Source organism: Arenibacter echinorum, assembly GCF_003259375.1.
Lineage (GTDB): Bacteria > Bacteroidota > Bacteroidia > Flavobacteriales > Flavobacteriaceae > Arenibacter > Arenibacter echinorum.
In genome coordinates this window covers 562,733-678,075 of the sequence record NZ_QLLN01000001.1, presented here as the reverse complement: position 1 = coordinate 678,075, position 115,343 = coordinate 562,733, and the positions used below count along the sequence as shown (strand labels likewise).

Sequence of the window (115,343 nt, the reverse complement as noted above, 5' to 3'; positions counted from 1 at the left end):
TTTTAAAATTGATATTGCACAAAGTCAATTAAACCAATATTTACCTGAAAAACACAATCCCAAAACCATTCAGTACAAAGATATCCTAAGTATTTACGAGGACTATACAGGTACTATTTGGTTTGGAACCGATGGTGCAGGGCTAAATTATTATGACCCCCTCTTGGAAAAATTCAACTCCGTAATCAACTTTCAAACACCGGAGAATATAAATATTGATGTAGTACGATCCATAACCTTGGATGCGCAAAATAATGTTTGGATAGGAACAAGTGGCAAAGGTCTGTCCAGGTTCTCCCCCAAAAAAAATATATGGCACAACTATCAGACCGATAATAAAAAAGGGATTAGATCCAATAGAATTATGAGCTTGCTCAGCGATAATGATGGAGATCTATGGATTGGCACCCAAGAGGGCGGACTACATATTATGGATGTAAAGGAGAATATAATTGAATATCCAAAGCTCAAAAATCTTGAAAATGTTACCGTTTGGTGCATACAGAATGACACCGATGACGATAAATGGATAGGTACCAGGGAGAGTGGACTTTTTAAGGTAAATAAAAACAAGGGTATCCTAAGAACGTTTAACAAAAACGATTCCGCCAACGGACTTCCTTCCAACAATATCAGGGCAATTGCCCAGGAAGCCGGTCAATTTATATGGGTAGGTACCCAGGACGATGGTATTTGCAAGATAAACCTTAAAACCAATGAAATTAAAGTGTATAGACATGAGCCCGGAAATGCAAATTCCTTGGCCAGTAACCAGATAAAATCCCTGTACTACGACAATAAGGGAATCTTATGGATCGGCACCAACGGCAATGGCCTGTGTGCCTTTGATATAGTAAATGAGCAATTCTATAACTACACCGTAAAAGAAGGGTTGGCCAATGACGTGATTTATGCCGTTTTGCCTGATGAACAAAATAATTTATGGTTAAGTTCCAATAGGGGCATCACCAAATTTTACGTCCCCGAAAAACTGGATTCGACCTCTAAAATTGTCAATTACACCAATTATGACGGACTTGCCACAGAATTTAATACCGGGGCCTATTTTAAGGCGAGAAATGGCAACTTGTATTTTGGAGGGTTGGAAGGTTATTATTGGTTTAACCCTTCGGACATTGAAATAAGTACCGTACTTCCAAAAACGGTAATCACCAAGTTTGAAGTTTTTAACACTCCAAAACCGCTAATTCCCAATGCAAAGCTCAAATCTAAGGAAAACACCGTTGCTTTTTCATTTGCCAGTTTACAATACTCTCTTCCCATTAAAAATCAATATCAATTTAAACTTGAGGGTTACGATGCCGATTGGACCTTGTCCGGTAACGAGAATAGTGCTAGATATACCAATTTACCCCCGGGCAACTACACTTTTAAGGTTATATCCAGTAATTACGATGGGGTCTGGAACAATAAGGAGGATTCCTATAGCTTTATAATTAATAAACCCTGGTACTTGACCAATAGTGCAATTCTAATTTACCTATCGCTATTTTTTACTACTATCTATTTAATATACCGATATTTCAAATGGAGGTGGAATATGCAAATGCAATTAAAATTTGAACGCCAAGAAACCATTAGATTTAAGGAATTAAACGATTTTAAAGCAAAATTATACTCCAATATTTCCCATGAGTTTAGGACACCTTTGACCTTAATTAACGGGCCCATTAAAAAACAGCTGGAAAACGATCTAAAGCCCGATTTAAAAAAGGACCTGATGCTGGTAGATAAAAATACCAAAAGGCTTCTGGATTTAGTGAATCAAATGATGGAATTGAACAAATTGGATACCGGTTCCCTTAAACTTAATCCAGAAGAAATACATTTGGGAGGCTTTATCCTGTCGTTATTGGAACCCTTTGAATATCTAGCTAAAAACCACAATCTAGTTTTTTCGCACAAGGTGGGTCCTATGTCCATGACCCTATTTGACCCTGATATTATGGAAAAGATTGTTGGTAATCTTTTGAGCAATGCCATTAAGTATACCTCTGAGGGTGGTACTATAGACTTTAGGGCCGAGGTAGCTCAAACCGATCATTTAATAATAAACATATCCAACGATATAGATAATATTATTGAAAAAGATACCAATAAACTATTTGAAAGATTCTTCCAGGCCAGTCAAACCAATGAAGGCACAGGAATTGGACTATCCTTGGTCAAGGAATTGGTGGAACACCTTAAAGGAACCGTCAACGCTTCATACTCCAATGATCATAAAAAAATATTCTTCAATTTAGAAATTCCCGTCCATCTAATCAATGATGATGATGAAATTCCCGAAGAAGTAGTTACTCCAACAAATGGCCCAGGAACCATCACCAAAAAATCCAGTGAAGTCCAGCCTCTAATATTATTGGTGGAAGACAATGTATCCCTTTTAAATTTTATGTCTTCCCTTTTGGAGGATGAATACAAGATCATTACTGCCAAAAATGGAGAGGAAGGGGTGCAAACTGCCCTCAAAAAAATTCCGGATCTCATAATCACGGATCTTATGATGCCCAAACTTAATGGGATAGAACTTTGTAGCCAATTAAAGAATGATGAAAAAACTTCCCATATCCCGATCATAATGCTAACCGGAAAAACCGATCCGGAAAACGAAATTGCAGGCTTGCAAAGTGGTGTAGAAGAATATATGATAAAGCCATTTAACCCAAAGACCTTTCAAATAAGAATAGAAAACATTTTAACAACTAGAAAAAAACTTAGGGCACATTACAATAAAGAGAATGTTTTTAAGCCCAAGGACATTGCCTTTACCTCAACCGATGAGAAATTCCTACTAAAGGTTGAAGATATCCTGAATAACTATATACAGGATACTGAATTTTCCGCTGAAAAGTTCAGCCAACTTCTCGGAATGAGCCGAATGCAGTTACATAGAAAATTAATCGCCCTAACCGGTCACAGCACTACCGCATTTATACGTTTGGAAAGATTAAAGCAAGCACAGAAACTTTTAGAAAAGCCAGGAATAACCGTAGCGGAAGTGGCTTATACCACCGGATTTAATAGTCCATCATATTTTATAAAATGCTATAAAAAAACCTTCGGAAAAACTCCTACCTCCTAAATCCAAAGGGTTATAGCCTAAAAAAGAGTTACATCTGTACTATCTTATGTTACAATTAACTCACTGTTCTTCATACATATAACTGAAATTTGATTTAACAAAAAAGAATCAAGTTTTAATCTTCTAAATATAGTATGAAATGAAAACAACAATGTTATGTGCCAGGCTGACCATCTTTATATTTCTTTTTTGTTTAGGCACTGGAATATGCCATGCCCAATTCTTGAAAAGATTAGGGAACAGAGTGGAGAATGCAGCGGAAGAAGCAGTCTTAAGAAAATCCGAACAAAAAGTGAACCGCGAAACGGAAAAAGTTATGGACACCATTTTAGATGGTAATAAAGGTACAAAGCAGCAAAAGAAGTCCAAGTCCCAGAAGACACAAAATGATGACGATGCCTCTGTTGAAGGCGATGATGGACAAACACAAAAAAAAGCAGGATCCAGTACCAATGTAACAAAACAAAATGAATTTGGGGTGTATAGTAATTTCACCTTTATACCCGGAAACAAGCTTTTGTTTTATGATGATTTTGCAGCTGATGCCATAGGCGATTTCCCTGCAAATTGGGAAACTGGAGGCTCTGGAGAAATTGTTAATACAAATGTTTCCCAAAGCAAGTGGCTCTCCATTATTAGACGGTCGGGATACATGCCCAGCATGAAGGATAAACTACCCGAAAACTATACCATAGAATTTGATTTATCCAATAACGGGTACGGTACTGGAAAGCCAAGCAGCAAAATATTCTTTGCATTTTTAACGAATAAGGCATATGGCATGGGAGCTGGCGGTTCAACAGCCAATGTTGAAATTTTGCTCTCAAACAATGGTTTTAATGTTAGAAACGTATCGAATTTTGGTGGTGAAGTTGAAGTAAAGGTAGGAAGTTTTATTAATAGAGAAATGCCCGACTTTTTAAATGGTACGGTTCATATTTCCATTGCCGTAAATAAAAAAAGACTACGAATGTGGGTGAACGAGGAAAAAATGGTGGATTCCCCTAATTTATTACAGGCAAACATAGGCAAATATTTTATTATAGAAACGAGTGACATATTGCCTGAAAAAGGCCATTTTGTAGGCATCTCCAATTTCAAAATTGCTGAGTCTACCGAAGACTTACGTTCACTATTGCTGAAAAATGGGAAATTCAGTACTACAGGCATCTACTTCGATACCGCTGCATCCACAGTAAAGAAGGAGTCTTACGGCATATTATTGGACATCGCCAATATGCTTCGCGATAACAACGATATCAACCTACAAATAATAGGACATACCGATAATCAAGGTGAAGATAATTACAACCAGACACTTTCCGAGAGCAGAGCTGCAGCTGTAAAGCAAATTCTAATTGAAGAGTTTGAAATAGGTGAAGCCCGATTGCAATTTATAGGCAAGGGTGAAACAGAAGCTGTAGATGACAATACCACAGAAAAAGGCAGGGCCAATAATAGAAGAGTAGAGTTTATAAAAATCAATTAAAATAATCCAATCCAAATAATCATGAAAAAATCAAAGAAAAGTCAAGTTAGAATAATGTTCATCGCCAGCAGCTTAGTAGTACTATCCGGGTTTGTAAGTTGCAGTAAAGATGATGGCTTAAGCCCAGTTGGCTGTAACAATTGGTCGGAAAAATACCTTTCCCAAGCCCAAGCGTATTCCGATGCTTCAGCGGCTTACAGCAATGACCCATCCGTTACCAATTGTAATAAACTGAAAACGGAAGGTCTGAACTATGTAAAATCCCTAGAGGGAATTTTAAGCTGTGTCCCGACCGTAAATAAATCAGAATTTAATAATGACATAAAAAACTTGAAAGCAGAGATCAACAACACTGCTTGTGACGAATAATTCTAAAAACTACTAAAATGGAAACAACAGATAACAAAACAGCTGTGGCAGGCGAAGGCAAGAACATTGCCATTATAGCCTATATCACCATCATTGGCCTTATTATAGCCTTTGTAATGAACAATGACAAAAAGGATGCCTTTGCTTCTTACCATATTAAACAATCCCTGGGCTTGGCCTGTACGGGTCTTGCATTAGGAGCCATAGGAATGATTCCCATATTGGGATGGATCATAAATATCCTTGGCATTTTTGTTCTCCTCTATATGTGGATCATGGGATTAATCAACGCCTTTAATGGCAAAGAAAGTCCTGTACCCTTCTTAGGGGTGAAATTTATAGAATGGTTCAAGAATATATAAATGCATATCATGAAAAAATCAATAATGTCCTTTACAGTAGTGGGAATTCTATTCCTATTATCATTTTCTACACTAGCACAAAGCAATGATTGGACCGGAAAATGGAACACAACACTTTTAGGAAACTCTTTAGGAGAGTTGATTATTACAAAGTCGGGAGATATTTATACGGGGACTTTTCCGAATGGAAAACTGGACGGCAAATATGAGAATGGCAATTTAACCGGCACCTATACAAGGACTGTAAATAGTTTTGACAGAACGGGGATGGGAAAAATGGGGCTATTTACATTCATTATGCATGCCGGGAAAAAATCATTTGAAGGCGAATATAAGCCTGAAGGTAAAGATGACTGGCAACCTGATAATTGGAACGGGACAAGACCTAGTTCTTTGTATGGAAATATAATTGAAGAACAAGCGGCAAAAGATGAATTAGACAAAAGAGAACAGGTCTTAAAAGATTTTGCAAACAAAGATAAACCTGCCCCAATTAAACCTTGGACCGGAACATGGGAAACAGATGTATTGGGCAAACTAAAGATTAATCAAAAAAATATTGCCAATGTACTAGGAAAATACCGCTTTCAGGTAAACAACAAATTTACGAATGGAGACATCACAGGTAAAGTAACAGATAGTAATCGTAAAGAATTTGAAGGTCATTTTAAAGATAGTGAGGGTAAATCAGGGCAAATTAAAATTTCGTATTCCTATATAGTCAACGCAACACCTGGTTATGATTTCTCAGGCGTTTTAATCTACGATTTTACACCTGAACAGAAAAAAATGAATATTCCCTTAACCAAAAAAGTAGTGTCCATAAAAGGTCATAGAGTATCCTCATTATTACCAAATATGGTTAATTATAACTGAAAATCCAGAAACTATGCGCCTCCTTTACTTATTTTCTTTATTGCTGGTTTTGTTTTCATGCAATGAAAGCAAAAAAGATAAGGCCAGCGCAATTAATGAAGTTTTGGAAGATTTCTCCAAAATGCCGGATTCTGTTTTCCTAAAAGGCTTTGCTATTTTAGATACCATACAACTAAAGCCGGTAACGGAAATGGTAAAGGAACTTAGGCAAATTCCAGAACTGCAAGAAATTGGTGTAGGGGACGAATTGTTGAGTTTTAGGCTTAAAAATGGGCCAACTATGTTGATTAGACTTAAAGAATTTTCATCATTAACCAAAGGTGGCACAGCCAGTGCTGCCATTCCTTCAATGACGATACTCAACAATAAGCAGATAGAGGAAAACGCAAGCAATGTTGTGGGCGCACAACATGGGGAAAATAGGCAAAACAAAAAGGCATTTGTGTTAGCTCCTTATCTATGGTATTTTAAAAGTGATGATGATGCAAAAGTTCCATATTCAAAACTTAAAAATCATAGAAATTACAAAGGCAATGTTAATTACAAATCGAATGAAACTGAAGCTTCCCAAACCATAACCATAGATGATTACTTATCTTTTAATGATTTTGACATGGTGTTTTTAAGTTCTCATGGTTCTAAAACATGTCAGGTAGTAGAGAATTCAGAAAAAAGTAATACATGTTATACATTTATTTCAACAGGAATAAAATTTAAAAGCTCAGAATTAAAAAATCTTAAAAATCAGCTTAGCTCAAAAAACGTTACAGGGATTGGATTAGGTAAAGAAGACATATATTTAAGACCAGAATTTTTCTCGATTACTTACCCTGATATAAATAACAAACTTTTTATTTTTAGTGCCTGTGAATTAGGCCAACACGGAGATGTTGAGAATACATTTAACAACATAATACAAAACGGTCAGCTATTTTATTGGCAAAATATTATTTATTCAGATGACGCTTCAAGAGCTTTTGGTGCTTTCTATGATAGAATGTTATTGTATGGAGAAAATGCACCTACTGCTTTTAAAAACACTCCAGACTCACTTAAAAACAATTTACCTTCCTTTTATTTAGAAGGTCCTATAGGTAAACAAGACACCATAAAGACAACAACCTATCTCCGTATGACTACCCAAGGCAATGCCATGCACATTATAGAACCTATCAGTTTTATGGATGAGAAAACAAAGAAAGAATTGCAGGAAGGTGTTGTCTACCCTTTTGAGGGTATCCTTGAAGACGATGAACCCGAAGAGGCCAGTTTTACTTTAGAATTTTTGGGATACACCGTACAAGAAATGGAAGACAAAGGCATGACGTTCTCGTTAAAAGTAGATGGCAATGCAGTATTGGACCATATTCCCTTTGTTCCCGATACCGACCCTAACGATGATATAGAAGTAAAGGGGGGCAAAAATGAAAAAACAACCTTGGTCACCTTTAAAGGCGTAAATCTAAAGAAAGACCTTAAAAAAAATAGTTCGGTAAAACTGGAAGCCCTTTTTCATTTTAGCGAGGAAAATTACGGCTATCAAATGATCAATGTATCAACGGGTAGTTCGGATATGCGAATTGTCATGAAGGGGCCGGACGGGACCATCAATATGTTTTTTGATGCAGATAACTACGCACTTAAAATGACCCACCCTGCAGAAAACGCTACCATTTATTCGGACGAGGAAGGATTTATTTACATGAATGTCCCAGGACAGGGCTGGATAAAAACCAAGATGGGCCAAATGGCCGCTATGATTGCCAATGTTGTACCAATGAATATGGATTTTCTGGCCTTGGAACCTACCAAAGGATCCGTAATGCATAAAATAGCGGCATTCGCTGGTGACATTACCATTGCCAAATTGGAAAATGAACCAAGGGCTAAAAAAATAAGTGGCGGTATTGGTTCTGAAAAAACTGTGTTCATTGCCGACGGGCGGGTTACCATAACATTTGACGACAAAAAAAGATTGGAATCGTTGGTGGAGCTACCTTCCAGCATACGCTATTATTATGAAGAACAAGAGATAACAATCCCCAATGCACAAATATTCTCAATGCCTTCATTTCAATAATTGACACCTTAAAAAATAATATATAATAGGCAGTGCTGACACCCGTATTCACCCCAGAGCCGAAAGGTCTGCTGACTAAATGAAAAAGCAAAAAGTATTATTAAGAACCAATAAATACAAAATCATGCAAATGCAATTTATACTACTATTGGCGGTCTTACTTTTTTCAAGGAACATGAACGGGCAAATGAATTTTTCCAACCTTGACGCTAACGGGAGTTTTCCTAAAATCGAGATCAATACTGACAACACAACCCTATTCGCCAAAATAGGAGAAAACACCAAGCCTTGGTTACATTGGAACGAAGTACCTAAAAGCATTGAGAGTGGTAATGGCCGTTCTACATTTAAAATGACCGTTTACAACAACGACGGTATAGCCAATAGAACTTTCGAAATATCATATACCATTCCCTATGGCCAAAACAATGCCGACCCCTCGGCATATATTAAGGCAACATACATATACAGGGACAAAAGACCCAATAAAGTATTGGAAGAACATTTCAAATTAATACAATAATCAACTATGCCCATGAAAACCAATGTAATTTATTTATTGATCGCTCTATTTTTAGGCGCTTGTCAAGATGGCCCAAAAGCAGAAAACAAGGACGATTTAGGTCAACCCGCTACTTCTGTAGTAGAAATGGCCAAGGCTAAAGAGAATATAAAAGAACAAGAACCTAGCAACAAAGATGTTTGGAAAGCCTTAAAGAGCACCACACCATTAAGTAGCGAGCAACTTCTACCCTATTTGCCAAAAATGATAAATGGCCACAAAATGGCAAATCAATATGCCTACCCAGGGGGCGGGCAAATGGCTACCGGGGGCTATGGCCCCGCAGACAATCAGTACAACTTTTCCATTGAAGATGGTGCCGGGTCCAAGTCCATAGTAAAAAACTTTTTCAATAGCTATAAACTTAGACTACAAGGACCTGTAGAAACCGAATACATTTATTTGGAACGTGACGGTTACGAGACCATTGCCTTTTTACAGCCTAAAATCAGTAGGAACCAAATTTCTTTTATCTACAACAACAGGTTCAGGGTAAGCTTGGAGGGTCCAGATAAAGCTATTGACCTTTGGTCCTATATCGACTTTGAAAACCTTAAAAAATTAGATTAATTCAATTAATTAAATCGAACCAAAATAAAAATCATGAAAAACTTCAAGAATACATTAATTTATGCCTTTCCAATACTAGTAATCATATTATTAATTTCATGTAGTGGAGAAGATGGGGCTGTAGGACCATCAGGAGCTGATGGGCAAAATGGCGAAAATGGTATTGACGGTAATGCCAATGTTACTACGGTGTTACTAGAAAATACTTCCCTTATTATTGGTGATAATATATTTAATGTTAATGCTATTACCCAAGAAATTTTAGACTACGGAGCCGTACTAGTGTATTTTCGTATATCCAATAAGCCAGATCTATTCACTGATCCAAATTTTTGGTACTCATTGCCCTTCTTTGGGGATGATAATCGAATAAGTGTTTATAGCATAACGCAGAATGAGATTATAATAAACGCTAATTACATTGAGCAACATGATTTAGATATTAAATTGGTAATCATTGCTGGAAATAATACAGCTACTTCTAAAAATAGTAATAACGAAATCCTTGCTTCCCTAGAAAAAAACGGTATAGATGTAAACAACTACAACCAATTAGCAGAATTCTATAATCTAGAACAGTAGTTGTTATGTATAGTTGTTAAAAATATTGAATTGGATGTAATTTGATGCTATTCCTGAATTGCAAAAAACCATTGCCTTGGCACGACTAATTATTGCAGAACGAATAAAATAAATCTTGTAATCATATAAAAATGAAAAATATACTAAAACTAATACCAATTATCTTGCTTTTGGTTTCATGTAAAGAAACCCCAAAAACGTCAGACCCATCAGCATCCAAGATTTTGGATGGGGCAATAAATGAAGTTATTGGAAAGAATGACGATATCAATAAAAAATATGATAATCTACGCGAAGATTTAGGCACCAAAACACCTCTTACCAATGCCCAACTAATAGAGGCATTCCCAAAAAAATTGAGCAACCTAAGTTTAGATCCATCAGAGCAGAACAAAATAGAACCTGAAATTACCGATACCCAACTTGTTTCTGGCAGCTTTGGAGATGATACTATTAGAATGGAAATTTTGGATGCCGCCGGGCAGAAGGCCGTTGGTGCCATAATACCCTTGAAAATGTTGCACCTCAACAAGATAACTTCAGAAAGCAACAATACCATAAGATATTCCAAAGTAGAGCGCAACGGAATTTTAACCTTTGGTACCGATCGGGATGCAGATACAAAAGCAGATTTTCAATCCGACCTTAGGTTTCTTTACGCCAATAGATTTTATGTAACCCTGGAAGGCAAGGGGATGGACACAGATGCACTTTGGAAAGCCATGGGCATTGATAATTTGAGTGGTTTTAAAAATTAAAATGAATAATACCTAAAGTTATGGAATACTTTGAATCCCTTAATCAGTTTCAAATAGCAGGCCTTGTTCTGCAATTGGTACTTCTGCCATTTTTATTTTTGGCCCTTCGCCGTTGGTGGTGGGCAAAACAATCACTCCAATGGCCGAAAGTTAATGGAGTGGTTACGAAGGGACTCGATTTCCCCCTATCCAAAATAATCGATTTTCTATATACCTATGAACTCAATGGCGCCACCTATTCAGGAAAAGAGCCATTTTTTGCCAATTCCTTCAAGAAATTTTCACAAAAGAAAGCTTCAGGATTAATTGCCAAATATACTCTTGGGAAGCAGGTTACCGTTTTTTACAATCCGTCAAACCCTAGGATATCCACCCTGGAGCCAGGAAGAAAAGATGGCGTAATGGGTGCCTTACTACTACTGTTCCTACTTTTTTTATTGGGAGCCGTGTCCTTCTACAACCCTTCTATAATAATAGAGATCATAGATTATTTTTCTAACCGGTAAAACACATTTATTATGAAAAAATCAGTTTTGTTTTTAGTAGCCTGTGCCTTTCAAGCTGGCATGGCCCAAACCAATCATATAGTGGATAATTATCCATTGAAAGCTATGGACCTGGTGTTGTTTTCCTTCGGCATGGACAACCCGCTTACCATAGGAACTATCTCAGATTCTGGAGAAATAGCTTTAAATTTCCCAACAGATCTAAATTTTATTACTGATGATGTAAAAGCGAATTTTATGTCGGACACGGCCTTTACCTTGTTTTCCAAATGTGATAATAGTTATGATATACTCGCAGAGGATAAAAATATTAAAGCAGCTGGTGGAGGTTATATTTCCTTAAGCACAAAAGAAAATCCGTATTCCGGATTGTTGTTTATGGTTACCGATGAAAATTTGGTTCCATGGTTGGAATCCTATGGTGATATAGATGCTGTGCTGGGGTCCTATTTTGAATTGCTATATGTGGAATCCGATTTTGATTATCAAGGAGCATGTACTTCCACGGTTACTTACACAGAAAACAATCCGGTTGAAACGCAATATGCCTATGATCTGAAGTTAAAGGCCGGATTTAATTTTATTGAATACAAAATTGAAAGTGTTGCCGAACAGAAGATACCCAGCATGTACGAAGAAAATGTATTCGACAAAATTAAAAAACCAAGTAAAATAACGGTAACATCATCACAATCGGCCATGCCCAATACCAAGTTGATCGGAAAATATTTTTAAGAAAGGGAACCTATGAAAACACTATATCATATTTTGCCAATATTCCTTTTATTTATAGGGTTCCAGTCATTCGCCCAAACACCTGAGCAACAAGACCTGATAGATAAGGCATTGAAAATGCGGGATAGCATTATGGAGAGCCTTAACCTTGAGGAAGTACTGCAAAAGGCAGATCAACAACAAAAAAAACTGGAATCGGATGAAAAAAGCAAACAAAAAACAAGCACTATACCCAAGGCCGCAAAAAGTGAAGATAAATATTGGAAAAACACCTGGGCCAGTGATAAGGACAAGAAATTGAAAAATTGGAACAAGGGGGAAGCCGAACTTGTCTTCAACTATGCCTATGACTCCAGAAATGATAAAATAAATTATGTGCAAGTTGGGGCTATTAAGGTAGATGGGAGTATTGAATTGAATCCTACAGACAAAATTCCTGTGTTACAACCCTTGAACAACTTTAAAAACAGCAATAATTTTTTTGATATCCATAATCCGGATTCCTATCAATACAGTAATGAAAAAGCTGGCTTTAAGCTAAACTCTTATTTATTGGTGTACCAAGACGGGCAACAGATCGGGATCTTAACGATTGGTAATTCTGCAAAAGTAACCCTAAACCTATTAACCCCGGGCGATCTATATTTTGGGGATGAGGGATATATCCTGTCTTGGGTATATGTAGATGAAGCCTGTGCCATAAAGGCCAATGAAAATTGGAGCGGGGATTTAAGCAATACCGGAACTCCAATAATGGTGGAAACCAATGTTGTTTATGACCTTAATTTTAGTCCTGGCTGGAATATAGTAAAAACCGAAGTAATAGGTACCTACGAATTTCCAAATGCCCCAGAAGAGGACAGGTCCAGATATAAAAAACATGAGCACACCTCTACTGCTTCCATACCAAATGATGCTACCTATTTCTTTAGATCATCGGTACAGTATTGACCGAATATCATGCGTCCACAAAAATCCATTACAATCTCTAAAAGATCTAGTGGATTTATTGGCTTTGTTTTTTTACTTTTCCAAGGTAAAAATAAACTTCGCACCCCTTTCAAGTTCCGATTCCACCTTGATGTCCCCCCTTAATTTTTCCACTATTTTCTTCACCGTAGCCAATCCTATTCCATTTCCCGGTCTTCCAAATTTATCGGTGGCCAATAATCTTTCGAATATCTTAAATATCTTTTCTTGATTCTCAGCAGCAATTCCGGGTCCATTGTCACTAAGGTAAAAATGGTAATGGGTATCACTCTCCGATACCCCAAATTCAATTTCAACTACCTCCTTGTCATTGTATTTAATGGCATTGGTCAGCAAATTGATCAGAATCTGATGGATTGCGGTTTTATTGACCATTATATGGGTCAAGTCCGATTTTAGAACCAGGTTCAAATTGTGGTCATAACTAAAAAGTCCCACCAAATCCTTGATCAAACTGTTCAAGGCAATATTCGATTTTTCTTCCCGCAATATACTCTCGGCCTTGCTATAATGGAGTAAACCATCAATGAGCTGGATAAGATTGTCGGAAGAACTAATAATCATTTCCAACATTTCCAAACCATCGGCATCCAAAATGCCCTTATATTGTTCCCGGAAAAGTTGTGCCAAACTGGAGATATTGATCAAGGGCGTTTTAAGGTCGTGGGCGGCAACTGAAGCAAATTTATCCAGGGCCTCATTTCTTTCTTCCAGTTCTGTTACCACTTGCTCCAACAAGAAATTACTCTTTCTAAGCTCCAGTAAATTCATTACCTGCTTGGAAAGTGCAGCTAAGGACCGTATCTGACTTTGACTTAACAAATTGGGTTTATGGTCTATGACGCACAATGTTCCCAACGCTAGGCCTGCTTTACTGACCAAAGGAACACCGGCATAAAAAATAACATGGGGGTCACCGGTAACCAAGGGGTTATCATGAAAACGTTCGTCCTTTCTAGCATCCTGGACAATAAATACATCGTTGGGTTCATTAATAGCATGGCCGCAAAAGGCGTACTCTTTAGGTGTTTCGCTTGCATCCAAACCGTGATGGGACTTAAACCATTGCCGCTTATCGTCTATGAGACTAATTAAGGAAATTGGGGTTCCGCATATTTCCGCAGCAATTGTAGTTAGGTTATCATAATCGGATTCGGGCAATGTATCCAAGATAGAATAGGAATCCAATTCTTTTATTCTTTCCTTTTCATTTTGGGGGATTTTGGGTGCTTTCAAGGATATAAAATTTTAAGTATTGCCACTTTTAATACGCCATGCATTTGGCAATGCCATTTTGAGTATAGTTTATGGTAAAGGTAAGGGTTTTAAGGTCGGCTTTTAATTGGGCACTTTCTTCCTGGTTCTTCCAAACAATATCCAATTTGCCATCAGGGGCATCCTTAATCTCCACCTTGCCCAAGAAGGCCTGTGAGCTGTTACGTAAACGGATAATGGCTAGTTGATCAATAACTATATCCCGTTTAAGACCTTGTTCCACATCCTGTAGGGATAAAGTAGTTCTATTAATTTCCTTATGGCCCCCACTACCCCCTTTATCAGCGGCCTCATAATCATTTTTTCCTGCAAAAATATCCAAATACCATACCTGGGGGATTCCCGGCATAAACATTTGAATGGCCCTTGCCAATAACAGTTTTTTTTCATCTTCGCCCAAGGCACTGAAAAAGGTGGCGTTTACCTGGTAATAAGAGATTTTTTTTCCTGAAGGGTCATAGAGATTTTTAACCCTTCCTCCCCTACCCATAATTTTGTTCATGATGGCCTCTATCTCTTCATCCAACAGCAAGCCTTTATTATAAACTCCGTTGACCTTCTTTCCCTTTAGATCCAATACTGGTATTCCGTCATGGCAGCCCAACATGTTTACGGTTTTGTAGCCTTTCCCTATTATTTCTTTGGCCCAAACCAACAGTGCCTTGTTGGTACCATTCTCCAGGGTATGAATGGTGAGTCCCGGCAGGAAAAAATCGTAGATATAATAGCCTTCTGCGGCCACCTCATCATGTAGATGAAGTCCGTATTCTGCATGAATCTCCGGCAGCAACATTAAATCGTTCTTTTGCGCTATTTGCTTTATGCGTTCCAGATACTCCCAAGTACCCGGCTTATTGAAAAAGTTGGATTGACCCACCTCCTTATGCAGATAGGCGAAGGCATCCAACCTTAAAATTTTACAGCCAAAACCCTTTACTTTTTCCAAGGTTTCCTCATAAAAATCCCAAACCAAGGGAGATTTGGCGTTGACATCCATTTGCCCCAAATAGGACCGATTTCGATTTACGATTTGCAGGATTTCACTTTTGAATTGGTTGCAGTCGCCAAAATCCAGGTTGCTAAAATCTTCACCTTTTTCGATAGCCCTATTTACCTTGTCACAGATTGATGAACCCTGACCTCTTGATAACCCTTTTAAACTTACCAAATGGTCTGGAGTAATTACCCCATAATCAACATGCTGATAAAAGGTATTCCAATAAGGCTTTTCGGTTCCGTCCGGGAAAGGCACCTTTAGAATGGGCAATCCGGATTTCCTCATAAAAAGCTTGGATAGGAACTCCTCCTTGGGAATTATCACTCCATCCTCACCCATTTCCCCCTTGCCTTCCCAGAACTCGTTCCAGTTGATAAAAAAGTCCTTAAATTTTGAGTCTTCTCCCTGCTTCAACAAGTCTTGGAATTGTGGCGACGCCACCGATAAATGGTTCAAAACAATATCAAACTTTAAACCTATATTTAATTTATCCAAGGCCTTAAGATCTTCCCTAGAGACCAAATCTTTATTGAGATCGTAATCTAAGATGGAAAATCCCCTATCCAGATCACTATTAAAAAAGGTGGGCAAGATGTAGAACAGGGAAAAAACATCTTTAAACTCCGGCATTTCCAACATACTGACGATGTCGTTCAAATTGTGGCCAATACTATCGGGATAGGCATTTAGCATTACCCCGTTTACAATGTTGGAATTATTTGAATTATGACCTCCGTATTTGTGCTCTAACATTTCTTTGGACTCTTAAATAATTGGTTTTATTTTGGTTATCAGCTATCCGCTTTACAATAGATCGGAAAGAATATTGATATTGTCCGGGAGCCTCCCTACATTTTGCAGTTTTAAGGCCGCCAATTGCAAGGCTACTTCCAAACATTTTTCTATGGGCTTTTCTTTAATATAGGCAAACAAAAATCCGGACCAGAAAGCGTCCCCGGCACCCGTGGCGTCCATTACATTATCTACCTTTATGGCCGGCAATTGTATTATGCCTTTTCCTTTTTGTGATAATTTGACCCCCTTACTTCCCAGGGTCAAACAAACAATGTCGACCCCATGGGAATGAAAAAAGTTAAAAATTTCATCGTGTGACAATTCCTGTTCAAACAGCCTTTCCATATCATCCTCACTAATCTTGACCAAAGGATTAAACGCACAGTACGCCTTGATAACCTCTAGCGCCACGGCCTGGCTATCCCATAGTTTTTTGGCATAATTAACATCTATGCTCAATTTACAGCCATGGTCAAAGGCTTCTTTTGCCTTTTTTAATATGGTGGTCCTCGCCGGATCTTTACTCAGTGCAAAACAGGTGGTATGGAATATAGTGGTAGCGGCAAGGATATCATCGCTGATCTGATTTTCCGTAATGCGATAATCGGCTTTACGAAAAGGAATAAAATCCGGGGTTGTTTCGCTCCTGGATACAAAAATGACACTGGTTGGTTCGTCCATAATGGTACTTATATAATTGGTGTCCACACCAACCTCCCCCAATCTCTTAAAAATGTATTCCCCAAAGGCATCATTACCCACGGTGGACACTAGGACCGACTTAAGCCCCAATCTGGCCAAATTCATAGCCACATTGGTGGGCGACCCCCCGAGATATCTGTGGTAATCCCTGGTATTGTTGATATCGACCCCTGCCTGATGACCTATAAAATCAACAAGTACTTCCCCAACACATAGAACATCTATGTTTCTCATATTATTTTTTAAGTAATTTATTTTCAGATTTAGGCTATCTGCTCTAAATTTTCAGCACTACAGTGACCAGAAATCAAATGCATATACCCTCTTGTTTTTATGACTAATTGCTTTGTACAGAGGCATAATCCTTGGATATAAAAAAGCACGAAATTGCTCCCAGTATAAAACATATCCCCACAAAAGCCAATGCATTTCTTGGATCGCCCAAAAACAATGAATCATAAAAAAACGGTACGGTAGCCATACTTATAAATTGGGGAACTACGATAAACATGTTAAAAATGCCCATATAGACCCCCATGCGTTCCTTGGGTACCGAATACGATAGAATAACATAAGGCACTGCCATAATGGATGCCCAGGCAACCCCAACCAAAAACATGCATATATAAAACATGGTGGTAGTGGTGGCAATTTGCATGGCAATAAAACCAATTGCCCCTATTACCAAGAAAACAGCGTGAGTCAGCCTATGTCCCAATTTTTTCCCTACCCATGGAATGGCGAAAGAAATGGTGAAACAAGCTACGCTGAATATGGCAAGGCTTACACCTCCATAAAAGGCTCCCTTTTCAAAATCGGGATGTTCCGGAGAGGCGGCACCGAACACATGCCGTGAAATGGCCAAGGACAGATATTGCCACATTAGGGGCAGGCCATACCATACAAAGAACATAACCCACCACAGCTGCTTCATTATTTTGGGCATGGTAACAATGGCCTCCTTCACTTCAATAAAAACCTTGGCAACACTGCCCTTATCCTTTTTAAATTCCTCCATATTCTCCGGAGGATATTCGTCCGTAGTAAAAATGGTCCACAACACCGTACCCAGCATAACCATGGCCCCCAAGACAAAGGAATATTTTATAAAATTGGGTATTCCATTGGCGTTCTCCAACTCTGCGATTTCGCCATAGGCCCCAAGGGTAATGATCCCCAAAAAACCAAGTAACCAGGGCATAATGTTAGCAGAAAACTGGCCCAAACCAACAAAGAAACTTTGAACCGAAAACCCTAAAGTTCTTTGTTCTGCCGGTAATTTATCTGCTATAAAAGCCCTAAAAGGCTCCATGGCAATGTTCATGGAGGCATCCAGAATCCATAACAGTCCTGCCGCCATCCAAAGCGTGGAGGAATAGGGCATAAAAATCAGGGCAATACTCGCTATAACAGCACCCACTAAGAAATACGGGCGTCGACGTCCCAATTTTGTCCATGTTTTATCGCTCATGGCGCCAATAATAGGTTGTACCAACAACCCGGTTAACGGCCCTGCAAGCCACAACCATGGTATTTGGGCCTCATCTGCCCCCAAATATCTGTAAATAGGACTCATGTTGGCCTGTTGCAGACCGAATCCGAATTGAATACCCAGAAATCCGAAATTCATATTCCAGATTTGCCAGAAACTTAACTTAGGTTTGTTTAACATAGGTATATTGATGGAGGTTAGAATGTTTTTTGTTAATATGTCAAAAGCCTATTGGAACTTTTATGCTGCTTATCCTTCCAATTCAATGAGCAGACATGGGACCTTAAATAAAATGCCTTATCTACATAATGTTGTATAAAAAGAACTTCTTAAAGCTATGCAATTCATTTGATAATATTCCCAGTTTTTTTAAAGTCGCCCCGTTAAAATGGGAAGCAGTTCTTTAATGACATGGATCGTTTTAAACAAAATAAGAAATGAAAAGTAAAAGAGCTGACCCTAGTCACCTAAACATCAACTCTATTTACACTTCAATCGAAAAAACAATCAACCAACCTAAAAAATCTATATTTCGTCCCAGGCCTTCCTGTCCATCAAGATGATGGTATTCCAACCTAGTTATTTACATCTTTCCACCATCTGTCCCACCAACCAAAAATCGTTTCTCTATTGACTATTTAACAAAGGGATTTTGTACGATTTTGGAGCATCAATATTTAGTAAGTTTTGGAACAATCTTAGTGTAAGTTATATCTAAAATTGGCTTTAAATATTAAATTGATTAACGAAAACGATTTCGAAATGAACGAAAACGATTTAGATTTTCTATTTTTTAGTATATTTAATATAAATCCACACCCAAGATGAAACCTGTAACCTTAAAAGAAATAGCAGATCAACTTAATATTTCTGTGACTACTGTTTCAAAAGCCCTAAAGGACTATCCGGACATTAGTAAAAAAACCAAGGCCCTGGTGAAGGAGTTGGCCCAGACCCTGAACTATAAGCCCAATGCTTTTGCCGTAAACCTAAGGACCAAGGAATCCAAGACCATTGGCCTGATAATTCCAGAAATTGTACACCATTTTTTTTCCAGCGTTATCAAGGGCATTGTTGCCCAGGCAGAAAAAAAAGGATATCTGGTCATAATTCTTCAGTCCAATGAATCCTATGAATTGGAAAAAAAACAGATTCAACTCTTATTGAGGCAACGCGTTGATGGTATTTTAATATCCTTGGCCAATGGTACTGCAGATTACAATCACCTTACCGATGTTCTGGCCCAGGATAAACCCTTGGTAATGTTCGATAAGATTGCCAAATTGGTAAAATGCTCCAAGGTTATCATCGATGACAGAAAAGCAGCCTATGTGGCAACACAACATTTAATTGATACTGGCTGTAAGCGAATTGCCCATTTCAGAGGCGCCCTTTTACCTCAAAATTCCATTGACCGGTTTCTTGGTTACAAAAAGGCCCTATTGGATAATAATATGCCGTACGATCCTTCTCTGGTCTATATATGCGAATGTGGAGATAATAGTTTTGAAGAGGGAAAAATGAATGCGCGCCAATTGCTAAAAGATCACAAGGATGTGGATGGTATTTTTATAAATACGGATTTAGTTGCTATTGGCGCCATTACGGAGTTCAACGAACAAGGTGTAAAAATTCCAGAAGATATTTCCGTAGTAGGATTTAGCAATTGGTTTATGTCCTCGGTCATCTCCCCTAGCCTGACCACCATTGACCAGCCAGGTTATCTAATGGGAAAAACCGCTTTTGAACGCCTTTACAAGGAAATGCAACAAGTAAAAAATAAAAAACCCATTGTGTACAAAGACGTCGTCTTGGAAACTGGCCTCATTAAACGGCAGTCTACCAAGGAGATCTTACAAAAGACCCAACACTGACCACAGGCCTTAACACCTTTCCAAACCCGTATCCCTGCGCTAACGATTTTCCACTATAAAATGGCAAACCCTATTGATAAGTTCCTTGGGGTCGTCTATTATAAAAGAAGGAGCTAGTATATTTGCGGCATGCACCTCACGTCTGGTAAGGTTGTTGGTTACGGCAAAGACGTTCATCCCTGCCGCAATTCCGGCCTTAATCCCATTTAACGAATCTTCAATAACCAAACATTCTGCAGGTTCCATTTTGAGCATATTTTTAACTTTAAGGTATATCTCCGGATGTGGCTTTCCCTGTACAATATCATCGCTTGTTAGGATAAAATCCAATTTTCCCCGAATTCCCATGGCCTCGATTACCTTGTCCGCCTCAAAGCTATGGGACATAGTGGCAACGACCGTTCGAAAACTATCCTTGTGAACCCTACGCAGCAACTCTAGGTTATACTTACAAAAATGACCGGATAAAGTAGTTTTGTCGTTCAGCATTTGATGGTATATGGCAAGTCTGCTCTTAATAATCCGTTCTTTTACAGTGTCAGGATCAAGGCCGTCCAAATGTTCCGATAAGGGCTTTTTGTATTCCTCAAAAAGTCCATCCACAACTCCGGCCCTGGATAGCCCAACGTACTTCCCGAAACTGTCCATCACCATTTTTTGTAGCACCGACCCCTTGGTCAAAATCTGAATGGCCTGGGCATAGGATTCCGCCTTTAATATTTCGGTATGTACCAGGGTTCCATCAAGATCGAAAATTATTGCTTTTATCATCTTGTTCTTAAATTGGCCGTTGTTATTGGAAGGTGTAACTTTTTTTCACCATCTCCGTCAGTCTAAAGTATCCGTATGCATAATTTTCCGGATTGCTGACATTGATACAATTTCCCCTAAGCGGGACGGGAGTAGAACTAAAAAGACCTGTACCCCCCGATTGTTCTATAAGTATTCCTATGAAATTGGAATACTGTTCGGAGATACCGTAGAACTCTATATCGACAATATCACCAGGAACAAATGCCTCTATTTTATCCGTGCCTTCATCTTCCTCCTTCTCAAAATACCAGTTAATTTCGTTCCCGTTAATAAATTCGTCATCCGCATCCTCCAGATGAGGCAAAAGATCGCCACGTTCCTTAAACTTAAATAGGTAGAAATTTTCTTCCTCCTCGGGATCAGTAAATATAACGTTAACTTCAAGATGTTCATCATTAAAACCTTTTATCCGGGATTGGGTAAGGTCCGAAATATCAACAACCGGCATTAATCTCTCCGTAGCTGTATAGGTCTCATTATTATAAACTACTTCTAAGGTATAAGTCCCGTTTAAAACTGGGACAAATGATGTAGTGGTATATTCCCCATTGTTTTGGTCCTCAAATACATATGTTGCCCCATCGGCATTATTGGTGACTATTACAGAGGCCCCGGTTACACTGGAATTGGTGTGGCTCCCAAAATAAGGCCTAGAAGTACTAAGCTTAATAGTTTGTTCATTCCCCGAGGTTCCTTTTTCCCAATCCAAGGAGGCTTCGATAGTTAATCTGGCCTCTGCCGTCTGCACGTCAACATCTATCACATCGGTACAGGCAGTAAAGGTGATAAAGATGGAAATAATTGCAAGCTTTATATATGTCTTCATTTTCTATTAAAATTTAAAGTTGTAAGTTATAGATGGCACAATGCCGAAAATTGCCGTTCTGGTGGCTTCATTGGCTCCCGTATCCACATTCTGTCCAAAGGAAATGGAAGCTGCATTTTTGTGATTATACACATTATATAAACCTAGGACCCACTCCCCTTTCCATCTATTATTGGGTTTTGTATTGGGTCTATAAGTAGCGGAAATATCCAATCTGTGATAGGCCGGCAAGCGATCGGAATTTCGATCCGAGTAAATGGCAATGGACTGATCTTCATAGGTATACTGACCGTTGGGATAAGTAACCGGTCTTCCTGTTTGAAAAACCAGATTGGTTCCAAACGACCATTTCTCATTTAATTCATAGGCCCCCGTCAAAGAAAAATCATGGGTCCTGTCATAAGCTGTGTTGTACCACTTGCCATCGCTAATTCCCAAACCTCCTGCATTGCCCCCTGGAGTTCGCTGTTCCGATTTTGCCAAGGTATAGGCAAACCACCCGGTAAATTTACCTTCATTTTTCCTGGCCAAAAATTCAAGCCCATAAGCCCTTGATTCCCCATTCAATATTTCTGTCTCTATATTATTGGTCCCTATTAAGTCGGATCCGTCTATATAATCTATTCTGTTATCCGTGGTCTTGTAATAAGCTTCCACCTCCATGGAATACATCTTATCGTTGAAATTTCTAAAATAGCCCAAGGCATATTGATCCGACAATTGTGGTTTTACAAATTTGCCACTTGGGGTCCAAACATCCAGAGGGGTAACCGAGGTGGTATTGGACAATAAATGTATATACTGTGCTGCACGTGAATAGCCTGCCTTGACAGATGAGAAATCGTTTAACTGAAATGCAAGGGAAAGCCTTGGTTCAAAATTGCCAAAAGTTTTAATAGTTTCACTTTTCCCATAATAGGTCTCCCCTACTGCAGTACCTCTTTCATAAATACCCAATAGTTGGTTATACACCACTGGTTTATCATCCGCATATTCTGTCATTGCCTGCCCTCCCATACGACTAAAGGCACTATAACGAAGGCCGTACTGAACCGTTAACTTATCGGTTAGCTTATGTTCCGCATTAATGTACAGTGCACTTTCAAACGCTTTTTTACGGTCCAGGGACAAAGGATTGATTTCCGATGATTCTGAAGTAGGCCGAATTTGCCCCGGATCAAAATCGTAATAAATGCCACTTGCCCCAAAATCCAGTTTAAATTTTTCACTGGTATAATACTTTAAATCATATTTTAAATTGTAGTTGTTTATGGAGGAAATCCAATCGAACTCTTCAATTACAATACCCAGATCATAGTCGTACTTGCTATATATCAATGATAGGTTGGAAAACAATCTATCATTAAAAATATGGTTCCATCGCAAATTTCCCGACAAGTTTCCGTAACTGCTATTAAAACTTTCCCCTAATTCAAAGGCATCCCTACCAAAATATCCGGAAAGAAAGAGCTGGTTACTCACGTTAAGGTTGTAATTGGTCTTAAGATTCAAATCATAAAAATTTGCACTGTTGTCCTTCCCTGCAGCCTTCAACAGCAAATGGGCATATGATCCTCTTCCTGCAATTAAGAAAGAACCTTTTTCATTGAACATAGGACCTTCCAAGGCCAATCGGCTAGAAATAATACCGATTCCCCCGGTCATGGCAAAATTTTTACTATTCCCATCCTTTTGGCGTACATCCAAAACTGAAGAGGTTCTTCCTCCAAATCGCGCAGGAATACCTCCCTTGTACAATTTAATATCCTTGATGGCATCTGCATTAAAGACCGAAAAGAATCCTAGTAAATGGGATGTATTGTAAATAATGGCCTCGTCCAAGAGTACCAAATTTTGATCTGCCGCACCACCTCTAACATGAAACCCACTGGAGCCCTCGCCATTATTGGTAACTCCTGGAAGCATTTGTAGGGATTTTATAATATCCAACTCCCCTAATACCACTGGCATCTGTTTTACTGTTTTAATGTTTAGTTTGGAAACGCTCATCTCCGGCTTTCTAAGGATAGCACGTTCCGGTTCCTCGGCAGTCACCACAATTTCGTCCAGTTGGGTAGAAAACTCCATGATTTCAAAATCTATTTTTTGATCCCGATCTAGGGCTATCTCCTTTTTTAATTCAGTAAATCCGATATAGGAAATAATAATTTTGTAATTCCCTTTTGGAGCGGTAAGGGAGTAAAAACCATATTCGTTGGTGGTAACACCTATCGTTGTCCCCTCCAAAAAGACAGAAGCCCCAAAAAGGGTCTCCCCATTACTCCCATCCGCAATGGTACCACTTACGGTATACCTTTCCTGAGCAGATATTACTGTAGTGAATAATAAAAATGTTAGAAAAATATTTTTCATTCTTTGATTATTGAATATTTCTTTAATGATTGTTCGTTTGTTCTTTTTTAATAAGTACCTATGACAGCCCTATGCCGTTACCATGTAGTTTTGATTGATGAATAAACCTCCTAAGTTTATTGGGTACCTCTCCTGATTACTTGATAATTTTTGCTACATCTAATTTGCTTTATACTTACAGTGGTTAAAATTTATTTTTTTTCTTACTTAATCCATATTACCTTACAGGCATATGCCTACATCATCTTTTCCCTGGTAAGGCCAACCCAATAAACCGATGGTTCCATTGGGTACTGTCAAGATTCCTTCCATAATTCCTCGGCAAAATTGTACATTCATTTCCTTTCAAACGTTCCGTAATGAAAATCCGAACCTTATTTTGAGAATAGTGTTTCATTTGGGATTTGCAATTCGGCTACAGGCTATGTTGGAATTTAGTAATGTGGACCAACAGCCTCTATGGGAATATCTGTTTCCAGAATATAGATGCGCTATATCTTTTCCTAGGCCTACTTGTAATTATGGCAATAACACTTTCTACTGCCAACCACCTAAAAAACAACAAACTGCACCCCTCAACAAAGGATCCTAATTTTCTATTTTGATTTCTTGATTTCAATTTTGATATTCATGTTTATGATATGGTCTATTGACATCCAAAAAAAATAAAGGTTGCATATCTTCCCTAAAAAAAATTATTTCAATTTTCAGCTGCCAAGTTTATTCCGCTAAAACTTGCCCTATTTAGTGGCTTTTGGGGTAAAGGAGTATGGGTGAAATAAAAGAGTACAAAAATATTTTTCCCTTTAGATGCAACTTTTTCAACTAATGTTTGTCTATTACTTTGATATTCCCCCTATTTGGACCGTTAAAACCATTTTTTTAGTTGAAAACCAATATCCGTTTTACACACCAGGAACTTGTTGAAAAGAGCAAGTTGGGCGACCGAAACTCACAGTTTCAATTGTATGAACATTATGTAGATGCTATGTACAATGTTAGTATGAGGATGTTGTGCAGTAAAGAAGATGCTGAAGATACCGTACAGGACAGTTTTGTTGAAGCTTTTAAGAATTTGGGGAATTTTAGATACGAAAGCACATTTGGTTCCTGGCTAAAAAGAATTGTCATCAATAGAAGTATTAACCATTTAAAATTGAAGCGGATTCCTTTAGTGCCAATGATGGACCATGAATACCATCTCACTGAAGAACATATTGAAATTGAAGAGGAGATAGATATTGAAAAGGTGAAAAGAGGCATTAAAAAGCTTCCACCGGGTTACCAACAGATCATACATCTATACTTGATAGAAGGATACGATCATGAAGAAATTGGGGAAGTATTGGACATAACAAAATCCACCTCTAAATCCCAGTACCACAGGGCAAAGAAAAAGTTACTTGAAATTGTAAAAGAAATGTAATGGATTATTTTGAAAAACATATAAGGGACAACAAGGCATCGTTCGATGAACACACGGCGGACAGATCCAAAATGTGGGCCAAAATAGAATCGGAACTGTCCAATACGAAACCAAAGGTAGTTCCGATGTGGAAGTCTCCCTTATTTCGTGTGGCAGCCAGTGTTGTGTTGGTCTTGCTATTGACTTGGCTAATAGGCATAACGGTCTATGGCGGATACCAGTCCGGCGGGCAGAATAGCGTGGTCTCCCAAGAACTTATGGACATTGATATGCATTATAGCAACTTGGTACAATATCAGGTACAATTAGTGAAAGATCATCCCGACCTATCACAGGAAGACAAAGATGAATTTCTATCGTTCATGGACGAATTGGATGAAGAATACGGAGTTTTAAAATTGGAAATGAAAAAAAATCTGGGCAACGAACGGATACTGGAAGCTATTATTGGCAACTATAAAAAAAGGATTGAACTCATAGAGAACTTATTGAAGCAAATAAACGATTCAAAAATGATAAATGACGATTATGGATACACCTTGTAAAAACTCGCTATTATGTATAGCCTTGGTTCTTATGGCCAATTTAATGATGGGCCAGGAAAAAGTATCGAAGACTATATCGGAGACTTTTGAAATGACCAATGCGGGAGAACTCCAAGTGGACAACAAATATGGCAACATAGCTATCCACGGGTGGTCCAAGAACAATATTGCGATTACTGTAGATATCGTTACCTCCCATAAAAAAAGGGAAAATGCACAAAATCTATTGGATCGCATAGAGCCCAGAATTAAGACAATGTCCGATTTTGTAGCTATTACTTCGGAAATTTCGGAAAAGAACAAAGGCTTTTTAGCGGAGTATTTCAACAAGGCAAATCCGTTCGACTTCGACCGAAGCAATGTACAGATCAACTATTCCATTTATTTGCCAGCCAATGCGGTTGTGGATATCACTAATAAGTTTGGCGACGTCATTCTAGAGGATTGGACCGGTAAATTAAAAATGGACGTCCAGCATGGCGATATTTGGATCAACAAAAACCTTAAAAACGCCGACATCGCTTTAAAATACGGCAAGTTAAAGGCCAAAAACATAAACTTTGGCAGTATAAATTTAAAAAATGGCAGTTTATCCCTTGGTAAATCCAAGGACTTAAGATTGACCAGCAGTGGTTCTACAATAGATTTGGAAGAAATATCCTCCTTGGAAATATATTCCAGTAAAGATGAAATTACTATAGATGAAGTTGAATCCGTACATGGGGAATTGGAATTCTCCAATGTAACATTGGCGAATGTGGACGATGAAATTAATCTGGTAATGAAAATTGCAGAATTTAAAGTATTGACCATTCATAGTACCGATGCCAAAATTAATATTCATCAACAATCCTCGGAAATTGTCCTCAATGTTCAGGACTTCTCCTTTAGGTTTAATGCAACCTTGGAGGAAGGATTATTGCGCCTTCCTAAAACCTTCGAAAATGTGGAAACGCAAATGATCGATAAAGGAAAAAGAATACGTGATATAAAGGCTACCTACGGCAATTCCAAACAGGGCTCCATTTCCATTACGGGTGAAAAAGGGGTCATTCTTTTAAAGGATCTTTAATAAACTTAAAAAAAAGTATAAAAAAAATGCAACATTTTACAGAGTTTGTTGTCTACTATAACATCATCAATCAAAAATCGAAGAGCATGAAATTAAACACAGCAATTTTACTTCCCCTGTTAATGGGATTCACTATTACAACTTTTGCCCAGGACACTTCTGGCGATTATGTAGAGTTTAACGATCGAAAGAATGTAGTACATGGGGTCTACTTAGGTCTTACTACACACTATGGAGAAATTGAGGACAAGGACACCTTCTTTACAGGTTTGAAAGTGGCCTATGTAGCCAACCAACAATTTGAAATAGGTTTTGTGGGTACCTTCTTCTATTCGGACCAAAATATTTATAGGGGTCTGTCCATGTACGATGAAGATCTTATTGGCGCTTATGGAGGGCTGCATTTAGAACCTATTTTATTTAGTAAACACCGAGTAAACCTCTCTTTTCCGGTGTTGATAGGAGCTGGCGGCATGGGTTACATAGATGACAATTATAGCGACCATGATTTTGACGAGGACGAATTTGAAGATAATGCCCAGGCCTTTTTTATAGTTGAACCGGGGATCAACGCATTGTTCAATATTTCCAGGTATTTACAGCTGGAAGCTGGAGTAAAGTATCGATTTTCAAGTAAATTCAACGATGCCAAGAGCTTTGCCCCGATTAAAGACATAAACGGCTTTTCTGCGGGAATAGGAGTCAAAGTGGGCATTTTTAATATGGGAAGGAATAGGTATAAAAAGAATATATAATATGAAAAATACAACTAAAAGCATTTGCTGCATCTGCCATGATGTTATTGAGACCCAACATGTATTTTCAGAGGACAATCAAGTTTTCCTAAAAAGAAATATGATCGAATCCTCAAATGGAAAAACCCTCAAAGACCAATGGTATCCGATAAATTTCCAATGGGTATCGGACATGGAGCTAAGAAATAATTTAGCGCTGCAATCCAATTTGGATTAAATATTAGTAATTGGCAAAAGGCTTCTTCCTAGTTCTAAAACGTGTACGAACAAGTATTCATTTGTGGTTGGTTTAGCGGTTTGGCCGTAACACGGTTAAAACCTTCTTAAATACCATTACCACCAATAAACAAAGGAAACCGATAACAAGTCCGGCTAAAAATTCCCCCACTATTGCCGGCAATGCCTCTAGCCAATGATGAAGAAATTCTAGATTGTGCACAAAAATCCCTCCGGCCACCAGAACCAAGGCGATGGTTCCTATTACCGATAAACTTTTTATAACTACAGGCAGTGCTCCTACTAAAAACCTGCCAATAGAATCGGATATACTGTTCTTCTTGCCATTAAGCTCAATAAGCTTTAATCCAAAGTCGTCCATCCTAACGATAAGCGCCACTATACCGTAAACACCGGCCGTTGCCACCAGGGCTATAATGGAAACTACCATTACCTGGGTCCAAATAGGCTCCTGAACTACCGTTCCTAAGGCTATGATTACTATTTCTACGGAGAGAATAAAATCGGTTATAATGGCCGACTTAATTTTTTCCTTTTCCAAAAGCAGGATTTCTTTTTTGGTTAAATAGGTTTTTACTTTCTCTTCTTTTGGATGTTCGTGAGGTACAAAAAATTCATAAATCTTCTCTGCCCCTTCATACGCCAGATAAAGTCCGCCCAATACCAAAATCACAGTGACTGCCAATGGAAAAAAAGCACTAAGCAGAAAAGCGATGGGAAGAATAATCAATTTGTTCAGCAATGATCCCTTTGTAATGGCCCATAAAACAGGGATTTCCCTGGAAGAAACAAAACCTGAAGCCTTTTCGGCGTTTACGGCCAAGTCATCCCCCAAAATACCAGCCGTTTTCTTCCCGGCTATTTTACTCATAGCCCCTACGTCATCCATTAAACTGGCAATATCGTCCAGTAAAGCAAAAAATCCTGATGCCATATAATTACACTTCCTTTATTTATATTGTTCTTTCTTCTATTATTTTTGGCTCCCATCGCTACCACTTCGTGCCAGCAAATATATTTTATAATTCCTATAGATACATTTTAATTAGAAGAATAGATCCTTTTACTAAAAAACATAAGCTCTAAAAATTACATTCTTGCCCCAATACCCTTTACCACACTTAGCAAACCTGCCAATTTTTAGCCAATATATTTTTACAAATACCTTTTGCCCGTATATTTTATTTAATAAGTTAGTATAAGTATCGTAAAAGCGCATTTTCTATTCCGTTAATGATGATCTTTGGTCTACGATTTATGAAAACAACCAAGTCAAAATATCGATTTTTTAAGGGGGCCGCCAAGGTTGTTTTGGTACTTGCCTTGCTTTTTATTGTCTTGGTGTTGATTATTAGGAGTCCATGGGGCCAGAATTTTATAGTAAACAAAGCAACAAATTACATATCCGATAAGACCAATACCAAAGTTGAAATAGACCAACTTTTTATAACCTTTTCGGGGAACGCTTTTTTGAAGGGATTATATCTGGAGGATAAAAAAGGGGATACCCTATTGTATTCCAAAACACTGGAGGCAAGTGTTCCGCTTAGGCCCTTATTATTCCAAAATAAGTTGAATTTAAAGTCCATAAAGTGGGAAGGTGTACGCGCACATATCACTAGAAATTCTGATACCGATAAATATAATTACCAATTTCTTATAGATGCCTTGGTGCCAACCGATACTATTCCCCAACAGGCCGATGCAGCACCTATAAAGTTAAAAATAGGTACTCTTGATTTTTCCGACTTTAAGATATTCTATAACGATGGTGCGTCAGGCTTGGAGGCCAAGCTAACACTGGGCACGCTTTATTTGGATGCCAACAAGACCGAGCTTGAAACCATGCAATATGAGTTGGACGAGGTAACTCTATCGGATACAAAAATCCAATACAATCAAAGCAAACCTCTTGTCTCCTCGGACGATCAGGAAACTACACTTCCCTTCTTAGTAATCAACGAACTTAGTTTTAACAATGTCCAATTAGATTACAATTCCATTCCAGATAATGTAATGGCAGCGGTAAGATTGGGGGAATTTAAACTGGATCTCCCCAAAGCCGATCTGGCAAAAAACGAGGTGGACATAAAATTACTATCCCTAAAAAACTCGGACTTCTCCTTACAACTTCAAAAGGATGATCTGGAGGTTACAGATTCTACAGTGACCACTACAAAAAAGTCAGACTTTTCATGGCCAGATTTTGTAATAACAGCAGATAAAATTTCCCTCGAAAACAATTCGGTCCAATACCGTTTAAACAACGCTCCAATGGAGGCAGGGCAATTCAACCCCAATAATATAGCCATATCCAAGCTTACCATAAACGCAAAAGAGCTCAATTATCAACCTGAAAATATCAACCTAAAGTTAGACCGGTTTTCATTCGTGGAAAAAAGTGGCTTTGCTCTAAACCAATTGGCCACGCATGCCAGTTTAAATGATACCTCGGCATCCATTTCCGGATTAAAAATGCAGACTGCTTCAAGTTCCTTAATGGGCGAATTTAAACTGGACTATCCTTCAATACAAAAACTGATAGATTTCCCGGAGAACACAAAGGTAGACCTGAAATTGAACGAGATAAAACTAGCACTTCAGGACGCCCTCTATTTTCAACCTGAGCTGGCCGAAAATGAATACTTTACCCTTGGCCAACAACATCCCATTATTGGAAACTTAAGTATACAGGGGACACTTGCTGATCTGAACTTATCCAAATTAAATTTAAATTGGAACAACTCAGCCTTGACCAGTGAAGGCCACCTATTACGGGTTACAGAGCCCGATTCACTTTCTTTCGACATTTCGACTTTCAAAGCTACCTCCACAATTACCGATCTACAGTTATTTTTAACAGAAAAGGACCTGAACATTTCACTGCCCCAGACTATTTTGGTCGAAGCACGGGCAAAGGGCAGTTTAAAAAACGTCTCAGGAGAGGCCCTTGTGAAAATTCCCGAAGGCAGTGCCCAAATAACCGGTAACTATTCCAATTTGGACACCCTAAACTTCAACGGCAACCTTCAAGTAAACGACCTTCAATTAGACAAGTTGCTAAAAAATGATCAACTGGGCACTATGGCATTTACTATAAATGCATCCGGAAGTGGCAGCAGCCTGAATACCTTGAATGCTGAAATGGATTCCAAATTTGATCAACTTCCCTTCAAAAATTACGATTTTTCAAATTTGGATCTCAATGGAAAAATCCGCAACGGAAAAGGCAATATAAACCTCAATTTTAAGGATAACAACCTAAATTTCACTTCCCAGACAGTCGTAGATCTGGATTCCACTAATTCAAAATATGGCATACACCTAAATGTAATTGGTGCCGACCTTCAAGGACTTGGGGTTACCTCCGAAAATATTAAAACCGGGCTGGAAATGGAAGCCGATTTTACGGGCAACCCAAAAGACTTTAAATTGAATGCTAGGGTAAATAATGGAATAGCCGTTTATGATGGGCAACAATACCAAATGGGTGATGTGGAAATTAAATCCAAAATAGATACCCTAAATACAGAGATCACCATAATTAGTGATTTCCTGACAGGGAATTTATATTCCAACGGTTCTCCCCAAGGCATAAACACTTCCTTAAAACAATATTTTAAAAATTATTTTCAAGATTCAATAGTACATTCCTCCCCCGCCGATACCCTAAAATTAAAAATGGATTTAAAATTGATTCCGAATTCCATTATCACTAAGGTATTTTTAAAGGATCTGGAACAGTTGGACTCCATTAGTGCACACGCTAATTTTGATGCAGCCAAAAGAACCTTGGAGTCAGCCTTACAAATACCCTATGCCAGATATAAGGGCATGGCACTGGATAGTCTAAGCTTTTCTATAAACGGAGATGCCAGCAATCTCAATTTTAAGGCAGGTCTGGCCAAGCTCCTGGCCGATCCCATAGATCTTGGAAGAACCTCTTTGGAAGGTAAGCTGGACAATAGGCAATTATTAATGGATTTCAGTTCTTATGACGGAAATGAAAAAATAACGCACCTTGCATCAGAAATGACACTCGCTAGGGATACCACCCTGCTCCATATCAATCCCTTGGGGTTAATATTTAATAAGAAGGAATGGACCATTCCAGAGGACAATCGTATATCCTTTTCAGAAAATTTTTTGGAATTCAATAATGTAACATTGGAGAGAAATGCACAAAAATTGAGCCTTGTAAGTGTAGCTTCCGAAACAGAGGATAAACCTCTCAGACTATCCTTCGAGCAATTTAAATTGCAGACCTTTCTAGGCATGCTAAACCCAGATAGGCCTTTGGCATCAGGTTTGACAAACGGTAATTTTACCATTGTAAATCTTTTTGGCGCCACTGGGATTGTGGCCGATTTTAATGTAAGCGATTTAGAAATTTTGGAACATGCGCTTGGCAATCTAAGTCTAAATGCCAATTCCAAAACAAATGGTACCTACGATTTTAATCTAGCTCTAAAAGGTGGGGGCGCAGATATTGACCTCAACGGAGATTACGCCGCCTCAGAAACTGGTGCCCAATTAAATTTGGATCTGGATCTAAATAGAATAGACCTCCAGTTTATAGAGAAATTCTCCCAGGGCGGATTGAAAGATTCCCATGGAACGCTATCCGGAAATATTGATGTTTCAGGGACAACGTCTTCCCCCATATATTCTGGTTCCGTTAATTTTCACGACGTCGATTTTAATGTGGCCACTTTGAATTCTGTTTTTAAAATTTCAGATGAAACCCTTAAAATTGATAACGAAGGGATTTATTTGGACAATTTTCAGATCACCGACGCCAATGGTAGCAACTTTAAAATGAACGGTTCCATCGGCACTGAAGAATTAACTAACCCAAAATTCGATCTCAGCCTAAGTGCAGAACAATTTCAAGCTCTAAACTCAACAAAAGAAGACAACGAACTGTTTTATGGCAAGTCTAGTTTTGATTTGGATTTAAGTATCAAAGGCTATTTAAAGCTCCCAGTGATAGAAGGCAAAATCCGAGTCCGTAAAATAACCGATATTACCTATGTAGTCCCCAAAGCACAGTTGGATATACAGGAGCGAGATGGGGTGGTTATTTTTGTAAACCGTGAAAATCCCGATGCCATTCTGACCCGAAATGACCAAGAACAAACTCCCGCTTTTTTTTCAGGAATGGATGTCAAAGTTATTGTAGAGATTGCGGACGATTCGGATTTTAATATCATTATTGATGAACGTACCGGTGATAACCTTAAAGTTTCCGGAAATGCAACGCTAAATCTGAATATAGAACCCAACGGCTCAACAAATCTTACAGGCCGGTACGAACTAAATGCTGGGCATTATGAGACTTCTCTGTACAACCTGGTAAAGCGAAGGTTTGAAATTAATCCCGGAAGCAACATTGTTTGGCAGGGCGACCCAACGGACGCCAAACTGGACGTAACCGCTGTATACGAGGTGGAAACTTCGGCATCACCTCTGATGTCATCCGTTATTTCCGGTGAGGATATAAGTGTTACCAACAAATACCGCCAAGTGCTACCCTTTTTGGTATACCTTAATGTTGACGGCGAATTGTTGCAGCCAAAGCTATCCTTTAGACTGGATATGCCCGAAGACGAACAAGGTTCCCTGGGAGGAGCCGTTTACAGTAGGGTCCAACAATTGAACCAACAAGAAGCCGAGCTGAACAAACAGGTTTTTTCCTTGTTGGCACTTAATAGGTTTTACCCCGATTCCGGGAGTGATGGAAGTATGGGAGGTACGGCAGCCATTGCAAGGGACAATGTAAACAAGGTGCTTTCTGGACAGATAAACGCCTTTTCCGATAAGGTTTTCGGTAAATCGGGATTTGAGGTCGATTTTGACCTGGACAGTTTTACGGATTATCAAGGAGATAGCCCACAGGACCGCACCCAATTGAACATAAATGCCAAAAAAAAATTGTTCGATGATAGGTTGGTGGTAACCGCAGGAAGTGCTGTGGATGTGGAAGGAAGTGCGCAGGCCGGCCAAGATGAAACCCCTATTATTGGTAACGTAAGTCTAGAGTATTTGCTAACCCAAGATGGCCGCTATAGGTTAAGGGGTTTCAGAAAGAACGAGTACGAAAACATCATAGACGGCCAATTGATCGTCACAGGAATAGCCCTGATTTTCAACAGGGAATTCAATAAGTTTAGTCAGTTATTCAATCCCCTGAAGGAGACAAGCACATCAGATGACAAGGAGAACGGAGATCAAAAAAAAGAATAGAATTTTGAAGGCATCCTTCACATATCACTATGCGCTCTTGCTGCTATTAACGGCAAGTCTATACTCCTGCGGTGTAAGTAAATTTATCCCAAATGGGGAAGCTTTGTATACGGGTTCCAAGATCAACATTGAATCCAATAAAGATATAGGGAACACTAAAAAAATCTCCCAAGAACTGCATACTCTTCTTGATCCAGAACCAAATTCCAAAATCCTGGGGATAAGACCTGGCTTGTACCTCCATTACAAAACCCAGAAGAAAAATCCAGGTTTTCTAAACCGATGGCTCAATAAAAAATGGGGGGAAGAACCGGTATATTTATCCGATGTAAATCCACAACGTATAGAGCAATTAATGCTGAACCGCTTGGACAATCGTGGCTTTTTTTACAGCAAAGTATCTTCCAAATTGGACAGTACCCGGAAACATGCGGCCCTTAGATACCAAGTGGAACTCCAACAGCCTTATACCCTTGAACAATTTAAGTTGGATAAAGATTCTTTGCCAATTTATAACGATATATCCAAGGCGCTGACCCAAACAGAAATAAAGCTAGGAAAACGTTTTGACCTGGAACTGATGAAATATGAAAGGGAACGTATAGACCAAGAACTAAAGCAAAAGGGATATTACAATTTTAATCCTGATTTTTTAATTTTTGAAGTCGATACCAATCGCTATGACAACAAGAAGTTCGATCTTTTTTTGAGACTTAAAAAAAACGTCCCCAAAAAGTCCCTTGTTCCCTATACCATTGATTCTATTTCCGTATTTCCCAACTTTTCTATCGATACGGATACCCTTACCCCCTCCAGCACCTCAACGATCAACGGTATGAGTTTTTTTCAGAAAGAAGAATTTTTTAAACCAAAAAAACTGGAACCATATATTTTATTTGGGCTAGGTCAAAAGTATAATTCAAATACGGCCCGCCTTACCAGTAATCGCCTATCCTCTTTAGGCACCTATAAATTCGTGAACATTAGGTTCAATGAAAAAGATACTTCGGCTACCGATAGTGTGGGATCCTTATCCGCCGATATATTTCTTTCTCCCCTCACCAAAAGGTCGGTACGTGCAGAATTCCAGGCCGTAACCAAATCGAATGGTTTTGCCGGTCCCGGAGTAGCCGTCACCTACAATAACCGAAATCTATTCAGAGGGGGCGAGACCTTTGGCATAACCGGAAACTTCGCCTATGAGACCCAGCTTTCAGGAGGAAATAATACTGGCCTCAGCAGTATTGCAGGCGGCTTAAAAGCTGATCTTATAATTCCCTCCCTCCTTCCGTTTTCGCCAAGAAGTTTTAAATATGCCGTACCCAAAACCAAAATAAGTTTGGGAACCGATTTTCTGAAAAGAAGCAAATTATATACCCTAAGCTCGTTCAACACATCCTTTGGGTATACGTGGAATGCCAATAAATTTGTTTATCACGAACTCAATCCAATTAATGTAAATTATGTAAATCTTTCCAATACCACGGAAGAATTTTTGGCCATTTTGGATAATAATCCGTTTCTAAGTCAAAGTTTTGAACAGCAGTTTATTGCTGGCCTCAATTATACTTTCACCTATAACGAATTGGTGGACCCCAATAAATCAAGGCCATTTTTCGTCTCTACCAGTTTGGATATCGCCGGAAATACCTTAAATCTCCTAAGTGGTTCAAAGACAACTATTTTTGGACTTGAATATGCCCAATATGCCAAGGCCGATATTGATTTTCGGTATTACATTAAATGGGCCAAAGAACAGGCTCTAGTGGCAAGACTTTATGGTGGATGGGGAATACCTTATGGAAACTCCTCCACGCTTCCCTTTGTAAAGCAATTTTTCTCTGGCGGCCCCTACAGTGTAAGGGCATTTAATATTAGATCGCTAGGACCTGGCACCTTCAATTCTGTGGAAGATGGCACCTCTTCGTTTTTCGACCAGTCTGGGAATCTAAAATTGGAAGCTAATCTGGAATACAGATTTCCAATATGGTCCTATTTTAAGGGAGCCATTTTTGCAGATGCCGGCAACGTCTGGTTGACCAATGAAACAGAGATTTCAGAAGATGCATCGGCAGAGAGTATCGAGTTCAATGAAGAATTACTTGCCAAAGGAAAATTTAGCTCCAATTGGGCCAAGGAATTGGGTATTGGCCTTGGCGTGGGCCTTAGAGTTGATATTCAAAGTTTTGTATTGCGTTTCGATTTTTCTTCTCCATTACAGGTTCCCTACCTGCCCGAAGGAGAACGCATCAGAATTCCCTTCTTTGATGGGGGCAGTAATAATCTCATCTTCAATTTTGCCATCGGATACCCATTTTAATGTTTTTTAAAAATTTAGTAACCTAATCTATTAAAGAAATCATAAAATTTTCATTATCAAGCAAATGGATCAAAAATGGAATCTTTTGAACTATATTCTATTTGTATTTAGGTCTAATTTTATTGTAGATAAATTATTAACCCGTCTGCTTTTTTTGCAGACCATAAATACAAAAATATTATGAACAGTGATCAATTGGAAGGAAAATGGAAACAAGTCAAAGGTAAGTTCAAACAAAAATACGGTGATCTTACCGACAATGACCTAACTTATTCAGAGGGTAAGTTTGATGAATTCTTAGGCCGGTTACAAGAAAAGACCGGAAAGAGAAAAGAGCAATTAAAAGAGGAGATCGACAATCTATAGAGTAGAGCTTATAAGTTGAAATCTTATTGCAACAACCCTTACAATCTTGTAGGGGTTGTTTTTTTATGAAGAGTAGGAATGAATCATACCTAAACCTTGGCAAGAGCCAATATTAAAAATTAGGAAAATCTGTATTTCGGTTAGGTTTTGTTTAATTATTTGGGCGGTCCCTGCCAACCGCAGACAGGCCTATCGCAAAAAAAAGGCTAATAGAAAAGAAAGTTGTTAACTGTTAAAAAAAGACCTAATTAAAACAGCACTTATAGCTTATCCGTATTGTCCTTAGCGTATTCCTTTTTGTACATTCGCACAATAATCAGGAAAAGACTAATAAGCAGGGGACCAAATATCAGTCCTATAAATCCAAAAATGGGCACACCAACAATTACCCCGATCAATGTAATTAAGGGGTGTACGTTATCCAACTTTTTAAGTACATAGAGCCTGAACAAATTATCGGTAGACCCCACAACGATGAGACCATAAAGCAGAACTCCCCAAGCCTGAAAATTGTTGCCTTCAGCAAAAGAAAGAATAAATACAGGTAATATCCCTAACAACGCCCCAATGAAGGGCACCATAGAACCAATGGTAACTATAACAGCCCAGAAGAACGGAGCTTGAACCCCAAATATTAAAAACCCAATTAGCGCAATTATCCCTTGTGCCAGGGCCACCAAAGGGATTCCCAGAGCGTTGGAACGTACCATAGTCCCAATTTCATCGCTGATGATTTTTAGATTTTCCTGGCTAATTGGAATATACCTAAATAAGGACTCTTGTAATTCCCGACGATTGGTCAGCATATAAAAAAGCATAAAATACATGATACCAACAGCAATAAAAACATTAAAGGTTCCACCTGCCAGGCCTTGAAGGTTGTTGGAAAGCCATGTAGACACCCCACTGGGATCAATTTGGGAAGTAAAATCATATCCGAATTTACTCTCCAAAGTTGCGAGTTGGGATTCCACAGCAGAAATTACTTTTTCCGAATTTTGAATAGCACTCTCCACTTTATTGCTCAGCATAAGGACAATTCCCGAAACAGGCAATAAAATACAAACAAATGACCCTATGAGTAAAACAACAGCCGCCAGATTTGGATGCCAGCCTTTATTTACAAGTTTGGTCATGGGTGTACGCAAAAGCACATAAATGGTTATGGCTCCCAAAACACCAGAAAAATAAGGCAGTATCGCCTGAAATATTAGGCCACCCAACATAATGATGAGCAATAAACTAAATATTTGTCGAATTATTTTAGGATGGATATGTGTCATAATAAGATTGCCATATTATATAGCAGGTCAATATATGTTGGAAAGTGATTTTAAGTGATTATTATTTACAAGTAGGCAATTTTAGAATATATCTTAAGGAACCATAGGAATAGAACAATTCCACAGCATTGTAAATTTACAAATAAATCCCAATGTCGCTATTTCGATAATACAAAATGGCATAATTCCCCGCAATGGTACCCACTTTAGCCTTTCAACTTTATTGGATAAAAAATTGGGACCTTAAGTCATAAGCGTTTGGCTTTCAGAGCAATTTTAATTGAAAAATATTAAAGAGGCTTACGTCCCGATATAATATTATAAAGAACGGCAATGATGGCGATTACCAAAAGAATATGAATCAAGTTACTGGTTCCCATTCCGGCAACTATCCCAAAAAAGCCCAAGAGCCAAATAACAATGCAAATAACTGCGACCAACCAAAGTATACTTCTCATAATTTCATGTTTTAGTAATTAAAATTTATGCTTAGTATTTTCATAAGCAAGCACTACTTATATCACGCTAAAAAACTAAAGTTAATCCTTTAATTCAACTGACTCTAATTCAATAACGAAATTTATTAATGCAATCAACACGTATTCAAAATCCAGACTGCACATTCACTTCCTGGAAAACATTGTTCTTTAAGATCCTTAAACGTTAGGCCTACTAAAGATTTCTACTTTTAAAATTAAGGACCCCGACAAATTGGATTAAAATTGAATGGATTAACGTCAAGAAATTCAAAGATTTTGGATTAAGTTACCCTTCCGGGTTTCTACAATAAAAGGTATTAAACCTCAGGGCAAGCCCTGCACCCAATCATAGGAATCGACCCAAGGGTCGAGGTATTGAACCTAGATCCCGCCGAAAAAGGCGGGATTAGTTCAACTTGCAATTTTCAGTGCGTCTTACTGACTTCTCAAAATTGAGTTTCACTAATAAATAACAAAACAGTATGGACAACGAAAATTCCGAACAATTCTCTTTCAAAGCCTTGCCCAGTTTGATCGCTGACACGTATAAGTCATGGTTGTCCCACGACCCTTTTAGGTCCAGTGCAGTGGTAGCCTATTACGCCATACTCTCCCTCCCAGCCCTTTTGGTCATTATAGTAAATGTTATTGGGGCAGTTTGGGGAACGGAAATAGTACAGGGAAAACTTACAGAAGAATTTTCCATGGCCTTGGGCAGTGATGCAGCAACATCCATTCAAGCCATGATCCTGGAAACACAGAGCGAACAAAAAAGTACCTTATCCTCCATTATCGGTATCGGTATTCTTCTTTTTGCAGCTACTGGAGTAGTGTATCACTTAAAAATTTCATTGAACGCCATTTGGAGAATTAAATCGGACCCGCAGGCGAAAATAAAAAAAGTGATCTTAGACCGTGTATTAAGTTTTGCCTTTATTCTGGCTATAGGTTTTCTATTGCTCATCAGTTTTATAGTTACGGCAGCCATATCGATCCTTAACGATTTTATACGGGAGGTTTTGCCCGATGTGTTACTCTATGCTGCCTATACCATTGATTTTCTGATTTCCATTGCCATTATATCGGTTCTATTTGGACTAATGTTCAAATATCTTCCCGATGCCAAGGTAAAATGGCCTACCGTAAAGGTAGGTGCAGTTTTAACCGCTCTCCTTTTTGTATTGGGAAAATCGGCCTTGGGTTATTATTTCGGACTGGCAGAACCTGGGTCTACCTACGGTGCGGCGGGTACTATTGTATTAATACTATTATGGGTATCCTACTCCTGTCTTATCCTATTCTTTGGGGCGGAGTTCACCTATAATTATGCGGAAAGGTTCGGGCGTGGTATAAAGCCCAATAGCAGGGCTGTTAGGGACAAGGACCCTTGTTGATCCTTCTAACGGGACCAATAAACTTGAAGACAGGTGTGCCAGCAAACTTTTCTGCTAGGTCGGGTTCCCATCTATGGACTCTTAAAATTTATATCCAGTTTGATGACATTTTTAGATTTTTTCGATTCTATAGATAAACACCTAATTATGAAAACTTTTAAACTTGTAGTACTATTTTCAGCTTTTATTCTTGCAAGTTCTTGCAGCAAAGATGAAGTGGAGGAATCAGCTTCTTCACTTAAAACGACCAACTCCCAAATTTGTACAAATGTGCAAGGTGCATCGGCCATTTATTGGGATTTCTCGCATGGCCTGCCAACACCCCTAAGACAGGTTCCATTACTAAAAAATCCCGGACAACAATTTGTCCATAGTCAATTGCCCTTACTCGGATTTACCATTCCACAGGGGTTCAACGCCTTTGAGGTTACCAATCCGCTCACCGCTACTCTGGGAGTAAACGTTGTACGGAACGATAATAATGTAGTCTATAGATGGGTGCCGAACACCAGAGTTTTTGGCACTGTATCCACAACGGCCATCATTGCTAACGAGATCAACAATATGTTCGCCCATTATGGATTTAATGGTACGCCCGAAGTTCTTTGTACTACTACATCAAATACTACCTTTGAAGGCATTCCAATGACGTTTACTGCCCGTTTGTTGCGCTTTGGGAATATTACCGGACAAGTATGGGTCCGATCAACTTATATTGCAGAAAGCACCTTCTCTACAATCTCCGTTACCGCAGCACCTACTGGCGAATTCGATACTCAAGTATTCGATACCTTTTTGCCAATTAATTTTCAGCTGTACGTTGGTAGTGGAGGAAGCGCCGAGGATAAGGACGGTGATGGGTTCTCCGTCCTAGAGGATCCGGACGACAATGACCCCAATGTCCCTATAAAACAGGGGTAATTTAGTTGTGCATGGTTAGTATTAGTTCAAAGGCCTTCCTTTCTTGGAAGGCTTTTTTTATTTTTCAGTATCAACCATAATACCAAAATACCTACTGCAATGCCAATAGTCCACCATATCCAATTTGTAGAGCCGGAAAGTTGAAGCGGTGCCGTTTCGCCCATCAGAACCAGACCGGCCCAATATTGTGGGTGAGCTGTACGCCCTTCCGCGGTTGACAGATACTCAAGTTTTGCCGTCCGCAAGGCCTTGTCCTTATGAATTCCGTTGGCCAAATTTTCATAAAATAAGGCAATTATTTGGTTGCTGGACTGTTCATCAATACTCCAAAGACTAGTCAATATACTCTCGCTTCCGGCATAATTAAAAGCGTGGGCCAAGGAAATCATTCCTTCCCCAGCCTGCAACGTAGGTTTGCCCGTTTCACAGGCCGTTAAGATAGCTAGGTTAGAACTTAGGTCTTGGTCGTAGATTTCATAGGTGTATAGATAATTATCATTTATATCGATGGAATCCCCAACATTCTTCGCAAAAATCAATCTCGACAATTCAGGACTAACATTATTTGATTCCGCATGGGTGCCCAGGTGGATAATCTTGTGTTCCTTGGCCGTGCGACCAAACACCTTTTTAGAGGCATCTTTGTTCAAAAATGAACTGCCATGGAATTTTTTAGTGAATTTCGTGACAAGATCAGTACTGAAAGGTTGCGGCAAAAGGGTCAGGTAGGTATGGTCCAACTCTAGGGAATCGGTAATGGCTATCTGGTATTCGGCCTTCATTTTAGAATTAAAACCGGGTGCGTAGGCTACCATAACGTTTTCGAATTCGAGTAATTTTCTATCCTTTTTCAGGATTAATAGGCTGTAGTTATAGGAAATATCATATTTGGCCAAAAGCCCCTGGGCGGCCAATTCTTTATACGATTCAATTTTGTTGGGTGTTAATAGATCGAAGCTCAAATTGAACAATTCCCGGTCAGGGAAAATAATCACCTTTTCGGTCTTGATCTTAGACGCAAACGGTTTCCAAAGAGCATTGTATAGGGAAATCGCCATATCCGATACCTGACCAATTGTGGCATTGTCGTCATTCAATGCCCCAATCTGATCCAAATTTCCATTATAATCCAATTTAATCAGTTCCTGGTTATGGGCATCAATAATGAATGCATACAAATGATCTTCAATAAACAAATAGCGTATCAGCGTTGAGCCTTGTGGAATTTTCTGTTGCAGATCGGTTATGTCCTCTGTAATGGACGCATATCGCATTTTGTAATATTCTGGATAGAAAGTACGAAGCGAATCCAAAAACAGGTTCCAGGCTTCCGTTTGTTCCGTATAGGAATTTATTTCAATTCCATTGTGGGATTCAGGACTGAATAATATTTCATTGATTGTTTCCTTCAATCCAATCTCTCGTAGTCTAACATTTTCTGGAATATTTGAGATTTCAGGATTCTTAAGGTTTAGGCGAGTTCTGATTCTATTATAGATGGCAGATTCGTGAAGTTGTAAAATCTTTTCCAGATATTTTGAATCTTTGGTTTTACTATAAATCTCCAAGTTCAATTTCTTTGCAAAGTCGAAAACCTCTGTATTACTGGCTATCAAATCACTGATTTCGTCATTGTGGACAACAAATGATTTTCGTTCTTCCAATACTTGGATGGCTTCATCCAATTCAAGAACCAAAGGTTTTAAAGAGGCTTCGGACTTATCACTTAACAATTCATATTGCGATTTAACATGAAGTAAAATAACCCAAGACCTGTTTCCTTCAAAATAAAGTTTATTCAGCTTATCCGCCGCTTCTTTATTTTTATAAAGATCAAGGCTTTTTTGAGTATAGGCCAAGGACATTTGGTAATCCTTGTTGATAAACGCCACTTGAGCCAAAGAAAGTAGGGCTTCATTCGTCAAAAACCCAAATTCCCCATATTCCCGTTTATTGTGTTCATAGACCTTCAATACCGTCTCTATGGCCAATTCGGACTCACCGTTATTTGCATAGGCCTTCGCCAAATTCATTAAATTGTATAATTGATTTTGGTCATACCCATCGGGGTGACTTAAGTCGTAATTATCAAAGGCTTTTTGATAGTACGATATGGCCTTTTGGTACTCTTTGAGCTTTACGTAGTAATCTCCGTAAACCGATTCAAACTGGGCATGCCAAAGGTAATTGTTCCCTGCTATTGTTTTTAAAGAGGCCTCCGCCTCTTCCAAATATATTTTAGCTGATTCTGGCTCAGAGGTGTAAACATGGGCCTCCGCCATCATCAACATAGCAGTGAAATAACTTACCGTATTGGGTAAAAAATTGGCCTTTGCATGTTTATACCCTATGCCGGCAAATTGCTTGGCCTTTTGTTTGTCGCCCATGTCATTATATAAACTTCCTATATTTCTGTAGGTAATGGATAGATTACCATGAACCCTAGAAGTAAGTGGATGGTTATTGGTATTGGCCAAAAATGAATGGAACTTTCGGACGCTTTCAAGTGAAAGCTCCATTGCCTTGGCATAATCTCCCGAAGATTGTTTTACCATGACCCAGTTCCCATAAATAGTTGCTGGCAGGTAATATTCTGTCTCCGGATTCTTTTCCAATTCCTTCAAGGCATCAATGGCCTTCTTAAAATAATAGTTGGCACTATCTTCTTTTGAAGTAAAATGCATGATGGAGGCCTTGTAATTATAAACTCTAGGAGCTAAGGCAAAAGCAATTTTCGGGTTTGCCTTTAGAATCTGCAATGAATTGTTATTGTGATCTGCCAAAAGGTTGAAATCTCCCCGTTTCATTCCAAATTCACTGAGATAGAATTCAGATTCCAGTAGCATTTGAACATCCTTGAGCCTTTTTGCCAATTTATTTGCACTTTTGGCAAAATGATAGGCCATTTGGGCCCGTCCCTGATCGTTGTACAATAACGCCATTCCAATACTGGCCTTATATTCTGCCTCTCGAGAATTTGATTTTTGTACGCGATGGTACAGGGCTATGGCTTTGGTAAACTCCGTGGCACTGTTGCCCAACAATTCAATTTTACCTTGAGGATATACAAAGGACGCTGCGGTTTCGAAATCTGCGTCCGCAAGGGATGTATTAATCGATTCCGTCAACAATGCTGAGGCCTGTGCAATACTGTCCGAATAAATATAACCGTTAATTCGAGCAATTGCCTCCCCTTTTGCCTGGGCCGTAACAGTTTGATTTGTGACGAAAACAAACAGGGCCAAGACCAAGGAAAAGGATAGCCGTTGTATCATTTTTTGCGCAATTGGTTTAAAAGCTCCTTACTGGCTTCTTTTTTGGACAGCTCCAAAAGACTTTTGGCTTCCGGGATGGCTCCCCGGTTAAGTGCCTCCAATCCCAAATAGAAATAGGCATCATCTTCGAAAACAGATCCCTTATTGGCAATGACCTTTAAGAAACCTGCATTGGCCGCCTTCTCATCACCTATGGCCATTTGTGCGGAGGCCAGAAAATAATTGAGGGTATCGTTCTGTTGTTTTGTTACCAATAATTTTTTCCATTTTTCAATGGCCTGGTCATAATCCCCATGTTTATATGCTACCATGGCCTCATAAAAGTCATAATTGTTTGTATCGCCCATCACGGTGGGCAGTCCTGGATCAGGCGAATAGAATTCGTCAAAGAGTTTTTCAGTTTTGTTCCCGGCATTAAAATACCAGATACCCCCTAGTGAAAGTAACAAAATGACCGAGGCTGCGATACCATAATTGATTCGGAAAGGAAACCGTTTTTTTGATGTTGCCTCTTTAGAAGAATAAGTTTCAAAAGTTTTATGGTACTCGTTCATCTTTTCGTGTAAACTTGCCTCTTCCACGGCGGAAAATAGTTTCTTGAATTCATTAAATTCAGCCTTAAGGGAAGCATCGGCATCCAACTTTGCCAAGAAAGCGGGTTGTTCGGCTTTGTCCATTTCGTTCAGCAGGTATCTTTCAAAAAGCTCCTGTTTTTCCTGTGATATGTATTTGGGGTACTTATCCATTGCTTTTGATTTCTAGGCTCAACAGCCTTAATTTTTCCATGCATCGGTACTTCTGATTTCGAACCGAGGCCGAAGTTATCTGTAATTCACTTGAAATTTCGTCCATCGATTTTCTCTCAAAATAGAACAGTTTCAACACCATTTTACATTTTTCACCCAATTGCTTAAAGGCCCTTTGCATAGCCATCATTTCATCCTGACCTTGATCAGGTTCACTTTCCTCCTCCTCCACATCTGGCCGCAAATGAATTACTTTGTCAACCCTTGTCGTTTTTTTATACCTTGAAGAACGCAAATAATCCAACCATTTGTTTTTTGCGACAGTAAAGAGGTATGCTTCTACGTTTAGTCCATTATCTTTCTTAAGTTTTCCATCCTTAACATTCTTCCAAGTGGTTACAAAAGCTTCTTGGAACGTGTCCTTGGCCTGATCATCCGAACCATTATTCTGTAAAATGTAATGCCTTACTTTCGGATATACCCCTTCATACAGCGATCTCAGAACAAGGTCGTTGTTTTGAATTACGCCAGTGAAGGTTTCTTCTTGTGTTCGGGCGAGGAATGGATTGGTTTTGGTCTGGTTCATTGCTGGCTAAAAAAGCACTGTTAATTTACAGATTTTAACCATTCATCCGCATAAATTGGGCTAAAACGATCTAATTCATAGCTCTAAAGAGTTTTATTTTGGTATTTGATTACTATAATTCAGTTTTTTCATTAAAACCACAGGGATGGTAATTCACCTTCCTTGTGGTTTTCTTCTTGATTAATTATCTGCTATATAACTAAATTGAAAACAATAGAACCGTTAATGTCCTTAAGGATTCATTCTTTTTTAGTCGTATGCCAAGTGCCAGAGGTCCCTTCCTGATCACTTTTCCATGTTCCTGAACCCGAATCAGAAGAGAATTGACCGGTAAAACTTCTGCCATCACCTGTTGTTTCAATAACGGCAGTAATTTTTCCCGAGGTCGCAGTGTTTCCATTTATAGAAAATGTGCCCTGCAAATTGAATGAAGTAGCAGAACCAGTAACCTTACCATCCGGATAAATATATACACCGAATGTTCCTGAATCGTCGCCATCATAGACTCCGAACCAATTTCCGTAAAGGTCAATTTCAGTTTCGTCCTCATCACTGCCACTGGAACAACCAACGACCAGTAAAGTCATAAACATTGCAATAATTTTAAATGTAGTTTTCATAAGAATTTAGTTTAATTATTTTAAGAATATCGATAGAAATTAAAAATGTCATCACTCCAGCAAAATGTTCAATAATCATCCATGACTTTCGTCCATTCTGTATTGTTGTCAAGGCCGGCATTGGGGTCGTAAAACAAATCGTTGCTTTTTATATAGTTGCCGCTGTCATCCATCCAATATTCTTTGGCACCTGCTTCTACTTGATAAGTATTTCCGTTGGGATGGGCAACAGTTTCCTCTTCGCTGATCATATTTAAAAAACTTTGCTGACCTCCGCCAGAATAGGAACTTGAAGATGAATTACTTCCAAAATTGTTGTTCATAAAATTCGCATGACTAGCGTCCCGTGCTGCTGACATATCTGCCATTCGTTTTTGATGGGCATCAAAACTTGCCTGTCTATCCCTCATTTTATATTGATGTGTCTGAGCCATTGCCCTAGTAGCATTGTCCATATTTTCGATTTGCAATTGGCGCTGCCTTCTGTTTTCCATCTGCCTTTTATTGTTAATGCTTGCCACATGGTTCTTCCATTCAGAATTTTCCTTGGCTTGAATGTTAGCGTTTACAAAGGTTTCAATTACCTCCCCAAAACGTTCATTATCTGCTATTAGGAAGTCAGTCGTATACAGCCAAATATTGGCCACATCTCCAGTGAAAAGTGGTTGTTGCATTTGAACGTAGGATATAATAACAAGACCCTTTTGATTATTGGCTCCCTTCCATTCCGTAGTAAGAACTTTTGTTGCTGCCTGTGGGGCAGACTCATGGACTTTTTGGGCAAAAAAACGATCTAATTCAGGTAAAGGCTTCTGCCTCTCAAAGGAAAACCCTTTAGTTGTCATCATGGGCCTTATTTCTTTATCAAGTATTTCTTCAAGGGATACCAATGATCGCACGTTTTGCATACCAGAGTTGCGCATATTTTGTTCTATTTGTGGATTGGGAGAAGCGTAGAACATTTTTAACGGTGTATTAAAAATCTCGGTGTTGGATGGCCCCTGAATCTGGTAAAGGAAAAAGGGAATTAAGGGGTCTACATCATATTCAGGCTTGTAAACAACTTTCCAGTCGCTAGGATAATCTATCTTAGAAACCACAAAACCCGATTTTGGATCCTTATATTCATAGGACTTTGAATCGTTCCCAAAAAAGGAAGCAATCCCAGTTCCTGAATCAGATCCGGAACTGAAGTCGGAATCGGTACTAAAATTATTGTTTTCAGTTTTTGGTCCCAAACAAGAAAAGAATATGAGAGTAAAAAATAATGCTGCGGGCAAATGAAACTTTTTCATGATATGGTGTTTTTTAGGTGTTACACCTTACTATCGTGTTATTATGAAATTGTCATCAATTTTGTATTCTTAATTTAACTTTCCATTATAGACCTCACTCTACACCATTTTTTTTGCTTTCATTTCACATAGTAACACTTCATACGAAAGAAAAACAAAACCAACACATGGGACTACATTACAAACCGTAATGATAACAGGGAAAATAACGATTATAACCGTGACGACTCCAGCTCCATAGCCATAGCCAAGAACGATTCTTAAAACGACAATGCCTTTAACACTACCCTATTGTTTCTTTGAAATTGGGCCGGTCGCAAAAAGATAACCGGCCCAAATTGCTTAACAAGTTTGCATAGGAATATTCTACAGATGAGTCCATTCAGTATGAATTATATCCAATTCCACAAAATATCGTAGAAACGACTTATTACTACTATTGATTCCTACTGTATAATTATCGGAGAACCTCGCCACATGCCAGGCAGTTTATCAAAAGACGTATAACTTTCCTTAGACTAATCTTTTTGTCATTGGGTAATGTTTCAGGAACATGGAGGTGTTGTTATTGGGTTTCCATGATGAAATGAATGAAACGCTAGGTGACCAATATTAAAATCGGAATGTTTTTAGATGGAATTATCGATTCCGTTTGTCGATCAAAACACTTCCTTCTTACCATAAAATAGGTTATACATCATAACAAAAATTTCTGAAACGTGGAATGCAATATTTTTAGCATGAAATCCTAAAAATATACTGTCATGAAAAAAAATGTTAAGCTTTTTGGGCACATTGTAATGTTGTTTCTCGCAATCGTTGCTTGCGAAACGAACAATTTTGAAGAAGATCCAATTCTTGTTTCCGACAGGAAATTAATGTATAATGGAATGATTAAATCATATAACAATGAAATGGTATTGAAATGGGACAATGCCATTGGTTTGGCCATTGATAATTTAAGTCCACCTCCTCCAGAATCAAGAGCATATGCCATGGTAACATTGGCCATACACGACGCATTGAATAATATTGTTCCTAAGTATGAACCCTACGCCCTAGATAATAGTCTGGTGAATCCTAAAGATATCCCAAAGAAAAAAATAGTACAAATCGCGGACGCGGCAGTGGCCCAGGCTGCACATGACGTACTAGTCATTGTGGCTCCAGGTTGGAAGTTAAATGCCGATGATCTCTTAGTTGAATGCCTCTCGAAAATCGAAGACTCGGAATTTAAAGAAAAAGGAATTAAGATTGGTGAAGAGGCAGCAGCCGCTATTTTGGAAAAAAGGCAAAAAGATTTAAGGCCCATGTTTACGGCTTCCACTCAAGGGACACTGCCGGGTGAATATAGATCCTATATGCCATGGACAATAGCCAATCTTCCCATTTGGCCAGCAAATGCCGTTTATGCTCCAGATTGGGGAAATGTTGAGCCATTTGGCATAACTTCGGGGAAACAGTTTAGACCTGGTCCACCATATCCAATCAATTCACCGGAATACGCATCCGACTATGAAGAAGTTAAGCTATTGGGGTGCAACGATTGCCCTGATCGAACCCAGGAGCAATTGGACCTAGGAGCCTTCTTTATTGAAAATTCTCCAAGTGCCATGAACCGTATAGCCAGATTATTCGCAGTCGAGGATAAACTTAACGGATTCGAGACTGCCAGACTTCTAGCTCTTACCCATATGGTTCAAGCCGATGCACATATAAGCATTTTTGAGGCCAAATATTACTACAATAGCTGGAGACCCATAACTGCGATTAGAGAAGGAGAGAACGATGGAAATAATAATACGGCCGGGGACAGCAACTGGAATATACCTCAACGGCCCGAGGTAAGAGTAACACCACCAACACCTTCCTATCCTTCCTCCCACGCTGCCAACGGAGGAGCTGCTGCAGAGCTGTTCAAATTGTTCTTCGGGAAAGACAAAAAATCATTTACCATTGAAAGTATTAGTCTGCCCGGAACAAAAAGAAGCTATAAAAGTTTTTCTCAACTTGCAGATGAAATTTCACTTTCCAGGATATATATAGGCTATCATTTTCGACAAGATATAATCGAAGGTAAAAAAATGGGAAGGCAATTGTCAAAATTTGTATTTGAAAACAATTTGAGGGAACTACCTTAAAATCCACATCGGAATATTGAACTTAATAAGATCCAGTTTTAGCAGTAAAACTGGATCTTGGTTTTTTAGCCCATTATCTATGGACTATCCAGGTTAGCAATAATTGATGTATTATCCGTCAACTTTTGGATTACGGAGGAAAAGCTTCTACCAATGGGTAGTTCAATTTTCCCAATTTCAACATCGTATTTCGTATAAGCCGTTACTCGATGGATAGCCACCAGAAAGGAACGATGGATCCGCAAAAATAAATTCTGTGGCAACATTTTTTCAACAGCACTGATCGACAGCTTTACCTTGACCACATCCGTTTCTTTATGGATAATTATATAATCCTTATAACTTTCTATGTAAAAAATATCCTCTAAAAATACTTTCACCATTTTCCGTTCTGCCCTAAAATACAAGAAGCCCGGCCCCTGATTGGCAGGAGCCACCTCAACAGTTGTTGTATGGCAAAACTTATTCACAGCCTTTAAGAACCGTTCAAAGGAAATTGGTTTTAACAGATAATCAATGGCATCCAGTTCAAATGCCTCAATGGCATAATCTTTATGGGCCGTAGTAAAAATAACCTTAGGAGGATATTGAAGTGTCTTCAATAATTGCGTGCCCAACAATTTTGGCATATTAATATCAAGAAATATTAGGTCTACCTTTTCATTGTTCAAAATATTGATTGCTCTAAATGCATTGCTGCAAGTTCCTACAATCTTTAGTTGATCCAAAGACCTTATGTAACTTTCAAGGATCTTGATCGCATGGGGCTCATCATCCACAATTATACAATTATATTTCATCTGTCAATGGTTAATGGTTTCTTACGACAAGAGATATTCCCAAATTCCAGCTGCGCTAGTACTTTAAATTTTTGTTGGATTGCTTTCTAAAATTGGATCGGAACATATCAAAATCCAGATTAATTTGATATGCTTAAAACCAACTCGTCCTCATATTGTTTCTCCAATTCCTCCAAATTGATTTCAAGGCTTACCACAAAAACTTCGTCCAACATCACCGTTTCCAAAGTGTGGTTCTGTTTATATAAAAGTTCCAGCCTTTGCCTTACATTTTGAAGGCCCATTCCCCCAATTCTGGTTTTTGCCTCATCGGCATCTACACTGTTCACCAATTTGAAGTACATGGTGGAACCCTGCATAGAAAGATGAAAACTTATCCAACTAGTTTCTAACTGTCTACTGGTTCCATGCTTAAAGGTGTTTTCCAAAAAAGGAAGTAATAGTAATGGTGCAATCTGAAATCGCCCAATGTCACCGGTAATGGATATGGATAAATCCAACCTATCACCGTAACGCAACTTTTCTAGAGATATATAGTTTTGCAACAATTCGATCTCCTTCACCAAGGAGATTTTTGGAACGTTGCTATCATAGATCATAAACCGCAGGAGCCCGGAAAGTTTCAACACTATTTCAGGGGATCTCGGCGACGCCTCCAACGTATGTGAATACAAATTATTAAGCGTATTGAATAAAAAATGGGGATGCAACTGCGCCTTCAACAGTTTTAATTCAGCTACCGTTTTCTGTTGTTCGGCCTCAATAGTCCTCTTTCTTTGCAAATACCAGTATTTTAATAACTTAATAGATAGAGCTATCCCCCCAACATGTAGAAAAGGCAATACATTCCTGCCCACGGTAAAGGTAATGCCCTTAAAATCGTCAATATTGGATGACAATTGTAATTGCGCCAAAATAGTATAGAGTATGCAGAACGACATTACAATTGATAGCCCAATAAAAAAATGTAAAAACTTGCTTTTCAGCAAATATCTGGGGACCAAAAAGTAGAGCAGGGAATACACCATAATAATATGCCCCGGCAAAAAATACAGGGAGTTTATAAAAGATTTTTTTGGATTTACATTGAGGCCAAAACCCCACGCAAAATAGGTTACGATCAAAGCCCAAAAAGCAAGGTGCAGCCCGATTGTTTTCAGACTGATGGAAGCTTGGAATCGACGCAGGGTGCCCATTAGTTCCGTTTACATAAAGTCTCTATTAAAGTTAAACAATCTACTCCATATGGAGAAATTTGATGATGAACAACGAACTTTCGTAGATAGAAGATAATATTGAGCGGTCTATCCATTATTCAATGGAAACTGTTCCTCTGTCCTACAAATGGCACCTTCTACCTACCTAGTAAATTGACCCTAATCTTTGAATTATTTTTAAATGTTTCAAGAAAACAAAGTCTATTTTATTAGTTAGAGTCCTTGGTTTTATGGCTTTTGGCATTGTTTCCTTCTCCAAGGAGGACATTGCCAATGGAAGTGCCGTTGGACCAATTGGAACAAACTTGGCAAAAAATGGTTTTGACTAGTACAACTCCCAAATCATATTAAGTAGCGGAGGATTTCTTATTAGGGAAAGTAAATTAAGAGATTTTATTCAGGGACAAAACTCAACATTTAAAGAGACTCTTGTTTCTGGGGATGATGTTCAATAACTTTAAAGGCTCCCGTTTACAAGCTCTAACAATGTATTAAATAGGCAAGTCTTGGGATATTTACCCCTCTAGAGTAATATGGTCTATAAAACCTTCGTATTATATGTCCGTCTGGATTATTTTTCGGTACTCCCTTGGTGTCATACCCACGAATTTCAGAAAACTGGCATTAAATCTACTAATGGAATTAAAACCAGCTTCATAGGCAATGTAAGTAATTGGGTCCATAGTGATGGTTAGTTTTCTTTGTACGTATAATACCCGTTGCTGAATAAGGTAATGGGAGAGCGATACATCAAAGGCCTTTTTAAAAATAGCATTGGCATAATCGGAATGAATTCCCACAGCGCGTGAAACATCAGTGACTTTAATTGGTTTTGTAAAATTTTGGGCAATAAATATGGCCATTTGCTCTACGAGGTTCATTGGCGGCAGTTCCATCTTAAGCTCTATTTCGTCATTATTCGATTTTTGAAACATCAATCGCTTTAGGTAGGCCTGAATTTCAAGGGCACAAACCTCATTTAGATAGGGTAATTTGCTTTCCAAGTCAAGTACCCATTGTTTAAACAAGGCCGTTGTTATATGGAGGTTCTGCACCGTTTCAAACATTTGTATCCGTCCCTTAAATAGTAGGTCCAAAAATGATTTGGACATATTCCATTGAGATATCAATCCAAAGGGTATAGTAATTACGAAGTATGGCGCATCACCTTCATAATCAACAATTTGATGTGGCAACAATGCCCAGAAAACAACAAAACTGCCCTTTTCCACATGTATTTTTTTGTCATGGATCAAATAAGTGATAGATCCTTCCGGTAAATAATTAATTTCTATTTCATTATGCCTATCTGCCCTTCTCATTACATTGGGCCGCCAAACTTCACAGGTAAGACCATAGGGGGCTAAATCTTCTCTTTTTTCATCGAAATGCTTTAACATATAGGAAAGTGATAGGTATTTATTCAAATATAGGAAGTATGTGTATAATTACGAGCATATCTTAGCATTTTGAAATAGGGGTATCCGATTATTTTAATTTTCACCTTGTAAGTGAATGTTACCTTAACCCACTCCAAACAGGAGTACAACTGGGTTATTTGCACTTACAAATATGAAAAATGGACTGGAGGTTGCCAGGTAGGTAGTTGGCATTAACGCCTTCGATTCATTTCGAAACTAAGAATTAGGTTATAACCGACTCAATCGAGTGGTAGAATTAGATGACATATTGCCGAATTCATAAAAAAATAAATCAGAGTTATCTGTCCAATGGATATAGACAGAAATTCAAATCATTTTCAAAAAATAAAAACATGGAACTAATTAAATTTATTACAATAGCAGTAATGACCTTAATCACAATTGTGGGTTTCACTCAAAACAAAACCACTGACCATCTCAGTATGGGATGGGGGAATGTTGCCACAGACATGCCTCTAGAGTGGTATGGGTCTAACGAAGCGCAATTGGTTGCAGAAAATGTAATACTCAGTCAAAAAGAGATCGGAGGATGGGAGAAAAACAAAGACTACCATCATCCATTTTCTGAGGCAGAGAAATCCCATTATAAAAATAACAAGGCTGAAATTGGAGCAACTTTCGATAATGGAGCCACCATAACAGAACTTAGGTTCTTGGCTAAAATGCATTCACAAATTCAGGATAATCACTACAAAAAAGCTTTTGAAAAGGGACTCAATTACATCTTTGAGGCACAATACGAAAATGGCGGATGGCCACAATTTTTTCCAGTTCGCCAAGGGAGTGTAGCTTATTCTGGCCATATCACTTATAACGACGATGCCATGGTCAATATTATGAAATTCCTAAAAGGGATTAGTTCGGATAATAAAGAATACGCATCACTGCAATTAAGTGCCAACACAAGGGAAAAAGCCAAAAAGGCTTACGATAAGGGCATTCAATGTTTTCTTGATACACAAATAAAATACAAAGGCAAACCAGCGGTCTGGTGTGCCCAGCATGATTCAGTGACACTGGCCCCTGCAAAGGCCCGTAGTTACGAACTTCCTTCGTTTAGCGGTTCAGAATCCGTGGGGATTGTACTATTATTGATGGACATAGATAATCCTTCCAAAGAAATTGTTACTTCTGTAAACGGGGCTGTACAATGGTTTGAAAACAACCGAATTGAGGGTATAAAAATAGAGACGGAAATCAACAAGGACGGAGGAAAGAATAGAATTGTTGTGGAAGATAAAAATGCACCCACCTTATGGGGACGCTTTTATGATTTAGAAACCAGCACTATATATTTCTGTAGTCGGGATGGTGTCAAAAGAAACTCGCTCGCAGACATAAGCGACAATAGAAGGAACGGTTATAGTTGGTACACAAATGCACCGGAAAAGGTACTAAAAAAATACCCGGAATGGTTGGCAAACATAAATCTATCAAGAAATAAATAAACATGCCTAACCTTTGAAGAATTTTAGGATAACAATTAATCCATAATTGAAAAACCCTTAATTTCATTGATATGAAAACATTTTATCTGTTTATTTCCTTTTGTTTGGTATCCTCTATCACAACTTTTGCCCAAATAGATCAAAAAAATAGGGTAATTATTTTAACCGATATTGAAGCCGACCCTGATGACACACAGTCTTTGGTACGTTTGCTTTTGTATTCCAACCAAATTGACATAAAGGGAATTGTCGCTACAACGTCTTGTTGGTTACAGCACCGAATAGCCCCAGAATCCATAGAACGGGTCATTCAGGCCTATGGTAAAGTACATCCCAACCTTTTAAAACATGAAGCTGGTTTTCCCAAACCAGAAGCATTGGCTGCATTAATTAAAAACGGCCTTCCGGAATATGGTATGAAGGGGGTTGGTGACGGAAAAAATTCAGAGGGTTCCGAGTGGATAATCAAAGTATTGGAAGAAAAAGATGATCGCCCGTTGTGGATTTCAGTTTGGGGCGGTGTTAATACTTTGGCTCAATCCCTTGACCAAATTAGAAAAACAAAAAGCAAAAAAGAAGCACAACGATTAATTTCAAAACTCCGAGTATATACCATCTCGGACCAAGATGATAGCGGTATTTGGATACGGAACAATTTTCCTGAGCTTTTTTATATCGTTAGTCCGGGAGATTATTACGGCACTGCCACTTGGACGGGTATCAATAGCTACATAAAAGGAATAGACAACAGCTCGATCAGCAATATCTGGATAGCCCAAAACATTCAACAGAATCATGGGCCTTTAGGAGCTGAATATCCGGATGTTGCTTGGGGCGTAGAAGGGGATACACCAGCATTCTTATCGTTAATACCAAACGGACTTAACGAACCTGAACATCCGGAATGGGGTGCATGGGGCGGCCGCTATGAATTGTACAAACCCGATTTCTCAAAAACAAAAAAAGGGAGCTCCATTGTAAAAATTGCTCCTGAGACCAGGGCAATTTGGACCAATACCGATGATAATTACACCCCTTACGTTCCTAAGGAATATGGCCGTTCCGTTAAAAAGGATACCATTACATTCAAAGATAACAAAGTAACGTTATGGCGCTGGAGGGAAGATTTTCAAAATGATTTCGCCGCCCGTATGGATTGGTGCACCCAAACCTATGAGGAAGCCAACCACCCACCCGTACCGGAACTGACCCATTCCAATCGACTAACGGTAAAGTCGGGCGAAGCCTTTAACCTGGATGCTTTTAAATCTACGGATCCTGATGGCGATAATCTTAGCTATTTGTGGTTCCATTATCCAGAGGAAAGTTCATATAAAGAAAAAATAGATTTGGGTGCTGAGAACGTGCATATGGTAAACCTTAGGGCTCCGATAGTAAAAAAGAAGGAGACCATTCATTTCATTTTGAAACTATCGGACAAGGGCACCCCTGCGTTGTCAAGATACAAGCGTGTAATAATGACGGTTCTTCCAAATTAGTCGGTAATTAACAATTGGAAGACACTGATCCACCTATTTGGAATAAAACAAAACGACCATGAATAAACTAATTTTTATATTTTCCTTCTTAATTCTACAAAGTTGTGCAACTATAAACAGTAAGCCAATTGTAGAAAAACCTCGAATATTGATCAGTTCGGATATTGGAGGAACCGATCCCGACGACTTTCAATCCATGATACATTTATTGATGTATTCCGACCTTTTCCAAATAGAGGGCCTGGTTTCTTCCCCCTTTGGCAATGGTCGCAAAAAGGATATTCTAGATATGATAGACCTATATGAAAAGGATTTACCTGAATTAAAACCACAGTTCCCGAACTTGACCCATCCAGATTCCTTGAGAGCAGTTTGCAAACAAGGAACAAAACTAGAGGCACCATATAAAGGATATAATAAAGCCACGGAAGGTTCGGAATGGATCATTAAATGCGCCAATAGAACAACGGGCCAACCCCTATGGATTTTGGTCTGGGGCGGTTTGGAAGATTTGGCACAGGCGCTACATGATGCACCTGGAATTGAGGAAAAAATAAGGGTATATTGGATTGGTGGTCCAAATAAAAAATGGAGCATCAATGCCTATGCCTACATTGCAAAAAATCACCCTAACCTATGGATGATCGAAGCTAATGCCACCTACAGAGGCTGGTTCATGGATTCCGAATCACCCAAAGAACTCAAAGGCAAATCCTATTACAACAACTATATCCAGGGAAGAGGGGCCTTAGGGAAAAATTTTAAAAATTACTATAACGGCGAAATTAAAATGGGCGACACACCATCCTTAGCATATTTGATGAATGGAGACCCAAATAATCCAATGGGCGAAAGTTGGGGCGGAAGTTTTACCCCGATCAAAAATAGCTCACGAACTATTTTTGAAGGAAACAGCAGCAAGAATGATACGGTAGCCGCCTATGCCGAATTGGAATGGCGATTTAAAGGTCCAGACTTGCCCATTCCACAAGATTCCATTTGTTTTACATTGGAGATTTCAAATCAAACTTGGCCCGGATATTACCTTGGCAATGGTATTTATGGGGTACGCTACTCCTCTAAAAAACCGGAAACCGGCAGCTATTTTACCAAAAGTACCATCCCCGAATTGGATGCCCAAAAAGGTCAGTTTGTTAGTACAACCCCATGGCCAGGAAAAACAACTCCCAATGATTACCCCCTTGGTTCCAATTGGTATAGCGACAAGCCTGCTCCCGACCTTTATATCGGCGATCAACAAGGCGCAAAAACAATTTCAAAACATCGGGAAGCCTATTTAATGGATTGGGCTAAAAGATGGCAATCACTAAACAAATAAAAAGGATGAAAATTAACAACCTCATTGCAATAGTTGGCATTGCCTTACTAACCACTACCGCCATTGCACAAGAAAAGCCTAGAGTATTTGTTCTTACCGACATAGAAAATGAACCGGATGACGCCATGTCCATGGTCCGTTTTTTGGTATACGCCAATCACTATGATATTGAAGGATTGGCAGCTACTACATCTGTTCACCAACAAAACAAGGTAGCCACTTATCGTATTCAAGAAATTGTAAAGGCCTACGATAAGGTAAGGGATAACCTTGAAAAACACGAATCAGGTTTTCCTTCCGGAGAATATTTAAAGTCCAAGATTACAGAAGGCCTACCGGAGTACGGAGTAAAAGCTATTGGGGTTGGAAAAGATTCCCCAGCCTCCGAATTATTAATTAAGGTCGTCGACAAAAATGACACAAGGCCATTGTGGGTAACGGTTTGGGGCGGACCAAATGTGTTGGCACAGGCACTCTGGAAAGTTAGGGAAACACGTTCAAAAAAAGATTTGGAACAATTTGTCAAGAAGCTACGGGTTTACACTATTTCCGATCAGGACGATAGCGGCCCATGGATCCGCAAGGAATTTCCAGAACTATTCTATATTGTAAGTCCTGGTTTTAATGCAGGTGGCGGCTATCATCATGCCACATGGAGTGGAATAAGCGGTGATTTTTTTCATGCCCGTTGCGACGGAGCCGATTTTAGCACCGTCACAAACGAATGGCTGGATCAAAATATACGGAAGAAAGGTCCTTTGGGTGCCGAGTACCCGATGTGGGATTATTTAATGGAAGGAGACACACCCTCATTCCTAGCATTGATCAATAATGGTCTAAGTTATCCTGAACACCCAGAATGGGGTGGCTGGGGCGGTAGGTACGAATATTATACCCCAAGGATGCAAAAGTGGTTTTTGTATCCAGAAACCAGACCTATCTTTTCCGATGCTGTAGACGAAGTCTTAGGTACTGATGGCCGATGGCACTCGGGCAACCATGAAACTATTTGGCGTTGGAGAGAAGATTTTCAAAACGATTTTGCCGCCAGAATGGATTGGACTATCCTACCATTTGAAAAGGCAAACCACCCTCCTGTAGCTAAACTTGGACATGCACAAACTCTTGTCGCTAAAAAAGGAGACAAAATACTTTTAAGTGCCCTAGGTTCCAAGGATCCCGATGGAGATGCCCTCTCATACCATTGGTTTTTTTATGAAGAAGCTGGCACATTTTCAGTCTCTAGCGCACGTAGTGGACAACCTTTGACCATTCAAAACTTTGACCAACCTGAAGCCTGGTTTACCGTACCAAAGAGTAGAATTGGTGGTTCAGGAAAGGGAACCATGCATATTATTCTTGCGGTAACAGACCATGGCTCGCCACGTTTAACCCGATATGAACGGGTAATAGTCAATATTGAAGAGTAACAATTGCAAAATGAAAAATATTCTTTATTCAAGTTTCATAATTCTGTTTTTTGCTTTTCATACCTCAGTAAATGGTCAGAGCCAAAAACAACGTATAATTGTAACCTCAGATGGTGAAATAGACGATGAGTGTTCCATGGTTAGATTTTTACTTTACGCCAATGAGTGGGATGTTGAGGGCATTGTAACCTCAAGTTCCCAATACCATTGGCATGGCCACAAATGGGCGGGAGATGACTGGATAGACCCCTATCTTGAGGCCTATGCGGAGGTATACCCAAACCTGATCAAGCACAGCAAGGATTACCCTACACCCCATTATTTAAAATCGATTAATTTCCTTGGAAATGTTGAAAGTGAAGGGGAAATGGACTCCATTACCCCCGGATCTACACATATTGCGAATGTTCTTTTGGATGAATCCGATGACAGACCCATCTGGATTCAGGCTTGGGGAGGCACCAACACCATTGCCAGGGCCTTAAAAACCATTGAAGAAAAACATTTTGACAAGATGGCATATGTTGCCAAAAAATTGCGTTTTTTCTTTATCTGGGAACAGGATGACACCTATCAATCTTACATTCGTCCACACTGGGAAAAATATAATATCCCTACAATTATATGTGATCAGTTTTGGGCCGTTGCCTATCAATGGGACAAAATAATGCCCCAGGATAAACAAATTTTTTTTAAAAGCGATTGGATGAAATCGAATATTTTGGAGAATCACGGTCCACTTTGCTCCTTGTATGAAGCGTATAAAGGTGGTAATGATAAGGAAGGGTTTATTGCAGGTGATGCCAAATCTAAAGGTGATTTTAGATCAGAAGGCGATTCACCAGCGTTTATTTACATTATTCCAACAGGACTCCGCTCTTTAGAATCTCCGGACTATGGGGGTTGGGGCGGACGCTATATCAAGGTTAGGGAAAATACTTGGCTTGATCCGGTTCCCCAAGCTGATTATAAATATCCAGAAGGACGATGGTACACCCAAACCGCATGGGGAAGAAACTACATGCGAAACGATTATCCTAAGAATTTAGATTTAATGAATGCTTATTTTAAACCTATTACCCGATGGGCAGATGCATTACAGAACGACTTTGCCGCTAGGGCCGATTGGTGTACAAAACCTTATAATGAAGCTAACCACCCTCCCATTGTAAAACTAAATAGCGCTCTGGATATTACGGCAAAACCTGGCAGTAAAATTAAATTAAACGCCAAAGGAACACTGGATCCCGATGGCGATCAACTAAGCTACTCCTGGTGGCAATACCAAGAAGCCGGTACCTTTAAAGGGAACATTGAAATACCAAATGCCCAAAAGCAAAATACTTTCTTTAAAATCCCAAAAAATGCCGAGAAAGGTGAAAATATACACATCATATGCGAAGTAACGGACAATGGTACACCAACGCTAACCAGATACCAGCGCATAGTTGTTACAATTAAATAGTATTAAAAATGGTTAACCAAGGAATTTATATAGGGCGATTAAAAAACTATATTCTATATAATCCGCGAATTAAATCCTTGGATCGGCGATGGCCAGTTTATTTACCATTCCTATTGATGGGCCTAAAAGTTGACACACAAAATCAATCACCTGCCACCTATGTCAATATCGAATAAGAATAAGTTTCCGATCATAAACAGCTCCTGTATATTCATGAGTCCAACGAAAAAGTGGTCTGATCATAGCTTGACCCAAATAAACTTTTAAAACCCCACCCAACTAAAACAAAAGAAAAATGAACTCAATAAAAACCACTACTAAAGTATTCAGCTCCTTCATAAAAAGGTTATTGTTTGTCGCATTAACTAGTTTGTCCCTTGTTGCAACCTCCCAAACACCTTGGCAAAATGGTGCGTTAGAAGTTTCTTCCAATGGACACTATATACAACATACAAATGGCAGCCCATTTCTATGGATAGCGGATACCGGATGGGGCATGGTCCAGCAATTGACGCGGGAAGAAATTGACCTTTACCTGGAAAATCGACAAAAACTTGGTTTTACGGTCATTCAAACCGTGGCATTCTGGTATCCACATGGAGGAGGAATGGAAATGGGACCGCATAATGCAGCCAACACCTATGGTTTTCGTCCTTTTAGTGGTAGCGAAGATATGCCAAATACCTCTGAACCTCTTGTGGTTTCTGGTGGAGGCCCCTCCACTCCTAATGATTATTGGGACCATATGGACTATGTGGTCCAGGCGATTAAAAAAAGAGGGCTGTACCTAGCTCTACTGCCCTGCTGGGGCCGTGCCTATATTACACCACAGATGGGTGGGGCACAACAGGAATTTTCTGAGGACGAAGCCAGAACTTATGGGGCATTTTTAGGCAAACGCTACCAAGATGAACCTAATATTATCTGGATTCTTGGGGGCGATGCAAAAGCCCAAATTGATGGTTATGATAAAAACGCCAACCTTCAGCAATGGGACAGGCGTAATATTTTTCGCGCCATGGCGGAAGGCATAGCGCTGGGTGTTACTGGCCAACGTCCGAAATGGAACGAAAAACACTCCGTATGGAACAAGGTCTTCATTACTTTTCACCCTGATGGGGACGCCCCAGATAATTCTTCAAAATGGTTTCATTCAGATGAATGGCTTACGGCAAATGGCGTTGAAGTGTGGCGCGAACTTGACCAAGTCTACCCAACAATGTTAGGGGATTACCAATTGAACAAACCAATTAAACCAAGTCTTTTTTTAGAAGGATCCTACGAATATGGTTCCTATCGCCATGTATGTGGTTGGGTTACACCGGTAAAAATTAGACGACAATTTTATCAAACCTTCTTTGCCGGTGGCGCGGGTCATACTTACGGCGCAGGCCCCATCTGGTCCATGCGGGGAATTGAGGGGGATTACAATTGCGGTTATACCTGGCAGCAAGCGTTGGATTTTCCTGGTGCTATACAAATAACCAATGTGGCCAAAGGATTTTTAATGGACCACAAGTGGCACCAATGGATACCCAATGGGAATAGTATCTTAGGAATTGGCGAAGGGGAAAACCTAAAAACTGCCGTGACCACGGAATCGAACGATATGGTAATCGTCTATTTTTCCAACAACTCAAATTGTGAGGTAACCAATATACTAAAAAAGGATGCCGAAGCTTATTGGTTCTATCCTAGAGATGGCCAAAAGGAAAACATAGCCGGCTTTAAAGTAAATGAGTCCCGTGATATGATTCCGCCCAACGGGTGGGAAGATGCCATATTGGTACTTCGGATTGATTAGTAAAATATAAAATGAGGAACATGAAACAAACAGTTTTAGCAATAGGGTTTGTATTAATTGGACTTAGTGCATGCGCACAACAACTGGCCTTCCCCACCGCTGAAGGGCACGGAAAGTATACCGTTGGCGGCCGCGGAGGAGATGTATATGAGGTTACTAATATCAAAGATAGTGGTGAAGGAAGCTTACGTTCCGCGATTGAGACCAAAGGACCAAGAACCGTAGTATTTAAGGTTTCAGGAACCATAAAACTGGAAAGTGATCTTCGAATTGAAAATCCCAACATTACCATAGCAGGACAAACAGCACCCGGAGATGGAATTACCTTAAGGGGACGCCCACTTCTGATAGATGCAGACGAGGTTATCATCCGCTATATTAGAGTACGTCTTGGGGATGAATCAGGTGACGAAACAGATGCCATCTCAAGTAGATATACCAATAATCTCATTTTAGATCATGTTTCCGCAAGTTGGAGTATAGATGAAACCATGTCTATTTACCATGGCAAGAACGTTACGGTGCAATGGTGCATAATTTCTGAAAGTCTATATAAATCCAATCACCAAAAAGGAAATCATGGCTTTGGAGGCATCTGGGGATCCGATTATAGCACCTACCACCACAATTTAATTGCCAACCATTCCAATCGTAACCCGCGTTTTGCTTCGGGATGTGGAAATGTTGACTACCGGAACAACGTAATATACAACTGGGGTTATGAGTCAGCCTACGGGGGTGAAGTGGCCCAGGTGGGCAATACCAAATTCAACTTTTCCAATATTAATATGGTGGCAAATTATTATAAAGCCGGGCCAGCCACAGTACCGGGTGAAATTAGACACCGTATAGTAGCACCATGGTCACGCAATAAGGCGGACGATTACGGGAAATGGTATGTTTCGGGCAATGTGGTTGAGGGCAATCAGTGGGTGTCGGAGAACAATTGGCTTGGAGGAGTACAGCCTCAGGACGGCAGCGAATACATTAAGGGGCTTAAACTAGAACAACCATGGCAGGCATTAGCAATCCAGCAGCAGCTGCCTGAGGAAGCCTATGCTTTGGTTCTTAAAAATGCCGGAACAACCTTGCCAAAACGTGATGCAGTAGATCTCCGTATTATTAACGAGGTAAAAAATGGTGCTGCGACTTTTGAAGGATCGACTTATAAAAAAGATCATAAAATTGCAGATCTATCAAAAACAAGTGGCATTATTGATTCCCAAAATGATGTTGGGGGTTGGCCAGAATTAAAAAGTCTGCCTGCCCCAATAGATACCGATCATGATGGTATGCCCGATGTTTGGGAAAAAGAAAACAATCTTGATTACAATAATGCCACTGACAGAAACACAATGACCTCCGATGGTTATACTATGCTGGAAAAATATTTAAATTCCATTGAGTAGAAATTTCACTGGCTCCAATTTTAAAAATTACAATCAAACAATAATCTGTATTAAAAAAATTAAGTTCTACCAACAGGAGATTTACAGAGCCATCCAATAAAATTGCCAAAAACAGAAAACAAAAAAAACACTGATAATCAGAATATTAACAGTGTTTTTTGATACTACCTATTTCTAGGTTCGTCGGGATGACAGAATACAACTACTTGTTACAAATGATTGATTATCAGTATTTTGCATGTACTTATCAAAATCAAATCCCTTTAAGGACACTCGATTTATAAATAGCTCAAGAACGTATTGATTATGTGTTATTTACGAGTTAAAATTACAAAGAAAATCAGATATCATCAAATATAGAAAACTCCAAGATTAGCTAGGTGTCTTCATTTTTAGCAAAGATACCCACCAATAGTAATGCTCAAATTAAAAAATGATCCCAATTAAAGTTCTTTTTACAGAACCAGGAAAAGGAATTAAGAACTACCCTAACTATTAAGCTATTAAAAATCATGACACTAGTGTCTTATCTTTAACCATGGTTATCTATCGGCCTTCTCTTTCCTATTATCCTTCATAGCTACAACCGTCACTTTGCCTTTATTGAAAATGTAATAAACAGTTGTGTTTTTGTGAATGACCGCTCGCCTTAAAAGTTTTTGACTTTTTGATTCAGGATATAATGTAGGGAAATTAGATACCGTTAATTCAAATTGCCGAAGCAATCTTTCAAATTTAACGACCTCCTTGACAGTGAACTTTTGAATAAGGTAATTTTTAATGGCAATGGCGTTTATCAGAGACCTTTTTGTCCATTCTACCCTGTAAGGTTTATCCATTGGTCAAACCGTTCCAGAATTCATTGGATTTCATGGTTTCACCTTGTTGATAATCTCTGATACCACTTAGAATATTAACCCTATCACTTTCTGTAAGTTCTTCCCACCAGTCGATGGATTTGCCCTCACTGGATAATTTAACGGAACTAAGCAGACTTAAAATAGAATCATCGGTTAAAGATTGGATCCATCCAACAAGCTCCTTTTTAGTATTGTTCAATTCTGCTGTGCCCATATTATCATTTTAAAGTAAAGTTACAAAAACCGTACAATTATGAATTAATTCAAAGACGAACTTTTTTTTCACCGGGTATGTCCTTGTATTTGAACTTTCAAATTTGCTTTATGAAGATAGAGATAAAATATTTGTGCTATAAATCGTTCATTTATTAAAACTAGGTAAAATTTAGTAGTTTGGTTAATTGAGCTTTTATGGGACACTTTTGGCCATGTATGTAATACGGCGAGATGTCCATACCAACGACATATATGCTGCATATGTCAAAATATTTGAGTTTTATCGACATACTTAACTTGTACAACAACTAGCCATCCATAAATGCCGCTGCCATTAATTGTTGTTCTGATTTTATCCAACCTTTATCATATTCGAAGCTAACGTCTTTTTTTCGCTTGGCATAATGGGCCACAAGAACACCTATCATCTTAGCTTCTGGCATTCCCCGCCAATGTGCATAAACGGATATATCAAATTTACCTTGTGCCATTCTTCCCTGTTATAATAAATCTAAGTCCTGAAGTTTTCTTCCGAATACATCATCTGTTGCCAACTTTAAAAAATCATCTTGCAAACCAAGTGCAATCAGAACATTAAAGTATGAACCAATCGCTACCTTTGAATTCCCCTTTTCTATCTGATACAAAGTCTTTCTATCTATACCTGCCCGTTCGGATACCTGAATAGTGGTAAGCTTTCTTCGTTTACGCGCAAGCTTTATATTCTCTCCTAATTGCCCCATTGTCCTCTGGTATTTTGGAAAAAGGACAGCTCTCTTATTTTTCATAATGGGTAATATTTTCCCCAAATATGGCAATTATGGGGATATTAATACTCTTTTTTAAATAGAATTATTTTCAAGAATCAATGAGTAATCATATCATAAATTGAGCTTACAGGAAAAATTCCACTATTATTTATAACAGTGAAAGCGTAACCCTTTCAATTTATTGTAACAAAGTCAGGGTAATTTTTTTAATTTTTTGTAACAAAGTAAGGGTAAATCGTATTCTAAAGCTCAGATTGAAATGACGTTTTAAAATTATGTTAGCAAGTAGCTCCATTATTATGACTGAATATAAATCATAGAAAAGGAAGGCCAATACACAAAAATTGAATAGTTTTCTTCCTTCCCCTTACTTTCAAAAAATATCCGTTATGACACAAATTGATATTGATAAAACCAGCTTGTTCATCTCTATTTCGATAGTACGTTTTTTATGGTAAGTTAGTCACTATTATAAATTCTTGTAGGCAATATTTAATGTATATGCATGAGTTAATTAATTAAAGGTTTCATAGAGAGGACTTTTGATGATTTTTACTATACCACTAGCCTTCGTAAAAGGCCCTTTAATTTATTTGGATATTCCCGAGGCCTATTAATTCAAAAGTAGCTCTTAAGCCGATTTTATAATGTGGCTAAAAAAAATCAATTTTTAATAATATCTGGTTTAAAAAAAACATATTACATAAACCAATGGTTTACATACAGTTTAAAAAATAAACTATATATTTACTTTGGTTTAAAAAAAATCAATTTTATCAACCATGAGTTTAAAAAAAGAACAAAAAATAAACTCTCTTCTAAAATCAAAGCCATCTTCAATAGTTTATCTGACCGCATGGCTAACTCAAAGAGGGTTTTCTAATCAGCTACTTGACAAGTATAAAAAAAGCAACTGGTTTACCTCAATCGGAACCGGTGCCATGATACGTTCGGGCGATAAGGTCGGTTATGAAGGTGCAATCTATGCACTTCAAGTACAAGCTGGGATGTATATTCATCCTGCGGGCAAGACAGCCCTATCCATACTTGGTAAATCCCATTATTTGGAACTATCACCAAATAAGGTAACACTTTTTGGTGGGCAACAAGAAAAGCTGCCCACCTGGTGTATACAACATGACTGGGGTGTAAAATTGGATTATCACAGTTCTTCATTTCTACCATCTAATATAGGCCTTGTTGAAGTAGAACTAAAAACCTACTCAATAAAAGTGTCCAGTGCCGCAAGGGCCATGTTAGAGTGCCTATTTTTAGCGCCAGAACATCAAGAATTAGTAGAGTGTTACCAACTAATGGAGGGATTAAACAATCTAAGACCCAATCTTGTTCAAGATTTACTGGAAAACTGTACCTCCATCAAGGTAAACCGCCTATTTATGTATCTAGCTGAAAAAGCCAACCATAGTTGGGTAAAACACTTGAATATGGATAAAATAAATTTGGGAAGTGGAAAACGAAGTATTGTAAAGAATGGTGTTTATGACCCAAAATATAAAATAACTGTTCCAGTTGAACTAGCCAATGGAGAATTATAAATCCCAAGTTTCATTGCTGTTAAGTGTACTACCCGAAGTAGCAAAAGAAAATAACTTTGCTCTTCACGGTGGTACTGCTATCAATCTCTTTCTTCGAGAAATGCCTCGACTTTCAGTGGATATTGATTTAACATATATTCCAGTTGAGGATAGGAATACTTCCTTAGTCCATATTTCAGAAGCACTCGCGCGAATCAAATCCAATATTGAAACTATTATACCAAATGCTCGAATATCACATAAAGAAAAAGAACTCAAGCTTTTAATTACCAATAATCAGGCCCAAATAAAACTGGAAGTAAGCCAAGCGATGCGAGGCATAATAGCACCGGTAACAGAAATAGGATTGTGTCATAAAGCACAAACGGCTTTTGATGCGTTTTGCTCCATTCATGTGGTACCTATAGGACAACTCTACGGAGGAAAAATATGCGCCGCACTGGACCGTCAGCACCCGAGGGATTTGTTCGATGTTAAATATCTTTTAGAAAATGAGGGGTTTGCTGATGAAATAAAAAAAGGATTTCTTTTTTGCCTTTTAGCAAGTAAGAGACCTATATATGAAATGTTGTTCCCAAACCTATTGGATCAGCGTTCCGCAATGACCAATCAATTCGACGGAATGAGCAATGAACCATTTACCTATGATGATTTTGAAACCACCCGGAATTTACTAATTCAAAACATCCATAAAAGTTTAACTACTGCCGATAAAGATTTTCTGTTGAATTTTGAAAATGTTACTCCAGATTGGAGTTTATACAATTTTAAAGGATTTCCTGCTGTGCAATGGAAATTGCAAAACTTACAAAAGCTAAAGGAAACAAACCCTGAAAAACACAGCAAGCTAATCAATATATTAAAGGATAGATTATAATTGCCTCCTATACAATTCAAATTATTCAATTGTTACAAGCCACTTAAAATTATATTTTAGCAGAATGCATATGCTGTACGTTGAATATATGAAGTATCTAGTATATCTCTAAAACTCTGATTCCGCATACTTATATTGGTTTAAAACAATTAAAATATATGCCAACAGTCTTTACTCTTTAGGTAGTTTAAGTCCTTTAAATACTTCCTTTAATAATTCACAAGGATCAATGTCTATTGCCAAGGCAATCAAATAGAGCTCATCCGCCCGAAGTTTAGTAGATTCATTAGAACTTAATTGGGAAAGCCTAGCCTGACTAATACCTGTTCGTCTTGAGACCATGGCGCGATTTACCGATTTTTTGGTTAAAAATAATCCTAACGGAGTCATAAATCTATTGAATTTGATTACATAAATATACTTTTCTTAATGAAAAATATAGAATATCTAAAATTTTGTTTGGAATTTCAATAGATTATCTATAGATTTGATTAGATAATCTAAAGATATATTAATGATTCTAACACACTATGTATTATGGGCCACGAAATCAGTAAATCAGAACAAAACATAATTAATACAGAATGCCGAAAGTATTTGGAAAATCGAGATCCAATCAAAGAAAACACGTTTGTTAAGGAGAGTACTTCTCAAGTGGAAAGTCGGGAATCGGAGGAAAAAAGCATCTTGGATAAAATAAGCGAATTGGCCAAAGAACATTTCCATACTTTAAAACGCTACCCCTCCAAAAAGGAACTCTATACCATAAACCTTATCACCGATGGCTATCTGGAAACCTCCTTTATGATTTCCAGTTTATTAAAGGTATGCATCACGGCATTGGATGCGGAACGCACCCCAAATAGTGTCGTTCCAGAACCCGAACAGAACATTCGTGAAGTACTCGGGTATATACTCAATATGATACCCTATGAGGAAATGGAATTCCTTGATAAGATCCGGCATATTTTACCGAATATGGAAACTAAATGACAACCCTAAAAATACAGCCTATGAAAAAGAAAAAATTAAAGACCCTGAACGACATTCACAAACTGCACCAAAATCTAGTTGGTTTATTAAAACAGGATTCTGGTTATTCATCTGAAAATTTTAAGGTATCCATAGAGGTAAGGGACAACAATGATCTGCTGTTGAACATAGCGAGCCTTCTTGAAGTATGTGTATTTGCTCTGGACGGGAACGGAATGCTATTGTCTCCAAACAATCAAAATGTAACCAAACATGACAGCGTTAGCAGGGTGCTGGAATTGGTCCTAAATATACTTCCGCATAGTCAAATGGATTTTATGGACTACGTAACCGAAAAGCTGAACCGTTTGAACAATGCCAAAACAAAATCATCTGAATAAATATGAACTATGAACCCAAACGAAGAAAAACTGATCAATAGCTTAAAACATCAGGCACTGGACCACCACCCTACCTTAAGGCCCCACCCGTTCTTTAATAATAAATATGAAGTAAGTCTCTTTTATGTAGATAATCATGTAGATTTGATGTTGACCGTCCGAGCCATGCTCTACCTGGCCATGAAGACAATCGACCCGGAATTGTACGATAACATCAATGACAGATATGAAAAGGAATATATTCGTCAGGCACTTACAATTGCCAATAGGTTATTACCGCAAGGGGAAGAGGCACTTTTGGACGACCTCAATCTTTATTATAGAGAGGAAAAATTGAGGGAGGGATTAAAATAATACCTTGAGCATGGTCCCTAAATCTTACCATAACTTAACTGCGCGGGGATCCTAATTCGATTTTATAGCGTTCGGGATGATAAGCGTAAAGTAAAATCGAATTAGGGCGCAACCTTACTCCGGATTTAGAACACTATCCTGCTTTTGGACCCACTTTTCAAAATCCTTATAGATGATCGGATGGTCTTCAAAATAGCCTCTTGCCCTACCCAAACTTTCCTTTTTTACTTTTAAAACCTCAGCCTTTTTTTTCCGTTCATAGTTGATAAAATAATAGCCCATGTAGCCAAATGCCGAAGTGTTCATTATTATGAAAAGGTATAGTATCAACATCTCCCATTTTGGTGTCCATCTAGATTTTTCTATATTTTTCAAGACTTCATCCATCCGCTTATTATAAAATTCCAAGTTGATCTTTTGCAGCCTTAAAAAATCTTTTAGTTGAAACTCCAAATGAGAAGTGTCCGCTGTTATTTTTAAGTCGTCAAATTTTGTGGATAGTTCTTCCAGTTTACCAATGGAGTTGTTGAACCCGGATATTTCTTGGGTAAGCACTTCCATAATTTCGTCCAGTTTTGCCATGATATTATATTTCCATTCCCAGTCCAATTGATTTCTTAATCGCAATAGTTACCACCTTTTTGGCAATAGTTGCCGCCAGGTTAGGTGATAGCCCAACGGGCTTGCCCAGTAGTTTTATCCTATTTTCTTTAGCCATCTTTTGGGCTACATTTTTATCCCATCCCATATTTCCAGCTATGTTTCCCATGGACATGGAGCGATGTACTTCGCTCCCCTTTAAATTATGCCCCTTGTATTCAAATCGGAAACCTTGGAGTTGGTTTTGCTTATTGATACTGGGAATCACCTCCACACCGTTCTTGGCCATATCGTTGATGTACTTATCAAAGTTTTTTGGTTTGTCCTTTTCCATAACCTTATCGTGTATCCGTTTGATTTCCGCTCTGACCTGTTGAATCTGGTTCAGTTTTTCCTGCTGCACTTCTTTTACCGTGGTCAGGCCCATTTGCTTGGCCACTTTTTCCGCCGCCTGTTGGCTCCGTTTTCCTATAAAACTATCCTTGTAGGCATTCCCATTGAAATCGATACGGTTTACATATACGTGTACATGGGTATGTTCCTTATCCCTATGCACAAAGCCGATGGCCTGGTGTTCCTGTAGTTTCATTTCCTTAAGGAACCTTTCAACAATTTCATTCAGATTTTCGTTGATCATTCCCTGCCCATCTTCAATTGTTGGGCTGAGTACAAAACTCAAGGTATTCTTTTGGCAAAGATGGTTTTGCTGCTGGATGACCTTGAACTCCTGAGTGATGTCCCTAGGATTGTCTCCCGACAAATGTTCGCGGTAGACGACTTCCGCCTCCTTCTCCCCGTTCCAACCATAACCCATGGAAGCTCCGGTATGCGATATGGATTTTCCCATGCCTATCATTTCCTAAAGGATAAAAGATGTCGTCGTATCTCACTGGCCAATTGAACTACTTCATCTGCCAATTTCGGATTGCGTTTCCGGAACATATTCCCGATTAGCTTAAAATTTGTTTCATACCTAGACAGCATCTTGAACATCTCTATTTGTTCTTGGGTCAAACGTTCTATTATCCGGTCATCAAAAGCCGCACGACGACAATATTCACTTATGGAAAGTCCACTCCTATCGGCCTTGACCCTTAGCAATTTCTTCTCATAAATAGAACATCTAAACTGTACAAACTCGTTCTTCATTTTTGCATTTCTGAATCCTTACCCTCTAACCCTTTATAAAATACCCATTGAAACTCCATCCATCATCTTATATCGAAAATCAAGTTATTGGTTCCTATTCTTTTGCGACCCATCGGGAGCAAAAGCAAGATTTGTCATGACAATGACACATCTTGAATTCTCACTCAATCGGATTTTTTACGGCTACATTCCGTTTCATCATTTTCTACCTATCCACATACTTCTTACTTATTAGCGCTACTACTAATTAGCGTGTATTTACAGAACTACTACTTCTTTTTTCGTGGTAAGTGCTTATTAAATTCCCGATCCAAATAGTCATCTGATAAATTAGGTTCGCCCATTAACCAAGCATCAATAATATCCTTATCAAAGAATTTTTGGCGGATGTGTTTGTTACCTCCCATGGGGATTAATCGTAACTGGGTCAGTTTGTAAATCTTGCTTTTGGAGAGTCCCGTGTAGGCAACAAGATCATCTACGTTCATCACTTTTTTTTGATGCGAAAGAAGTCCCTTGATATCCCTTAAGAGATCTACCATGTCATTTTCTATTTCCATAATTCTCGCTTTAAAATAGCCGCAGTGCGGTCTACCTGTGTTACAAATGTTCGAAGCAAAGAAAGGAGATGCAAGCGGGTGAAAAGAAAAAAAAGGGGAAATCTACCCCATAAAATATTCAAATATCCCCCAAGAAATGGAAGAATGAATCTATCTGTTGTTCAAATTCATGATTGGGAGGAAACTCATTGTACTTTTTTGAAAGTATCTCCGCTGATATCAAGTTACCCTTATGGTAAATTTTTTGGGATCTCTCAAAGGATTTTAAGCTAATCCCCTTTTTAAGTTGTTTGAACTTATCCAGAATATATTTTAATTGCGGTTGGGTACAGTTAAAATGCAGCACCGAATCGTGGTCCTCAAAATCCAGAACCATAACTTCATAAAAATTGGAGAAGCTTGTTAAGTTCTCGTCCAGATATTCATATTGGGTCAAGGAACCATAGATCCTTCTAAGGACACGCTCATTGAAATCCATATTGAAACCGACTAGTTTCATTCGTGAACTTCGGCTTTGGTACTTCACTTTCTCTTTATAAGCATCAGATACCAAAATACCAAATATTAAAATCACGAAAAACCATATCGGAAGCAATGCCAACCAAAGGTTTTCGTAGGTTTCATAAAGATCGAACGAAAAGTAGACCATAAGTATTCCAAAAAGAATAAGCCCAAAAATCAGTCCATTATAACCTCTTCTCATAAAGGCATTAAAGTTCTGGTGAATTTTGTCTTTTCTCACCTTCAAGGCGACCAACCAATTGGCGATATTTTCGATTATCTTTTCCATTTTACAAAAAGCTGATTTCAAGATAATTAAAAGAATTTAGACCTTTTTACATTTTCGATGTTATGGTTCAAAAAATGGATAGCGATTTACCAGATTTTGTGGGTAGGGAGAAGAAAGGTCAAGCGGCCCTTCGCCGTTTGTTCTTTCGTGCGCCAGAGGAGGTCGAAAAAACCTACCTATGGCGGCAGGCCAGAACGGAAAAACTTCCCATGCGGACTGTCGTAGTATGTCCGCGTAGGGAGGATTGGATCGGAAGGGATTTTCGACTTCCGCAGGCTTGGAAAATAAAAAGTTACAGAAACACTGATTTCTCAATTCATGATAAGAAAAATTATGGACCAAATGTATTGTGCGCAATTTCCGTATATCTGAGAAAATTAAACTACTAGCTTTCCATTTTGTTAATCCTATCTCTTAAACCTCTCAATTTATTCATTAGTTCGTCGAATGGTTCTGTTTTTCCATAAAACATACTTTCTTGCATTGCCACATAATCCCTTTCCCAATCCTTCATTGCCCGATCAGGCGGTATAAAATCCAATGTTCTTTTAGCGTGTTTGGAATAATCTACCCAAGATACTTTAGTAAAAATTTTGCGATGTTGAATGATATTGGAGTATAAATGACTGTCAATTAAAGCACTTTCTCCAAATGGAGTATCCATCAACCTAGAAATATCATATAGATGCCTTGTCATTCGTTCACTAAATATTTCTCTATTTTCAGGCTTTTGAAACTCTTCATGTAAAAGAAAAAGTTTTTCTAAAAATGTTCTTGTGGGGAGGACTGTTGGTATATAAATTATTTCATCAGCAAAAGGTTGTCCATTGTACTTTGCACCAATGAAAGAGATGATACCCTTCTTTTCAAATGGGTCTCTTAACGACCTTGAACTAATTTCCACTAGAATTCTCGGTGCCAAATAGTCTATATGCTCAACAAGCGATTTGTAATGTATTTCTATTGCTAAGGGATCAGTATCAGATAGTACAAATTCACGAACTTCTATTGAAAATTCTCCCACATTTTGTGCATGAAGAGTTTTGGCTAATTCCTTGGGAAACACTTCGCTTGCAAATTTACAAGAAGCCTTTCTCAGGTGAGAAACTTTAGTGCGATTAAGTGTACCACTAAAGCCAAAAAATGATCTGTCCATCGCCAAATCAATATCTTCAGAGAACCTTTCAATTACACCCCAGGCCTTACTTAAAGATGTCCCGCCTTTAAAGACAAGGTGTTCAGTATAGACAGTACTGAAAATGGCACGTAAAACCGTTACAACCCACCAATCCTTTTCAATGGCTGCGGCCGGTAGACCTTTATCTATACTCGTTTGTATTATAGCTTCTCTCCGGTCGCTTACTGACAGGCTAAACCACTCCTTCATTTATTCTTTATTTTTTAGTATCTCTTCCATTATTTTTGAAATCCATACAGGTGCCAATTTCATGTCATGTTTGATAAGATCTTTATCGACCGTTTTTAGTATGTTCTTAATTTTTTCAAGCTGATTTCCATCCAAGTTTTTTTGCCCTATTTCTCGCAATGCCTGTATCACCAAAATATTTGTCTCACTTTTGGCCGAAAGAATTTTAGGAGATGCGATTTTATACTTTATAGTGTTATTTTTAATTTTAACAGTTCTAGGAGATCCATCGGTTAAGTATACAAGATTCATAGGAACTTGTGTAGATAATCCCAGTTTATTAAGGGCTTGGATTCCCGTTGGAATTATTCTTGCTTTATCCCTTTTTGAAATCGCCAAAGCAATTTCCTCTAATGATGGGTAAAGCAGCCCCAATTGCTTATGCTCCTTGGGATATAAGTAAATACCTTGTGCCAGTCGAACCAAAAGCCCTTTTTCCTCTAAACGTATTAAAGCTTGCCTGATTGCTGTAGAAGACCCAAATTTAACAAAATTATTCGGGAAAAATATTTTTCCACGCTTGTGATTTAAAATTGCATTTTTTATAAATTTTTCAGTAGGTACAAGCATTTTAAAATATATATTTCGTCACAAATTTAATGAATATTTGTGACGAAATTACATTGAGATAATAAATAAGATTTTATGAGTACAAAAAGGCATTATACTGATGAGTCGACAGGGGCAGTAATTACTGCCCCTGTCGACTCATCAAAAGTTTTTACCTTACTGCTTCTACACGGAATACCAAAAAATAATTAAAAATAAAAAATTCCGTGTAGAAGCAGTAAGGCGTAAAGTTAGTTTTTCAAAAACTGAAAGTCAATAATTTTCGTGGTATTCAAAGCTATGATATGAACAAAATAATTAACAACTTAATATCGGAACCTTCCTGGAAAAAAAGTACCATCAGAAATTAAAGACATCACAGATGAGCTAAATTATCACGAGTCTGCAATAAAATAGGAATGACATACCATTATCAAACTTCCGAAATATATCACTTAATAGTTAACTTAAAATACCAAGTATAATAATATGTTTAAAGAAAAAAAATATTATGGAGAAGTGTGGTTTCCAAAAGAAGAAACTAGGTGTTTTTGTGTTTTGTTGATAAATGATAACGACATTCTACTTGAAACAAACCTCCTAACCACAAAACCAGTTCATAAGGAGCCGCTAATTAATGGCATTTTTACTGGTTTAGGACATCTTACTTTTGTGGATTGTAAAATAAGAAAATCAGAGTCCGGCATTTCTCAAATGAAAATTTATGCCCCCAAGTATTCATTTATCAGCGCCCACCACCCAATAAATGCATTAAATTTAAAATTTCAAGAATTTAATGTCACCAATGATGCTATAGTCAGCTGGGTTAATCACGGAACATGGTACAATTCTACAGATCAAAAATTGATCAAGGAGGACGATATCTCTCAAGAAATCAGAATTGATGATGCAGGTCTTACAGTTACGATAAATCACTCTTTGAATATTAATTCTAAACGAACAGAACTACTAATTCGAAATTTTGGTTATGTTAAATTCAAATTGGACAATCCAGTAGATACTCTCGAAGCAAGTATCCATCCGAGCAACTACATTAGCTATTGATCTTCATATTCTGTAGTGAATTCAATATCTTTTCCTTCCGCTCTTGCCTGGAGCACCATTTGTTGTATGTTTTCGGGAAGGTTGCCCAGGGGCAGTATTAGTCCGTCAACCATTACCATATTATTAAAAGGGCTGTTCTCCTGCATGGCGTTTGTAGAAAATTCAGGGCTATAATACCATAGGTCGAACATATCCTTTATGGCCCGGGCCTTATTCGAGACCGTAGTCCCCTTGGTCCCGAAGTATTCGTTGACCTGTTTGGAACTCATATAAGGTTGGAACGATCTGTCGAACAAAAAATTTATCGAACCTATGGCATGGACCACGGCTGCCGCCCATATCTCCAATTTTCCCCTTGCGAAGGGGACATCCCTTTTTCTCCCCATCTTTTTGATGAGCTTTTCGCAAAGCCCGAAGTATTCATCGTTAAGTTTCTGCGCGCAGAAGGCCCCTGTTATTTCCAATAGTTGTTTTTCCTTTTCTTTTATCAGCTCTTTGGTCATATGCTGTTCTGTTTTTGATATCCGGGCAGGAGATCTTCGAGTTTTTGGACTTGCTATATTTAACTGGACTTAAAGTTAAGAGCGTGTTCGTTGTTTAAATTAACTTTGAAAAATGTCAAGAGAAAAAAGAAATTACACCGTAGAGTTTAAGGAAAAAGCTGTGGAACTTAGCTACGCACGTGGGAGCGTTGTGGAAATATGCAGGGAATTGGATATACCTACATCCGTATTGAGCCGCTGGCGCAGAGAATCGGATGCTTATGGCAAGAACAGTTTTCCGGGCAAGGGAAATCCGAAACTGACGGACGAGCAACGTGAGATTGCCGAGTTGAAGAAAAGATTAAGGGATGCCGAGCTGGAACGTGATATCCTAAAAAAGGCGATAGCCATCTTCTCCTAGGGCGACAGGAAAAATATAGGTTCATAAAACACCACAAATTTAAATTTCCAGTTGAGAAGATGTGCAAAATGTTCAAGTTAAGTAAAAGTAGCTATTATCATTGGTTGGGTAGGGGACCATCCAAAAGATGGTTGGAAAACCAAACAATATCCTCGGTCATTCGGGATATTTTCAAAGATAGCTTTGAGAGTTATGGGGCACCAAGGATCAAAGAGGAGCTCTCAAAAAAGGGATATCATGTTTCCAGACCAAGAGTTGCCAGGATAATGAGGGCCAATAATCTGTTTGCCAGAAGAAAGCGTAGGTTCAAGATTACAACGGATAGTGAACACAACTATCCATTGGCCCGTAATATTTTGAACCAGAACTTTACGGTCTTCAGAAAGAACCAGGTCTGGGTGTCCGATATTACCTATATAGAGACTAAACAGGGATGGATGTATCTGACCGTAATCATCGATCTGTTCCATAGAAAGGTCGTGGGGTGGTCGATGAGCGAAACCTTAAATACAAGCGATACTATAATACCTGCTTGGAATATGGCTGTTAAATCAAACGATATCACAAAAGAACTCATATTTCATTCCGATAGAGGATCTCAATATGCCAGTTATGGATTTGCCGATATCCTGAAAAATCACAATGCCCTTATAAAACAAAGTATGAGCAGAAAAGGTAATTGTTGGGATAATGCGGTGGCAGAATCATTTTTTAAGAGCTTAAAGGTAGAATGGGTCTACAAACATAGCTATACCCTTAGATCGGAAGCCGAGCTATCCGTCTTTCAATGGATAGAAACTTGGTACAACAGAAGAAGAATGCACTCCACTTTGGGGTATAAAACTATAGAGGAATTTGAAATAGAAATGTACAATCAAAAAACAGCAGCATGACTCTTATCTAATTGTCCACTTTTTTGTTGCAAGTCCACCTGCACTTTCTCCATAGGATTGAACATTATAATTTCTCAACAATCCTTCTTTGACAGCTCCGAGTTGGTCTTTTCCATTTCGTTTTTTAATTCCACCCTAGTAAAAAATCCGGCAACGCAACAGTTGCATCCGAGTAAAAAGTCCATCGTACGGTTTGCATTATTTCAGCTGATTCTTCTTGTATTTTTGGATAAGTTTTTCCGCCCCTTTTAGCATAATCATATGTGAACTCGGATTTATTGTAGGTAAATTTTTATCATCAGGAAAAATAGGGTCTTGATGTTCCGTCTTTCCATAAACCTGAGAAGAAGAGATTAAAATTTGTGAATTTAAGTCATATATTGAAATTGAAACAGAAGCGCTATTACTGGAATTTTCTATTTGATTCGGGAAAGATATAGAACCAGCACCGTCACTAATAACATTTCCTCCAATATTGATAATGTAATCACAACCAGTGTCTCTTTTTAATTCTTTCAAATCCGAGTCCGATAAATCAAATTTAATTTTTGGTGCCACCAGTTTGGTACTTCGCAAATCGTTCATTTCAATCAAAGAGTCCCCAAGAATTTTTTTGAAATCTTTAAGTGAATGGTGATAGAGTTCAGTATCGAATATTTTCGAGTTTGATTGTGTTCTGTTGAGAATCCATTTCCCATTGCTAAAGTCCAATTGCTTTCCGGTATCGAAGAAATAATTGTATTTCGCACCGGCACAAGAATAAAGGGTAGAAATTATGAGTATTAAGTATATTTTTTTCATTGAAAATTTATATGCCATAATAGTTGGCAACATTATAGGATTAAATAATGTAAGACAAGGGCGCAGTTTTTTTGGTTCGCCGTTGAATTTTGAGATTTCGGTTTTGCGCTATCCTAGTGTCAAGTCAACGTTTAAATGACGGGTAAGGAATGATGGATCTTGAGTTGGGCCAAGGCGCAAAAAACGCACATAGCCGCCCGCGTGTCGCAGAAGCTTTAGCGGAGGCACTAGCTACGTAAGGATTTTTGCAACGCAGGAGCGGCTCAAGAGACACTTTAAATTACCCGTAGGTTTAGGCTTGACTGGACACTAACTATTGATTTGGATCCTTTTTATTTCTTACCAATTTAGGGAATTTTGGTTTGTGTATGGAGGATTTTTCTTTGCTTTCCTTAAGTGGTAATGATTAAATAGGAATGGCTGGCATTAATAACCGGGATATATTATTAACTGGCAGGCCACTTGGTAAGGGGAAACTAGGCTAAGGTTCAGTCAACACGGCGTTCATGTTTGGCTCCCGCAAATTTCGCGGGACAGGCCGTACCGACCACACGAACGCTTAGATATCAGCTGTAGTTATTTATTTTTCTTTGATATTGCTATTATAGTTTTCAATAATCAGTTTTGCTACCAATTCTGGATTTTGATAATATATGCCGTGGCTGTATTTTGGCAACAAAATAATTCTACTGTTATCATTGTCCTTTATCAAATCCGTGAAATGCTGTATTCTCAAATTATCGTATTCTTTCCACCAAGGCTTGAAATTAATTCCTAGATTAAGGTTCTTATTTAATTCTTCGTCTGGTTGTTCGATAGGTTTGTTATATGAAATAATTACCGTTGCAGCAATATTCCTATTCAATTCAGGTAAGTGTTGATATTCTTGAAAGTAACCCGATACACTAGATTTCAAAGCCCTTGTGGCATCATTCCTTGCTCCTTGGCCAAAACTATCATTTTCGGACATCATTTTCTGAATTAACAAAGACGTTTCCCGATAACCAGTAGCACTTTTAGATTTTATTCTTGCTTCTTCATCCTCTTCAACAGTCAACATAAAGTCGGTTGGGTCCGAAAAAACGAGCCCACAAACTTCGTTTGGGAACTTAGATGCGAATAATCTTATGTACGGTCCACCTATGGAATGCCCAACCAATAAATATGGTGGTTCAATGTTCAAGGTTGTTAATAAATTATGTAGTCGATCGGCAAGTTGAGAATCAGATGTTATTTCAGTATCTAGCTCTGATTTTCCAACTCCATTTCTAGCGTATTGAATACCCGAAATATTACTAGGTAGAAAAGGAAGAATAGGGCCAAAAGTTCCGCCACCTAATCCCGTTTCGAAAACAAGAATTGGTTCCCCTTTTTTTCTGTTTTCAATATTGAAGGATTTGTACGCTATTCTTTTGCCATCGACAACAACTAATTCGTTATCGTTATTTTGAGCATGATTTGACGGATTTAAGGCAATTACAAATAAAATGCTCAGAATTATTTTAAGTTCACTTCTCATATTTAGTGATTCAGATGTTTGTATTTTCTCCTGATGCAAAATTATTGGAGTAAATAGGAGAGAATTGAAAAAGACGTATGTCATTTTTACGCCATCTGTATGACAATGTAGGATTTAAAGAACATTTGGGACGAAGCTTAATACTTCCTTTTCTTTATTTATCTGAACTGATATATGTATTGTAATGATGATATTTGCTAACCCATAAGTTAAATAAGAGACTATTAAAATTATAGGAAATCCTCCATACCCTTTTCCTGCTAACAGGAATAGAATAACTAGGAAAAAAGGTAGTGCTAACATACTTAAAATTTGAAAATTCAAAATTTTCTTTCCAATAGTATTCATCTTTCTATCATTTCTATTCTTGAAAAATATAATTGATGGGAAAATAATATTACCAAATGGGATTACCAACATTGTTAAAACACTAAAATTCATAAGTTTCAATGTTTTTATGTTGTTTTTTACAAATAATTTGGGGTTACCTTCATCATGAAATATATCTGAGCTTTCAATGGATAAAGTTTTCGCTAAAGTTTTGAGGGTATGAGAACTTCCCGTTGACAATCCTTTTTCGATTCGCTGAATAGTTCTAATGGATATTCCAGAAGACTTTGATAACTCTTCTTGAGTCAGGTTTTTAAGTCTTCTATGCTCCTTTAAGCTATTCTTCATTGTGGTTTTCAAATTACCGTTAACATTATAGGATTAAATCAGGTAAGCCAAGGGCGCAGTTCTTTAATGTAACTATGCGGTCTCGGTTTTGCGCTATCCTTGCTACAGGGATTGGATCCTTTTTATTTTTTCCAATTTAGGGATTTTTAGTCAATAATATGCAAAGAGGTTGGACAGGAGCGGTGTTTGGCCAGCCAATTTAAGGGAAGGCACGAGCCAGTGGGGAATTTTATTTGTTTTCTTTAAAGTGGTACAATTTAAAACGGGATGGCTGGCACTGATGCATTAAAGAAAGCCTGTAAAGCGGTTTAAATAAGCTGGATTTTCTAAAAATTAGGACTTGTACAACGGCTGCCCGTGTTGGTTTTGTTGAAAGCTGGTTTGCAAAGGCCTCCAAAAATATCCGGTTACTTGCTGACCTAAAAAGAGAAACTGCCTTAAAAGGGAGTTATAGAAGTTTGTTTTTTTTATAATTTATTTGCTTGTGCAACGGTTACGTTCGTTTTATGGGACTTTAAAAAACTAGAATTTAACGTCTCACCAAACGCAGTTTCTTTTAACGAGGTGATGTACTTCATTTATTTGAACTCACTTTTCTGATACAACATAATGCTTCTTTCCATAACCGACGCGCCCGTCCCTTGAAATAGCCTCTACAACAATTATATAGTCGCCCGGAACGTCTCCATTATAAAAACGAGCCGATGCGCTTCCTGACTTATCAGTGCTCAGATGGGGTTGCCAGTGGATAAGTGCCCTAAGATCCGGCTTTTGTTCTTTGGTGGGAATCGGACTGTCGTATTTTGGGGTGTAGAATTCCATGACCGGGGAAAAGACCTCGACAGACGTATTAAAGGTGCCAGGTGTCGGCCTTATGGAAGTATTGATACCTAAACCGCCTTTGGTAACCACAGAAATGATATGTCCAAGAGATGGCGTATTCATGGGACTTACCTCTGGAAAAACACTCTGGTACAAGCTCCTAAAGGAACTGGCGTACTGGATAAGTTCTACCCGCTCTATAATTTCGGGGGACATATTGGACACCTGACCATATTGGTGTTTGTCAAGCGGTTTACCGTCGACGATCAATAAAGTCCCCTCCTTTTTTGGATTTCCCGGTACGATACCGCGTCCGGATTGATATCTTACGGCTCCATACTGTCCCGCTCTGACATGCGCAAGCATAAACCCGTCGCTATATTTTTCAATAAATACCTGATCTCCGTAATTGAAAAGAAGGATACTGTATAGCCCATAGGACCATTTTTTCTCCTTTGCCCTTAAATCATCTCCATTGACGATCCCATCTGGTTCTCCGTATTTGTCGTAAAGTTTTTTGCGCTCGGGACTTAAGAGGTTGTCGGTAACAATCACCTCGTCCAGTTGCGTAACCCCATAGAGGGAATCTAATATGGCTTCTGTTCGGACACGTTCCATTCCCGCCACGGCCACACTTCTGATCAGGGTATCCAGTTGACGAAAGGCCGGCCTACGATCATAGGTTACTTTTGGAGGCTTTGGGTTATTCAAATTGATCCTATAATCAAGTTTATTCCCCTTTTTTCCATCATCTACCGTAAGTAGGACCCGCATGGGTGGGCCATAGGTATCCTCCATCATGAACCTGAAGTTACCCAGACTATCGGTGGTTCCTGAGTAGAAGACCGGTGACTTTGAGAAGGAAGATAAGGTAAGCCCCACGCCTTCCTTAGAGAGTTTGCTCCTTCCGGGGGCCTGTACCGAGCCCCTGACCTCGAGGCGAGACTGAGGCCAATAAAGGGTCTTCTCGATGCGTTTTGCAGGATATTTGTAACGGCGCCAGCCCTGGGAGAGCATAAGGGCGTCGAGGTCCTGGGCACGTCCGGTATTCTGGGAATTAAAGTAGTAATCGGGATCCTCGATCGTTCCCCGCAGTTCCGAACTTAAAAGAAAGTAGGATTTAATGTTCCCAAACGTATGCTGGCCCTGTACTGAATTGATGGCCAAAACGGACAATTCTACGGGGCCCTGAACGGAATCTTGTCCCGTGATAAGGATATCCAATTGGGTAGGTTGGCGCCGTGCATACGTTTCCCTGTCCGTAGCCAGGTCCACCTTCAAATGGTCTTCGGTCTTTTCATTGAAGAACAGCCGCTCCGCAACGGTATTTTTGTTCTGGTCCATCAGGGTAAAGACGAGTATGCCCTCTGGCAATGCCTCCGATAAAAGGCTCTTGGACAGATATCCGTCTCGCAACGGACCCTCTATCATAATAAGATCCTGCCCCCGGCAAGAGACCTTGATATACACATTGCCGGAAAGGACATTTGAGTATACCCCCGCCCAAATATTTTTGCCAGTTCGTTGAACAGAGATAATACTTCCATTGGATGCCGATTTGGGCAAAGGGAATTTTACGATGGTTTTCGGTCCGTTCGTGGAACGAATTTCGGCATGGTAGGTACGGGAACTTTCGGCGTAAATTGAAAAATAGCCCATTCCCAAACGGTTTGACACAAAATCAATGATATGTTTCCCCCTGTCGTCGAAAACGGTTCCCTGGACCCTGCTTCCCTTGCCGTCGATGCCTATGGCCTTGTACGCTATCTTGTTGCTGTACCCCTCAATTAACGTACCGCTTTCAGGAAAGAATTGCAGGTCTACCTCGTTTTGATCCAGGACGACCGTTTCGGATAGCCCCTCTACTGTCACGGTCACCCAGCTAGGGTCTTCCAGCATCTCGTATTCAAATGCATAAGCTCCATGGCCATTTCTTTTTATAAGCAGGGTGTCGCTCCCCTTATCTCTTTCTATGGCGACCTGTACCTGCTTGGCCCCGGTCGATTCTATGGCGTCTGACCTAACCTTAGCGCTCAAAAGGAACCGCCCGTCACCTACTTTCTCCAGTTTTAGGGAATCCAATAATTTCGGGTTGTTTGAGGGCCAAGGAGCTACAATGTCCACGTAGCGCTTATAAATGAAATCATCCCCAAAGTTTCTGTTCCATTGGGTATAGGCCTGTACCAGATAGCGGCCCTCCGGCAAGCCCTTTTCGGGTTCAAAAGACCCCCTCCCTACCCCTTTGGACAACTTGACCAATTTACGCGACACGATTTTCCCGTCTGGACCAATCAATTCAACATGAAGTACACCGCTAATTTCCGTGAAACGGTGGGAAATTGCATCGGTTACGATGGCCTTGAACCAGATAGTTTGGTCGGTAGCGAACACTTCGGAGGCAAGCTGCAAATAGATCTTTTCGGGCGACCACCTATCTTGTGAAAAAACGGAGGTTGAAATCGACAATAATAGCAGAATGATAAACTTTCTTGACATTTTTATTTCGAATAGTAAACTTCTAACCAAACGCACACTTTAATATCTAGATATCTAGAGTTTGTACTTAAGTTAGTCATTTGAATTTATTTAAAATGAAATACCATCCTATTGGAAGGTATTAATGCTTTAAAAAATTTACTCTTTAAACATTAGCGACCTAAATACTTAAAGAAGAGAAAGCTTGTTTTATATTTTGAATATTACTTTTCCGATAATATTCTTTTGGGCAACAGGGCCAAATGACCTAGAGTCAATAGACTTGTTTCTGTTGTCCCCAATCATAAAATAGTAATCGTTTTTGAAAATATAAAATTCACTTTCTTTATTATCATAATAAAAAGAACATTCTTCTCCAATTTCACCCCCTTCTTCCCATTCCATAATATCACGATAATCCTTTATTTTGTTTGACTCAAAGCTAATCTTTAATCCTTTGTAGGGAATTACAAATTTATCCATGTTGTTTTCCGAATAGGGTGGGAATTGAATCATTGAGTTATTATGTTTGGCGTCTGGCTCGATTGCCCCGATCGAATCGACGCTTTTACAACCCATAAGCAATTTTTCCTGGTTCAAATCAAGATTGATTATAACGTAACCGGAATATTTCTGTATAATACTGCTTGAGTCCTTATTCATACACTCTTTTAAGTCATTAAAATTTCGGTACCAAACCTTTCGAAAATGACACGAGGTACGGGGAGGGTGTGCGTATCGCCCATTAATAAAAATATCCGTGTCTTTTATTTCAATTATGTCACCTGGCAGACCAACACATCTCTTCACGTATATCGTTGATTCTTTACCTACGCTGAAGACTAAAAGATCGTTTATTTTTGGTTTTTGCTTAAATTTCAGCTCTTTTAAGATTTTTGCTAGGGGGCTGCCGTAAAAAATCTTGCTAACAATTATAAAATCGTTTTTTTGTAAGGTGTTCTCCATCGAAGAACTTGGTATATGGAAAACATCAAAAAAAAATAACCTTAAAACAATCGTACTCAAAAAAAACCAAAATAAGACATTTAATAGCTTAAGAAAAAAAAAGCGAGCTATCTTTAGTCGTAAATTCAAACGCTTTTCCATAATTACAGTTATAATGATTTCATTTTTAATTGATTGTGCCTGCCGCAACCATAAACAACAGGTATTGTCGAATCAATCAACATAGTTCACACCTTGAAGTTTTAGAAAATTTTTTGCTCCATTTATTATTTCAAACGTTGTCTCGGAAGGAACTGTAACCTTTAAATTCAATATTCTATTAGCAACATTCACAGCATTTTCCATTTGATTGTTGTCGGAATACATTTTAAGCAATAAGTAATGGCTCCTAAAACTTCCTGGAACCATATTAATGGAACGTTGATAACATATTTCAGCATTTTTGTAATCTTCTATTTCCTTATAGCAATTCCCCAACACATTTTCTATTACGGAATTATTAGAATAATTCTTGGCTTTGCTCAATATATTAATGGCAGCATATGTATCCTTTGCACTATATAAAGCCAGACCATAGTCGGTAAGGAACTTCCCGTCGGTATCAAAAAACGGGTATATTAACCTGTAACCCTTAACTGCCAAATTAAAATCTTTATCCAAATAATTTTCGTGGGAATTATTCCAAACATAATAAGCTTTTGCTAGTTTCAGTGTCTTATAAAACAGTAAGCAAGAGATAGATAGACTAATCAATAGTATGTAAAATGATCTTGATTTTGATTTATTTTGGGGTTTAAAACGGTTGCAAAAGGAACTAGCCTGGTTTGCAGATAAAATTGCCACGTAAAGGATTAACACCAATTTAATAGGCAGAATTTTAGAAGGATACGAGAATAGTGAGAAGATAATTATCGACAAAATTCCGGCCATTGCCATCTCGTACAATGGTTCATTTTCTTTTAAAGTCCCTCTTCTAATAATTAAAAAATATAGCACTAGCAACAAAATTGACAATCCTAATATTCCATTTTCTACGGAAAACTGTAATGGTTCGTTAAAGGCATAAGCTGTATTCCCTGCCCTTAGCGCCATTTTTATGTTATTGTGTTTTTCAAAATATTCTGACTGATAAAGCATATAGTTACTATGGAACCTGTCATAGCCAAAACCCATAACAGGCCTATCTTTCAACATTTCCACAGTAGTTTTCAATATCAACAACCTCCCTTCAGTTGACCCTTTTTTAAAATTATATATAAAAATAATGGAAGTAATCATGCAACATATTGCCCCCAAAACCAACAAAACCTTTACAACCCTTTTCTTTGTGTTTTTTTCAAAAAAGGACTGAATATTCTTGCGATAGATATATCCTACAGTAAAGAAAATAACAATAAAGGCGGCTCTCGATCTTAATGCAGGAATTATTGTCACACACCCAATAATGTTTAAAACAACAGCAAAGTGAACGATTGCTTTTCGTATATTAATATATTTTTTCCCATCTTCAATTAGGAAATTACCATTCTTTAAGAACTGTAGGCCAATTGGAAAAACGGCTACCAAGTAACCACTGTAGGGGCCACTGTTAAAAAAACCACCTGTTACCTTTAAAACCGAACTGTTAGATTCTATCAAGCCGTATAATTGTAACCATCCTATAATGATTTGGATATTGGCACCGATAATGGCCGCAATAAGTAGCCAAGAATGATGTTTAGGTGTAAGCGATTTTATCACAAAATACAATGCCAGCAACCCCAGCAATTCGTAGAACCTTATTGAAAAACCGTAAGTGGGTTGAAAAAAATATCTATTGAACGTTATATAAACCACGAGTAGAAGAATTGAAATATCTATCCGGCCAATAGAAAAGGATTCATCAGAAACTTTCAGCTTTCCCAAAAATAAGCAGACGATTAATAGGGTTGCGAGTAAGAATATAATAAATTTTCCGGTCACTGGGGAGCGTCGAAATGGCAAGAAATCAATCGATGGCAAAAATACGTATAGAGAGAATAACAACAGCACTATCAATAAGTTAATACTATGTTCTAATCTTAATATTCTAATTTTGGTACAATCTATCTTAAGTGTCATTTCAATGTCCTTTTGCAAAATAACTTTCAGGATTCAAGGGGCTAAGGCTTTTTCAAATTTTATAGAAAGTGAGTATTACAATAATCGGAAATTATCCACATCTCCATATAGTCCATGTAAAATGAAAAAAATATTCACAAACTCCGAAACCTGTTAAACTAACGTTCGTTTACGAATATTTGCTTACCGTCCCTATAAACAAAGGGTAATTCTTCCTTACCGTGGTCCTTGTTTCTTAACCAGTATATCGTATTCTCGGGTACATTCTCAAATTTTAAAAAGTTATACTCTGCAATTTTGGAGCCTCCACTTTTCCATCTCTTATCGTAATATAAAAGCTCGTAATTATCCCCAATCACTATTCCATTGTTGGCATTTCTGGGGGCAAACCTTACTTGTGAAATGTGCTGAGGGCTTCCAAAATCGATACCTATGGAAAAAGTTGTAACGTATGTTTCTAGGTTGCCATCCAAGGCCCGCTCTACATCTTGGCTTGAAGGTAAAAGGTTACCATTCAATTTTGTATAAAGACCAACATCCACGTTTCTTAATTTTTCCTCAGACAAGATAGAAGGTTCCGACCCTTTGACAATATTCATGTTTTGATTTACTGAAGAGAACACCTCAAAAGTTGCAATATTAAGCGGTTTACCATTACTAATACACCTCACATACCTAAATTTCTTTTTTGTCGAAATAGGTAAGGCTTTCACTGAAAAATCCAAAATGTCTGATGAGCCAATGGAATAGAGGTCTATTGCATCCGAAAAATCCGCGCTGTTGGCCCCTTGTATTTTGGAGCCAATCATATCCTTCATGAACTCAATTAAATGGTATTTCAAGGGAAATTTACGAGTAAGTCGTAAGGTAATCGGATTGTTGTTGGGAGCTATTTCCATAACCTTTCTGTCGAAATCGATATGTAATGGGTTGGAGATTGGAATGAACCCATTGGAATCATAGATACCAACAATATAAGTTGCATTTACAGGAACTTTTTCAAAATTGATTTTTTTACGGTCATAATCAATCTCTCCCCAGGCAATGGGCTTCCAGCCTCTAGGGCTAAATATCGCCAAATAGCCCAATTTTCTATTGGTACTATCCTTCTTAAACTTGTAGGGAACTGAAAAGGTGGTAACCTTGTGGTATTCCTCGGTTACATCCTTCATATATGGGTTTTTGAATGTATTCGGGACGTATTCATTAATGCTGGCCAATGTTCTTGGGCACCTCTGTTTGACATACATATTTCTGTACATTTTGGATAATTCGTTTTGATGCCTGTAATCACCTAACTGTTGCCATTTAGGGGAATAATGGTGATAAATTCCTGAAGTATCCCGTACCGATACCCCATAATGTATTTTGTCCCTGTTAAAGTAACCCGAAGTATAGTCCAAATAAGCGGGAACGCCACATGCGTTTAATACCCTTACTGTCCATTCGGAATGTCGGTCGCAATCGAACTTATAAAACTGTAAAATATCGTAAAACCCTAAATTTCCGATTTTATGGCCATTGTCCTCGAAAACATCGAGACAATAGGTGGCAAAATTTAAGCGTCTCACGGTATTAGCAAGGTTTAAAGAATCATTAGAATGAACAATACCGTAAAAATAATTATTAATATAACTGGAATATGTATCCACAGATTCATTCATGCTCCTATATGTCAACAAGGTGTTCTTGAACTCGTTATAACTCAAATCCCTTGCAAAAGGGGACTTCTTCCAACAGGAAAACGCATTATCAATATGGTCAATCAACCAGTTGCAGGAGATATTTTTCAAATCGGGATAAATTCCGTTGGTTTGATTTTCCGTTTGGATATTGAATAGCAATTCCTTGCCAATACTATCTACAAAGTGCTCAAAATGTACAACTTTTTTTCTATGGAATTTTACGTCAACAGTATCAGGGTAAGTTCTTTTTATCAGGGAATCTACAAAGCCCTTTGTCGGAGCGAAATCCTTTGTGTCTAGAATATTATGAAGATAATCTGCAAACCGGAAAAGTGAAGTATCTGCCTCATGAAAGAAGATTACTTTGGTAAGCGAGTCAATTTTTTTAAATGATTCTTTTACTAAATCTGGGTAGGACTCAATCCTTTTTGATGAAAAATGACCCTTCATATTAGATATAAGAAAACAGGCCGCCCTATATTTTAAACTGTCTTGTGGATACTTTTTATAATGATCTAGCACTTTAATCAATTCCATTTTATTTTCCCCCGCTTTTTCTAAAGAGGAAAGCACACCTTTCGGATATGGATATCTTCTTAAATCCACACAATTATAGAATAGGAGAAGAAAAAATACCAATATTTGTAGATTTACCAAAAGAACAAATAATCTTTTACTCATTGGAAACAAAATAGAATATGAAGTGGAATAGCCCTTATGCTTAATAAATGTAACAAGCCAACAATCATTGGTTCTATAGTACTGTAAAGAGCCAAAGTTTCATTCCACCCTACCATAAAATGTCAATAAAAATGGGGATAATGGTGAATTACTGTTAACAGTCACTACTTTGTTTACAAAACCTTTCATGTGTTCATCACTTACAAAGATGCCAATTATCGAATCAGTCTTTCCAACAGGTAAAGGGCTATCATTAAAATAAGCTACCGTACAGCCACAAGTAGCCTCTGCGTTATAAATTAAAAATGGGTGTTGCCCTACATTCTTATATTTAAAAACCCTTTTAATTGTATCGCCTATCTTAACGGAACCTATATTGATAGTAGTATTTGTAATAAACTCAATCTTAACACTATCGTTTTGCACATTCTTAAATTCCAAATTATATTCATTATTCTTGTCTTTGTGTTTTTGATTACATCCAGTCAATCCAATAAAAAGTAATATTGTCCATAGCAATATTTTGTATTCATTTTCCATTTTCTAAAATAATTAAGTCACTAACTTTTACTGACTAGTTTTCAGATAATACATATTTAATTAATTTGTTAGAGTCCATCATTCCATATAAATGTGTGAAATTTTCTCTGTCGATAGCTATTGTATTCACTTTTCTGTCCAATTTAATTCTATTTACTGGATTCCCTTCCCAATCATAAACCAAGACAATATCGGATATATTGAAGTTTTCATCACTGTCGTTCAACAAAGGGCCACTGTAAAGGGCGAAGATATTTTTATCACTAACCGCAATATTGCGAAAGCCTTTTTTACTGTCCTTCCCTGCAACAATTTTCTTTGAATTTGGTCCTACAAGAAGATTAAAAGTAGGCAGATAGTATACTTTTTGATATTTTTTCTTTAAACGATAATTTTTGTCAACCGATATTATTTGAATTACTGCTCCTTTACCAGAAAAACAAGCAAATTCATGGAAGCTTCCTGGTCTATAGGCTACTCTATTATCCATTCTCATATTTAAATATTTGAAGTACAAAGAATCCTTTTCGCTTTGGGTTTTATTATTTTCATTTCCGGGTACTTCAATACCCGTTGTTAATTTGTTTGTATAGAGGTTCAAAACGCCAAAGGTTTTGTTATCCATATTTGAAGTTAAAAACTTACCGAATAGAATTGAATCGTTCAAGAAATAAGTATTCGAAAAAGTAATTTTTGTTGAATAAAAAATAGGTTTCGGCCTGTATTCAGATTTATTTAATAAACTGTCCCAATTATAGCGAAAGATTTTATGCGGAGAGTTTACCTGGGTAATACTAAAAACTGAATCATTGTTTGCGACACCATTTTCCATTGAAACTGCATTAATATTCATTTCGGATTCTCCATTGCCCGCAAAACCAAACTTCTCTACTAAACGGCCATCTTTTAAATTGACAATACTAAAACCCGCCTCACCTGTATTATCATTAAAAATGGCCAAGGTGTCATAAACTTCGAATTTACGGGGCCGAAATAGTATTGTGTCGCTTTGAAATCGGATTTCCTCACCTACCAGTACAATCTCATTATCTTTAGAAAAATCGTTTAACGGATTATTGTAGTTGTTAGCACAACCCAACAGAACACACGTTGCTAGTATTTTTAAACAGTATATATGTAGAGGCGGATGTATCTTATAAAATCCTTTATAAATATTCCTATAACATGTTCGTAAAATACGTATCATAAAAACAAAGCGCAACTTAAAATAATTAATCATCACAAGGTCGATTATACTAGCATATGTATGTTTTGATTTTTTGTGAATACATCCAAAAAATACTTTTTAGGGTGTTCCGTATCCAATTTTTTCCTTGATCTGTCATCAAGTAATTTAACTACATGACCAATTTGGTTGTTTTGCACGTTGCCCAAAGGTGAATCCTTGGAAAAATACTTTCTCAATAATTTGTTGGTATACTCATTGATGCCCGTTCCCAAGATACTTATGGATATATGAAAAATACATTACAACCGATTTCTTGGCGATTTTCATATGCCCAGAGATCTCCTTACCTTTGTCATTGGATTAATATGGATTCATTCCTTATAAAGTTCTTGTGCATTTACTGTGATCTTGAAGAACTTATCGATTGCATTTCCACCGACATTTTCGACTAACAGTAAGCTGGAGCACCTGTCCAAAATGCACCCTTATGCCCCTTTTCGATGATAAGGTCTTCCTTGAAGTTCCCGACAGTTTTCTTGTTTTCCACAATCGAGAGGAACTTATCTATGGCGACCCTTCCCAGTATGCCCACTATTGTCTTTTCTCAGTATCGTTTATATTTTACGTAAGAATTCCTCAAACTCTTGTAAAGTTTACCTCCAATAGCCTTGTCCTCCCATATCCTTATTTAGATGCGCTCACGACAGACCATATCTATATCCCTCAGACGTGCACTACTTGTTATCACTTAGAGGGACCATTAGTAATTCCAGAGCTTGTCCCATTCATAAAGCTACATCTTGGGCGTAAAACGCTTTTTCACATGTCCTTCCCTCATTCGCTCGTCTACAATTATTTCGGTATCTTTGGTATTGTTAACGCCCCGTCTTCCCTAGTTCCTTTCCTGCTCTTGGGAAAGGGACGACTCGGCAATGGATGCTTTATGAATATATCTATCTTCTTAAGGCCGTTTTTCAACTTCCACTCAACAACAGACCTTTGTTCCAAGGTCATTTGTTTGTAGCTCTTAACACAACTATTTGACTTTTTTGGGGAATTTTTCCTTCGGGGATACCCCCGAAGGAAAACTCCCATCAAAAACTTTCAATAGCAATTGAATCTAAGCCAAATTCCCCTTCTATGATATAATAAATCCAAGAGGCAAAATAACATATCTCCAAAACGTTAAAGCAAATCATACTTGGATACACTTTGAACTACAGTCTATTCATCTGAGATAAATCAATAAAATTTAGCAGAACCCCCTTAACTTGACAACAAATATGATAGTACAAAGTAAAACAATGAATAATCCATGAGACTTTTATATTTCTTCAAAATCATAAAGTGTATACCATTCACCACCACCCTCTTCAATACATGTATCCCAATCACTGTAAACACAAAAGCCAGATGCCTTGGCATCTTTAACCTCTATAACAGAAAAAGAATTTGCCGAACTACTATTAATGTTAACATAATTAACCGCCATCACAACAGCTACTAATAAACCACCTAATAATTTTAAATAATTTTTTGTTTTCATAATTAAAAATTTTTAAAAGATTAATAAAAATTACTTATGTATATACACATTAATAAAATTAGTAGATTATTTATTTAATATACACTATTTCTTACTTTTTTGTAATAAAATATTAACTATAAAAGAAAAAAAAACTTAGGTAATAGCTCAGGGCAAACTCACACTTTCCAATAAATACATCTTCAATAAAATTTCATCCAAATAGATGTAATTCAAGTAAATAAGTGTTGTTTTTTAGGTCGATTATTTGTATATTGTACTGATAATTGATTGTTGTTGAAAACAATCCACAATTTCAAGTCCATTTTCAGCAAGATGGACGACCCCAGGAGCGATATAAACAAGCTTCACAGATTGGACGATATCCTTCTTATTGGTATAATTTCGGTGATCTGTGCCGCGGATACATGGAAAGATATGGAAACATACGCCAGGGCAAAAGAGGATTTTTTACGTTCGTTCCTGGATCTTCCCAATGGCATACCTTCCGATGACACCTTCAACCGTGTATTCTCATCAATAGATCCAGAACAGTTCGAATCCTGCTTTATGGGCTGGGTATCGGGATTGGCCGATCTTACCGATGGCGAGGTTATCCCCATTGATGGCAAAACGCTAAGAGGATCCAGATCCAATGGAAAGAAGTCCCCTTTTCATATGGTAAGTGCCTGGGCCAGTGACAACAACATGGTTTTGGGCCAGGTCAAGGTCTGCGAGAAGTCCAACGAAATTACCGCCATCCCAAAACTCTTGGAGCTTATTGCCATAAAAGACTGTGTAATCACCATAGATGCCATGGGTTGCCAAGAACATATTGCCAAGACCAATGTTGGGCAAGGGGCCGATTACATCTTGGCCGTAAAGGACAATCAAAAGCGGTTGCACCGGGATATCGAAGATGAATTTAGATTTGGCAAAGCTATCGGGACCCATATCCATGACGACCTGGGCCATGGTAGAATAGAGACACGTAGCTGTAGTGTCATCAATACTTTTGACTTTATAGAAAACACGGATAAATGGACCAAATTAAAGAGCATCATAAAAATTGAAAGCATCAGGGAGTTTAAAAATAGTGCAAGATCCAAAGAAACGGCTACCCGATATTATATCTCAAGCTTGGAGAACAGTGCGGAGGCCTTCCAGAAAATGATACGCCTACATTGGGGAATTGAAAATAAATTACATTGGGTATTGGATGTCGCCTTCTCGGAAGATGCATCAAGAAAAAGAGCGGGAAATGCCGCCCAAAACTTCTCGATACTGAGCAAAATTGCCTTAAACCTGTTGAGACAGGACAAACAGACCAAGCAAGGCTTAAAAGGCAAAAGACTTAAAGCGGCCTATGACAATAACTATATGACCAAAATATTAGGAATAAAAGTGTGAGTTTGCCCTGGGTAATAGCTTACATTTAATATGTGCCTAGCAAAAGCTGGAGTATTTTTTCTTTTTTACCTTAAGTGGCACAGATTGAAACGGAATGGGTGGCACTGATAAACGGTTCTTCCCCAAATTTGAGGAAGAACCCATCACTCCGAAATAGCCATATCGCTATTAATTTCAAATTCTTCATATAAATGTTCTTCAATCTCTTTAGAAATAAGACTTAAATAGTTCTTAATACGCTCTATCATTAAACTAGTGGTAATTGATGTTTTGTGTTGAATGGTCTAAATCAAATATATCAAAATTTAACAAGTAATCGTTTACGGAAAACCGTAACATATTTTGGAGAAAATAGTAAAAATAACATTCCACACATATTACACTCCCCTCCTATTGTCGGCTAGCATAAAAAGTGTTCCATTAATTTTTTAGAAGAAACTTTTAGAAGACCACATAATTTTTGAAGATTGATAATCTTAAAAAATTTGTACGAGATGCAGCGAGGGCCTGAGAAAACAAATACCAAATACGCCAGCACACCTCCCGATAGCCATATCGGGACACTCAAAAAAGTAAAGAATCTCAATCTTTACTTTTTATGCCGCACCCAAAGCAAAGTTACATAACCTGCCTGAATGAATTCGTTCAAACAGCCGCAAAACATTATTTTATAGCTTAATAAATTTCCTCAGCTCTAACCTTTTTTAGCTTCATCGTAGCCATCAAATTCTGCATATCCTCCCCTACCTTCTTTTCAACCACTCTAGCATAGATTTGAGTAGTTGAAAGCTTGGTATGCCCCAAAAGTTTGGAAACGGTTTCAATTGGCACCCCATTGGAAAGTGTAATCGCCGTGGCAAAGGTATGTCGGGCTACATGAAAGGTTATCTTTTTACGAATACCGCAGGCGGTTGTGATATCCCGAAGGGTGCGGTTGATCATTTGGTTGCTGTATATAGGTAATAATCTTCCATTTTCAAGCAGACTAGCATGGCTTTTATATTTATCAATGATTTCCATGGCCTTGGGTAGCAAAGGAATCTTCAAAGGTTCATCTGTCTTTGTTCTTTTAGTATATAACCAATCGTTACCGTCCATTCCTTTTACCAAATGGTCAATTTTTAGCCCACTAACATCAATAAAAGACAAACCCGTATAACAGGCAAAAATGAACAGGTCTTTTATGTGTTGGGTACTTGGAATATTAAACGTGGTATCCTCAATGAGCTGCAGTTCCCTTTCCGTCAGAAATTGACGTTCTGTTTTTTCAAAACGTAGTTTATAATTGATAAAGGGGTCCTTTTCCAACCATTCCAGTTTTACGGCAAGCCTGGACATCTTCTTTAAGCGCTCCATGTGTTTCATGGCACCGTTATTGGCACAACCCATTCGTGTGGCCGGTTTATACTTCCGTATATATTGTTCAAAATCTACAATAAAACCATAATTCAGTTTTTTAAGAGGAATATCCTCAACGCCCATTTTCTCTTTTAAAAATTCCTTGATACAACGTTCCGTACTGTAATAGTTCTTCATAGTTCCTTTTCTAAGGACGCTGATCATGGAGGTATTGTGATAGCTTATCAAATCGAGCAGTGTCTTGCCCCTATCGTCCTCTCCTAAATATCGAGCCTTTATTCCGGCCGAAGTAATGTCAACTTCCTCCTGCAAAAGTTGCCGGTGTGCCTCGTGCAATCCCGTAAAAACCTGATCCAAATACTTGTTTAGAGAGATTACATATTTGGAAAACCCCTTACCTCTTTTGCGTTTTTCGTCCCAAAGGGACACTGGCAATTCCCGATTTAAACTGAATTCCGCTCTTTTTCCATCCACGGTGACCCGAGCATAGATCTTAATGTTCCCATTTTCCAAATTCAATTTTCGAGTGACAAATACCACCGATAATCTACTGTTTTCTAACATATTACATAGCTTTAAATTAATAAATAAACGGTAAAAAACACAGGGTCAAATACCCTCTAAAGCTACTTCAATGTACAAAAAATACTGTGGTTTCAAAATCCCTTTATGGACACCAGAGGGGTGTTTTCAGGTAGTTTCAAGTGGTTTCATCTGGACCCCCTAAAAACATAAAACGTTGCAAATCAGGTGATTTGCAACGTCATGCGACTAGATGAAACTAGTCAAGTCGGGATGACAGGATTTGAACCTGCGACCACACGGCCCCCAGCCGTGTACGCTACCGGACTGCGCCACATCCCGATACTACAAATTTGCTCAATACTTCTATTATTTTTCAGAATCTCCATTTATAAATGAATCCTCTGTGGGGCAGCCTGTCCTGAGCGCAGACGAAGGGCCACATCCCGAAAATGAGATTGCAAAAATAGGAAAGATCAAACAATTTAACCCTACTCTTTTGGCAAAAAAATGAATCTTTTTTACTTATCCCCTAAATTCCAGCTCCTTAGTATTACTAACCCAAATTTTCCTTATCCAACACCTATCAAAATATGAAATCAATCAACTAGTCCCAAGAAATAAAAGATTGGTCAATTGAAAAATAAATACTAATTTGAATTTTTTAATTCAACAACCATCATAAAAAACAGAGAAAAAACTACCTATGAAGCTTAAACGATTAATCATTTGCTTTTTCCTAACTAGCACTGCCGTTTCCATTGGTCAAACCACCGAGGACAACCTTATAAGATTACAATACAAGGATACCACCTCTACCAAAGATCTGGCGGTGGGACTCTGGGCCAATCCCTTGCCCATGGATTACGATCAAGATGGAGATCTGGATTTGGTTATCTCCTGTACCGACGTTCCTTTTAATGGCACATTTTTGTTCAAAAACTCAACCACAGATCAACAAGGGAACCTCATTTTTGATGCTCCTGTCAAAATTGGTGACGGTATGCGGAATGTTTCCATCTCCTATGTGGAAGGGGAACCTAGGGTTTTGGGGGTTGGCTTGGAATACGACAACTTTAGAAAATATGGATATACTCGGCCAGAAGGTCTGTACCAGGCATCCGAGCTACTTGATCTTTATAAAGAGCGTTTTAGCGATTGGAAATACGTTGATTATGACAATGACGGGGATATGGACCTCATCGTAGGAATAGATGATTGGAGTGAGTATGGTTGGGACAATGCCTTTAACGACAAAGGGGAATGGACCAACGGAGATCTTCGTGGATACCTTTATTTATTGACCAACGACAACGGAGAATATAGAAATGATGGGAAAATCCTAGCAGGTGACAATCCTATAGATGTTTATGGCAATACTACCCCCAACATAGCCGATTTTGATGGTGATGGGGATTTGGATATTATCTGCGGGGAATTCATTGATCGTTTTAGCTACTTTGAGAATATAGGAAATCGTAAAAACCCTGTCTATGCTACAGGTAGATTTCTTGAAAATAATAATGGAATCCTAAAAATGGATCTGGAAATGATGAGGCCCGTGGCACTTGACTGGAACAACGATACTAAAATAGACCTTATTGTTGGCGACGAGGACGGTAGGGTTGTCTTTATTGAAAATACAGGTGTAGTAAGTAATCAAATGCCAGTTTTTAAATCGCCCACATATATCCAACAGAAAAGTCAAAATCTCAAATTCGGTGCCTTGGTCACCCCATTTAGTGTTGACTGGGATGATGATGGAGACGAGGATCTAATCTGTGGAAATTCGGCCGGTTACATAGGTTTTATCGAGAATTTGGATGGAGGTGTTAGTCCCGAATGGAAAGAACCCATATATCTGAAAGCCGATGGGGAAGTAATACGCATAATGGCTGGCAACAGTGGTTCCATTCAAGGGCCGGCTGAAAGCAAATGGGGCTATACTACTTTAACGGTCGCTGATTGGGACGGTGATGGTTTAAAAGATATTCTGTTGAATTCCATATTTGGAAAAGTGGAATGGTATAAAAATACAGGTACTAAAGGAGCTCCCAAACTTGCTAAAATGGGAGGTGTCAAAGTGGCTTGGAAAAAAAACAAGGTTCCAAAACCCAAATGGAACTGGTGGAATCCGGAAAAAGATGAATTGGCCACTCAATGGAGAACAACGCCATACGCAATAGATTGGAACAAGGACGGACTAATGGATTTGGTAATGTTAGATCACGAAGGCTACTTGGCCTTTTTTGAACGTTTTAAAAAGCGGGACAAGCTATATCTAAAACCAGGTCAGCGAATATTTAAAAATGCCGATGGAGAAATGGGCAAAGACCAACTGCGTTTAAACGAGCGTGAAGCAGGTAGTAGTGGACGCAGAAAAATAGAGTTTACCGATTGGGATGGCGATGGGGACCTAGACCTATTGGCGAACAGTGAAAATATTGAATGGTACGAGAATTTAGGGGAATCAAACGGAAACACTGTTTTTAAGAAAAAAGGAAATTTGGTCAAAACCAAGCTTGCAGGGCACAGCACTAGCCCAACCGTAGTTGATTGGGATAAGGATGGAAAACCAAATTTATTGATCGGTGCCGAAGACGGACATTTTTACTATTTAAAGGACTAACAGCTTTTTAAATCTCAGGGGAAAGTGGGGTCTGTAGGTTTTCTTAATTCTTTAGCTTAATTTGTAGTCATCACTAGTTAATCCAACTGTAAACCAAAGCCAAATGAAACGTTTACTACTATCCTTTATTTTACTGCTGTTTATATTGATGGCATGTAAAAATAAGACGGCTACAGGGGCAACCTCTCTTTTCAACGGGAAAACATTTTCTGGTTGGGAAGGCGATACCATATCTACTTGGCGGATTAAAAATGGAACTATCACTGGAGGCTCCTTGGATAAAACTGTTCCTCACAATGATTTCCTGTGCACTAAGCGTTCTTATGCCAATTTCATTCTTAAACTAAAGATAAAATTAATTGGGAATGAAGGATTTATCAACTCAGGCATCCAATTTAGAAGTAAAAGGTTAATAGACCCACCTTATGAAATGACAGGCTACCAAGCAGATTGGGGCGAAAACTATTGGGCAAGCCTCTATGATGAATCCCGAAGAAATAAAACGTTGATGGCTCCCGACTCCCTAAAAGTTCTTAGTTGGATAAACATAAACGACTGGAACGATTATGAAATTAGGGCCGAAAATCGGAACATACGTCTTTACATCAACGGTCACATGACGGTTGATTATACCGAAGAAGACATGACCATACCACAGACGGGTCTAATAGGCCTGCAAATTCATGGTGACGGTAAAGCACTGGTTGCTTTTAAAGATATTTTTATTGAAGAAATAAAGTAAAAAAATTAGAGCTCTCAAATATAATCAACCACACCAACTATAACCCGGACCCATGAGCAATCTTCGTTTAATATCCCGCATCTCCGCAACCCTAATGCTATTGATCGTTTTTGTTGGTTGCCGAACAAAGAGCAACAAAGAGACTTCGCAACAAACTGTTCAGGATACTACGATTATTGACAGAGACTATGCACTGGAAGCTACCATGCTGGGATATTTTGCCAAAGATGGAACCCGAAATCCGACCTTAAGGGCCAACCCAGGAGATCGCGTTCGCATTACAATTACTAACGGCGAAACCATGACCCATGATATTGCTATGGAGAAATTGGGAATAAAGAGTGGCACCCTATTGGAAAAGGGGTCAAGTACTAGTATCGCCTTCAAGGCAATAGAAAATGACACTTATTTCTGTACGGTTCCTGGACATCGCGCGGCGGGTATGGTGGGGAAATTTGAGGTCGTGGAGGGAGACCTATCAGGACCATCCATTGCGGGAGATATACCCACAAAAAATGGAAAACCGCTGAACCTAGGTTTTGAAACTGGTTCTTTACAAGATTGGACAGCCACTGGAGATGCTTTTAAATCGCCACTATACGACCAAGACCCTTCCCCTGTGCATGAGGCCGATGCACTAATCTCCTTTAATGGCGACTACTTTCTAACTAGTGGCGGTAACACAAATTACAAACTTACCGGCACCTTAAGTTCTGTTCCCTTCAAGATCACCCATCCCTATGCTTCCTTTAAGGTATCGGGTGGTGCATTGGCAGATACCCGCGTTGAATTGGTGCTGGCAGAAACCAATCAGGTTATCTTTAGTTCAACAGGACAAGGTAGGGCCACCTTACAACCTGTGGTAGTAGACCTTGAACCTTATGTACATAAGGATATAATTATCCGCATTATTGATAATGAAACTGGTATCTCACAGATTCCTTATATAAAGGATGATAAATGGGCACATATAAATTTTGATGACTTCCGGTTCTACCCTACTCGACCCTACTTTCCCAATGAATTAAATAAGGATGATATTATTGTACTGCCCCCATTGGATCCAATTATCAATTCTGGTCTTTCTGGTGAAAAAGCAGCAAAGGCCATGACCTTGCCCGAAGGCTTTAAAATAACTTTGGCCGCCTCAGAACCCGATGTGGTTCGCCCCATAAGCTTTACCCTGGATCCACGCGGTCGACTTTGGGTCGTTGAAGCTCATACCTACCCTACTCCCGCCCCTGAAGAAAAGGGAAAAGACCGTATTCTCATTTTTGAGGATACCAATGGTGACGGAACTTTGGATAAGAGAAAGGTATTTACCGAAGGTCTAAATCTGGTCAGCGGCATAGAAGTGGGCATGGGAGGAGTATGGTTAGGGGCAGCCCCGTATTTGCTATATATTCCAATCGATGCTGAAAAAGACAAGCCATCGGGACCACCTCAAAAATTACTGGATGGTTGGGGATTGGATGATACCCATGAGGTACTAAACAATCTGCGCTGGGGACCGGATGGGTGGCTTTATGGTGTTCAGGGAGTTTTTACACATTCCAATGTAGGCAAGCCCGGCGCTTCTGACAACCAAAGAACCAAAATCAACGCAGGAGTATGGCGCTATCACCCAACAAGACATGAGTTTGAAGTATTTGCCGAAGGGAGTAGTAATCCATGGGGAATTGATTTTAACGATTACGGACATCCGTTCATCACGGTCTGCGTAATTCCACATCTCTATCACGTAATTCAAGGGGCACGCTACCAAAGACAGGCAGGGAATCATTTTAATCCTTATACCTATGATGATATTAAGACTATAGGAGACCATGTACACTGGCTAGGTGATAGGGGTCCACATGCGGGCAATTTTAGGTCGGCAGCCGCCGGAGGTGGCCATGCCCATGCGGGGGCAATGATCTATTTGGGAGGAAATACCTGGCCTAAAAAATATCACAATACCATTTTTATGAATAATATTAATGGTTCCAAACTTAACAATGATCAACTTACCCGTTCGGGGTCAGGATATGTTGGTTCCCATAATAAAGACTTTTTGGCCATGAACGATTCGTGGTCACAATGGCTCAACTTTAAATACGACCCCAGTGGATCGGTATTTGCCATAGATTGGTACGATCAGAATCAATGCCACAGTTCCAACCCGGATGTGCATGACAAAACTTTAGGACGGATCTTTAAGATCAGTCACAAAAATGATCAATGGGTACAAGTAGATTTAAACAAAGCTTCAGACCTGGAACTGGTCAACTACCAATTACATCCCAACGAATTTTACGTGAGGCAGGCCAGGACAATTTTACAAGAGCGAGGAGGCAATCCAGAAGTACATGCTTCGCTTAAAAAGATTCTAGCCGATAATGAAGACGTAACTAGAAAACTTAGAGCACTATGGACCTTACATGTTACCAAAGGGCTTAATGAAAAGGAACTAAATGATTTATTGAGCAGTGACAATGAATATCTTAGAAGTTGGGCCATACAGTTACTGACCGAGGATAAGAAGGTATCACCAACCACCTTAGAAAAGTTTGTAAGGATGGCAAAAAAAGATCCATCACCTTTGGTAAGACTCTACCTGACTTCGGGCTTGCTTCGCTTAACACCCGCAAATCGATGGGACGTTTTGGAGACACTGGTTCAAAAATCGGAAGACATGGCAGACCACAATCTACCCTTAATGTTATGGTACGCCACCGAACCCTTGATTCCCATAGACCCTGAACGTTCCCTCCAATTGGCCCGGAAAGCACAAAATCCTATTATTCTAACGTATACGCTTCAAAGGATCGGAGCTTTGAAAACAATGGCATCCAAGAAATTATTACAGGATTTCAAAGACCAATTATATACTGGGCAATCCGAGGAAAATAAAACACAAATAGTGCTCATTGACAATTTATTAAGTGAACAATAGCAAATAATTTTCAACTAAAAATAACTAATTTTCGAACTACAAACAGGCTATATAATGAAAAGGAAAACAACTAGGACTATTGGACAGCTTTTAGGTGGCCTTATTTTATATTTCGGCTGTATTGTGGTGACCTATGGTCAGACCGAAACCTCAAAAGAATTCAAAAAAACTGTCCTAACGCGGGATTTTATTTCTGAGGGTGTTGCTGTGGCAGACTTAAACAAGGACGGGTTGATGGATATTGTCGCGGGCTACTATTGGTTTGAAGCTCCTTCTTGGACGCGCCACGAGATGGCTCCCTCCCGCACCTTTAATCCGTGGAAGGAATACTGTGAATCTTTCCTTAACTTGGGTATGGACGTAAATTTGGACGGCTGGGATGATGTGATTATCATAGATTATCCCGGAAAACCTGGTTTCTGGTTCGAAAACCCCAAAAACAAATCCGGGGTTTGGAAAAAGCATATTATAGCCGACGGAATGGGCATTTCCAATGAATCACCGGGTTTTGTAGATATTGATGGTGATGGCAGGCTGGATATCCTTTGTGGTGATGTGGATAAAAAGCAGATAGTTTGGCTACAGGCTCCGTTGAATCCAGGGGATACCGAATGGAAAAGATTTCCTATCAGCACTGAAAATGTACCTGGAACGGACCGATTTTCCCATGGCATTGGACTGGGAGACCTTAATAATGATGGTATGGATGATGTGGTTATTCCGGAAGGATGGTTTGAAGGAAAAACGGATAAAAAGGCAGGCAATTGGAGATTTCACACAACCAACCTAGGTGATCCCTGCTCCCACATGCAAGTGTTGGATGTAAATAACGACGGTAAAAACGATGTGGTCACTGCCTCGGCCCATGCCCTTGGTATTTGGTGGCATGAACGACAAGAAGGGGAAAACTTTGATACACATTTAATAAGCACTACAACGGCACAGACGCATGCTACTATTATGGCCGATTTAAACGGAGATGGCAGTAATGAATTAATTACAGGGAAGCGATATTTGGCACATAACGGAAATGATGCCGGGGACAGTGATGCCCCTATTCTCTATTATATTGAATTTACTCCGGAAAACGCCCCTTATTTCAAGGAGCACCTAATTGACCATGATTCAGGTGCAGGCCTTAATATCGTTGTAGAAGACATGAATATGGACAAAAAACCGGACATCGTGATTGCTAATAAAAATGGCGTTTTTCTTTTTGAGAATAGGATGGGGAATTAAATTAAATTGAATTGAATGGTTTAGGGAAACTCCTTTTACATGGAAGATTTTTTTTAATTATCCCATGTCCGGAATTAACAACACTAAAACCACATTACCTATGGTCAAAAGCGGATATACTGTTTACTACAACCTTAAAGTATCCCGCTCAAAGCTTATTCTAAAAAGGACTACTTTAATTTCACTTAAGTTCACCAATGACTAAATACTCAAAACAAAAAGCCCGATACAATTTATGTATCGGGCTTTTGAGGAAATAAAAATAAAACTAACTCAATTCCTTAATTAACGTCCCAGAATAATTTGGTGGTCAAATTATCCTCGCCGCTAACTGTATTATAATTATCAGTGTTATAAACACGCTCACTGTTTGGATAAATCCAACGGCTAGGTGGCAATGTTTGTTCGTTGGCATTATCTACCTGGAAAGAAAAATCAGGTAAATTCAACCTTCTTTGTTCCGCCCAGCTATCAGGCAATTGAAGTACACTGAAGTGTATCCATTTTTGAGTTGCGATCAAGGACAATTTCTCATCATCGGTAGTTGCGTTGTCCCAATTTACATCTGTACTGCCAATATAGGCCTGTATTTCCGTATCATTGGTAGGAACTAAGTCAATAGCCGTTCCGTCAGCACTCAAATCACGTAGACCATAGTAAAATTCAGTTGATTTTTCAATAGCATCCTCATAACTAGCTTGTGCCATAGCGTCATTACTGGCATTCAAATAATATTCCGCCTTAAGAAGACTTACCTCGGCAGCAGTAAACAAAAGTCCTGGGAAGTATTCATTTCTACTTAAAGTGGAACGGTTGTACCTAGATAATGTACCAGTAGCTACCAAAGTAGTTTGGTCATTTTCGTTTAGCAATGGATCTAAACCTGAATAGTCGCTACCTGCAAACTCTCCTGGTTCGTACATAGCTCTTAATCTTGGATCGGTATTATCCAACATGTGATCGATCATGGCCTTACCTGCCAAATTACCATCCCAGTCTTCCAAACCACTCCTGAAACCTTTAGAGTTTATCGGAGTATCCAAACTAACAACATCGATCTGAATATTTTCAGAATTTTCCTCCACTAAAGGATATTGTCCTGGATTGGCCAAAATAGCAGCAATTTCAGACTGCGCTCTGGATTGGAATTCAGAAACACCGGAAACTCTGGTCAACATTCTTAGTCTAAGGGAATTACAATACTTTTTCCAAGCACTTAAATCACCTCCGTTAACAAAATCTTGGGTCTGAAACCCTACCATGATTCCTGCACTAACATTAATACTGTTCAATTCGTCAGAATAAGCCTTTAAACCATCCAACATGGTAGTATAAATACTTTCAGCAGTGTCGTATGCAGGTAATGAATTTAAATAATCTCCTCCATTTTGACTTAAGCGACCCGCTTCGGAAAACGGAATATCACCATGTAAGTCAACTACTTTTTGAGTATGGTCGTAGAGGTAAATTGTGGCCGTAAGCATATAAACCCTTAAATCTGCCTGCTCCTCTGGAGTAAGGTTATTGTAAATCTTCTCCAATTCCCTGTATTGGGCCAAGAAATCATAGTAATTACCCCAACGACCTCCAATTCCTGCTTCTCCAGGAACATATTGGTTGGAAGTATTTACCCAACCTACTGCTTGCGTATAACGTGTTAAAGTAGTTCTAAGCACTACGAAATAGTTCCAATAGGCGGGAAGAACGTAATCCTTATTGGCAACCAACATTCCAGCAAATTGCTTCTCTACTGTTGCTGTCGATACCTTCGAAGGGTTGGCGTAATTCTCGCTAAAATCTGCCTCAGTACACCCGCTAATGGCCGTGGCCATAACAATACTGAGTATTATCGATAATTTTTTCATGAAATATCTTTTTAAATAATTCTTATTTATATTATTATAAACTAGCTCTAACCATTAAACCGAAAGAACGAGTTGAAGGGTTGGTACCGACGTTATTAACATTTTGGAACCATCTAGAACCTGCTGTGGTCTGTTCCCCATCCATATCTTTAATTGTTCTATATAAATAGAACAAGTTTCTACCGAAAACAGAGAATTGCAATTTACTAAGTCCTATCTTATCAATTACTTTTCTTGGCATTTTGTAGCCTATGGACAACTCTCTCATTTTAAAGTAAGTGTTTTCTTTAATGTATAGCTCATAACGGGTGTTTGGACTATATTGAGGTCCACCCCAGTTGTAAACGGTCCAGTAGTAATCCGCAGCAGAAGCTATTTGGTCGTTAGGTTGCCCATCATTGGTAACACCATCCAACAAAATACCGTCATGGTAAACCACTTCTCCTCCAGGGCCTGCAGTAGCACCAGGAGTTGTCTGAATTCTTTTTCCTGTACCATCTTCGTAATAACTTAGTCCACCACTTTCCGTATCCATAAACTTTGTGCTCTCTTCTGTTAGACCACGGCTGGTCATCCAGTTAAGTGCAGTTGGCATTACATGACCACCAATACGGAAATCCACAAGAGCATCCAAAGTTATGTTCTTATAGCTAAAAGAGTTCATAACACCACCGGTCCATTTTGGCATGGCGTTACCAAATTTTTCCATGTTGTCCGCATCAATCTTGTACATACCATTGGGATCCACAATTTTTCTACCTTGTGCATCTGTTGCTACGGGATGTGCATAAAGATCTCCCATTGGTTGCCCTACCAACGACTTCAACTGAGCGGCATTTCCATCATAATCGGCATGTAACAATTCATCAAGTCCAGGGGCCAACTTCTCAACTTTGTTATCGTTCTTGGCAAAGTTTACGATTGCATCCCATCTAAAGGAACCTGTGTCAATAGGTGTACCGGTCAAACCAAATTCATAACCTTTATTCCTAAGTGTACCAATATTGGTCAGTACATTACCCGCTCCAGAGCTACTTGGAAGTGTCAAAGGCAGGATCTGATCCACAACTTGGGCGTTGTAATAGGAAGCATCAAGACCTAACCTTCCCTGAAAAAATTTGATTTCCATACCAAATTCGTACTCATGTTTCTCTTCTGGTCTAATACCATCATTACCAAAACTGGAAGGGATAGTAGTGTAAAGCACTGGATTACCACCTTGAGATCCCAATGTATTCTGGTTATAGGCGATGTTGGCCTGATAAGGATCAGGATAGTTACCTACAATACCCCATGAACCACGAATTTTAAAATAATTCATAAAAAGTGGTAAGTCAAATGCCTCGGAAAGCACGAAACTGGAGTTTACCGAAGGATACACAAAACTATTGTTATTTGGGTTCATAGTGGAGGTCTTATCCTTACGAATGGTACCTTCTACAAAAAAGTATCCTTTATAATCAAGATTAGCTGTACCTAAAAATGCATCCTTCACAATAGAGTTACGACTACTTCCGGAATTAGGTGTGTTTACCGATGCAGATATGTCAAACCAGTTCTCAACACTCAATCCACCATTTGTTCCCCTGCTCAAGTGGGATTCAGATTGTTTGGTAGCGTTGTAGCCCGCCATCATGGCCAGGGTTAAGTCGGTTGTAATTGGGGTTTCATATCTCAACAATAATTCTCCGTACAAGGAGTTGTAACTATCATTGCTCATGCTAAAGCCACCAGAGTTACCGAAAGCCAAAGGTCTTTCCGTAGTACTACTGCCCTCTGAATTTCTATTGGTGAAATCCGTGGAAATTCTACCCCTTAAATTAAGTCCAGTAGTTATATCCCAATTGTTGGTAATGGTACCTATGATCCTGTTGCTTTGTTCTTCCAAGCGATTCTCCTTTACGCTCCAAACGAAGCTTGCTATATCTCCTTTAAACCCAGGATAAATTATATTTTCCTCAGGAGTTAAACTCTGACCGGTTCCTGTAACATAACGATAGCCTCTACTGGTTTTATATCTATCCAAATACCAATCGGCACTATCGAAGGGGGACATCATTCCCGTAAAGTTATTTGTTAAACGGTCTACAGAATAAGGTCTGTTGAAAACAGACTGATTCACATAATTTACAATTACATCCGTGGATATATTATCTGCCCACTTAAAGGTTGCATTTAAATTAAATACATTCTTTTCCTCCTCAGCTCCAATACTGATACCTTGGTTATCCTGACGGGTATACGAAAATCTTAAATTGGAGTTATCGGTAACATTGGTAATGGACATGTTAACGCTTGTATTGTGTGCCGTGTTGAACAAGCCACCATAACGATCATCCTGAGCCTCATAAGGTCTTACGATTCCATCCCAACCAATGGTTGGCTTACCGTCAAATTTAGGTCCAAAGTTAATACTGTAACCCAATACACCTCTGGTTTCAGCAGTACCATCACCATCCACATCATGATAAATAAATCCTTCAGCATCCTGGCCACCATCAGAAACGTTCAAAGGAGCACCTGGTCCCCTCACCGTTTGGTATCTTGGAAGATAAGCCACCTTGTCAAAGCTATAGGAGGAGCTTAGATCTACGGTCATACCATTCTTTCTATTCTTACCACTTTTGGTAGTGATCAATACCACCCCGTTTACTGCCTCAGACCCATAGAGGGCTGCAGCAGATGCTCCCTTAAGAATGGAAATGTTATCTATATCCTCTGGGTTAATATCCAAAAGACCATTACCCCTTAGACGTTGGTCTCCCCAATAGTTGTTGTTGGAAACTTCACCGTCCCTAATAGGTACACCATCTAAAATAATTAATGGCTGACTTCTACCTGTAATTGAGGCTACCCCCCTGATAGTAATGTTGGAGGCACTGGTAGATCCACCAGGAGTAGTATTTATACTAACCCCGGGAGCTTTTCCATACAGTGCTGTTGCAAAGTTAGGGGTTGCCGTTTCGGTCAAAGCTTCTGCACTAATAGTGGCAGTAGCATAACCAAGGGCCTTCTTTTCCCTAGTAATACCCAAACCTGTTACAACAACTTCCCCTAATTGCTCAGCATCTTCCTCAAGAACAACTTTAATTGTAGCCTGTGCTCCTACTGCAATTTCCTTTTTGGTAAAACCTAAAGAAGAAAAAACCAAGGTAGCATTGTTCCCTACATTAAGGGAAAAGTTACCATCGAAATCTGTGGAAGTACCATTTGAAGTACCCTTCTCCACAACGTTGACACCTGGTAGCGGGGTGCCCAAATCATCGGACACTGTACCGGTAACCGTTTTGTTCTGAGCCGTCATTCCCTGTACAACGAGAAATGAAGCCAGCAATAAATAGTAATGAAATTTTTTAATCATACTAATAATTTTTAGTTAGTTAATTAGAAGTTTAGGGAGTTACCCTAATGTTAAATAATTACTAAATTTTCGTTTTCCTACTGAAGTGAAGAAATTAATTCGACTAATGACTATTGCCAAAAGCCTAATGACGTTTTTCCGAAAACGTTTTAGTAGTATCCCTTAACAATAATTTGGTCTTTATGCAAAAAAACACCCTGATTTTCACGAATGATATCAGGGTATTGGGATAATTTATGATTAATTTTTGATAAAATATGTTAATCACCAGAGCAATCAACTGCATTTCAAGGTAGGGCTGTTTTCCAGTTGAACCTGTGTTCCGTTACATTTTTAGACCAATAAATTAATATTTAGTTACAATTTATAGTGCAAATCCCCAATCTGTTGAAATTCCTTATTTAATTCTAATAACAAATGCTTCGGTGCCCAATAATTGAGCCCCCAAATCCTTGGGAAGCTGAATAGCCATACCATCTTCTTTTTGGGTCCATTTTAATTTTTGTTTACCGTCCAGTAGTTGTGCCTTAGCACTTCTTTTGGGAATATAATCAGGAAAAACAATTTCTGAAGGCAAGGAAGTCTGCCCTTTTTCTAAAAGATAGGTGAGGTATACCGTACCATCTGGCTTAGCGGTAACACATACATTATCGAATTTAAATGGGGCCATAGATCGTGTACCATAAATGGCCTCCTTGTTTACAGACATCCAATCCCCTATTTCATTCAACAGTCTGTACGCCCCTTCATCCCACTCGCCTTCAGGGCTTGGAGCAACATTCAACAACAAATTGCCTCCTTTGGCAACAATATCCACCAAAGTGTGAATGGCCTCACGTCCTGTCATGTATTTGGCATCAAAAGAATAGGACCATCCACCGCCGGCTATGATACAGGATTCCCAAGGATAGGGCAGCGGCTTCTCCGGCACCCTATTTTCCGGGGTAAGGTAATTTTGATTTTTACCGTGCACAGCCCGGTCCACCACAATTAATCCCGGCTGCTTTTCCCTTGCCTTGACCACTAATTCGTCCATCTTTATATCCTGATTAACGATACGGTTCTTTAAATACCCGTTGTCATTGTTGACCAACTGTTGCTCATACCAATTGGTAATTTCAGATTTTGGCGTTTTGGCCACCCAGCCGCCATCCAACCATAAGATATCTACCTTACCGTAATCTGTTAGCAATTCCAATATTTGATTGTGGGTAAAGTCTATATATGCCTGCCATTTTTCAGGATTTGCCTCGGGCTCATAATTAACATTTCTATCCCTAGGAGGATAATAAGGATCCCAATAGGTAGGGGTATTCCAATCTGGCTTGGAAAAATAAGCTCCGGCCCATAATCCCTGTTCCCTGAAGGAATTGAAAATTTCCTTGGTGATATTGGCTTTAGGGTTTGTTGAAAATGGGGTTTTTGGATCCGTTATTTTATAATCGGTGTATTTGGAATCGAACATGGAAAAACCATCATGGTGCTTGGTAGTGAAGACTACGTACTTCATCCCTGCATGCTTTGCCGCCTTGGCCCATTTATCCGGATCAAATTTCACCGGATTGAAGGTCTTCTGCAAGCCTTCATATTCTATTTTATAAGTATTATAATCACTGGGATTAGAGCCCTTTGTCCGCTCGCACCAACCATATTCTTCGGGGCATAGCGACCATGATTCCACAATACCCCACTGGCTATAGGTCCCCCAATGCATTAAAAGACCAAATTTCATATCCTGCCATTGTTCCAACTTTTCCAGCACCAAGGGATCGGTCTCGGGAACATACCTCTCGTCCTCATAGATGGCCTGTGCACCCACTACCTGACAAATGAAGGCCAATGCTAGCGCCATCAAAAGAGATTTAAATCTGTTTTTCGTAATATTCATTTCTACCGGATTTAATTAATTATTATTTCATCAGCAAAGATCCAAGAAGGCAATCCTGCAGCATGATGCCAATAAGGTGTTTTTGTATTTGTAGCCCTCACCTTAACATACCGGGTATTCCTTTTATCAAAATCCAATTTAAAAAATTGAATGTCGTTAACCTTGCTGTCCTTTGTTAAGGGAAAGGGATTATTAATAGTCCCAAAACTTTCAAAATACTGGTTATCCAAGGAGCCTGAATAGGTAACCTTCTCCGGAAAAAAGACAACGTGATTCGTAACCTGTAAAAAGGCCAAGGAAATGGTATTTATGTTCATAGGCTTACCTAAATCTACCACTACCTCCATATCATTACCTTCATACCCCAACCAGTTGGCATAAAAACTGCTTCCTCCCAAAGCACCATCCGTCAGTGCCATGGGGTCTTCTTTTGCGTATTTTTTTGGTTTTGTAACGGTAACCACTTTTTTGCCCATGGCAACATTGGGCATTCTTATTACCTCAAGTGCCGACATGTAATTTGCTAGATACTCCGTTACGGTAAAACCCATTTCATTCATTAAGGTTATATTGTTCTTGGCAGTGATTGCCTTAAAATTATCCAGTAATGTAGTTACCAGCGGATTTATTATTTTTTTACCGTCCTCATTGGGGATCAAAAGGCTATATCTGTCGGTAATATTCTTTCTACTGGCCTCCAGTTCTGCAAAATCCACACCCAATCGCGCGACTTTTACACGTGCCAAAATTTCCGGTTTTTTGGCCACCGCCTTTTCCGCCGCGTCAAATAATTGGGAATATTTTAAAAGCATCTCCGGGCTTAAATAGGATGAAAATGCCTCAGATGGATCTCCATACAGAAATAGAAAAAAATCCTTGTCTTCCTCTAACTTGGCATGAATTCCATCAATGTATTCTTTGATATAAATACCTGCCTCTTCGTAATAACCTGTGGTAAAATCTGTCAACAGGGCATCAAAATTTTGATCGGGATTCCAAAGCAGTTTTGCTATTATATAGGATCTAAGTTCAAAAAGTTCACTCGGATTGTTACTGTGTTGTTCAAAAATCCATTTCGCATTGTTGTCCCGAAACAATTGAATATTGGGCTGCAGTGTATGGATATTGGGAAAGGGGGCAAAAAAATTAGTAAACTGTGTTGTGTAATCCCATATTCTTATGTTCTGGGTCAATTTACCCCATCCAACTATATCGTTTGCAAAATCCGCACATTTTTCTGCAATAGGTGCACTTCTGTCGCATTCTATAGAAGTAAGTGTAATCAAAACATTTTCCAAAGGCCTGGTCTTAGATGGCTTTCTAGTATACTGATAGGCCAGAGTGGAAATCATTTTGTCTGGAAAATCAGCCGCCACTTCATTTACAAATCTTATCATGGTACCGGACGTACTACCCTCTTCTTCATCTATTTTACTACAATTGTCGCACTGGCAATGCTGTTGATTATCATCCTGACTCACCGATATGACCTTGGACCTGGGATATTGTTCAAACAAAGAAGCTACAGAGTCCTTAACAATCGCCAAAACATCTGGATTGGTCAAGCACAATTGGGTGGGCAGCCTTTGGTCCCCCCTCAACGCAAAATATTCCGGATGCGGTTTGTAGAATTTTTCTTCGGGCAAAAACTTATGGAACGTATGTACCCTTGCACTGGGAACATAAGTAGGAAAAGATTCCTGTGTTACCTTCTGCTGTTCCGCATACAAGGGATTATCATAAAACAATCGTGAATGCACCGTTCTAGTAGTAATATCCGGGGTATATACGTAATCCAATGCAGGAAGGTCAATGGTCTTGGAAGTAGGTATTTTTTCAACTTCGGGGGCATACCACCTACAACCCAAATAACGCTCCAGAAATTCGTATACGGCATATTTTGTAGCCCTATCGGACCCGCCCAAGATATACAAGTCCTTATTTTCTGTCCGAATGGCAATTTCTTGCTGTTTTAAATCTTCGCCCTTAATGATACCCACATAAATCTTGTTCTTATTTAAATCCTGAGAACTTTCATCCACCAATTCCAACTCTACCCCACTAATTTCTTGCAGGTAACGCTGTAGTATTTCGGCAGATTTATACTGACTCTCGGTAGCACTGCCCATGAACACTATTTCATAATTGGATTGGCTATCATAAACCAGTTCAATCCCATCCCTATTACAGGAGGTTAAGATCGATAATATTAATAAGAGACTTAAAATTTTGAAATTTGCCTTTAATATTTTCATTCACAATGCGATTTTGACCTATTTGTTCAATTTCAACTCCAGAGTTTTGCCGTTTACGAATTCATCATGGCTTATAAAATATCCCTTATGTGGTTTTCCCTCAATCTTAATATTTTCAATAAAGCGGTTTTTCTCAGAAAAGTTTGAAATTATAGTAATTTTTTCCTGTTGATAATAATCACTATCCAAATGTATGGTTATCTTATTAAAACGGGGAGTTGTTATGGTATAAATTGCATTTGCCGGACTTATGGGGTATAACCCCGTCATTGAAAAAACGGCCCAGGCAGACATGGTACCCGTATCGTCATTTCCTGGGAGTCCATCTGGTGAATTCTTATAATATGTATCCAGCAAGTCCGAAACCATTTGCTGCGTGCGTCTTTCCTCTCCTTTTACATAATTGAATAAATAGGGATAAGCGATATCCGGTTCATTGGCCATATCAAAATGCCCTTTATCAAACACATCCTGCAATCTATTTGCAAAAGGTTTTGACCCTCCCATAAGTTTCATAAGACCATTGGCATCATGGGTAACCATAAATGAATACTGCCAGGCATTGCCTTCTATGAATCCTAGGTTTTTTACGAAGTTGGCCCCGGCTTCCGGGTTATAGGGGGTCAACCATGATCCGTCATCATTCCTAGGTCTCAAAAGATTAAATTCCTTGTCGAAAAGATTTCTGTAAGAAATGGACCTTTTGGAGAAACGTTCATAATCCTTCTTTTTGCCCAAGGCCTTAGCTAATTGGGCTATGGCATAATCTGAAATATTGTACTCCTGGGTGGTAGATACAGATCCGCTATTGGTTGTTTTGGTGGTTAAATATCCTTTTTCTAAATAATCCTTTAGTCCAGGGCGAAGGGGGTTATCCTGAATCTGATCTGCACTTTTGATCATTGCCGAATAGGCCTTTTCCACATCAAAGTCCTTTATACCCTTCAAGTAGGTATCGGCTATAACAATTCCTGCCGGATCCCCTACCATAGTGGTCGTTTCCGTGGCATTCAACTCCCACTTAGGCAACCACCCGCTCTCATCATAGACCTGCAGCATACTCTTCACCATATCGGATTGCTGTCTTGGATAAACCAAACTCATAAGCTGATGCAAATTCCGATACGTATCCCAAAGGGAGAATACGGTGTATCTAGTATCCTCGGTCCTTAAGGTTTCCCTAGTTCTCATTTTGGGATACTCCCCATTATAATCATTTAGCGTACTGGGGTGTATTAAAGTGTGGTACAGGGCCGTATAAAACTTGACCTTATCTTCTTCAGCACCTCCTTCTACCTCAATTTTGGATAAATATTCGTTCCAATTTTCCTTGGACTCTTCCAAAATTTGGTCAAAACTTCGCGTTGATGTTTCCTTTTCCAGGTTTTCACGGGCATTTTCAATGCTGACATAGGAGATCCCAACCTTCATTTCAACTACCGTAGGTTCTCTAAAATTATACCGCATATAACTACCTATGCTATCGCCTACAACTTCCATGGCATACCCCGGCATTACCCGTGTCTTTCCGTTGTAACCCATCCATTCCGCCTCGGCACCTTTGTAGGTAGTAGGTTTTTTCCAGACACCAAATTCGTCCGCAGGCCGGGAGAACCGTGCTACAAAGTACACCGGATATGCTTCCTCTGGTTTGTAATAACAAAATGAACCAACAGAACGAACCCCTTCAACTTCGGTCGGTGAAACTACCCGGATAGAAGCACCTTGTTCATTGGTGAGGCCCAAGCCTAGATTTATAAGAATATTGGCATCCCCTTTCGGAAAGAAATATTTGCTCACCCCTACTCTGGTCGTAGCGGTGGCCTCTACCTTTATATTATAATCATCCAAGGTATTGGAATAGTATCCTACTTTAGAAATCTCATTGGAATAGGAAGTACCATATTTTAGATAATCAACTTCAAGATCACCTGTGGTGGGCATGGCCAAGATAACCCCTAGTTCCGGGCAGCCTACACCGCTTAGATTAACGTGACTGAATCCTGTTAAAAAAGTGTTCTCCTGAACATAAGGTGTGGATAACCATCGACTGTCTTTTTCCAAAGGTAAATTTTTGGGTCCCGCCACATTAAAGGGGGACACACTTACCATACCCCTTACCGCAATAGGCCCTGGGTTGGTAGTTCCAAAATTTGAAGTCCCTATAAAGGGGTTCACATAATCTACCGGTTGCTTTTGACCATAAACGCCAAGGGTGAATGCTATCAGTATCAATACTATTTTATGTTGTAAACACATAGTTGTTCTTTGCTATTTATGTTTGCATTGAGGGTACTTCAATCTTAAATTTACACACCCCGTATCAATTGTGGAGTCTACGAATCCTCCTTAATTAAATTAAACCACTGAAAAGAAAACCTTGGTTTTTCAGACTTTCCTCTTCTCATGCCTCAAGCATTGGAAATCAAACCCTAAAAGACTAAACTAACCCACATTGATTCCCCTCTGGAGAGGGACTGCCATACTTTTTCGGCAGAGGGATTAGATGTTTTTATGATTTTTC

The 115,343-nt window shown here is 38.7% G+C and carries 91 protein-coding genes and 1 tRNA gene (1 of these 92 cut by a window edge); 45 read left to right on the top strand and 47 right to left on the bottom strand.

Translation table 11 applies throughout. The features are described from left to right. From LV92_RS02950 to LV92_RS02890, 13 genes are all read left to right on the top strand, one after another. On the top strand, positions 1 to 3,106 hold the 3' portion of the coding sequence (locus LV92_RS02950; protein WP_111622139.1) for a hybrid sensor histidine kinase/response regulator transcription factor. Its footprint begins 848 nt before the window's first position; the window shows 3,106 of its 3,954 coding nt (coding positions 849–3,954); its start codon lies off the left edge, out of view; it ends in the stop codon at positions 3,104 to 3,106. Between the two features lie 139 nt (positions 3,107 to 3,245). Then, positions 3,246 to 4,595, top strand: a complete 1,350-nt coding sequence (locus LV92_RS02945) for an OmpA family protein (protein ID WP_111622138.1) — start codon at positions 3,246 to 3,248, stop codon at positions 4,593 to 4,595. A 21-nt stretch (positions 4,596 to 4,616) separates the two neighbouring features. Beyond that, positions 4,617 to 4,964: a hypothetical protein gene (locus LV92_RS02940; RefSeq protein WP_111622137.1), complete on the top strand. Its 348-nt coding sequence runs from the start codon at positions 4,617 to 4,619 to the stop codon at positions 4,962 to 4,964. 17 nt (positions 4,965 to 4,981) lie between these two features. Further along, positions 4,982 to 5,326: a DUF4870 domain-containing protein gene (locus LV92_RS02935; RefSeq protein WP_111622136.1), complete on the top strand. Its 345-nt coding sequence runs from the start codon at positions 4,982 to 4,984 to the stop codon at positions 5,324 to 5,326. A 9-nt stretch (positions 5,327 to 5,335) separates the two neighbouring features. Further along, positions 5,336 to 6,202: a hypothetical protein gene (locus tag LV92_RS02930; RefSeq protein ID WP_146613501.1), complete on the top strand. Its 867-nt coding sequence runs from the start codon at positions 5,336 to 5,338 to the stop codon at positions 6,200 to 6,202. Between the two features lie 13 nt (positions 6,203 to 6,215). Beyond that, entirely contained in the window at positions 6,216 to 8,282 is a 2,067-nt protein-coding gene (locus LV92_RS02925; RefSeq protein ID WP_111622134.1) for a hypothetical protein, read from the top strand. Positions 8,283 to 8,412: 130 nt separating this feature from the next. Beyond that, entirely contained in the window at positions 8,413 to 8,805 is a 393-nt protein-coding gene (locus tag LV92_RS02920) for a hypothetical protein (protein WP_146613500.1), read from the top strand. 12 nt (positions 8,806 to 8,817) lie between these two features. Beyond that, positions 8,818 to 9,414, top strand: coding sequence for a hypothetical protein (locus tag LV92_RS02915; RefSeq protein WP_146613499.1), 597 nt, complete (start codon positions 8,818 to 8,820; stop codon positions 9,412 to 9,414). Between the two features lie 33 nt (positions 9,415 to 9,447). Further along, the gene (locus LV92_RS02910) at positions 9,448 to 9,996 is read left to right on the top strand and encodes a hypothetical protein (RefSeq protein ID WP_111622131.1); all 549 of its coding nucleotides are present in this window, start codon (positions 9,448 to 9,450) and stop codon (positions 9,994 to 9,996) included. Between the two features lie 131 nt (positions 9,997 to 10,127). Next, entirely contained in the window at positions 10,128 to 10,754 is a 627-nt protein-coding gene (locus tag LV92_RS02905) for a hypothetical protein (protein WP_111622130.1), read from the top strand. A gap of 20 nt (positions 10,755 to 10,774) precedes the next feature. Beyond that, positions 10,775 to 11,260 (top strand): DUF3592 domain-containing protein, encoded by a 486-nt coding sequence (locus LV92_RS02900; RefSeq protein WP_111622129.1) that lies wholly within the window; start codon positions 10,775 to 10,777, stop codon positions 11,258 to 11,260. Positions 11,261 to 11,272: 12 nt separating this feature from the next. Further along, positions 11,273 to 11,995, top strand: a complete 723-nt coding sequence (locus LV92_RS02895) for a hypothetical protein (RefSeq protein WP_111622128.1) — start codon at positions 11,273 to 11,275, stop codon at positions 11,993 to 11,995. A 12-nt stretch (positions 11,996 to 12,007) separates the two neighbouring features. Beyond that, positions 12,008 to 12,946 carry a hypothetical protein gene (locus LV92_RS02890; RefSeq protein ID WP_111622127.1) on the top strand — a complete coding sequence of 313 codons (939 nt, stop codon included), beginning with the start codon at positions 12,008 to 12,010 and terminating at the stop codon, positions 12,944 to 12,946. Positions 12,947 to 13,018: 72 nt separating this feature from the next. On the opposite strand, the gene LV92_RS02885 is transcribed toward LV92_RS02890, so the two are convergent. The 4 genes from LV92_RS02885 to LV92_RS02870 form a co-directional block, all read right to left on the bottom strand. Next, on the bottom strand, positions 13,019 to 14,221 hold the full coding sequence (locus tag LV92_RS02885; protein ID WP_111622126.1) for a sensor histidine kinase: 1,203 nt from the start codon (positions 14,219 to 14,221) through the stop codon (positions 13,019 to 13,021). 28 nt (positions 14,222 to 14,249) lie between these two features. Beyond that, the gene (locus tag LV92_RS02880) at positions 14,250 to 16,010 is read right to left on the bottom strand and encodes an alpha-amylase family protein (protein ID WP_111622125.1); all 1,761 of its coding nucleotides are present in this window, start codon (positions 16,008 to 16,010) and stop codon (positions 14,250 to 14,252) included. A gap of 51 nt (positions 16,011 to 16,061) precedes the next feature. Further along, complete coding sequence (locus tag LV92_RS02875; protein ID WP_111622124.1) at positions 16,062 to 16,988, bottom strand: carbohydrate kinase family protein; 927 nt, start codon at positions 16,986 to 16,988, stop codon at positions 16,062 to 16,064. A gap of 103 nt (positions 16,989 to 17,091) precedes the next feature. Then, positions 17,092 to 18,384 (bottom strand): MFS transporter, encoded by a 1,293-nt coding sequence (locus LV92_RS02870; protein WP_211322916.1) that lies wholly within the window; start codon positions 18,382 to 18,384, stop codon positions 17,092 to 17,094. 686 nt (positions 18,385 to 19,070) lie between these two features. Between LV92_RS02870 and LV92_RS02865 the strand changes: the two genes are divergently transcribed. Beyond that, positions 19,071 to 20,120 carry a LacI family DNA-binding transcriptional regulator gene (locus LV92_RS02865; protein WP_111622122.1) on the top strand — a complete coding sequence of 350 codons (1,050 nt, stop codon included), beginning with the start codon at positions 19,071 to 19,073 and terminating at the stop codon, positions 20,118 to 20,120. Positions 20,121 to 20,159: 39 nt separating this feature from the next. Here the strand turns inward: LV92_RS02865 and LV92_RS02860 are convergent, their stop codons facing one another. The 3 genes from LV92_RS02860 to LV92_RS02850 are packed head-to-tail and all read right to left on the bottom strand — an operon-like array spanning position 20,160 to position 24,132. Further along, positions 20,160 to 20,891 (bottom strand): HAD family hydrolase, encoded by a 732-nt coding sequence (locus LV92_RS02860; RefSeq protein ID WP_111622121.1) that lies wholly within the window; start codon positions 20,889 to 20,891, stop codon positions 20,160 to 20,162. A 22-nt stretch (positions 20,892 to 20,913) separates the two neighbouring features. Continuing rightward, positions 20,914 to 21,759: a DUF4249 family protein gene (locus LV92_RS02855; protein WP_111622120.1), complete on the bottom strand. Its 846-nt coding sequence runs from the start codon at positions 21,757 to 21,759 to the stop codon at positions 20,914 to 20,916. Between the two features lie 6 nt (positions 21,760 to 21,765). Continuing rightward, entirely contained in the window at positions 21,766 to 24,132 is a 2,367-nt protein-coding gene (locus LV92_RS02850; protein ID WP_111622119.1) for a TonB-dependent receptor, read from the bottom strand. A gap of 886 nt (positions 24,133 to 25,018) precedes the next feature. Between LV92_RS02850 and LV92_RS02845 the strand changes: the two genes are divergently transcribed. The 5 genes from LV92_RS02845 to LV92_RS02825 all read left to right on the top strand — a co-directional run bounded on the left by LV92_RS02845 (position 25,019) and on the right by LV92_RS02825 (position 28,147). Further along, complete coding sequence (locus LV92_RS02845) at positions 25,019 to 25,558, top strand: RNA polymerase sigma factor (RefSeq protein ID WP_111622118.1); 540 nt, start codon at positions 25,019 to 25,021, stop codon at positions 25,556 to 25,558. Further along, positions 25,558 to 26,103 (top strand): hypothetical protein, encoded by a 546-nt coding sequence (locus tag LV92_RS02840; protein ID WP_111622117.1) that lies wholly within the window; start codon positions 25,558 to 25,560, stop codon positions 26,101 to 26,103. The genes LV92_RS02845 and LV92_RS02840 overlap by 1 nt, the downstream gene beginning before the upstream one ends. Continuing rightward, entirely contained in the window at positions 26,087 to 27,175 is a 1,089-nt protein-coding gene (locus LV92_RS02835) for a hypothetical protein (RefSeq protein ID WP_146613498.1), read from the top strand. Before LV92_RS02840 ends, LV92_RS02835 begins: the two co-directional genes overlap by 17 nt. 86 nt (positions 27,176 to 27,261) lie before the next feature. Beyond that, the gene (locus LV92_RS02830; RefSeq protein ID WP_146613497.1) at positions 27,262 to 27,930 is read left to right on the top strand and encodes a hypothetical protein; all 669 of its coding nucleotides are present in this window, start codon (positions 27,262 to 27,264) and stop codon (positions 27,928 to 27,930) included. A 1-nt stretch (position 27,931) separates the two neighbouring features. Further along, positions 27,932 to 28,147 carry a hypothetical protein gene (locus tag LV92_RS02825; protein ID WP_111622114.1) on the top strand — a complete coding sequence of 72 codons (216 nt, stop codon included), beginning with the start codon at positions 27,932 to 27,934 and terminating at the stop codon, positions 28,145 to 28,147. A gap of 72 nt (positions 28,148 to 28,219) precedes the next feature. Here the strand turns inward: LV92_RS02825 and LV92_RS02820 are convergent, their stop codons facing one another. After that, the gene (locus LV92_RS02820; protein ID WP_111622113.1) at positions 28,220 to 29,101 is read right to left on the bottom strand and encodes a DUF808 domain-containing protein; all 882 of its coding nucleotides are present in this window, start codon (positions 29,099 to 29,101) and stop codon (positions 28,220 to 28,222) included. Between the two features lie 323 nt (positions 29,102 to 29,424). On the opposite strand from LV92_RS02820, the gene LV92_RS02815 reads away from it, so the two are divergent. From LV92_RS02815 to LV92_RS02805, 3 genes are all read left to right on the top strand, one after another. Beyond that, the gene (locus LV92_RS02815) at positions 29,425 to 34,413 is read left to right on the top strand and encodes a translocation/assembly module TamB domain-containing protein (protein WP_170126270.1); all 4,989 of its coding nucleotides are present in this window, start codon (positions 29,425 to 29,427) and stop codon (positions 34,411 to 34,413) included. Further along, entirely contained in the window at positions 34,379 to 36,733 is a 2,355-nt protein-coding gene (gene tamL, locus LV92_RS02810) for a translocation and assembly module lipoprotein TamL (RefSeq protein ID WP_111622111.1), read from the top strand. Before LV92_RS02815 ends, tamL begins: the two co-directional genes overlap by 35 nt. Before the next feature lie 180 nt (positions 36,734 to 36,913). Further along, on the top strand, positions 36,914 to 37,099 hold the full coding sequence (locus LV92_RS02805) for a CsbD family protein (protein WP_111622110.1): 186 nt from the start codon (positions 36,914 to 36,916) through the stop codon (positions 37,097 to 37,099). A 260-nt stretch (positions 37,100 to 37,359) separates the two neighbouring features. Here LV92_RS02805 and LV92_RS02800 read toward each other — a convergent pair whose 3' ends face one another. Together LV92_RS02800 and LV92_RS02795 are read right to left on the bottom strand one after the other, a co-directional pair. After that, positions 37,360 to 38,382, bottom strand: a complete 1,023-nt coding sequence (locus LV92_RS02800) for an AI-2E family transporter (protein ID WP_111622109.1) — start codon at positions 38,380 to 38,382, stop codon at positions 37,360 to 37,362. Between the two features lie 290 nt (positions 38,383 to 38,672). Continuing rightward, entirely contained in the window at positions 38,673 to 38,840 is a 168-nt protein-coding gene (locus LV92_RS02795; RefSeq protein ID WP_111622108.1) for a lmo0937 family membrane protein, read from the bottom strand. Between the two features lie 503 nt (positions 38,841 to 39,343). Between LV92_RS02795 and LV92_RS02790 the strand changes: the two genes are divergently transcribed. Then, positions 39,344 to 40,255 (top strand): YihY/virulence factor BrkB family protein, encoded by a 912-nt coding sequence (locus LV92_RS02790; RefSeq protein ID WP_111622107.1) that lies wholly within the window; start codon positions 39,344 to 39,346, stop codon positions 40,253 to 40,255. A 147-nt stretch (positions 40,256 to 40,402) separates the two neighbouring features. Further along, the gene (locus tag LV92_RS02785; RefSeq protein WP_111622106.1) at positions 40,403 to 41,176 is read left to right on the top strand and encodes a hypothetical protein; all 774 of its coding nucleotides are present in this window, start codon (positions 40,403 to 40,405) and stop codon (positions 41,174 to 41,176) included. A gap of 26 nt (positions 41,177 to 41,202) precedes the next feature. Here the strand turns inward: LV92_RS02785 and LV92_RS02780 are convergent, their stop codons facing one another. The 5 genes from LV92_RS02780 to LV92_RS02760 all read right to left on the bottom strand — a co-directional run bounded on the left by LV92_RS02780 (position 41,203) and on the right by LV92_RS02760 (position 47,698). Then, positions 41,203 to 44,451 carry a CHAT domain-containing protein gene (locus LV92_RS02780; protein WP_111622105.1) on the bottom strand — a complete coding sequence of 1,083 codons (3,249 nt, stop codon included), beginning with the start codon at positions 44,449 to 44,451 and terminating at the stop codon, positions 41,203 to 41,205. Further along, a complete protein-coding gene (locus LV92_RS02775; protein ID WP_111622104.1) occupies positions 44,448 to 45,197 on the bottom strand; it encodes a tetratricopeptide repeat protein in 750 nt (249 codons plus the stop codon). The genes LV92_RS02780 and LV92_RS02775 overlap by 4 nt, the downstream gene beginning before the upstream one ends. Continuing rightward, positions 45,190 to 45,783: an RNA polymerase sigma factor gene (locus LV92_RS02770; protein ID WP_111622103.1), complete on the bottom strand. Its 594-nt coding sequence runs from the start codon at positions 45,781 to 45,783 to the stop codon at positions 45,190 to 45,192. The genes LV92_RS02775 and LV92_RS02770 overlap by 8 nt, the downstream gene beginning before the upstream one ends. A 239-nt stretch (positions 45,784 to 46,022) precedes the next feature. Next, complete coding sequence (locus tag LV92_RS02765) at positions 46,023 to 46,403, bottom strand: hypothetical protein (RefSeq protein ID WP_111622102.1); 381 nt, start codon at positions 46,401 to 46,403, stop codon at positions 46,023 to 46,025. Between the two features lie 68 nt (positions 46,404 to 46,471). Then, entirely contained in the window at positions 46,472 to 47,698 is a 1,227-nt protein-coding gene (locus LV92_RS02760) for a hypothetical protein (RefSeq protein ID WP_146613496.1), read from the bottom strand. 764 nt (positions 47,699 to 48,462) lie between these two features. Between LV92_RS02760 and LV92_RS02755 the strand changes: the two genes are divergently transcribed. Continuing rightward, the gene (locus tag LV92_RS02755) at positions 48,463 to 49,839 is read left to right on the top strand and encodes a vanadium-dependent haloperoxidase (RefSeq protein ID WP_111622100.1); all 1,377 of its coding nucleotides are present in this window, start codon (positions 48,463 to 48,465) and stop codon (positions 49,837 to 49,839) included. Positions 49,840 to 49,916: 77 nt separating this feature from the next. Here LV92_RS02755 and LV92_RS02750 read toward each other — a convergent pair whose 3' ends face one another. From LV92_RS02750 to LV92_RS02740, 3 genes are all read right to left on the bottom strand, one after another. Next, positions 49,917 to 50,639 carry a LytR/AlgR family response regulator transcription factor gene (locus tag LV92_RS02750; protein WP_111622099.1) on the bottom strand — a complete coding sequence of 241 codons (723 nt, stop codon included), beginning with the start codon at positions 50,637 to 50,639 and terminating at the stop codon, positions 49,917 to 49,919. A 119-nt stretch (positions 50,640 to 50,758) separates the two neighbouring features. Beyond that, the gene (locus LV92_RS02745; protein WP_170126269.1) at positions 50,759 to 51,580 is read right to left on the bottom strand and encodes a sensor histidine kinase; all 822 of its coding nucleotides are present in this window, start codon (positions 51,578 to 51,580) and stop codon (positions 50,759 to 50,761) included. Between the two features lie 830 nt (positions 51,581 to 52,410). Next, a complete protein-coding gene (locus LV92_RS02740) occupies positions 52,411 to 53,256 on the bottom strand; it encodes a helix-turn-helix domain-containing protein (protein ID WP_111622097.1) in 846 nt (281 codons plus the stop codon). Positions 53,257 to 53,630: 374 nt separating this feature from the next. Between LV92_RS02740 and pelA the strand changes: the two genes are divergently transcribed. The 7 genes from pelA (at position 53,631) to LV92_RS02705 (ending at position 63,692) form a co-directional block, all read left to right on the top strand. Continuing rightward, a complete protein-coding gene (gene pelA, locus LV92_RS02735) occupies positions 53,631 to 54,746 on the top strand; it encodes a pectate lyase (RefSeq protein ID WP_111622333.1) in 1,116 nt (371 codons plus the stop codon). A gap of 71 nt (positions 54,747 to 54,817) precedes the next feature. Then, entirely contained in the window at positions 54,818 to 56,245 is a 1,428-nt protein-coding gene (locus LV92_RS02730; RefSeq protein WP_111622096.1) for a nucleoside hydrolase-like domain-containing protein, read from the top strand. A 58-nt stretch (positions 56,246 to 56,303) separates the two neighbouring features. Then, positions 56,304 to 57,584: a nucleoside hydrolase-like domain-containing protein gene (locus LV92_RS02725; protein WP_111622095.1), complete on the top strand. Its 1,281-nt coding sequence runs from the start codon at positions 56,304 to 56,306 to the stop codon at positions 57,582 to 57,584. 5 nt (positions 57,585 to 57,589) lie between these two features. Continuing rightward, positions 57,590 to 59,014 carry a DUF1593 domain-containing protein gene (locus tag LV92_RS02720; protein ID WP_111622332.1) on the top strand — a complete coding sequence of 475 codons (1,425 nt, stop codon included), beginning with the start codon at positions 57,590 to 57,592 and terminating at the stop codon, positions 59,012 to 59,014. Positions 59,015 to 59,024: 10 nt separating this feature from the next. Continuing rightward, positions 59,025 to 60,479 (top strand): DUF1593 domain-containing protein, encoded by a 1,455-nt coding sequence (locus tag LV92_RS02715; RefSeq protein WP_111622094.1) that lies wholly within the window; start codon positions 59,025 to 59,027, stop codon positions 60,477 to 60,479. Between the two features lie 295 nt (positions 60,480 to 60,774). Next, positions 60,775 to 62,283, top strand: a complete 1,509-nt coding sequence (locus LV92_RS02710; RefSeq protein WP_111622093.1) for an apiosidase-like domain-containing protein — start codon at positions 60,775 to 60,777, stop codon at positions 62,281 to 62,283. A gap of 20 nt (positions 62,284 to 62,303) precedes the next feature. Further along, positions 62,304 to 63,692 carry a pectate lyase family protein gene (locus LV92_RS02705; protein ID WP_111622092.1) on the top strand — a complete coding sequence of 463 codons (1,389 nt, stop codon included), beginning with the start codon at positions 62,304 to 62,306 and terminating at the stop codon, positions 63,690 to 63,692. Positions 63,693 to 64,523: 831 nt separating this feature from the next. Here the strand turns inward: LV92_RS02705 and LV92_RS02695 are convergent. The 3 genes from LV92_RS02695 to LV92_RS02685 form a co-directional block, all read right to left on the bottom strand. Then, positions 64,524 to 64,766 carry a hypothetical protein gene (locus tag LV92_RS02695; protein WP_085496332.1) on the bottom strand — a complete coding sequence of 81 codons (243 nt, stop codon included), beginning with the start codon at positions 64,764 to 64,766 and terminating at the stop codon, positions 64,524 to 64,526. Positions 64,767 to 65,076: 310 nt separating this feature from the next. Continuing rightward, positions 65,077 to 65,259 (bottom strand): hypothetical protein, encoded by a 183-nt coding sequence (locus LV92_RS02690; RefSeq protein WP_085496331.1) that lies wholly within the window; start codon positions 65,257 to 65,259, stop codon positions 65,077 to 65,079. A 9-nt stretch (positions 65,260 to 65,268) separates the two neighbouring features. Then, a complete protein-coding gene (locus tag LV92_RS02685) occupies positions 65,269 to 65,556 on the bottom strand; it encodes a helix-turn-helix domain-containing protein (RefSeq protein WP_085496329.1) in 288 nt (95 codons plus the stop codon). Between the two features lie 764 nt (positions 65,557 to 66,320). On the opposite strand from LV92_RS02685, the gene LV92_RS02680 reads away from it, so the two are divergent. After that, a complete protein-coding gene (locus LV92_RS02680) occupies positions 66,321 to 67,094 on the top strand; it encodes a type IV toxin-antitoxin system AbiEi family antitoxin (protein WP_085496327.1) in 774 nt (257 codons plus the stop codon). Beyond that, a complete protein-coding gene (locus LV92_RS02675; RefSeq protein WP_085496325.1) occupies positions 67,081 to 67,971 on the top strand; it encodes a nucleotidyl transferase AbiEii/AbiGii toxin family protein in 891 nt (296 codons plus the stop codon). Before LV92_RS02680 ends, LV92_RS02675 begins: the two co-directional genes overlap by 14 nt. A 171-nt stretch (positions 67,972 to 68,142) precedes the next feature. Here the strand turns inward: LV92_RS02675 and LV92_RS02670 are convergent, their stop codons facing one another. Beyond that, the gene (locus LV92_RS02670) at positions 68,143 to 68,361 is read right to left on the bottom strand and encodes a helix-turn-helix domain-containing protein (RefSeq protein ID WP_085496324.1); all 219 of its coding nucleotides are present in this window, start codon (positions 68,359 to 68,361) and stop codon (positions 68,143 to 68,145) included. A 147-nt stretch (positions 68,362 to 68,508) separates the two neighbouring features. On the opposite strand from LV92_RS02670, the gene LV92_RS02665 reads away from it, so the two are divergent. The 3 genes from LV92_RS02665 to LV92_RS02655 are packed head-to-tail and all read left to right on the top strand — an operon-like array spanning position 68,509 to position 69,698. Further along, positions 68,509 to 68,964, top strand: a complete 456-nt coding sequence (locus LV92_RS02665) for a hypothetical protein (RefSeq protein WP_085496322.1) — start codon at positions 68,509 to 68,511, stop codon at positions 68,962 to 68,964. A 20-nt stretch (positions 68,965 to 68,984) separates the two neighbouring features. After that, the gene (locus LV92_RS02660) at positions 68,985 to 69,344 is read left to right on the top strand and encodes a hypothetical protein (protein WP_139827130.1); all 360 of its coding nucleotides are present in this window, start codon (positions 68,985 to 68,987) and stop codon (positions 69,342 to 69,344) included. 9 nt (positions 69,345 to 69,353) lie between these two features. Further along, positions 69,354 to 69,698, top strand: coding sequence for a hypothetical protein (locus LV92_RS02655; RefSeq protein WP_085496318.1), 345 nt, complete (start codon positions 69,354 to 69,356; stop codon positions 69,696 to 69,698). A 114-nt stretch (positions 69,699 to 69,812) separates the two neighbouring features. Here the strand turns inward: LV92_RS02655 and LV92_RS02650 are convergent, their stop codons facing one another. The 5 genes from LV92_RS02650 to LV92_RS02630 form a co-directional block, all read right to left on the bottom strand. Further along, the gene (locus LV92_RS02650) at positions 69,813 to 70,280 is read right to left on the bottom strand and encodes a DUF6730 family protein (RefSeq protein ID WP_085496316.1); all 468 of its coding nucleotides are present in this window, start codon (positions 70,278 to 70,280) and stop codon (positions 69,813 to 69,815) included. Between the two features lie 4 nt (positions 70,281 to 70,284). After that, positions 70,285 to 71,145, bottom strand: coding sequence for a relaxase/mobilization nuclease domain-containing protein (locus LV92_RS02645; protein WP_317045108.1), 861 nt, complete (start codon positions 71,143 to 71,145; stop codon positions 70,285 to 70,287). Between the two features lie 5 nt (positions 71,146 to 71,150). Continuing rightward, the gene (mbpA, locus tag LV92_RS02640) at positions 71,151 to 71,447 is read right to left on the bottom strand and encodes a mobilization protein MbpA (RefSeq protein ID WP_085496312.1); all 297 of its coding nucleotides are present in this window, start codon (positions 71,445 to 71,447) and stop codon (positions 71,151 to 71,153) included. A 269-nt stretch (positions 71,448 to 71,716) separates the two neighbouring features. Beyond that, a complete protein-coding gene (locus LV92_RS02635) occupies positions 71,717 to 72,007 on the bottom strand; it encodes a helix-turn-helix transcriptional regulator (RefSeq protein WP_085496309.1) in 291 nt (96 codons plus the stop codon). Between the two features lie 118 nt (positions 72,008 to 72,125). After that, the gene (locus tag LV92_RS02630; protein ID WP_085496308.1) at positions 72,126 to 72,797 is read right to left on the bottom strand and encodes a hypothetical protein; all 672 of its coding nucleotides are present in this window, start codon (positions 72,795 to 72,797) and stop codon (positions 72,126 to 72,128) included. Between the two features lie 74 nt (positions 72,798 to 72,871). On the opposite strand from LV92_RS02630, the gene LV92_RS02625 reads away from it, so the two are divergent. Beyond that, entirely contained in the window at positions 72,872 to 73,186 is a 315-nt protein-coding gene (locus LV92_RS02625; protein WP_139827129.1) for a hypothetical protein, read from the top strand. Here the strand turns inward: LV92_RS02625 and LV92_RS02620 are convergent. Both LV92_RS02620 and LV92_RS02615 read right to left on the bottom strand, forming a co-directional pair. Then, positions 73,183 to 74,184: a nucleotidyl transferase AbiEii/AbiGii toxin family protein gene (locus LV92_RS02620; protein WP_085496304.1), complete on the bottom strand. Its 1,002-nt coding sequence runs from the start codon at positions 74,182 to 74,184 to the stop codon at positions 73,183 to 73,185. The genes LV92_RS02625 and LV92_RS02620 overlap by 4 nt on opposite strands. Next, positions 74,185 to 74,793 carry a DUF6088 family protein gene (locus LV92_RS02615; RefSeq protein WP_085496302.1) on the bottom strand — a complete coding sequence of 203 codons (609 nt, stop codon included), beginning with the start codon at positions 74,791 to 74,793 and terminating at the stop codon, positions 74,185 to 74,187. It abuts the gene before it with no gap. Positions 74,794 to 75,261: 468 nt separating this feature from the next. On the opposite strand from LV92_RS02615, the gene LV92_RS02610 reads away from it, so the two are divergent. Continuing rightward, positions 75,262 to 75,837: an ApeA N-terminal domain 1-containing protein gene (locus LV92_RS02610; RefSeq protein WP_085496300.1), complete on the top strand. Its 576-nt coding sequence runs from the start codon at positions 75,262 to 75,264 to the stop codon at positions 75,835 to 75,837. Here the strand turns inward: LV92_RS02610 and LV92_RS02605 are convergent. After that, the gene (locus LV92_RS02605; RefSeq protein ID WP_085496298.1) at positions 75,831 to 76,340 is read right to left on the bottom strand and encodes a DUF6398 domain-containing protein; all 510 of its coding nucleotides are present in this window, start codon (positions 76,338 to 76,340) and stop codon (positions 75,831 to 75,833) included. The genes LV92_RS02610 and LV92_RS02605 overlap by 7 nt on opposite strands. A 112-nt stretch (positions 76,341 to 76,452) precedes the next feature. Here LV92_RS02605 and LV92_RS02600 point away from each other — a divergent pair. Continuing rightward, a protein-coding gene (locus LV92_RS02600) for an IS3 family transposase (RefSeq protein ID WP_245808633.1) occupies positions 76,453 to 77,633 on the top strand; the annotation gives its coding sequence in 2 pieces (ribosomal slippage) (positions 76,453 to 76,711 and positions 76,711 to 77,633; 1,182 coding nt in all). A 198-nt stretch (positions 77,634 to 77,831) separates the two neighbouring features. On the opposite strand, the gene LV92_RS02595 is transcribed toward LV92_RS02600, so the two are convergent. From LV92_RS02595 to LV92_RS02540, 10 genes are all read right to left on the bottom strand, one after another. Further along, positions 77,832 to 78,434 carry a hypothetical protein gene (locus tag LV92_RS02595; RefSeq protein ID WP_139827128.1) on the bottom strand — a complete coding sequence of 201 codons (603 nt, stop codon included), beginning with the start codon at positions 78,432 to 78,434 and terminating at the stop codon, positions 77,832 to 77,834. 580 nt (positions 78,435 to 79,014) lie between these two features. Further along, positions 79,015 to 79,953, bottom strand: a complete 939-nt coding sequence (locus LV92_RS02590) for an alpha/beta hydrolase (protein ID WP_111622090.1) — start codon at positions 79,951 to 79,953, stop codon at positions 79,015 to 79,017. A gap of 114 nt (positions 79,954 to 80,067) precedes the next feature. Further along, the gene (locus tag LV92_RS02585) at positions 80,068 to 80,631 is read right to left on the bottom strand and encodes a helix-turn-helix domain-containing protein (RefSeq protein WP_085496272.1); all 564 of its coding nucleotides are present in this window, start codon (positions 80,629 to 80,631) and stop codon (positions 80,068 to 80,070) included. A 588-nt stretch (positions 80,632 to 81,219) separates the two neighbouring features. Further along, on the bottom strand, positions 81,220 to 83,949 hold the full coding sequence (locus tag LV92_RS02580) for a hypothetical protein (protein ID WP_085496271.1): 2,730 nt from the start codon (positions 83,947 to 83,949) through the stop codon (positions 81,220 to 81,222). A 189-nt stretch (positions 83,950 to 84,138) separates the two neighbouring features. After that, positions 84,139 to 85,035, bottom strand: a complete 897-nt coding sequence (gene lepB / locus LV92_RS02575) for a signal peptidase I (protein ID WP_085496269.1) — start codon at positions 85,033 to 85,035, stop codon at positions 84,139 to 84,141. 72 nt (positions 85,036 to 85,107) lie between these two features. After that, on the bottom strand, positions 85,108 to 86,799 hold the full coding sequence (locus LV92_RS02570; RefSeq protein WP_085496267.1) for an O-antigen ligase family protein: 1,692 nt from the start codon (positions 86,797 to 86,799) through the stop codon (positions 85,108 to 85,110). A 353-nt stretch (positions 86,800 to 87,152) separates the two neighbouring features. Continuing rightward, positions 87,153 to 89,360, bottom strand: a complete 2,208-nt coding sequence (locus LV92_RS02565; protein WP_085496264.1) for a hypothetical protein — start codon at positions 89,358 to 89,360, stop codon at positions 87,153 to 87,155. A 99-nt stretch (positions 89,361 to 89,459) separates the two neighbouring features. Beyond that, a complete protein-coding gene (locus LV92_RS02560; RefSeq protein ID WP_085496262.1) occupies positions 89,460 to 89,900 on the bottom strand; it encodes a DUF1573 domain-containing protein in 441 nt (146 codons plus the stop codon). A gap of 34 nt (positions 89,901 to 89,934) precedes the next feature. Next, complete coding sequence (locus LV92_RS02555) at positions 89,935 to 91,107, bottom strand: BF3164 family lipoprotein (RefSeq protein WP_176225580.1); 1,173 nt, start codon at positions 91,105 to 91,107, stop codon at positions 89,935 to 89,937. Positions 91,108 to 92,413: 1,306 nt separating this feature from the next. Continuing rightward, positions 92,414 to 92,635, bottom strand: a complete 222-nt coding sequence (locus LV92_RS02540) for a hypothetical protein (protein ID WP_085496254.1) — start codon at positions 92,633 to 92,635, stop codon at positions 92,414 to 92,416. A 276-nt stretch (positions 92,636 to 92,911) separates the two neighbouring features. Between LV92_RS02540 and LV92_RS02535 the strand changes: the two genes are divergently transcribed. Further along, a complete protein-coding gene (locus LV92_RS02535) occupies positions 92,912 to 94,024 on the top strand; it encodes an ISAs1 family transposase (protein ID WP_085496657.1) in 1,113 nt (370 codons plus the stop codon). 675 nt (positions 94,025 to 94,699) lie between these two features. Here the strand turns inward: LV92_RS02535 and LV92_RS02530 are convergent. Both LV92_RS02530 and LV92_RS02525 read right to left on the bottom strand, forming a co-directional pair. Further along, positions 94,700 to 95,947 carry a site-specific integrase gene (locus tag LV92_RS02530; RefSeq protein WP_085496253.1) on the bottom strand — a complete coding sequence of 416 codons (1,248 nt, stop codon included), beginning with the start codon at positions 95,945 to 95,947 and terminating at the stop codon, positions 94,700 to 94,702. Between the two features lie 226 nt (positions 95,948 to 96,173). Beyond that, positions 96,174 to 96,247, bottom strand: a tRNA-Pro gene (locus LV92_RS02525). Positions 96,248 to 96,611: 364 nt separating this feature from the next. On the opposite strand from LV92_RS02525, the gene LV92_RS02520 reads away from it, so the two are divergent. The 4 genes from LV92_RS02520 to LV92_RS02505 all read left to right on the top strand — a co-directional run bounded on the left by LV92_RS02520 (position 96,612) and on the right by LV92_RS02505 (position 103,450). Beyond that, on the top strand, positions 96,612 to 98,534 hold the full coding sequence (locus LV92_RS02520; protein ID WP_111622088.1) for an FG-GAP repeat domain-containing protein: 1,923 nt from the start codon (positions 96,612 to 96,614) through the stop codon (positions 98,532 to 98,534). Between the two features lie 103 nt (positions 98,535 to 98,637). Then, positions 98,638 to 99,276, top strand: coding sequence for a 3-keto-disaccharide hydrolase (locus LV92_RS02515; protein ID WP_111622087.1), 639 nt, complete (start codon positions 98,638 to 98,640; stop codon positions 99,274 to 99,276). Positions 99,277 to 99,328: 52 nt separating this feature from the next. After that, positions 99,329 to 102,211: a PVC-type heme-binding CxxCH protein gene (locus LV92_RS02510; RefSeq protein ID WP_111622086.1), complete on the top strand. Its 2,883-nt coding sequence runs from the start codon at positions 99,329 to 99,331 to the stop codon at positions 102,209 to 102,211. Between the two features lie 54 nt (positions 102,212 to 102,265). Then, positions 102,266 to 103,450: an FG-GAP repeat domain-containing protein gene (locus LV92_RS02505; RefSeq protein WP_111622085.1), complete on the top strand. Its 1,185-nt coding sequence runs from the start codon at positions 102,266 to 102,268 to the stop codon at positions 103,448 to 103,450. A 281-nt stretch (positions 103,451 to 103,731) separates the two neighbouring features. On the opposite strand, the gene LV92_RS02500 is transcribed toward LV92_RS02505, so the two are convergent. The 5 genes from LV92_RS02500 to LV92_RS02480 form a co-directional block, all read right to left on the bottom strand. Beyond that, positions 103,732 to 105,315, bottom strand: a complete 1,584-nt coding sequence (locus LV92_RS02500; protein ID WP_111622084.1) for a SusD/RagB family nutrient-binding outer membrane lipoprotein — start codon at positions 105,313 to 105,315, stop codon at positions 103,732 to 103,734. A gap of 34 nt (positions 105,316 to 105,349) precedes the next feature. Further along, positions 105,350 to 108,676, bottom strand: coding sequence for a SusC/RagA family TonB-linked outer membrane protein (locus tag LV92_RS02495; RefSeq protein WP_111622083.1), 3,327 nt, complete (start codon positions 108,674 to 108,676; stop codon positions 105,350 to 105,352). Positions 108,677 to 109,073: 397 nt separating this feature from the next. After that, on the bottom strand, positions 109,074 to 110,564 hold the full coding sequence (locus LV92_RS02490; RefSeq protein WP_245946222.1) for an alpha-L-fucosidase: 1,491 nt from the start codon (positions 110,562 to 110,564) through the stop codon (positions 109,074 to 109,076). An 11-nt stretch (positions 110,565 to 110,575) separates the two neighbouring features. Next, positions 110,576 to 112,819, bottom strand: a complete 2,244-nt coding sequence (locus LV92_RS02485) for a DUF4838 domain-containing protein (RefSeq protein ID WP_111622082.1) — start codon at positions 112,817 to 112,819, stop codon at positions 110,576 to 110,578. Between the two features lie 18 nt (positions 112,820 to 112,837). Beyond that, complete coding sequence (locus LV92_RS02480) at positions 112,838 to 115,078, bottom strand: GH92 family glycosyl hydrolase (protein ID WP_111622081.1); 2,241 nt, start codon at positions 115,076 to 115,078, stop codon at positions 112,838 to 112,840. Positions 115,079 to 115,343 lie beyond the last annotated feature (265 nt).

Coding starts and splice junctions, on each gene's coding strand:
- LV92_RS02945 (WP_111622138.1), top strand. CDS start 3,246: ATGAAAACAACAATGTTATGTGCCAGGCTGACCATCTTTATATTTCTT.
- LV92_RS02940 (WP_111622137.1), top strand. CDS start 4,617: ATGAAAAAATCAAAGAAAAGTCAAGTTAGAATAATGTTCATCGCCAGC.
- LV92_RS02935 (WP_111622136.1), top strand. CDS start 4,982: ATGGAAACAACAGATAACAAAACAGCTGTGGCAGGCGAAGGCAAGAAC.
- LV92_RS02930 (WP_146613501.1), top strand. CDS start 5,336: ATGAAAAAATCAATAATGTCCTTTACAGTAGTGGGAATTCTATTCCTA.
- LV92_RS02925 (WP_111622134.1), top strand. CDS start 6,216: ATGCGCCTCCTTTACTTATTTTCTTTATTGCTGGTTTTGTTTTCATGC.
- LV92_RS02920 (WP_146613500.1), top strand. CDS start 8,413: ATGCAATTTATACTACTATTGGCGGTCTTACTTTTTTCAAGGAACATG.
- LV92_RS02915 (WP_146613499.1), top strand. CDS start 8,818: ATGAAAACCAATGTAATTTATTTATTGATCGCTCTATTTTTAGGCGCT.
- LV92_RS02910 (WP_111622131.1), top strand. CDS start 9,448: ATGAAAAACTTCAAGAATACATTAATTTATGCCTTTCCAATACTAGTA.
- LV92_RS02905 (WP_111622130.1), top strand. CDS start 10,128: ATGAAAAATATACTAAAACTAATACCAATTATCTTGCTTTTGGTTTCA.
- LV92_RS02900 (WP_111622129.1), top strand. CDS start 10,775: ATGGAATACTTTGAATCCCTTAATCAGTTTCAAATAGCAGGCCTTGTT.
- LV92_RS02895 (WP_111622128.1), top strand. CDS start 11,273: ATGAAAAAATCAGTTTTGTTTTTAGTAGCCTGTGCCTTTCAAGCTGGC.
- LV92_RS02890 (WP_111622127.1), top strand. CDS start 12,008: ATGAAAACACTATATCATATTTTGCCAATATTCCTTTTATTTATAGGG.
- LV92_RS02880 (WP_111622125.1), bottom strand. CDS start 16,010: ATGTTAGAGCACAAATACGGAGGTCATAATTCAAATAATTCCAACATT.
- LV92_RS02875 (WP_111622124.1), bottom strand. CDS start 16,988: ATGAGAAACATAGATGTTCTATGTGTTGGGGAAGTACTTGTTGATTTT.
- LV92_RS02870 (WP_211322916.1), bottom strand. CDS start 18,384: ATGAATTTCGGATTTCTGGGTATTCAATTCGGATTCGGTCTGCAACAG.
- LV92_RS02865 (WP_111622122.1), top strand. CDS start 19,071: ATGAAACCTGTAACCTTAAAAGAAATAGCAGATCAACTTAATATTTCT.
- LV92_RS02860 (WP_111622121.1), bottom strand. CDS start 20,891: ATGATAAAAGCAATAATTTTCGATCTTGATGGAACCCTGGTACATACC.
- LV92_RS02855 (WP_111622120.1), bottom strand. CDS start 21,759: ATGAAGACATATATAAAGCTTGCAATTATTTCCATCTTTATCACCTTT.
- LV92_RS02850 (WP_111622119.1), bottom strand. CDS start 24,132: ATGAAAAATATTTTTCTAACATTTTTATTATTCACTACAGTAATATCT.
- LV92_RS02840 (WP_111622117.1), top strand. CDS start 25,558: ATGGATTATTTTGAAAAACATATAAGGGACAACAAGGCATCGTTCGAT.
- LV92_RS02835 (WP_146613498.1), top strand. CDS start 26,087: ATGGATACACCTTGTAAAAACTCGCTATTATGTATAGCCTTGGTTCTT.
- LV92_RS02830 (WP_146613497.1), top strand. CDS start 27,262: ATGAAATTAAACACAGCAATTTTACTTCCCCTGTTAATGGGATTCACT.
- LV92_RS02825 (WP_111622114.1), top strand. CDS start 27,932: ATGAAAAATACAACTAAAAGCATTTGCTGCATCTGCCATGATGTTATT.
- LV92_RS02820 (WP_111622113.1), bottom strand. CDS start 29,101: ATGGCATCAGGATTTTTTGCTTTACTGGACGATATTGCCAGTTTAATG.
- LV92_RS02815 (WP_170126270.1), top strand. CDS start 29,425: ATGAAAACAACCAAGTCAAAATATCGATTTTTTAAGGGGGCCGCCAAG.
- tamL (WP_111622111.1), top strand. CDS start 34,379: ATGACAAGGAGAACGGAGATCAAAAAAAAGAATAGAATTTTGAAGGCA.
- LV92_RS02805 (WP_111622110.1), top strand. CDS start 36,914: ATGAACAGTGATCAATTGGAAGGAAAATGGAAACAAGTCAAAGGTAAG.
- LV92_RS02800 (WP_111622109.1), bottom strand. CDS start 38,382: ATGACACATATCCATCCTAAAATAATTCGACAAATATTTAGTTTATTG.
- LV92_RS02795 (WP_111622108.1), bottom strand. CDS start 38,840: ATGAGAAGTATACTTTGGTTGGTCGCAGTTATTTGCATTGTTATTTGG.
- LV92_RS02790 (WP_111622107.1), top strand. CDS start 39,344: ATGGACAACGAAAATTCCGAACAATTCTCTTTCAAAGCCTTGCCCAGT.
- LV92_RS02785 (WP_111622106.1), top strand. CDS start 40,403: ATGAAAACTTTTAAACTTGTAGTACTATTTTCAGCTTTTATTCTTGCA.
- LV92_RS02780 (WP_111622105.1), bottom strand. CDS start 44,451: ATGATACAACGGCTATCCTTTTCCTTGGTCTTGGCCCTGTTTGTTTTC.
- LV92_RS02775 (WP_111622104.1), bottom strand. CDS start 45,197: ATGGATAAGTACCCCAAATACATATCACAGGAAAAACAGGAGCTTTTT.
- LV92_RS02770 (WP_111622103.1), bottom strand. CDS start 45,783: ATGAACCAGACCAAAACCAATCCATTCCTCGCCCGAACACAAGAAGAA.
- LV92_RS02765 (WP_111622102.1), bottom strand. CDS start 46,403: ATGAAAACTACATTTAAAATTATTGCAATGTTTATGACTTTACTGGTC.
- LV92_RS02760 (WP_146613496.1), bottom strand. CDS start 47,698: ATGAAAAAGTTTCATTTGCCCGCAGCATTATTTTTTACTCTCATATTC.
- LV92_RS02755 (WP_111622100.1), top strand. CDS start 48,463: ATGAAAAAAAATGTTAAGCTTTTTGGGCACATTGTAATGTTGTTTCTC.
- LV92_RS02750 (WP_111622099.1), bottom strand. CDS start 50,639: ATGAAATATAATTGTATAATTGTGGATGATGAGCCCCATGCGATCAAG.
- LV92_RS02745 (WP_170126269.1), bottom strand. CDS start 51,580: ATGTCGTTCTGCATACTCTATACTATTTTGGCGCAATTACAATTGTCA.
- LV92_RS02740 (WP_111622097.1), bottom strand. CDS start 53,256: ATGTTAAAGCATTTCGATGAAAAAAGAGAAGATTTAGCCCCCTATGGT.
- pelA (WP_111622333.1), top strand. CDS start 53,631: ATGGAACTAATTAAATTTATTACAATAGCAGTAATGACCTTAATCACA.
- LV92_RS02730 (WP_111622096.1), top strand. CDS start 54,818: ATGAAAACATTTTATCTGTTTATTTCCTTTTGTTTGGTATCCTCTATC.
- LV92_RS02725 (WP_111622095.1), top strand. CDS start 56,304: ATGAATAAACTAATTTTTATATTTTCCTTCTTAATTCTACAAAGTTGT.
- LV92_RS02720 (WP_111622332.1), top strand. CDS start 57,590: ATGAAAATTAACAACCTCATTGCAATAGTTGGCATTGCCTTACTAACC.
- LV92_RS02715 (WP_111622094.1), top strand. CDS start 59,025: ATGAAAAATATTCTTTATTCAAGTTTCATAATTCTGTTTTTTGCTTTT.
- LV92_RS02710 (WP_111622093.1), top strand. CDS start 60,775: ATGAACTCAATAAAAACCACTACTAAAGTATTCAGCTCCTTCATAAAA.
- LV92_RS02705 (WP_111622092.1), top strand. CDS start 62,304: ATGAAACAAACAGTTTTAGCAATAGGGTTTGTATTAATTGGACTTAGT.
- LV92_RS02695 (WP_085496332.1), bottom strand. CDS start 64,766: ATGGGCACAGCAGAATTGAACAATACTAAAAAGGAGCTTGTTGGATGG.
- LV92_RS02690 (WP_085496331.1), bottom strand. CDS start 65,259: ATGGCACAAGGTAAATTTGATATATCCGTTTATGCACATTGGCGGGGA.
- LV92_RS02685 (WP_085496329.1), bottom strand. CDS start 65,556: ATGAAAAATAAGAGAGCTGTCCTTTTTCCAAAATACCAGAGGACAATG.
- LV92_RS02680 (WP_085496327.1), top strand. CDS start 66,321: ATGAGTTTAAAAAAAGAACAAAAAATAAACTCTCTTCTAAAATCAAAG.
- LV92_RS02675 (WP_085496325.1), top strand. CDS start 67,081: ATGGAGAATTATAAATCCCAAGTTTCATTGCTGTTAAGTGTACTACCC.
- LV92_RS02670 (WP_085496324.1), bottom strand. CDS start 68,361: ATGACTCCGTTAGGATTATTTTTAACCAAAAAATCGGTAAATCGCGCC.
- LV92_RS02665 (WP_085496322.1), top strand. CDS start 68,509: ATGGGCCACGAAATCAGTAAATCAGAACAAAACATAATTAATACAGAA.
- LV92_RS02660 (WP_139827130.1), top strand. CDS start 68,985: ATGAAAAAGAAAAAATTAAAGACCCTGAACGACATTCACAAACTGCAC.
- LV92_RS02655 (WP_085496318.1), top strand. CDS start 69,354: ATGAACCCAAACGAAGAAAAACTGATCAATAGCTTAAAACATCAGGCA.
- LV92_RS02650 (WP_085496316.1), bottom strand. CDS start 70,280: ATGGCAAAACTGGACGAAATTATGGAAGTGCTTACCCAAGAAATATCC.
- LV92_RS02645 (WP_317045108.1), bottom strand. CDS start 71,145: ATGGGAAAATCCATATCGCATACCGGAGCTTCCATGGGTTATGGTTGG.
- mbpA (WP_085496312.1), bottom strand. CDS start 71,447: ATGAAGAACGAGTTTGTACAGTTTAGATGTTCTATTTATGAGAAGAAA.
- LV92_RS02635 (WP_085496309.1), bottom strand. CDS start 72,007: ATGGAAATAGAAAATGACATGGTAGATCTCTTAAGGGATATCAAGGGA.
- LV92_RS02630 (WP_085496308.1), bottom strand. CDS start 72,797: ATGGAAAAGATAATCGAAAATATCGCCAATTGGTTGGTCGCCTTGAAG.
- LV92_RS02625 (WP_139827129.1), top strand. CDS start 72,872: ATGGATAGCGATTTACCAGATTTTGTGGGTAGGGAGAAGAAAGGTCAA.
- LV92_RS02620 (WP_085496304.1), bottom strand. CDS start 74,184: ATGAAGGAGTGGTTTAGCCTGTCAGTAAGCGACCGGAGAGAAGCTATA.
- LV92_RS02615 (WP_085496302.1), bottom strand. CDS start 74,793: ATGCTTGTACCTACTGAAAAATTTATAAAAAATGCAATTTTAAATCAC.
- LV92_RS02610 (WP_085496300.1), top strand. CDS start 75,262: ATGTTTAAAGAAAAAAAATATTATGGAGAAGTGTGGTTTCCAAAAGAA.
- LV92_RS02605 (WP_085496298.1), bottom strand. CDS start 76,340: ATGACCAAAGAGCTGATAAAAGAAAAGGAAAAACAACTATTGGAAATA.
- LV92_RS02595 (WP_139827128.1), bottom strand. CDS start 78,434: ATGAAAAAAATATACTTAATACTCATAATTTCTACCCTTTATTCTTGT.
- LV92_RS02590 (WP_111622090.1), bottom strand. CDS start 79,953: ATGAGAAGTGAACTTAAAATAATTCTGAGCATTTTATTTGTAATTGCC.
- LV92_RS02585 (WP_085496272.1), bottom strand. CDS start 80,631: ATGAAGAATAGCTTAAAGGAGCATAGAAGACTTAAAAACCTGACTCAA.
- LV92_RS02580 (WP_085496271.1), bottom strand. CDS start 83,949: ATGTCAAGAAAGTTTATCATTCTGCTATTATTGTCGATTTCAACCTCC.
- lepB (WP_085496269.1), bottom strand. CDS start 85,035: ATGGAAAAGCGTTTGAATTTACGACTAAAGATAGCTCGCTTTTTTTTT.
- LV92_RS02565 (WP_085496264.1), bottom strand. CDS start 89,360: ATGAGTAAAAGATTATTTGTTCTTTTGGTAAATCTACAAATATTGGTA.
- LV92_RS02560 (WP_085496262.1), bottom strand. CDS start 89,900: ATGGAAAATGAATACAAAATATTGCTATGGACAATATTACTTTTTATT.
- LV92_RS02555 (WP_176225580.1), bottom strand. CDS start 91,107: ATGATACGTATTTTACGAACATGTTATAGGAATATTTATAAAGGATTT.
- LV92_RS02540 (WP_085496254.1), bottom strand. CDS start 92,635: ATGAAAACAAAAAATTATTTAAAATTATTAGGTGGTTTATTAGTAGCT.
- LV92_RS02530 (WP_085496253.1), bottom strand. CDS start 95,947: ATGTTAGAAAACAGTAGATTATCGGTGGTATTTGTCACTCGAAAATTG.
- LV92_RS02520 (WP_111622088.1), top strand. CDS start 96,612: ATGAAGCTTAAACGATTAATCATTTGCTTTTTCCTAACTAGCACTGCC.
- LV92_RS02515 (WP_111622087.1), top strand. CDS start 98,638: ATGAAACGTTTACTACTATCCTTTATTTTACTGCTGTTTATATTGATG.
- LV92_RS02510 (WP_111622086.1), top strand. CDS start 99,329: ATGAGCAATCTTCGTTTAATATCCCGCATCTCCGCAACCCTAATGCTA.
- LV92_RS02505 (WP_111622085.1), top strand. CDS start 102,266: ATGAAAAGGAAAACAACTAGGACTATTGGACAGCTTTTAGGTGGCCTT.
- LV92_RS02500 (WP_111622084.1), bottom strand. CDS start 105,315: ATGAAAAAATTATCGATAATACTCAGTATTGTTATGGCCACGGCCATT.
- LV92_RS02495 (WP_111622083.1), bottom strand. CDS start 108,676: ATGATTAAAAAATTTCATTACTATTTATTGCTGGCTTCATTTCTCGTT.
- LV92_RS02490 (WP_245946222.1), bottom strand. CDS start 110,564: ATGAATATTACGAAAAACAGATTTAAATCTCTTTTGATGGCGCTAGCA.
- LV92_RS02485 (WP_111622082.1), bottom strand. CDS start 112,819: ATGAAAATATTAAAGGCAAATTTCAAAATTTTAAGTCTCTTATTAATA.
- LV92_RS02480 (WP_111622081.1), bottom strand. CDS start 115,078: ATGTGTTTACAACATAAAATAGTATTGATACTGATAGCATTCACCCTT.